Annotated in this window: 88 protein-coding genes, 1 tRNA gene, 6 pseudogenes and 1 riboswitch (1 of these 96 only partly in view); of the genes and pseudogenes, 33 read left to right on the top strand and 62 right to left on the bottom strand. The window is 73.4% G+C overall.

The genetic code is table 11. The annotated features are described in order from the left end of the window. Positions 1-558 precede the first annotated feature (558 nt). Positions 559-1,029 (bottom strand): DUF3017 domain-containing protein, encoded by a 471-nt coding sequence (locus N8I86_RS23345; protein WP_073888773.1) that lies wholly within the window; start codon positions 1,027-1,029, stop codon positions 559-561. Next, a complete protein-coding gene (locus tag N8I86_RS23340; protein ID WP_073888771.1) occupies positions 1,016-1,873 on the bottom strand; it encodes a bifunctional methylenetetrahydrofolate dehydrogenase/methenyltetrahydrofolate cyclohydrolase in 858 nt (285 codons plus the stop codon). The genes N8I86_RS23345 and N8I86_RS23340 overlap by 14 nt, the downstream gene beginning before the upstream one ends. Positions 1,874-2,157: 284 nt before the next feature. On the opposite strand from N8I86_RS23340, the gene N8I86_RS23335 reads away from it, so the two are divergent. Beyond that, positions 2,158-2,799 carry a hypothetical protein gene (locus N8I86_RS23335; RefSeq protein WP_263278623.1) on the top strand — a complete coding sequence of 214 codons (642 nt, stop codon included), beginning with the start codon at positions 2,158-2,160 and terminating at the stop codon, positions 2,797-2,799. A gap of 130 nt (positions 2,800-2,929) precedes the next feature. Here the strand turns inward: N8I86_RS23335 and N8I86_RS23330 are convergent, their stop codons facing one another. The 3 genes from N8I86_RS23330 to purN all read right to left on the bottom strand — a co-directional run bounded on the left by N8I86_RS23330 (position 2,930) and on the right by purN (position 5,485). Next, complete coding sequence (locus N8I86_RS23330; RefSeq protein ID WP_263278622.1) at positions 2,930-3,178, bottom strand: hypothetical protein; 249 nt, start codon at positions 3,176-3,178, stop codon at positions 2,930-2,932. A 109-nt stretch (positions 3,179-3,287) separates the two neighbouring features. Then, on the bottom strand, positions 3,288-4,850 hold the full coding sequence (gene purH, locus N8I86_RS23325) for a bifunctional phosphoribosylaminoimidazolecarboxamide formyltransferase/IMP cyclohydrolase (protein WP_073888765.1): 1,563 nt from the start codon (positions 4,848-4,850) through the stop codon (positions 3,288-3,290). Continuing rightward, the gene (gene purN / locus N8I86_RS23320) at positions 4,847-5,485 is read right to left on the bottom strand and encodes a phosphoribosylglycinamide formyltransferase (RefSeq protein WP_263280144.1); all 639 of its coding nucleotides are present in this window, start codon (positions 5,483-5,485) and stop codon (positions 4,847-4,849) included. Before purN ends, purH begins: the two co-directional genes overlap by 4 nt. A 284-nt stretch (positions 5,486-5,769) precedes the next feature. On the opposite strand from purN, the gene N8I86_RS23315 reads away from it, so the two are divergent. Further along, positions 5,770-6,546: a hypothetical protein gene (locus N8I86_RS23315; RefSeq protein ID WP_263278621.1), complete on the top strand. Its 777-nt coding sequence runs from the start codon at positions 5,770-5,772 to the stop codon at positions 6,544-6,546. Here the strand turns inward: N8I86_RS23315 and N8I86_RS23310 are convergent. After that, on the bottom strand, positions 6,467-8,686 hold the full coding sequence (locus N8I86_RS23310; RefSeq protein WP_263280143.1) for a cell division protein PerM: 2,220 nt from the start codon (positions 8,684-8,686) through the stop codon (positions 6,467-6,469). The two genes, N8I86_RS23315 and N8I86_RS23310, sit on opposite strands and share 80 nt — an antisense overlap. 110 nt (positions 8,687-8,796) lie before the next feature. On the opposite strand from N8I86_RS23310, the gene N8I86_RS23305 reads away from it, so the two are divergent. After that, on the top strand, positions 8,797-9,873 hold the full coding sequence (locus tag N8I86_RS23305; RefSeq protein WP_073888759.1) for a helix-turn-helix domain-containing protein: 1,077 nt from the start codon (positions 8,797-8,799) through the stop codon (positions 9,871-9,873). Between the two features lie 98 nt (positions 9,874-9,971). Here N8I86_RS23305 and sucD read toward each other — a convergent pair whose 3' ends face one another. The 6 genes and pseudogenes from sucD to N8I86_RS23275 all read right to left on the bottom strand — a co-directional run bounded on the left by sucD (position 9,972) and on the right by N8I86_RS23275 (position 21,447). Then, positions 9,972-10,856, bottom strand: a complete 885-nt coding sequence (gene sucD / locus N8I86_RS23300) for a succinate--CoA ligase subunit alpha (protein ID WP_073888757.1) — start codon at positions 10,854-10,856, stop codon at positions 9,972-9,974. Between the two features lie 27 nt (positions 10,857-10,883). Continuing rightward, complete coding sequence (gene sucC / locus N8I86_RS23295) at positions 10,884-12,065, bottom strand: ADP-forming succinate--CoA ligase subunit beta (RefSeq protein WP_073888755.1); 1,182 nt, start codon at positions 12,063-12,065, stop codon at positions 10,884-10,886. A 439-nt stretch (positions 12,066-12,504) separates the two neighbouring features. Then, entirely contained in the window at positions 12,505-15,201 is a 2,697-nt protein-coding gene (locus tag N8I86_RS23290) for a hypothetical protein (RefSeq protein ID WP_263278620.1), read from the bottom strand. Between the two features lie 1,425 nt (positions 15,202-16,626). Beyond that, positions 16,627-17,829, bottom strand: coding sequence for a VWA domain-containing protein (locus N8I86_RS23285; protein ID WP_263278619.1), 1,203 nt, complete (start codon positions 17,827-17,829; stop codon positions 16,627-16,629). Continuing rightward, positions 17,826-20,278 (bottom strand): annotated as a pseudogene (locus N8I86_RS23280) (DUF5682 family protein). Before N8I86_RS23280 ends, N8I86_RS23285 begins: the two are co-directional and overlap by 4 nt. Before the next feature lie 38 nt (positions 20,279-20,316). Continuing rightward, complete coding sequence (locus tag N8I86_RS23275; protein WP_073888745.1) at positions 20,317-21,447, bottom strand: ATP-binding protein; 1,131 nt, start codon at positions 21,445-21,447, stop codon at positions 20,317-20,319. 132 nt (positions 21,448-21,579) lie between these two features. On the opposite strand from N8I86_RS23275, the pseudogene N8I86_RS23270 reads away from it, so the two are divergent. Next, a pseudogene (locus tag N8I86_RS23270) lies at positions 21,580-22,931 on the top strand (SWIM zinc finger family protein). Between the two features lie 172 nt (positions 22,932-23,103). Further along, positions 23,104-24,802, top strand: a pseudogene (locus N8I86_RS23265) (DUF5691 domain-containing protein). A gap of 5 nt (positions 24,803-24,807) precedes the next feature. Here N8I86_RS23265 and N8I86_RS23260 read toward each other — a convergent pair. Beyond that, positions 24,808-25,230 (bottom strand): cobalamin B12-binding domain-containing protein, encoded by a 423-nt coding sequence (locus N8I86_RS23260; RefSeq protein WP_073888741.1) that lies wholly within the window; start codon positions 25,228-25,230, stop codon positions 24,808-24,810. Between the two features lie 224 nt (positions 25,231-25,454). On the opposite strand from N8I86_RS23260, the gene N8I86_RS23255 reads away from it, so the two are divergent. Next, positions 25,455-26,324: an esterase/lipase family protein gene (locus N8I86_RS23255; protein ID WP_263278618.1), complete on the top strand. Its 870-nt coding sequence runs from the start codon at positions 25,455-25,457 to the stop codon at positions 26,322-26,324. Between the two features lie 279 nt (positions 26,325-26,603). After that, entirely contained in the window at positions 26,604-28,214 is a 1,611-nt protein-coding gene (locus N8I86_RS23250) for a M23 family metallopeptidase (protein ID WP_263278617.1), read from the top strand. A gap of 58 nt (positions 28,215-28,272) precedes the next feature. Here the strand turns inward: N8I86_RS23250 and pcrA are convergent, their stop codons facing one another. After that, a complete protein-coding gene (gene pcrA / locus N8I86_RS23245; RefSeq protein WP_073888735.1) occupies positions 28,273-30,753 on the bottom strand; it encodes a DNA helicase PcrA in 2,481 nt (826 codons plus the stop codon). A gap of 309 nt (positions 30,754-31,062) precedes the next feature. Continuing rightward, a riboswitch (cyclic di-AMP (ydaO/yuaA leader) is annotated at positions 31,063-31,207 on the top strand. An 8-nt stretch (positions 31,208-31,215) separates the two neighbouring features. On the opposite strand from pcrA, the gene N8I86_RS23240 reads away from it, so the two are divergent. Next, positions 31,216-32,718, top strand: a complete 1,503-nt coding sequence (locus N8I86_RS23240) for a C40 family peptidase (RefSeq protein ID WP_263278616.1) — start codon at positions 31,216-31,218, stop codon at positions 32,716-32,718. A gap of 101 nt (positions 32,719-32,819) precedes the next feature. Then, entirely contained in the window at positions 32,820-33,785 is a 966-nt protein-coding gene (locus N8I86_RS23235; protein ID WP_073888733.1) for a tellurite resistance/C4-dicarboxylate transporter family protein, read from the top strand. A 35-nt stretch (positions 33,786-33,820) separates the two neighbouring features. Here N8I86_RS23235 and N8I86_RS23230 read toward each other — a convergent pair whose 3' ends face one another. After that, complete coding sequence (locus N8I86_RS23230) at positions 33,821-34,174, bottom strand: hypothetical protein (protein ID WP_073888731.1); 354 nt, start codon at positions 34,172-34,174, stop codon at positions 33,821-33,823. 522 nt (positions 34,175-34,696) lie between these two features. Here N8I86_RS23230 and N8I86_RS23225 point away from each other — a divergent pair. Continuing rightward, on the top strand, positions 34,697-35,761 hold the full coding sequence (locus tag N8I86_RS23225; RefSeq protein ID WP_263278615.1) for a C40 family peptidase: 1,065 nt from the start codon (positions 34,697-34,699) through the stop codon (positions 35,759-35,761). Between the two features lie 17 nt (positions 35,762-35,778). Here N8I86_RS23225 and N8I86_RS23220 read toward each other — a convergent pair whose 3' ends face one another. Continuing rightward, entirely contained in the window at positions 35,779-36,522 is a 744-nt protein-coding gene (locus N8I86_RS23220) for a LuxR C-terminal-related transcriptional regulator (RefSeq protein WP_123436945.1), read from the bottom strand. Next, positions 36,519-37,811 (bottom strand): ATP-binding protein, encoded by a 1,293-nt coding sequence (locus tag N8I86_RS23215; protein WP_123439602.1) that lies wholly within the window; start codon positions 37,809-37,811, stop codon positions 36,519-36,521. Before N8I86_RS23215 ends, N8I86_RS23220 begins: the two co-directional genes overlap by 4 nt. A 211-nt stretch (positions 37,812-38,022) precedes the next feature. Between N8I86_RS23215 and N8I86_RS23210 the strand changes: the two genes are divergently transcribed. Next, positions 38,023-39,558, top strand: a complete 1,536-nt coding sequence (locus N8I86_RS23210) for a PspC domain-containing protein (RefSeq protein WP_263278614.1) — start codon at positions 38,023-38,025, stop codon at positions 39,556-39,558. Then, a complete protein-coding gene (locus N8I86_RS23205) occupies positions 39,545-39,754 on the top strand; it encodes a hypothetical protein (RefSeq protein ID WP_073888725.1) in 210 nt (69 codons plus the stop codon). Before N8I86_RS23210 ends, N8I86_RS23205 begins: the two co-directional genes overlap by 14 nt. Here the strand turns inward: N8I86_RS23205 and N8I86_RS23200 are convergent. The 3 genes from N8I86_RS23200 to N8I86_RS23190 form a co-directional block, all read right to left on the bottom strand. Next, on the bottom strand, positions 39,751-40,278 hold the full coding sequence (locus N8I86_RS23200; RefSeq protein ID WP_263278613.1) for a DoxX family membrane protein: 528 nt from the start codon (positions 40,276-40,278) through the stop codon (positions 39,751-39,753). The genes N8I86_RS23205 and N8I86_RS23200 overlap by 4 nt on opposite strands. A 219-nt stretch (positions 40,279-40,497) precedes the next feature. After that, positions 40,498-41,778 (bottom strand): hypothetical protein, encoded by a 1,281-nt coding sequence (locus N8I86_RS23195; protein ID WP_263278612.1) that lies wholly within the window; start codon positions 41,776-41,778, stop codon positions 40,498-40,500. A 196-nt stretch (positions 41,779-41,974) separates the two neighbouring features. Then, complete coding sequence (locus N8I86_RS23190; protein WP_073888719.1) at positions 41,975-42,769, bottom strand: class II aldolase/adducin family protein; 795 nt, start codon at positions 42,767-42,769, stop codon at positions 41,975-41,977. A gap of 171 nt (positions 42,770-42,940) precedes the next feature. Between N8I86_RS23190 and N8I86_RS23185 the strand changes: the two genes are divergently transcribed. Beyond that, positions 42,941-43,405, top strand: coding sequence for a pyridoxamine 5'-phosphate oxidase family protein (locus N8I86_RS23185; protein WP_263280142.1), 465 nt, complete (start codon positions 42,941-42,943; stop codon positions 43,403-43,405). A 9-nt stretch (positions 43,406-43,414) separates the two neighbouring features. On the opposite strand, the gene guaA is transcribed toward N8I86_RS23185, so the two are convergent. Continuing rightward, entirely contained in the window at positions 43,415-44,995 is a 1,581-nt protein-coding gene (guaA, locus tag N8I86_RS23180) for a glutamine-hydrolyzing GMP synthase (protein ID WP_073888715.1), read from the bottom strand. Positions 44,996-45,278: 283 nt separating this feature from the next. Here guaA and N8I86_RS23175 point away from each other — a divergent pair, with 283 nt between their 5' ends. Beyond that, entirely contained in the window at positions 45,279-45,626 is a 348-nt protein-coding gene (locus N8I86_RS23175) for a chorismate mutase (RefSeq protein WP_073888713.1), read from the top strand. Between the two features lie 747 nt (positions 45,627-46,373). On the opposite strand, the gene N8I86_RS23170 is transcribed toward N8I86_RS23175, so the two are convergent. The 4 genes from N8I86_RS23170 to N8I86_RS23155 form a co-directional block, all read right to left on the bottom strand. Beyond that, positions 46,374-48,179, bottom strand: a complete 1,806-nt coding sequence (locus N8I86_RS23170; RefSeq protein ID WP_263278611.1) for a GMC family oxidoreductase N-terminal domain-containing protein — start codon at positions 48,177-48,179, stop codon at positions 46,374-46,376. 75 nt (positions 48,180-48,254) lie between these two features. Further along, positions 48,255-49,868, bottom strand: a complete 1,614-nt coding sequence (locus tag N8I86_RS23165) for a succinic semialdehyde dehydrogenase (protein ID WP_073888709.1) — start codon at positions 49,866-49,868, stop codon at positions 48,255-48,257. 136 nt (positions 49,869-50,004) lie between these two features. Next, positions 50,005-51,081 carry a serine/threonine-protein kinase gene (locus N8I86_RS23160; RefSeq protein ID WP_263278610.1) on the bottom strand — a complete coding sequence of 359 codons (1,077 nt, stop codon included), beginning with the start codon at positions 51,079-51,081 and terminating at the stop codon, positions 50,005-50,007. A gap of 45 nt (positions 51,082-51,126) precedes the next feature. Next, positions 51,127-52,029, bottom strand: a complete 903-nt coding sequence (locus tag N8I86_RS23155; protein ID WP_073888705.1) for an MBL fold metallo-hydrolase — start codon at positions 52,027-52,029, stop codon at positions 51,127-51,129. 71 nt (positions 52,030-52,100) lie between these two features. Here N8I86_RS23155 and N8I86_RS23150 point away from each other — a divergent pair, with 71 nt between their 5' ends. After that, a complete protein-coding gene (locus N8I86_RS23150; RefSeq protein ID WP_263278609.1) occupies positions 52,101-53,012 on the top strand; it encodes an AraC family transcriptional regulator in 912 nt (303 codons plus the stop codon). A gap of 42 nt (positions 53,013-53,054) precedes the next feature. On the opposite strand, the pseudogene N8I86_RS23145 reads toward N8I86_RS23150, so the two are convergent. The 6 genes and pseudogenes from N8I86_RS23145 to N8I86_RS23120 all read right to left on the bottom strand — a co-directional run bounded on the left by N8I86_RS23145 (position 53,055) and on the right by N8I86_RS23120 (position 63,523). Beyond that, positions 53,055-54,775 (bottom strand): annotated as a pseudogene (locus tag N8I86_RS23145) (serine/threonine-protein kinase). 120 nt (positions 54,776-54,895) lie between these two features. Then, complete coding sequence (locus N8I86_RS23140; protein ID WP_263278608.1) at positions 54,896-56,581, bottom strand: serine/threonine-protein kinase; 1,686 nt, start codon at positions 56,579-56,581, stop codon at positions 54,896-54,898. A gap of 120 nt (positions 56,582-56,701) precedes the next feature. Beyond that, positions 56,702-58,434, bottom strand: a pseudogene (locus N8I86_RS23135) (serine/threonine-protein kinase). A 139-nt stretch (positions 58,435-58,573) separates the two neighbouring features. Then, on the bottom strand, positions 58,574-59,776 hold the full coding sequence (locus N8I86_RS23130; protein WP_263278607.1) for a serine/threonine-protein kinase: 1,203 nt from the start codon (positions 59,774-59,776) through the stop codon (positions 58,574-58,576). A 312-nt stretch (positions 59,777-60,088) separates the two neighbouring features. Further along, positions 60,089-61,261: a protein kinase gene (locus N8I86_RS23125; RefSeq protein ID WP_263278606.1), complete on the bottom strand. Its 1,173-nt coding sequence runs from the start codon at positions 61,259-61,261 to the stop codon at positions 60,089-60,091. A 162-nt stretch (positions 61,262-61,423) separates the two neighbouring features. Next, entirely contained in the window at positions 61,424-63,523 is a 2,100-nt protein-coding gene (locus N8I86_RS23120; protein WP_263278605.1) for a protein kinase domain-containing protein, read from the bottom strand. A 170-nt stretch (positions 63,524-63,693) separates the two neighbouring features. Between N8I86_RS23120 and N8I86_RS23115 the strand changes: the two genes are divergently transcribed. Next, the gene (locus N8I86_RS23115; RefSeq protein WP_263278604.1) at positions 63,694-64,737 is read left to right on the top strand and encodes a serine hydrolase domain-containing protein; all 1,044 of its coding nucleotides are present in this window, start codon (positions 63,694-63,696) and stop codon (positions 64,735-64,737) included. 63 nt (positions 64,738-64,800) lie between these two features. On the opposite strand, the gene N8I86_RS23110 is transcribed toward N8I86_RS23115, so the two are convergent. Continuing rightward, the gene (locus N8I86_RS23110) at positions 64,801-66,510 is read right to left on the bottom strand and encodes a glycerol-3-phosphate dehydrogenase/oxidase (RefSeq protein WP_073888691.1); all 1,710 of its coding nucleotides are present in this window, start codon (positions 66,508-66,510) and stop codon (positions 64,801-64,803) included. 279 nt (positions 66,511-66,789) lie between these two features. On the opposite strand from N8I86_RS23110, the pseudogene N8I86_RS23105 reads away from it, so the two are divergent. Further along, a pseudogene (locus N8I86_RS23105) lies at positions 66,790-67,997 on the top strand (nucleotide sugar dehydrogenase). Positions 67,998-68,164: 167 nt separating this feature from the next. Beyond that, a complete protein-coding gene (locus N8I86_RS23100) occupies positions 68,165-68,710 on the top strand; it encodes a hypothetical protein (RefSeq protein ID WP_073888687.1) in 546 nt (181 codons plus the stop codon). 78 nt (positions 68,711-68,788) lie between these two features. Here the strand turns inward: N8I86_RS23100 and N8I86_RS23095 are convergent, their stop codons facing one another. The 4 genes from N8I86_RS23095 to N8I86_RS23080 all read right to left on the bottom strand — a co-directional run bounded on the left by N8I86_RS23095 (position 68,789) and on the right by N8I86_RS23080 (position 73,601). After that, positions 68,789-69,913: a GuaB3 family IMP dehydrogenase-related protein gene (locus N8I86_RS23095; protein WP_073888685.1), complete on the bottom strand. Its 1,125-nt coding sequence runs from the start codon at positions 69,911-69,913 to the stop codon at positions 68,789-68,791. A 115-nt stretch (positions 69,914-70,028) separates the two neighbouring features. Then, positions 70,029-71,537 (bottom strand): IMP dehydrogenase, encoded by a 1,509-nt coding sequence (gene guaB / locus N8I86_RS23090; protein ID WP_073888683.1) that lies wholly within the window; start codon positions 71,535-71,537, stop codon positions 70,029-70,031. A gap of 163 nt (positions 71,538-71,700) precedes the next feature. Next, on the bottom strand, positions 71,701-72,288 hold the full coding sequence (locus N8I86_RS23085; protein WP_073888681.1) for a sigma-70 family RNA polymerase sigma factor: 588 nt from the start codon (positions 72,286-72,288) through the stop codon (positions 71,701-71,703). A gap of 701 nt (positions 72,289-72,989) precedes the next feature. Next, positions 72,990-73,601, bottom strand: a complete 612-nt coding sequence (locus N8I86_RS23080; RefSeq protein ID WP_003948568.1) for a response regulator transcription factor — start codon at positions 73,599-73,601, stop codon at positions 72,990-72,992. Between the two features lie 381 nt (positions 73,602-73,982). Between N8I86_RS23080 and N8I86_RS23075 the strand changes: the two genes are divergently transcribed. Beyond that, positions 73,983-74,312, top strand: coding sequence for a WhiB family transcriptional regulator (locus N8I86_RS23075; RefSeq protein WP_073888679.1), 330 nt, complete (start codon positions 73,983-73,985; stop codon positions 74,310-74,312). A 92-nt stretch (positions 74,313-74,404) separates the two neighbouring features. Here N8I86_RS23075 and N8I86_RS23070 read toward each other — a convergent pair whose 3' ends face one another. After that, a complete protein-coding gene (locus N8I86_RS23070) occupies positions 74,405-75,313 on the bottom strand; it encodes a LysR family transcriptional regulator (protein ID WP_073888677.1) in 909 nt (302 codons plus the stop codon). An 80-nt stretch (positions 75,314-75,393) separates the two neighbouring features. Here N8I86_RS23070 and N8I86_RS23065 point away from each other — a divergent pair, with 80 nt between their 5' ends. The 3 genes from N8I86_RS23065 (at position 75,394) to N8I86_RS23055 (ending at position 77,669) form a co-directional block, all read left to right on the top strand. Further along, on the top strand, positions 75,394-76,062 hold the full coding sequence (locus tag N8I86_RS23065) for an MOSC domain-containing protein (protein WP_073888675.1): 669 nt from the start codon (positions 75,394-75,396) through the stop codon (positions 76,060-76,062). A gap of 51 nt (positions 76,063-76,113) precedes the next feature. Continuing rightward, positions 76,114-76,887, top strand: coding sequence for an SDR family NAD(P)-dependent oxidoreductase (locus N8I86_RS23060; protein WP_073888673.1), 774 nt, complete (start codon positions 76,114-76,116; stop codon positions 76,885-76,887). Between the two features lie 74 nt (positions 76,888-76,961). After that, entirely contained in the window at positions 76,962-77,669 is a 708-nt protein-coding gene (locus N8I86_RS23055; protein WP_073888671.1) for an ester cyclase, read from the top strand. A gap of 70 nt (positions 77,670-77,739) precedes the next feature. On the opposite strand, the gene groL is transcribed toward N8I86_RS23055, so the two are convergent. From groL to N8I86_RS23035, 4 genes are all read right to left on the bottom strand, one after another. Next, positions 77,740-79,368 carry a chaperonin GroEL gene (gene groL, locus N8I86_RS23050; RefSeq protein WP_073888669.1) on the bottom strand — a complete coding sequence of 543 codons (1,629 nt, stop codon included), beginning with the start codon at positions 79,366-79,368 and terminating at the stop codon, positions 77,740-77,742. A gap of 123 nt (positions 79,369-79,491) precedes the next feature. Further along, on the bottom strand, positions 79,492-79,800 hold the full coding sequence (gene groES / locus N8I86_RS23045) for a co-chaperone GroES (protein WP_057584642.1): 309 nt from the start codon (positions 79,798-79,800) through the stop codon (positions 79,492-79,494). A 264-nt stretch (positions 79,801-80,064) separates the two neighbouring features. Next, the gene (locus N8I86_RS23040) at positions 80,065-80,883 is read right to left on the bottom strand and encodes a polysaccharide deacetylase family protein (protein WP_263278603.1); all 819 of its coding nucleotides are present in this window, start codon (positions 80,881-80,883) and stop codon (positions 80,065-80,067) included. Then, positions 80,880-81,791 (bottom strand): polysaccharide deacetylase family protein, encoded by a 912-nt coding sequence (locus N8I86_RS23035; RefSeq protein WP_263278602.1) that lies wholly within the window; start codon positions 81,789-81,791, stop codon positions 80,880-80,882. Before N8I86_RS23035 ends, N8I86_RS23040 begins: the two co-directional genes overlap by 4 nt. A 90-nt stretch (positions 81,792-81,881) precedes the next feature. Between N8I86_RS23035 and N8I86_RS23030 the strand changes: the two genes are divergently transcribed. Next, on the top strand, positions 81,882-83,069 hold the full coding sequence (locus N8I86_RS23030) for a class I SAM-dependent methyltransferase (protein WP_263278601.1): 1,188 nt from the start codon (positions 81,882-81,884) through the stop codon (positions 83,067-83,069). A gap of 27 nt (positions 83,070-83,096) precedes the next feature. On the opposite strand, the gene N8I86_RS23025 is transcribed toward N8I86_RS23030, so the two are convergent. The 4 genes from N8I86_RS23025 to N8I86_RS23010 all read right to left on the bottom strand — a co-directional run bounded on the left by N8I86_RS23025 (position 83,097) and on the right by N8I86_RS23010 (position 87,205). Further along, entirely contained in the window at positions 83,097-84,428 is a 1,332-nt protein-coding gene (locus N8I86_RS23025) for an RNA polymerase sigma factor (RefSeq protein ID WP_079192306.1), read from the bottom strand. 44 nt (positions 84,429-84,472) lie between these two features. After that, a complete protein-coding gene (locus tag N8I86_RS23020; RefSeq protein ID WP_263278600.1) occupies positions 84,473-84,829 on the bottom strand; it encodes a YciI family protein in 357 nt (118 codons plus the stop codon). A gap of 140 nt (positions 84,830-84,969) precedes the next feature. After that, positions 84,970-86,016, bottom strand: coding sequence for an LCP family protein (locus N8I86_RS23015; protein ID WP_263278599.1), 1,047 nt, complete (start codon positions 86,014-86,016; stop codon positions 84,970-84,972). Between the two features lie 157 nt (positions 86,017-86,173). Further along, positions 86,174-87,205, bottom strand: a complete 1,032-nt coding sequence (locus N8I86_RS23010) for a LacI family DNA-binding transcriptional regulator (protein ID WP_263278598.1) — start codon at positions 87,203-87,205, stop codon at positions 86,174-86,176. 149 nt (positions 87,206-87,354) lie between these two features. Here N8I86_RS23010 and N8I86_RS23005 point away from each other — a divergent pair, with 149 nt between their 5' ends. Continuing rightward, positions 87,355-89,661 carry a beta-xylosidase/alpha-l-arabinosidase gene (locus tag N8I86_RS23005; protein WP_263278597.1) on the top strand — a complete coding sequence of 769 codons (2,307 nt, stop codon included), beginning with the start codon at positions 87,355-87,357 and terminating at the stop codon, positions 89,659-89,661. A gap of 205 nt (positions 89,662-89,866) precedes the next feature. Here the strand turns inward: N8I86_RS23005 and N8I86_RS23000 are convergent, their stop codons facing one another. Genes N8I86_RS23000 through tsaB form a run of 4 tightly spaced genes read right to left on the bottom strand, consistent with a single transcriptional unit; the run spans position 89,867 to position 92,388 of the window. After that, on the bottom strand, positions 89,867-90,124 hold the full coding sequence (locus N8I86_RS23000) for a hypothetical protein (RefSeq protein WP_123436969.1): 258 nt from the start codon (positions 90,122-90,124) through the stop codon (positions 89,867-89,869). Next, positions 90,121-91,212 (bottom strand): tRNA (adenosine(37)-N6)-threonylcarbamoyltransferase complex transferase subunit TsaD, encoded by a 1,092-nt coding sequence (gene tsaD / locus N8I86_RS22995; protein ID WP_263278596.1) that lies wholly within the window; start codon positions 91,210-91,212, stop codon positions 90,121-90,123. Before tsaD ends, N8I86_RS23000 begins: the two co-directional genes overlap by 4 nt. Next, positions 91,205-91,702 carry a ribosomal protein S18-alanine N-acetyltransferase gene (gene rimI, locus N8I86_RS22990; protein ID WP_073890352.1) on the bottom strand — a complete coding sequence of 166 codons (498 nt, stop codon included), beginning with the start codon at positions 91,700-91,702 and terminating at the stop codon, positions 91,205-91,207. The genes tsaD and rimI overlap by 8 nt, the downstream gene beginning before the upstream one ends. A gap of 29 nt (positions 91,703-91,731) precedes the next feature. Further along, positions 91,732-92,388: a tRNA (adenosine(37)-N6)-threonylcarbamoyltransferase complex dimerization subunit type 1 TsaB gene (gene tsaB / locus N8I86_RS22985; RefSeq protein ID WP_073888653.1), complete on the bottom strand. Its 657-nt coding sequence runs from the start codon at positions 92,386-92,388 to the stop codon at positions 91,732-91,734. A gap of 113 nt (positions 92,389-92,501) precedes the next feature. Between tsaB and N8I86_RS22980 the strand changes: the two genes are divergently transcribed. Beyond that, complete coding sequence (locus tag N8I86_RS22980; RefSeq protein ID WP_263278595.1) at positions 92,502-93,062, top strand: hypothetical protein; 561 nt, start codon at positions 92,502-92,504, stop codon at positions 93,060-93,062. A gap of 29 nt (positions 93,063-93,091) precedes the next feature. On the opposite strand, the gene N8I86_RS22975 is transcribed toward N8I86_RS22980, so the two are convergent. The 6 genes from N8I86_RS22975 to N8I86_RS22950 form a co-directional block, all read right to left on the bottom strand. Then, a complete protein-coding gene (locus N8I86_RS22975; protein WP_263278594.1) occupies positions 93,092-93,265 on the bottom strand; it encodes a hypothetical protein in 174 nt (57 codons plus the stop codon). A 130-nt stretch (positions 93,266-93,395) separates the two neighbouring features. Continuing rightward, positions 93,396-93,908 carry a tRNA (adenosine(37)-N6)-threonylcarbamoyltransferase complex ATPase subunit type 1 TsaE gene (gene tsaE, locus N8I86_RS22970; RefSeq protein WP_073888650.1) on the bottom strand — a complete coding sequence of 171 codons (513 nt, stop codon included), beginning with the start codon at positions 93,906-93,908 and terminating at the stop codon, positions 93,396-93,398. An 89-nt stretch (positions 93,909-93,997) separates the two neighbouring features. Beyond that, positions 93,998-95,245 (bottom strand): alpha/beta fold hydrolase, encoded by a 1,248-nt coding sequence (locus tag N8I86_RS22965; protein ID WP_073888648.1) that lies wholly within the window; start codon positions 95,243-95,245, stop codon positions 93,998-94,000. A gap of 109 nt (positions 95,246-95,354) precedes the next feature. Then, on the bottom strand, positions 95,355-96,521 hold the full coding sequence (alr, locus tag N8I86_RS22960) for an alanine racemase (RefSeq protein WP_123436972.1): 1,167 nt from the start codon (positions 96,519-96,521) through the stop codon (positions 95,355-95,357). Positions 96,522-97,112: 591 nt separating this feature from the next. Further along, entirely contained in the window at positions 97,113-98,543 is a 1,431-nt protein-coding gene (locus N8I86_RS22955) for an NAD(P)H-hydrate dehydratase (RefSeq protein ID WP_263278593.1), read from the bottom strand. Positions 98,544-98,586: 43 nt separating this feature from the next. Continuing rightward, the gene (locus N8I86_RS22950; protein WP_073888644.1) at positions 98,587-98,958 is read right to left on the bottom strand and encodes a holo-ACP synthase; all 372 of its coding nucleotides are present in this window, start codon (positions 98,956-98,958) and stop codon (positions 98,587-98,589) included. Between the two features lie 68 nt (positions 98,959-99,026). On the opposite strand from N8I86_RS22950, the gene N8I86_RS22945 reads away from it, so the two are divergent. After that, positions 99,027-99,806: an SDR family NAD(P)-dependent oxidoreductase gene (locus N8I86_RS22945; RefSeq protein ID WP_073888642.1), complete on the top strand. Its 780-nt coding sequence runs from the start codon at positions 99,027-99,029 to the stop codon at positions 99,804-99,806. 393 nt (positions 99,807-100,199) lie between these two features. Here the strand turns inward: N8I86_RS22945 and N8I86_RS22940 are convergent, their stop codons facing one another. Further along, positions 100,200-101,591, bottom strand: a complete 1,392-nt coding sequence (locus N8I86_RS22940; RefSeq protein ID WP_073888640.1) for a cystathionine beta-synthase — start codon at positions 101,589-101,591, stop codon at positions 100,200-100,202. Positions 101,592-101,754: 163 nt separating this feature from the next. Between N8I86_RS22940 and N8I86_RS22935 the strand changes: the two genes are divergently transcribed. The 3 genes from N8I86_RS22935 to N8I86_RS22925 all read left to right on the top strand — a co-directional run bounded on the left by N8I86_RS22935 (position 101,755) and on the right by N8I86_RS22925 (position 105,513). Continuing rightward, positions 101,755-102,771 carry an SGNH/GDSL hydrolase family protein gene (locus N8I86_RS22935; protein ID WP_185091275.1) on the top strand — a complete coding sequence of 339 codons (1,017 nt, stop codon included), beginning with the start codon at positions 101,755-101,757 and terminating at the stop codon, positions 102,769-102,771. A gap of 456 nt (positions 102,772-103,227) precedes the next feature. Continuing rightward, a complete protein-coding gene (locus N8I86_RS22930) occupies positions 103,228-104,448 on the top strand; it encodes an acetyl-CoA C-acetyltransferase (RefSeq protein ID WP_073888636.1) in 1,221 nt (406 codons plus the stop codon). A gap of 273 nt (positions 104,449-104,721) precedes the next feature. Beyond that, entirely contained in the window at positions 104,722-105,513 is a 792-nt protein-coding gene (locus N8I86_RS22925) for a hypothetical protein (protein WP_073888634.1), read from the top strand. 28 nt (positions 105,514-105,541) lie between these two features. Here the strand turns inward: N8I86_RS22925 and N8I86_RS22920 are convergent, their stop codons facing one another. Then, on the bottom strand, positions 105,542-105,853 hold the full coding sequence (locus N8I86_RS22920; protein ID WP_073888632.1) for a hypothetical protein: 312 nt from the start codon (positions 105,851-105,853) through the stop codon (positions 105,542-105,544). 99 nt (positions 105,854-105,952) lie between these two features. Here N8I86_RS22920 and N8I86_RS22915 point away from each other — a divergent pair, with 99 nt between their 5' ends. Next, a complete protein-coding gene (locus N8I86_RS22915; protein ID WP_073888630.1) occupies positions 105,953-106,183 on the top strand; it encodes a DUF4287 domain-containing protein in 231 nt (76 codons plus the stop codon). Positions 106,184-106,244: 61 nt separating this feature from the next. Here the strand turns inward: N8I86_RS22915 and N8I86_RS22910 are convergent, their stop codons facing one another. The 3 genes from N8I86_RS22910 to N8I86_RS22900 all read right to left on the bottom strand — a co-directional run bounded on the left by N8I86_RS22910 (position 106,245) and on the right by N8I86_RS22900 (position 108,708). Beyond that, the gene (locus tag N8I86_RS22910; protein WP_073888628.1) at positions 106,245-107,105 is read right to left on the bottom strand and encodes a Bax inhibitor-1/YccA family protein; all 861 of its coding nucleotides are present in this window, start codon (positions 107,103-107,105) and stop codon (positions 106,245-106,247) included. A 186-nt stretch (positions 107,106-107,291) separates the two neighbouring features. Beyond that, a complete protein-coding gene (locus N8I86_RS22905; RefSeq protein ID WP_263278592.1) occupies positions 107,292-108,467 on the bottom strand; it encodes a 4-hydroxybenzoate 3-monooxygenase in 1,176 nt (391 codons plus the stop codon). 157 nt (positions 108,468-108,624) lie between these two features. Continuing rightward, a tRNA-Leu gene (locus tag N8I86_RS22900) sits at positions 108,625-108,708 on the bottom strand. Between the two features lie 413 nt (positions 108,709-109,121). Between N8I86_RS22900 and N8I86_RS22895 the strand changes: the two genes are divergently transcribed. Beyond that, positions 109,122-109,892, top strand: a complete 771-nt coding sequence (locus tag N8I86_RS22895) for an ABC transporter ATP-binding protein (RefSeq protein WP_073888626.1) — start codon at positions 109,122-109,124, stop codon at positions 109,890-109,892. After that, on the top strand, positions 109,892-112,420 hold the full coding sequence (locus N8I86_RS22890) for an ABC transporter permease (protein WP_263278591.1): 2,529 nt from the start codon (positions 109,892-109,894) through the stop codon (positions 112,418-112,420). Before N8I86_RS22895 ends, N8I86_RS22890 begins: the two co-directional genes overlap by 1 nt. 78 nt (positions 112,421-112,498) lie before the next feature. Here N8I86_RS22890 and N8I86_RS22885 read toward each other — a convergent pair whose 3' ends face one another. Continuing rightward, on the bottom strand, positions 112,499-113,788 hold the full coding sequence (locus N8I86_RS22885; protein ID WP_073888624.1) for a class I SAM-dependent methyltransferase: 1,290 nt from the start codon (positions 113,786-113,788) through the stop codon (positions 112,499-112,501). Positions 113,789-114,077: 289 nt separating this feature from the next. On the opposite strand from N8I86_RS22885, the gene N8I86_RS22880 reads away from it, so the two are divergent. Next, positions 114,078-114,734 carry a hypothetical protein gene (locus N8I86_RS22880; protein WP_263278590.1) on the top strand — a complete coding sequence of 219 codons (657 nt, stop codon included), beginning with the start codon at positions 114,078-114,080 and terminating at the stop codon, positions 114,732-114,734. Between the two features lie 119 nt (positions 114,735-114,853). On the opposite strand, the gene N8I86_RS22875 is transcribed toward N8I86_RS22880, so the two are convergent. Further along, positions 114,854-115,343, bottom strand: partial view of an NAD(P)/FAD-dependent oxidoreductase gene (locus N8I86_RS22875; protein ID WP_123436979.1) — the final stretch only. The gene runs 893 nt beyond the window's last position; 490 of the gene's 1,383 nt are visible here — the last part of the coding sequence; its start codon lies beyond the right edge, outside the window — the gene reads right to left on this strand; its stop codon occupies positions 114,854-114,856.

Raw genomic sequence — 115,343 nt, 5'->3', positions numbered from 1 at the left:
GGTGCACCCGGTACCACGAGGTCTTCGTAACGTATCCCGAACTGTCAATACGTCGACACCTGAACGGCACAGGCGGGGGTGCGCGCGGACACCGTAGCGGAACGGTCACTTCCGTGCCACAGCGCGGGGACAGGCGTTGAACAGGGAGTTCCCGAGGCGGAAGGCTGTCCCCGGCGGCGGTTCGTCCTTGCTCGGGGGAGGGGACGGGCCGCCGCTCCCGTGTCCGGCGGGGCTCAGCCGCCCGGGGTCAGCATGACTCCTGCCCGAGCAGGACGGCGACCACGGCCATCGCGACCGCGATCAACGTGTCCACGACGAGCGGGCGGGGGGTCCTCGGTCGCATCGCCGCAGGGTAACGCCCGGTGACGGGACACGGAGTCAACCGCTCGCGGTACCGCGGAAGTTGCAGACGCCCCTCGCCTACCGCCGCGGGTGGCCGGGGAGTTCGGCCGCGGGGCCGACGCGGCGCGCGGGCGGTCCGCCGTAGCGTCGGCGACGGGGAGGCACCGGTGGCCCGCACCCCGGGGGAGGTGCGGGCCACCGGTACTGCCGGCTTCGCTATCTGCTGATCGTGAAGTGCAGGATCCCCTTCACGAACGGGATCCGCAGCCACGGGTCGGGCTGCGCCATCAGCGCCAGCAGGACGATCACCACGCCGAGGATGCCGTAGGTCACGATGTCCGTGAAGCGGGACCGGACGGCGAGCATGCCGACGCTCGGCAGGACCCAGCGCAGGACCGCGCCGGCCAGCAGGGCGGCACCGACCACCAGCATGCCGATGCGGAACACGTCGAGCGCGGTCAGCAGCAGGCCGAGCGCGACCGTCGACAGCACGACGAGCATGGGCCACTGCCGGGCGGGCGCCGGGGCGTCGCCGGGGGCCGCCCGGCCGCCGCCCTCGGGGCGTGCGGTGTCCTTGGTGAACAGCGGGAAGCGGCGCGTGGTCCGCCGCGGGCGCCCCTCGGCATCGGGGGCGCTGATCGCGTCGCGGACGGTCGGCTCACCGCCGCGCGTCTCATCGACCGGCACTGCGCTCCGCCGCCTCGACCACGTTGACCAGCAGCTGGGCCCGGGTCATCGGACCGACCCCGCCGGGGTTCGGGGAGATCCAGCCGGCCACCTCCAGCACGTCCGGGTGGACGTCGCCGACGATCTTCCCCTCGGCGTTGCGGGAGACGCCGACGTCCAGGACGGCCGCGCCCTCCTTGACGTCCTCGGCGCGGATCAGGTGCGGGAAGCCGGCGGCCGCGACGATGATGTCGGCCCGCTTCAGGTGCGCGGACAGGTCCCGGGTGCCGGTGTGGCACTGGGTCACGGTGGCGTTCTCGCTGCGCCGGGTCAGCAGCAGCGGCATGGGGCGGCCGATGGTCACACCGCGGCCGACGACCACGACCTCGGCGCCCTTGATCTCCACGCCGTGGGCGCGCAGCAGGGTGATGATGCCGTTGGGGGTGCAGGGCAGCGGGGCCGGCTCGTTGAGGACCAGCCGCCCGAGGTTCATCGGGTGCAGGCCGTCGGCGTCCTTGGCCGGGTCCATCAGCTCCAGGATGCGGTTCTCGTCGATGCCCTTGGGCAGCGGCAGCTGGACGATGTAGCCGGTGCAGGCCGGGTCCTCGTTCAGCTCGCGGACGACCGCCTCGATCTCCTCCTGGGTGGCCGTGGCCGGCAACTCCCGCTGGATGGAGGCGATACCGACCTGCGCGCAGTCGCGGTGCTTGCCCGCGACGTACTTCTGGCTGCCGGGGTCGTCCCCGACCAGGATCGTGCCGAGGCCGGGCGTGACGCCCTTCTCCTTCAGCGCCGCCACGCGGGCGGTCAGATCGGACTTGATCGCGGCTGCGGTGGCCTTGCCATCGAGAATCTGGGCGGTCATGGGTCCATCCTCGCGGATGACCCGGCCCCGGTTCCAATCCGGGTCGCCGGACAGCTCTCCCCGTCTTTTGTCACCGCATGATCCGGGATGTGTCACCTCATGATCAGTGATGTTGCACTTGCACAACACATGCCGATTCCGGCTGGACAAGTAAGAGCCTGCTAAAGAACGATGAGCACACAGTGCCGCGGGCAGTGCCGGGGGGACGGACCGCATCTGTAGAACTCTCCTCCGAACCGTGCCGCGCGTTCGTCCCCGCACTTGAGCAACGGAGGAACACCGCCATGAGCTTCGGCGACCCGAACAACCCCTACGGCCCGCCCCCGCCCCAGCCCCCGTCGGCCGCTCCCGGCTACGGCTACCCGCAGGCGCCGGCCGGCCCGCCGCAGGGCTACGGCTACCCGCAGCAGCCCGCCTACCCCGGCTACCCGGGCGGCAACGCGATGCCCCAGTCGATGCCGGGTCTGCTCGTGACGGCCCGGGTGTTCCTGTACCTGATCTCCGCCGTGCAGATCATCGGCGGCCTGATCTGGCTGTACGTGGCGGCCTTCGTCAACGACGTCTCGAACAAGGCGGACGACCTGGGCAGCTCCTCCTCGGACAACCCGTTCACCGCGATCGGCGAGGGCGGTCACACCGCCGCGGGCCTGATCGTGTTCTTCGCGCTGATCGCGCTGGGCCTGGCGGCGCTGTCCATCACGCTGGGCGTGAAGTTCGGCCGTGGTGGCCAGGGCGTGCGCATCACGACGGTGGTCTACGGCGCGCTCGGCGGCATCCTCGGCCTGATCATGCTGTTCGCGGGCATGGACTCCGGTCTCGCCTCGGCCGTCATCTTTCCGCTGATCTGGGTGGTGTTCGCGGCCGTCATCACCGCGGCGCCGGTCGTTCCGAGCGGTACCGCCTGGTTCAACCGCCCGCGCTACTGAGCGGGCGACCGCCACAGGCGTCGACCGGGCTGCTCCTCCCGTTGCGGGAGGACAGCCCGGTCGCCTTTTCCGGGCCGTCTACGGCCGTTGCGGCAGCACCGGGCGGCCACGGCGGCCGGGCGGGGGTACGTCAGCGGTCCGGCCCGGAATGCCACCGGAAGGACGCGAGACCGGCCGGCTCCTCGGCGGCGGCGCCGTCCGCCGAGGTGCGGACGGCCCCGGACCGCCGGCGGACGAGGCCGCCGAGCACGACGATCGCGGCGAGCAGCACGGCGATCAGGCAGACGAGACCGAGCACGACGGCGGCCAGGCCCACCAGCCCGTAGCCCGCCAGCCGCGCCACCATCTCGATCGGGTTCATGCATCCGCAGGCCTGCATGGGGTGATCCTGCCCGCCGGGGCGGCGGCGGGCAGGGGGCCGTGTCCGTACGGTGCTCAGGAAGTGCCCGTTCCGGTACCGGAGCGGGCACTTCCCCGAGCGGCGGAACTCAGTGGAAGAAGTGGCGCGTGCCCGTGAAGTACATGGTCACGCCCGCCTCCTTGGCGGCCTCGACGACCTGCTCGTCACGGATCGAGCCGCCCGGCTGGACGATCGCCCGGACACCGGCCTCGATGAGGATCGCGGGGCCGTCGGGGAAGGGGAAGAACGCGTCGGAGGCCGCGTAGGCGCCGCGGGCCCGCTCCTCACCGGCCCGCTCGACGGCCAGCTTGCAGGAGTCCACGCGGTTGACCTGGCCCATGCCGACGCCGACCGAGGCGCCGTCCTTGGCGAGCAGGATCGCGTTGGACTTCACCGCACGGCACGCCTTCCAGGCGAAGGCCAGCTGCGCCAGCTCCTCGGCGGAGAGCGCCTCACCGCTGGCCAGCGTCCAGTTGGCCGGGTCGTCGCCCTCGGCCTGGAGACGGTCGGCGACCTGGAGCAGCGCGCCGCCGTCGATGGGCTTGACGTCCACCGGGTGGGCCGGGGCGCCGGGGCAGCGCAGCACGCGGATGTTCTTCTTCTTGGTGAGGGCCTCCAGCGCGCCCTCCTCGTAGTCCGGCGCCACGATGACCTCGGTGAAGATCTCCGCGACCTGCTCGGCCATCTCCTTGCTGACCGGCCGGTTCACCGCGATCACACCGCCGAACGCGGACAGCGGGTCGCAGGCGTGCGCCTTGCGGTGCGCCTCGGCGACGTCCGCGCCGACCGCGATGCCGCAGGGGTTGGCGTGCTTGATGATCGCGACGCAGGGCTCGTCGTGGTCGTACGCGGCACGGCGCGCGGCGTCCGTGTCCGTGTAGTTGTTGTACGACATCTCCTTGCCGTGCAGCTGCTCGGCCGCCGCGAGGCCGCCCTCGCCGGAGGTGTACAGGGCGGCGGGCTGGTGCGGGTTCTCGCCGTAGCGCAGGGTGTGCGCGCGCTCCAGGGTGGTGCCGATGAACTCGGGGAACGCGGAGTCGTCGGCCGGGGCGTAGGCGGAGGCGAACCACGACGCGACGGCGATGTCGTACTCCGCGGTGTGCCGGAAGGCCTCGGCGGCCAGGCGCTTGCGGGCGGCGAGGTCGAAGCCGCCGTCCTGCACGGCGGCGAGGACGTCGGCGTACCGCTCGGGGCTGGTCACCACGGCCACCGAGGGGTGGTTCTTGGCGGCGGCGCGGACCATCGACGGGCCGCCGATGTCGATCTGCTCCACGCACTCGTCGGGCGAGGCGCCGGAGTCGACGGTCTCCCGGAACGGGTAGAGGTTGACGACGACCAGGTCGAACGGTTCGACGCCCAGCTCGGCGAGCTGTTCGCGGTGGCTGTCCAGCCGCAGGTCGGCGAGGATGCCCGCGTGCACCCGCGGGTGCAGGGTCTTCACCCGGCCGTCGAGGCACTCGGGGAAGCCGGTGAGCTCCTCGACCTTGGTGACGGGGACACCGGCGGCGGCGATCCGGCCGGCCGTGGAGCCGGTGGAGACGAGCTCGACGCCCGCCTCGTGCAGCCCGCGCGCGAGGTCCTCGAGACCGGTCTTGTCGTAGACGCTGACGAGCGCGCGACGGATGGCCCGCTTGTTGCTCTCCGCGGTCACTGGATAACTACCTTTCGTCCCTCAATGCGATAGCCGTTGCGGGCGAGCCGCCCCACGACCTCGACGAGCAGCCTTCGCTCGACTTCCTTGATGCGCTCGTGCAGCGCGCTCTCGTCGTCCTCGTCCCTGACCTCGACCACGCCCTGGGCGATGATCGGTCCGGTGTCGACGCCGTCGTCGACGAAGTGGACGGTGCAGCCGGTGACCCTGGCGCCGTACGCGAGCGCGTCACGGACGCCGTGGGCCCCGGGAAAACTGGGCAGCAGCGCCGGGTGGGTGTTCACGAACCGTCCGCCGTAGCGGGCGAGGAACTCCTTGCCGACGATCTTCATGAACCCGGCGGAGATCACGAGGTCGGGCTCGTGGGCGGCCACGGCCTCGGTGAGGGCGGCGTCCCACTCCTCCCGGCCGGCGTGGTCCTTGACCTTCCGCACGAAGGTCGGCAGTCCGGCGCGCTCGGCGCGGGCCAGCCCCTCGACACCGTCGCGGTCTGCCCCGACGGCGACGACCCGGGCGCCGTACGCCTCGGCTCCGACGCGCTCGATCTCGTCCAGGAGCGCCTGGAGGTTCGTGCCGGATCCGGAGACCAGCACGACGAGGCGCTTGACCGCTGGGCCAGCGGGGGTGGCGGCCACGGTGGGGCCCTTTCTCGGGGTGGTGATCTGTCCGGCCGGCGGCTTGTACGTTCGCACGAATGCTTCACGCTTCCCGATACGGGGAAGTCTACGAAGCGGCCGGCCGTCAGCAACGATACCGGCACTGCGGACGGCCCCCACGGGACGGGTGCCTGGCCGGAAGGTAGCGTTCGCAGGGGTTCGGGATGGGGCAGCCTCGGGAACGCGGTCGGCGTGCGGTGCGTTCAACGGGGTGGAAGCTCTCGCCGGACAGCCGTAGCCACCTAGGGGAAGACGCTCTCTTGATGCCCGATCGCAGCCTGCGACTCCTCACGTTCCCGCCGCGCCCGGCCCAGGGAGGCGAGCGTGGCGCCGTCCTGCTGCGGGAGCGGCCGGCCTCGCCGCCCCAGGCGCCCGAGGGCGGCCGGGACGGCGACGGGCGCGGCGGTGAGCAGCAGGACGACAACCCGTTCGCGCCGCCCCCGGAGGGCACCCCGGACCGCCCGTGGCAGCCCCGCCGGCCCGAGGATCCCTCCGGATCCGGTGACGACCGGGACGGCCACTCCCCCTGGGGCAGCCAGTGGAGCGACCGCCAGCCCGGCCGCTCTCCCGGCGGTTTCGGCGACCGTCCCGGTGGCGGACCGCAGGGCCCCGGCGGACCGGCCGGCGGATCCGGCATGCGCTGGGACCCCACCGACCCCGCCCAGCGTCGCGCGCGGTACGCACTGCTGTCGGGCATATGGGCGGTCTTCTTCGCCCTCTTCAGCTGGCCGTACGTGGCGCTGCTGCTGGGCGCGCTGGCCCTGTACTGGGGCATCAGCGCGCTGCGTGCCAGGCCGCGCACCCCGGACCCGGACACCCCCACCGCCACGGGCGGCCGCCCCCAGACGACGGCGGCGATCAGCGGCCTGGTGACGGCGTCCCTGGCCCTGGTCCTGGTGGCCTCGACCTTCACGGTGCAGCTGGTCTACCGCGACTACTACACCTGCGCCGGCGACGCCCTCACCCATGAGGCGAAGGTGTCCTGCGAGAAGCTCCTTCCGGAGCAGCTGCGCGGAGTGCTGGGCACGGGCGACGACTGACGCCCCGTCGCCCGGGCCCCGCGTCAGCGGGTGTCGTCGCTGTGCTCGGGTCCGTCCGTGACGGCCGGGTCCTGGTGCGGTGAGCGGGGCGCGGCCGGCCCGGACGGCGTGGCGCCGGGTGCCTGGGCCCGCTCGTCCGGCTCCGGTCGCGACCACTCGGGGCCGTTGGCCGGATCGCCGGCGGCGGCCTCCTCAGGGCCGCCCAGCGGGAGGCGCGGGCCAGCTCGTCGTGCCAGTCCGGGGCGAAGGGGTCCTCGGCCGGCGGGAAGTCGTACGCCTCGTCGTCGCAGACGCCGGTCGCGACGGGCACCGTGTCCCGCTGAGCGACCGGCCAGGAGCCGGCCGCCTCCGACGCGGAGTGCGCTCCGGACCGGGAATCGTCCGCGGAGCCGGCGGCCCGTGGCGCCGTGGCGGGTGCGGTCCCGGTGGTGTCGGGTCCGGACACCGGCTTCTCGCCCCCTTGCGGCCTCGCGCCCTTCCCGGAGCCGGTCCCGGAGGGCGACCCGGTTTCGCCGGGGGTCCCGTCCTCCGCGCGGTCCCCCGCCCGCTCCCCCGGGCTCTCTCCGGGGGCCGCGCCGCTCCCGCCGTCCGGCGCGGCACCCGTGCCGGCCGCGTGCGCCTGCCCGGCTCCCTCCGGATCGGTTCCGCCCGGGTCCGCGGGGGCCACCGTCACGGGGGCCACCGTCGTGAGGGCCACCGTCGTGAGGGCCACCGTCGCGGGGGCCACCGTCGTGAGGGCAGCGCCCGCCGAACCGGCGGAGGCCGCTGCCGCCGCGCTCACCATGGCCCTCTTCCGGCCCGGCTCGGTGCCCTGCGCCGGGACGGCGTCGGACCGTGTCCGACTGCCGCGGAGCCGCCAGGCCCGCACGGTCAGCGCCACCGGCATCGCGCACACCGCCGTGCAGACACCGGCCGCTCCCCCGGTCTGCCACCACACCGGACCGAACCGGGCCAGCGCGGCCACCCCCAGCGGTCCGCCCGACAGCCCGGCGAGCAGAGCGAGGAACGCGGCGCAGACCGCCGCCGTCAGCAGCACCACCCCGGCGGTCCGGGCGGCCGACCAGCGGACCCGTGCGGGCGCCCCGGACGCCGGGCGGCGCACCGCCGCCCGCGCCACGAACCACCCGGCCGTCACCCCGGCCGCCACCGGCAGCAGCCCGGCGGCCCAGTTGAGCGGTGTCCCGGCCCCCGCGTCCGGCACCGCCGCCAGCAGCGGGAACGGCGGCAGCAGCGGGGCCGGGTCGGAGGCGAGCGGGTGCACCAGGTGCCCGGCACCGAGGACGAACCCGGGACCGAGGGCGTAGGAGGCGGCCCACAGCGCCGCGTTGGGGATCAGTGCGACGCCGAGCAGCAGCACGGCGAACCGGCCCGTCCAGCCCTCCGTCAGCTCCAGGAACGACGCCCGTGCCGCGTCCCCGTGCCACACCAGCGACACCCCGGTCAGCAGTGCCCCGCCGCCGAGGAACACCGCCGTGGCGGCGCCCGCGGCCCGTACGGCGGCTCCCAGCCTGGCCCCGGCGTCCGTGCCGAACACCAGCCGCCTCACCGGGCCCGGGAGCACCACCAGCAGGCTCAGCACCGGGCCGGGCGGGCGGCCGTGCGCGGTCCACACCCCGGCCGCGGCCGAGCCCGCCGCGACGAGCGGCAGACAGCACGTCACCCCCACCCATCCGGGCCGGAGTTCCCCGTGGCCGCAGTACAGCGCGGCCGCGCCGCCGACGGCGAGATAGCCGAGGACGACACCCGTCCACGCGGTACGCGGCGGGACCGGCGGCGGGTCGTCGGGGTCGGCGGAGACGTCGGAGGCGTCCCGGGCCGCCCGGTACAGCAGCCACACCGGCAGCGCGAGCAGCAGCAGCGGGGTCACGCCGACCGGCAGGGGCGCCCCGGACAGCGTGTCGGTGCGGGCCAGTTCCACCCCGTGGCCCAGCAGCCACAGGGCGGCGGCCACGTGCAGCGCGCCGCCCGGCCCGCTGTCGGGGTACGGCGAGCTGACCCACATCGCGAGGACCAGCACGGCGAGCGAACCGAGCCCGAGCCCGGCCGCGACCGCGCCGGCCAGGAGGCTTGCGGCCAGCCCGGGCGAGCGGTCGCGCACGCGCGCGATCAGGGGCGACAACGACGGGCGGCGAGCGGTCATCTGGGGCACGCCGCCATCGTCCCAACGACACGCGCTTTCCGGGCGTAACAGGCGAACCCCCGAAGTGTCGCTCAATATATGTTTATGTTCTTTTTCGTACGAAAGGGTGCATGGTGACGACGCACATCACTGCCGGCCCACTGCCCTCACCGAAGGAACGCCGATACCTGCGCCAGTCCGCCTCGCTGACGCAGGCTCAGCTCGCCGCACGGCTCGGCGTCGGCCGCGCCACGCTGCGCGCGTGGGAGTCCGGCCGCCGCATCCCCGGGGGGAGCGAAGGCGAGGCGTACGCCAGATTCCTGACCGCCGCCGTCGAGGCGACGGCCCGTCAGGAGCGGGCGGCGCAAGAGGGGGACGCGGGCGCCGATCCGACGGCGGGTCCGCCACGGCCCCTGACGCCCGCTCAGGCGTTCGACGCGCTGTACGCGTTCTGCGCCCCCGCCCTCGTACGGCAGACCTATCTGCTCACCGGCCGGCGGGAACTGGCCCGCGAGGCCGTGGAGCAGGCCTTCCAGACGGCGTGGCAGCGCTGGCCCGAGGTGGCCCGGGACCGGGACCCGGGCGGCTGGGTGCGGGCGGTGGCGTACGACTGCGCGCTCTCCCCCTGGCACCGCTTCCGCCCCCGCTACCGGCACGAGGAGCCCCCGCCGGCCGACCCGGCCGACCGTGCGCTGCTGCACGCGCTGCTCGGACTCCCGCCGTCGTACCGGCGCACGCTCGTCCTCTACGACGGGGTCGGCCTCGACCTGCCGGAGACGGCGGCGGAGACGGAGGCCAGCACCCCGGCGGCGGCCGGCCGGCTGCTCCGCGCCCGTGAGGCCGTGGCCGCGCACGTCCCGGCGCTGGCCGACCCCGCCGTACTGCACCGGCGGCTGACCGAACTCGCCTCGTCGGAGCGGCTGCTCGCGGCCAGGCCGACGACGGTGCGGACGTACGGCGAGCGCCGGAACGTGTTCTGGACCCGGGCCGCCATCGCCTTCACCGTCGCCATCATCGGCTCGACGGCCCTGACGCTGCGGACGGCGCCGACACACTACGAGCCGCCGATCGCCCCGGCCCAGGCGGTGCACGGCGTCCCGCCCCCTGCCGCGATGGGCCCCCTCTCCCAGGAGGAACAGGCCCTGCGGACCAAGCTGCACCACTCGGACTCCGGCGGTCCGGAAAGACTGCTGCCGGAATTCCGATGACGGCGGAGGCCGCCGGGCGCTGCCGGTGAACGGGAGGGAAGACGGCGGTAGGCCCGCCCCGGTGAGGGGACGGGCCTACCGACAGCCTGCGGAGGGGCTCAGGCGCTGAGGACCTCGCGGGCCAGCTTCGCCGTCTCGGTCGGCGTCTTGCCGACCTTGACGCCGGCGGCCTCGAGGGCCTCCTTCTTCGCCTGGGCGGTGCCGGACGAACCGGAGACGATGGCGCCGGCGTGGCCCATGGTCTTGCCCTCGGGGGCGGTGAAGCCCGCGACGTAGCCGACGACCGGCTTGGTCACGTTCTCCTTGATGAACGCGGCCGCGCGCTCCTCGGCGTCGCCACCGATCTCACCGATCATCACGATCAGGTCGGTGTCGGGGTCGGCCTGGAACGCGGCGAGGGCGTCGATGTGCGTGGTGCCGATGATCGGGTCACCACCGATACCGACGGCGGTCGAGAAGCCGATGTCACGCAGCTCGTACATCATCTGGTACGTCAGCGTGCCGGACTTCGACACCAGGCCGATGCGGCCCGGCTTGGTGATGTCGCCCGGGATGATGCCGACGTTCGACTGGCCCGGGGTGATGATGCCGGGGCAGTTCGGGCCGATGATGCGGGTCTTGTTGCCCTTCTTGCCGGCGTACGCCCAGAAGGACGCCGTGTCGTGCACGGCGATGCCCTCGGTGATCACGACGGCCAGCGGGATCTCGGCGTCGATGGCCTCGACGACCGCGTCCTTGGTGAACTTCTCCGGCACGAAGATGACGGAGACGTTGGCGCCGGTCTTCTCGATGGCCTCCTTGACGGTACCGAAGACCGGTACCTCGGTGCCGTCGAAGTCCACGGTCTGACCCGCCTTGCGCGGGTTCACGCCGCCCACGACCTGGGTGCCGTCACCGAGCATGAGCTTGGTGTGCTTCATGCCGGTGGCGCCGGTCATGCCCTGGACGATGACCTTGCTGTCCTTGTTGAGCCAGATAGCCATGGTGTGTTGTGTCCTCGTCCTGAGTGCTTACTTGGCGGCGTGGGCCAGCTCGGCGGCCTTGTCGGCCGCGCCGTCCATGGTGTCGACGCGCTGCACCAGCGGGTGGTTCGCGTCGGTGAGGATCTGCCGGCCCAGCTCGGCGTTGTTGCCGTCGAGACGGACGACGAGCGGCTTGGAGACGTTCTCGCCGCGGTCCTCCAGGAGCTTCAGGGCCTGGACGATGCCGTTCGCGACCTCGTCGCAGGCGGTGATGCCGCCGAAGACGTTCACGAAGACGGACTTGACGTCCGGGTCGCCCAGGATGATCTCCAGGCCGTTCGCCATGACCTGGGCGGAGGCGCCACCGCCGATGTCCAGGAAGTTGGCGGGCTTGACGTTGCCGTGCTTCTCACCGGCGTACGCGACGACGTCCAGGGTGCTCATGACGAGACCCGCGCCGTTGCCGATGATGCCGACCTCGCCGTCGAGCTTGACGTAGTTGAGGTTCTTCTCCTTGGCGGCGGCCTCGAGCGGGTTGGCCGCGGCCTTGTCGTGGAGCTCCTCGTACTCGGGGTGACGGAACTCGGCGTTCTCGTCGAGCGACACCTTGCCGTCGAGGGCGATGACCTCACCGGAGGCGACCTTCGCGAGCGGGTTGACCTCGACGAGGAGGGCGTCCGACTTGATGAAGGTGTCCCACAGCTTGATCAGGACGTTGACGACCTTGTCCGCGACCTCGGCCGGGAACTTGGCGGCCTCGACGATCTCGCGGGCCTTGGTCTCGTCCACGCCGTCGATGGCGTCGATCGCGATCTTGGCGACGGCCTCCGGACGGGTGGCCGCCACCTCCTCGATCTCCATGCCGCCCTCGACGGACGCGATGGAGAGGAAGGTGCGGTTGGCACGGTCAAGGAGGAAGGAGACGTAGTACTCCTCGATGATCTCCGGGGCCGTCTCGGCGATCATGACCTTGTGGACCGTGTGGCCCTTGATGTCCATGCCGAGAATGTCCGTCGCCCGGGCGACGGCCTCGTCCGCGGAGGCGGCCAGCTTGACGCCACCGGCCTTGCCGCGACCACCGACCTTCACCTGCGCCTTGACGACGGACTTGCCGCCCAGCCGCTCGGTGATCTCGCGCGCCGCCTCAGGCGTGTCGATGACTTCACCGGCCAGCACCGGTACATCGTGCTTGGCGAAGAGGTCCCTCGCCTGGTACTCGAACAGGTCCACGCGCTTCCGTCCCTATCAGTGATCTCGCGGTTCGTTGGATGCGTGGGCGTGCCGCGAAGGGCAACGTGACGTCCGCTTGTCACTAGGGGGGCGCACACGGTGTCCGAGCGCGCGGCATGTCCGTCTCGCAGGTTATCGCCGCTTGCAGGGGCTCCCTAAATCGAGGGTCACACCTGAGCGGTGATACCTGTCACATGATGCCGGAATTCCTGGCACGGCGTGCCGACATATGTGCTGTACAGGGGCGGTCTGCGAGGCCTCACCGGGCTGGGGTTGACCCGGTGAGGCCCCTCGAGCGGTCCCGGCGGGAACCGGGACCGGGGCGGTTGATCCCCACCCCAATGGGGACCACCCGCCCCTTCCCGCGGGGCACCGGCCGCACGGGCCGATGGCGTTCGGCCGCCCGTAACCGGTCGCCCCGCGGAGCTTGTGAGGGCGCTCAGCCCTGCTGTCGCATGCCCTCCGACGCGTCGCGCACGCCGTAGGGGTCCAGCCATCCCTGCGCGGCCCGCGGCCCCTGGAAGCCCTCGGGGCCCGTGAGCCCGCCGGATACGGCCGAACGGGTGACCGCCGCCGCCCCGCCCACGTCATGCGGGCCCGCGTGCGGGACCGTGCGCGTGAGATCCCCGGCGAAGCCGGTGGCGTGCCCGGCGACGGACTCTCCGAGTCCCGCACCCTGCCCGGCGACACCGTGCGCGAGGTACTCGCCCTGGCTGGTGGCACCGTGGGCGAAGCCGGTGACGTGTCCGACGGCTCCGTGTGCGAGACCGGTCGACTGTCCAGCGGCACGGTGGGCGACGCCGGGCGCCTGTCCGACGGCGCCGTCTGCGAGGTACGCGCCCCGGCCTACGACGCCGCCTGCGAGGCCCGCGCTCTGCCCGGCGGCACCGTGCGCGACGGCGGCGGCCTGCCAGGTGGCACCGTGGGCGAGACCGGTCGCCTGTCCTGCGGCGCCGTCTGCGAGGTACGCGCCCTGCCCTACGACCCCATCCGCGAAGGCCGATGCCTGGCCGGTGGCACCGTGGGCGAGGCCGGTCGCCTGTTCGGCGGCACCGTCTACGAGGTACTCGCCCTGGCCGACGACCCTGCCCGCGAAGCCCGTGGCCTGGCCGGTGGTCCCATCCGCGAAGGCCGACGCCTGACCGGCGACCTCGCCCGCGAGGTACTCGCCCTGGACGGTGCCCCCGCCCGCGAAACCCGTCGCCTGACCGACGGCACCGTGGGCGACGGCGGCCGTCTGCCCGGTGACCCCATCCGCGAGGCCCGTCGCCTGACCGGCGGCACCGTGGGCGAGACCCGTGACCTGACCGGCGGCACCGTGGGCGAGACCCGTCGCCTGACCGGCGGCACCGTGGGCGAGGCCCGTGGCCTGACCGGTGGCGCCGGCCGCGAGGTATTCGCCCTCGCCGGCGACCCCGCCCGCGAAGCCCGTGGCGTGGCCGGTTGCGCCGCTCGTGAATGAGTGGGCGTCGGCCGTGAGGCCGTTGGCGAGGGTGCCCGCGTCGGTTGCGGTCCGGGCGGCGACCGGTACGACACCGTGGACCGCGCCGGAAGCCACCGGCGGCAGGACCGCGTCCGTGGTGTTCCGGGCCGCCTGCTCGGCGAGACCGGTGGCGTACGCCGACCCGTCCGCGACCACACCGGCGGCGACCGGCCGGACGGCACCCGCCGCGCCGTACGCCCCGGAGAGGGCCCGCGCAGCGGTCCCGTACACATCGCCGCGCGCACCCGTGCTCAGGTCGTCCACGCGCGCCTCGGCCTCCCGGCCGACGCCGTACGCACCGGTCCGCGCCTGGTGGGCGACCCCCTGCGCCCCTTCCGCCGCGTCCCCGGCGACGCCGTACACACCGGCCACGGCGCCCGCCCCGGTGTCGTGCACCCCGGAGGCGGCGCCCGTGGCGGTGCCGCCCAGGCCGTACGCCGTGCTCTCTGCTGTCCCGTACACCCCCGGAACGGCGTCTCCGGCCGTCCCCCGCACCCCGCCGACGGCGTCCACGGCCGTGCCGTACGCACCGTTCACCGCGTGGTGCGCCGCGACCGGGACCCCGTCCACCGCCTGCTCGGCGACCGGCACCGCCCCGTGCACCGCGGCGGAGGCCACGGGCGGGACCACGGCGGACACCGCACCGTCGACGACCGGCGTGACCGCGCCCGGTACGGACCTCACCGTGCCGACGACCCGTTCCCGAGCCCCGCCGACCGTACCGGTGACATGCCCCGGCACCCCGGACACCGCGGCCCGGCCCGCGTCGGCCACCCGCGCACCCTCGCCCCGCGCGATCCCGGTCCCCCGCTCACCGGCGCCGCCCGCCGTTCCCGCGACATGCCCAGGCACCCCGGACACCGCCGCCCGGCCCGCGTCGGCCGCCTGGGCGACCTCACCCCGGACGGGGCCGGTCGTCGCGGTCGCCGTGTGCCGGGTCTGTGCCGTTGCTCCCGCGGTCCGGCCCTGCGCGGTCGCGACGGTGCGCTGCGCGGTCGTGCGAACGGCGCCTTCGACGCCCTCGGCCCGCGTGCGCGCGGCGGCCTGCACGGCCCCGAGCCTGGTCTGGGCCGCGGCCAGGGCCTCCTCCACCTCGGGGGCGAAGGTCGCCAGCGGGCCGAAGAGGTAGTCGATCTCGTCCCGGGCGGAGTCGTGGGCGGTGTGGACGGTGTCGGCGGTCCCGGCGGCGGCGTGCGCCGTCAGCCGCGCGCCGTCCGTCCGGGCGTGCGCCTGTGCCCGCGCCGTACGGTCCTGCGCCTGCCCGGCCCGCGCGGCCCGGGCACCCTCGACGGCCCGGGCCGCGCCCTCCGCCTTCCCGGTGGCCGAAACCCCGGCGCCCGCGTGCCCGCGAACCTGGTCGGCGGACGTCGGCACGGCGTCGCCGACGGCGTCCCGCACCGGTCGCCCGGCGCCGTCCGCGGTGTCCGGGACGGTCGAGGCCGCCGTACCGGTCAGGCCGGAGACCGTGTCGTGCAGGCCGGCGGCCACGCCGTCGACCGTGTCGGTGAGCGCGCCGGTGACACCGCTGCCGGCGTCCGGCGTGGACAGGGACGAGGCCGGCAGCTCGTCCGCGTCGGCGGCGGCCGAACCGAGCGCCCATGCGCTGGTGACACCGGCGGCTATCACTATGGAACGACGAATGTTCTTGTTCATCTCTGCGTCAAATCCTCGGGAGAACGGCTGGGGGAGTTCCGTCCGGGGCGCCGGAGGGCCGGCGGGCCGGACGGGCGGGCGGACCTGTTCCGTCCCCGCTCGGCAGGGCCGTGGCGGGGAGGTCGGCCGTGCCGCCTAGCCGGGGAAGACGGGGATGTCGCGGTGCCGTTCGCGGGTTCCGGGCGCGTCGGCGTGCGCGAGGGTGCCGGGCGCGAGCCGCAGGGGCGCCCGGTCGGTGAGGGTGACGGCCTGCGCGTCACCGTGGCGGGACGTGGTGCCGTCGACCGCCGCCTGCTTGCCGAGCGCGCCGTCCGGGTCACCGGCTGGCGCCGGCAGACCGGGCGCCTCGGCGGGCGCGACGGCGTGGCGCGCGGTCGCGGGCGCCGAAGGGCGGAAGGCGGAGGGCGCCTCGGGGCCGTACGGACTGACCGGTACCGGCGCGGCGAAGGCGTCGCGGGCCCCGGCCCGGGCCCGCCGCTCCCGGCGGGCACCGGCACCGACGTGCCGGTGTTCCCCGGCGAACCGGCGGCAGGGGGTTGTTGGCGGGGCGTCAGGGGGTCGGTCAGGTCGGGGAGGCCCGGCAACCCGTCGAGGTCCGGCACGGACACGGGCGGAGCCGCCGTCCGCGTCCGGCCCACGGTCCCGGACGCATCGTCCGCCAGCCGCCGTACGGGCTCGGCGGCCTGCTCGCTGACACCGCGCAGCGCGTCGACGGATCCGGCGACCCGTCCGGCTCCGGCGGTGCCGACCGGCTCGGCCGCCCGGACCACTTGGGTCACCCGGCCCACCACGGTCTCCCGAAGCTGCCGCAACTGCCGCACGGAGGCGGCGGACCGGCCGTCGCCGGCCACCCCGCCCGCTTCGGTCACATGGCCGGCATGGATCACCCGGCCCGCATCGACTGCTCCGCCCACACGAGTCGCTCGGCCGGAGTCAACTGCTCCGTTCACACGAGTCGCTCGGCCGGAGTCAACTGCTCCGTCCACATCAGCCGCGCGGCCCGGGCCAGTTGCTGCGTCCGCATCGGCCGCGCGGCCGGAGTCGGCGCCTCGGACGACTTTCGCGGCCGGGTCGGCTCCGGCGGCCGGGACGCGATCCGTGGTCGCGGCGACCGGGGCCGCCTGCGCCGCTCCCACCGTCGTCGCCGTCCCGTCGGCCGCGTGCGCCTGCTCCCCGCAGAGGAACCCGAGCGCGAACAAGCCGCCGACGAGCAGCAGCAGGTGGAGCGCACGACGCCCGGCCGCCGTACGCAGCACACGTACGGAGGCACCGACAAGGGCGGCTGGGAAGGTCAAGGAGGGGAACATCCTCGGGTCGGCACGACACGGGCGCCGCCGATCCTCGCACGGCACGCCCGAGGCTGCGCAAGCCCCCCGTTACCGATGGGTAGTCATGTCCCCTTTCCCGCCCCTTTCCTGCCCGGGGTCACACGGTGTCCGGTATCGGCAGCGGCCGCTTCTCCAGGGCCGCCGCCATCACCTCGGGGAAGAGATCGGGCGTGCAGGCGAAGGCGGGCGCGCCGAGCGCGGCCAGCGCCGCCGCGTGCTCCCGGTCGTAGGCGGGCGTCCCCTCGTCCGACAGGGCGAGCAGCGTCACGAACTGCACCCCCGACGCCTTCATCGCCGCGACCCGTCTGAGCATCTCGTCGCGGATACCGCCCTCGTAGAGGTCGCTGATCAGCACCACCACGGTCTCGGCGGGCCGGGTGATCTGCGACTGGCAGTAGGCGAGCGCGCGGTTGATGTCCGTGCCCCCGCCGAGCTGGGTGCCGAAGAGCACGTCGACCGGATCGTCCAACTGGTCGGTGAGGTCCACCACCGCCGTGTCGAACGCGATCAGCCGGGTGCTGATCGACCGCATGGAGGCGAGGACCGCGCCGAACACCGACGCGTAGACCACCGACGCGGCCATCGACCCGGACTGGTCGATGCAGAGGACGACCTCTTTCTTCACCGACCGCGCGGCCCGCCCGTACCCGACGAGCCGTTCCGGGACGACCGTGCGGTACTCGGGCAGGTAGTGCTTGAGGTTGGCCGCGACGGTGCGGTTCCAGTCGATGTCCCGGTGGCGGGGACGGCTGACCCGCGCGCTGCGGTCCAGGGCGCCGGTGAGGGTGGCCCGGGTGCGGGTCGCGAGCCGCTTCTCCAGGTCGTCGACCACCTTGCGCACGACCGCGCGCGCCGTCTCCCTGGTCGTCTCCGGCATCGCCTTGTTGAGCGAGAGCAGCGTGCCCACGAGGTGCACGTCGGCCTCGACCGCCGCCAGCATCTCGGGTTCCAGCAGCAGGGAGGCGAGCCCGAGCCGGTCGATGGCGTCGCGCTGCATGACCTGGACGACGGAGGACGGGAAGTACCTGCGGATGTCTCCCAGCCAGCGCGCCACGGAGGGCGCCGAGGCACCGAGTCCGGCCGAACGCTCCCGCCCCGTCGGCGGCTTGTCGCCCTTTCCGTAGAGCGCGGCCAGGGTGGCGTCCATCGCCGCGTCCCTGCCGGAGAGCGCGCACCCGGTCCCGTCCGCCTGGTCGCCGCCGAGCACCAGCCGCCAGCGCCGCAGCCGCTCCCCGTCCGGGTCGGGCGCCCGGGCCGGCGTCGGCACGGATGTCGTCGTCGGTGTCGGTCCGGTCGTCATGTGCCCACCTCCGCGAGTCGGTTGCCGTCGATCGTGCCGGGCTCGGTCTCCAGGCCGAGCAGCAGGCGCAGCACCGGCAGCACCGCGTCGGCCCGCCCGATGTCCGGTTCGGCGGCGAAGCCGGGTGTGACGGTGTGCCCGCCCGGCCGGTCCGCCCGTTCACCCGGTCCGCGCCGGACCAGCTCGCCGAGGGTCCTGCGCACGCCCGGCTCGTACGCCGCGAACGTGCGCCGCAGCAGCGGCAGCACGTCCGTGAACGCCTCCGCCGGCACCCCGGTCAGCCAGGCGTCGACCATGCCGAGCAACCGGTCGTCGTGCACCAGCAGCAGCCCGCCCCCGCCACCGACGAAGCCCTCGATCCAGGCGGCGGCGTCGGAGGGCGGTGTCCCCGGCGACAGCGCCAGCCCCATCAGACGTGCCGCCTCGCCGGCGTCGAGTGCGCCGTCGTCGAGCAGCAGACGCACGGCCCGGCCGCGGATGACACCGGGCGCGGTGTCCCGCAGGGACAGTGCCCGCAGCACCGTCCGCCAGCGCTCGCGCAGGTCGCCGCGGCCCGGGTCCGCGGTGCCGGCCAGGGTCTCCGCCAGCAGTCCGACCGCCGTGTGCACGGCGTCGACATGGCCGCGCATCTCGTCCGCGGCGTCCGCGTCGAGGGAGGTGCAGGCAGGGGGGAGGCCGACGAAGATCCGCTCGGCGAGCCCGGCCGCGACCCCGGTCAGCGCGCCGGTGTCGGTGCCGCGCACATCGCCGTAGCGCAGCGAACGGACCAGGGCGGGCAGGGCCTGCGCCAGGTGGCCGACGTCCGTGTCCAGGGCCGCCCGGTCCGCCAGCACCCGCATGACCACGGGAAGCGCGTCCGGCAGGCCGGCCAGCAGGCACTGCTCGGCGAGCGCGGTGACGTCGGCGAGGGCCGTCGCGGCGGTCGCGTCCGCCTCCGCCTTGGCCTGCGTGGCCCCGAGCACGGTGGTCCCCCACACACCCGCCTCGGCGACCTTCACCGCCAACTCCGGCTCCCAGCGCAGTCGCCAGGTCTCCCGGAAGGTGCCCGTGCTGCCCCGCGACCGGGCCGGCTCGCCCCAGCCGACGCCGAGCAGCCGCAGCCGGTGCAGGAGCCTGCTGCGGCCCGCGTCGGTGTCCCCTCGCAGGTCCAGCTCCAGCTCGCGCTCCAGGGCCTCCGGTCTGATCCGCAGCGACCGCTGCTGCCGGGCCAGGTCGCGCTGCAACGGCACCGCGGGGGCCGACTCGGGAACCTCACCGAGGACGTCCCCCACCACCAGCCGGTCGTGCACCAGGGAGAGCGGCACGTCCGAGCCGTCGCACATCACCGCGCGCACCGCGTCCATGGTCTCGCCCAGCCCGGGGAGCGGACGGCAGCGCATCGCCGCCAGCGTCTCCGCCAGCCGTACGGCCTCGATGACATGGGCGGAGGAGACGATCATGTCCTCCTCGCGCAGCAGCCGGGCCACCCTGGTCAGCCAGCGCTCGACCGGCCGGTCGGGGGCCCGGAAGAGATGCCCGTACCAGCCCGGCGAGTCGATGCCCGCGCCGTACCCGCTGGACCGGGCAAGCCTGCGGTGCGTCCACGGCACCCAGGTCAGGTCCGTCCTGACCTTGGGGAGCCCCTTCAACAGCGCCCGGTCGGCGGTGACGGTGGTCCGCTCGCGCAGCGCGGGCACGTGCCAGGCCCCGCAGACCACGGCCACCGCGTCGCCGAACTCCTTGCGTGCGTCGCGCAGTCGGAGCCGCATGTGGGCCTCGCGGACGGCGTCGCGCGGGTGGCCGCCGGTGCCGAACCGCTCGCGCAGCGCCCCATCGCCTCGGCGAGCGCGTCGAACGGCGCGAACGGGTCCCGCTCCCCCGGCCCCCGGTGCTCGACGACGTCCTCCCACCACCGCTCGGGATCGTCGTACCCGGCGGCGTCGGCCAGCACGGCGAGGGGATCGACGCGTGCCTGGTCCCCGGCGACGAGCGCGGCGGCGGGACCGTCGGGCGCCTGTTCCCCGGCAGCGGGGCCGAGTTCGCCGGGGGCCCGGCTTCCGCGGTCCGGGGCGCGTTCGTCGGGTCCGGAGACGCCCGGCGCCTCCTTCTCCTGTTCCTGCTTCTGCTTCTGCTCCTGCTCCTGCTCCTGCTCCTGCTCCTGCCACGCGAGCGTGTGCGTGGCGGGCAGGTCGATGAAGCGGGCCGGGACGTCGTGCCGCAGGGCCCAGCGGACGGCCACCCACTCGGGGCTGAACTCGGCGAGCGGCCAGAACGCCGAGCGGCCGGGCTCGTCCACCGCGTGGGCGAGCAGGGCGACCGGGGGCCGCAGGTCCGGGTCGGCGGCCAGCGGGATCAGCGCGTCGGCCTCCGGCGGGCCCTCGATGAGGACCACGGCGGGACACGCCGCGTCCAGGGCGGCCCGCACCGCCCGCGCCGAACCCGGCCCGTGGTGCCGCACGCCGAGCAGCAGCGGCCCGGATCGGCGGGCCGGGCGCGGGCCGGAGTCGGTCATGCGCTCACCTCCCGGCAGGCGCGGTAGAAGTCCGTCCAGCCCTGACGCTCGCGGACGACGGTCTCCAGGTACTCCTGCCAGACGACCCGGTCGGCCGCCGGGTCGCGCACGACGGCGCCGAGGATCCCGGCCGCGACGTCCCCGGACCGCAGCACCCCGTCGCCGAAGTGCGCGGCGAGCGCCAGTCCGTTGGTCACGACGGAGATCGCCTCCGCCGTGGACAGCGTGCCGCTGGGCGACTTCAGTTTCGTACGCCCGTCGGCGGTGATGCCGTCGCGCAGCTCGCGGAAGACGGTCACCACCCGCCGGATCTCCTCGATACCGTCGGGCGCGGCCGGCAGGTCGAGGGAGCGGCCGATCTGCTCGACCCGGCGCGTGACGATGTCGACCTCGGCCTCGGGGCTCTCCGGCAGCGGCAGCACCACGGTGTTGAAGCGCCGGCGCAGCGCGCTGGAGAGGTCGTTGACGCCCCGGTCGCGGTCGTTGGCGGTGGCGATGAGGTTGAAGCCGCGTACCGCCTGGACCTCCTCACCCAGCTCCGGGACGGGCAGGGTCTTCTCCGACAGGATCGTGATCAGCGTGTCCTGCACGTCCGCCGGGATGCGGGTCAGCTCCTCCACCCGGGCCGTCATACCGTCGGCCATGGCGCGCATGACGGGGCTGGGCACCAGGGCGTCGCGGCTCGGGCCGTGCGCGAGCAGCCGCGCGTAGTTCCAGCCGTACCGGATCGCCTCCTCCGGAGTGCCGGCGGTGCCCTGCACCAGCAGGGTGGAGTCGCCGCTGACGGCTGCCGCCAGGTGCTCCGAGACCCAGGTCTTGGCGGTGCCGGGCACGCCGAGCAGGAGCAGCGCCCGGTCGGTCGCGAGGGTCGTGACGGCGACTTCGACCAGGCGGCGCGGACCCACGTACTTGGGTGTGATCACCGTGCCGTCGGGCAGGGTGCCGCCGAGCAGGTACGTCGCCACCGCCCACGGCGACAGCTTCCAGCGGGCCGGGCGCGGACGGTCGTCCTGCGCGGCGAGCGCGGCGAGTTCGGCGGCGAAGGCCTGCTCGGCGTGCGGCCGCAACGCCTGCGCGCTCCCGGCACGGCTCGGTTCGGCGGTCGTCGGTTGCGCGGACACAGTCATGGCTGAGGCCCCCTCCAGCTCGGCCGGTTCGGATCTGGCATCCACCGTGCACCACGCCACTGACAATCGCCCTGACCTGCGCGAACCGCGCCGCCGGGCCGATTGTCAGTGCCGGGACCTACCGTCGATGACATGACTGAGCAGGGGGTGCGCTGGACCGCGGACCAGGTGCTGGCACTGGCGCCTGACGCCGCGTCACGCAAAGCGGGAAGCAAACTCGGCGCCGCCGGGCCGTGGTCGGAGACGGGCAGTGGAGAGGGGACGCTGTGGGGGCTGTGCAAGGGCAGTGGCAGCAGGCCGTACCAGACGGTGGTGGACCTCGCCGGCGCGGCCGGGCCGGCGTACAGGTGCAGCTGTCCGAGCCGTAAGTTCCCGTGCAAGCACGCGCTCGGTCTGCTCCTGCTGTGGGCGGGCGGCGACGGCTCGGTGCCGGCCTCCACGCAGCCCCCGGACTGGGCCGGGCAGTGGCTCGCGGGCAGGCGGAGCCGCGCGGAGACCACGCGGGCGCAGCAGGCCGAGGGGGTGCCGCGGCCGCCGATCCGGAGGCCGCGCGGCGGCGGGCCGAGCGCCGGGCGGAGCGGGTCACGGCGGGCGCGACGGAGCTGGAGCAGCGGCTGACCGACCTGCTGCGCGGCGGCCTGGCCTCGGCCGAGCAGGCGGGATACGCCCTGTGGGACGAGACGGCGGCCCGCATGGTCGACGCGCAGGCTCCCGGACTGGCCGCCCGGGTGCGGGAGTTGGGGGCGATCCCGGCGTCCGGCGCCGGCTGGCCGGTGCGGCTGCTGGAGGAGTGCGCGCTGCTGCACCTGCTCGACCAGGGCTGGCTGCACCGTGACCGGCTGCCCGACGCCCTCGCGGCCACGGTCCGCACGAGGCTCGGCCTGAAGGCCGCGGTGGAGGGCCCGCCGCTGCGCGACCGCTGGCTGGTCCTCGCCCAGTACGACACGGCGGACGCGAAACTGACGACGCGCCGGATCTGGCTGCACGGCGCCGGATCGGGCCACACCCGGCTGCTCCTCTCCTACGGCGCGGCCGGCCGGGCGCCCGAGCTGGCCCTGCCGGTCGGCCTCGCCCTGGACGCGGAGCTGTCCGTGCACGCGGGCGCCGGGCAGTCACGGGCCACGCTGGGAGAGCGGTTCGCCGTGCCCGCTCCGGCCGGGTTCCGCCCGCCCGGCGTGACCACCGAGGAGGCGGCCGCCCGGTACGGCGAGGCCCTGCGCGACGACCCCTGGCTGGAGTCGGTCCCGGTGACCCTGGACCGGGTGACGCCGGTCCCGGACGGCGACCTGTGGCAGCTGGCCGACGCCGACGCCGACTCGGCCCTGCCGCTGTCCCGGACGGCCCGCTCCCGTCCCGGTCTGTGGCGCCTGGTCGCCCTGTCCGGCGGCGCCCCCGTCACGGTGTTCGGCGAGTGCGGGCACCGTGGCTTCACCCCGCTCACGGCCTGGCCGGAGGGCCCGGGTGAGGCGGTACCGCTGTGCTGACCGGACCGCCGCCGAAGGACGCCGCCACGACCCGGCCCCGCCCCGTGAACCGCCCGGGCGAGTGCGCCGGCCGGCTCGCGCACGGCCTCGCCGGACACCCGCGGCCGTCGACGCACCACTCCGGCGGCCCCAACCCGCGGCCGCTCGACCCCACCCCGCGAAAGGCACGGCCATGAACGCGACCCCACCCGCGGCGCCGCCCGCCGGCCCTTCCGGGACGTCCGCGACACCGCCCCCCAGCGCCTCCCCCGCACCCGCTGCACCGCCCACGCCCTCCTGGGAGGACCTGGTCACCACCGCCCTGCTCGGCACCGACCGGCGGCCCCTGGCCCAGGATCCGGACGGCCGGGCCGCCCCCGTCGCGCTGCTGGACGCGGCGGCCGTGGCGACCGTGCGCCGACGGGCCGGACTGCGGCCCGCGCGGGCGGCGCGGCGGCCGGATCGGGCCCCGAGGACCCCCGCCCGGCACTGCCCCCGGCGGCGGCCCGCAGACTCGCCCTGCTGCTGGCCGACCGCTCCGGAGGACCGTCTGGCGGGCGGCGCGGCAGCTCACCGGATCTCATGGAGCTGCTCCCCCAGTGGCTCGCGGCGGCCAACGCGCACGGTTACGCGGCGCCCCCACAGGCGCTCCCGGCCCTGCTGGACGCGGCCCGGGGCCGTACGGACCTGCGCCCGGCCGCGCTGGCGTTCGCGGGCCCCCGCGCGCTCTGGCTGGCCCGGCTGAACGCGGACTGGCGGTTCGCCCTGCGCGCCGTCCCGGGGGCGGCACCGCGCTGCCCGACCCCGATGACGCCGAGGCGGTGCGGCGGCTGTGGCAGGAGGGGCTGTTCGCCGAGCGGGTCGCCCTGCTGGGCGTGCTCCGGGCCCGTACGCCCGCCCTCGCGCGGGAGCTGCTGGTCTCGACCTGGCCGACGGAGCGGGCGGAGGACCGGCTGATGTTCCTCGACTCGCTGCGCGCGGGCCTGTGCGGCGAGGACGAGCCGTTCCTGGAGCAGGCGCTGGGCGACCGCAGCCGCAATGTCCGGGCGACGGCGGCGGAGCTGCTGTCGGCGCTGCCGGATTCGGCGCTCGCGGCGCGCATGGCTGTACGGGCCGCCGCATGTGTGGCTCTCGATCGCATGGGGAACTCGCCGGTGATCGCGGTCGAGGCACCGCTCGAGTGCGACTCCGGCATGGAGCGGGACGGTGTGGTGGCGAAGCCGCCCGCGGGCAGAGGGGAGCGGTCGTGGTGGCTTGGTCAGCTGGTCGAGGCGGCACCGCTCGCGACGTGGACGGAGCGGCTCGGCGGACGGGGCGCGCCGGAGATCGTGGCGCTGCCGGTGGCGGACGGCTGGCAGGGCGAGCTGCACGCGGCGTGGTGCCGCGCGGCCGTGCGGCAGGGCGACACCGCCTGGTCGAGGGCGCTGCTCGGTTCGCCGTCGGCGCCGGAGGCGGGCGGCCCGGGTGCGGTGTCCCTGGCGGAGCGGGCGAAGCTGCTGGCCGCCCTGGGGCCGGACGAGCGGGCCGAGTGGGTGGCCGGATTCATCGCCACCCATGGTCTCTCGGAGGCGTTCCAGCTGCTCGGCGGGTGTGCGGTGCCGTGGCAGCCGTCGCTGGGCAGGGCGGTTGTGGACGCCCTGAACATCGCGCGGGACGCCGGCAGTTACCCCTGGAGTTTCAGCGGGGTGATGGGGCTCGCGGAGCGTTGCCTGGACCCGGCGGAAGCCCTCCGGCTGGAGGCGCTGCTCGCGGTGCCCGACGAGCGGGAGGACGCGGCGCCGGGTGCCGGCGGCTACTGGGCGGAGGCGTTCCAGCGGCTGGTCACCACGCTGCGTCTGCGGGCGGAGATGGCGGGCGAGCTGGGTGCCGCACCGCCCGTGCCGTCGCGGTGACCCGCTCAGCCCCCGGACGCGGCCGGCTGGTGGACGTTCTCCCGGACCCACTCCACGATCGACGTGGTCGTCGCGCCCGGCGTGAAGATCTCCGCGACGCCCTTCTGCTTCAGCGGCGCGATGTCCTCCTCCGGGATGATGCCGCCCCCGAAGACGAGGATGTCCGCGGCGTCCCGCTCGTTGAGCAGGTCGATGACCGCGGCGAACAGCGTGTTGTGCGCCCCCGAGAGGATGGACAGGCCGATCGCGTCGGCGTCCTCCTGGATGGCCGTGTCGACGATCTGCTCGGGTGTCTGGTGGAGCCCGGTGTAGATGACCTCCATGCCGGCATCGCGCAGGGCGCGCGCGATGACCTTGGCCCCGCGATCGTGGCCGTCGAGCCCCGGCTTGGCCACCACCACGCGGATCGGACCGGCTGCCACACCCATCACTGCCTCCATCAAACGATCACGGAAGCGATCGCTTCCGTCCCTGACGACAAGTACCGCACTTTTGGCGCGTCCCGCCACCCGCCGCGAAGTGAACGAACGTTATCTCCAGCATCTCGCAACCGGCAGTTTTACGGTGCGCAGCGAGGGGGAAATCACACGGTGGGACATCAGGGCACACGGGGGATCGAGCCGTCCTCCGGTGTGCCGACAGGAGGTCGGCCATGAAGGTCACCGGAGTTCTTCCGCTCTTCCTCCCGCTCTGCCGCCGCCTGTGGCCCGGCAGGATCGCCGGACTTTCCGTGGCGCTGCTCAAGGCGACCGCCCTCGAGGCCGCGATCCTGGCCGGCCACCTCCTGCTCTATCCGACCGGTCTCGTCCAGGAGCGCCGCGCCGCCCTGCCGCCGGGAGAGGGCCCCGATCCCGCCGCCGCGGGCACCGCCCGGCTGCCCGTCCGGTCCGGTCCGCCCGTGGTGCTGCTGCACGGCTTCATCGACAACCGCTCCGTGTTCGTGCTGCTGCGCCGCAGCCTGGTCCAGCACGGCAGGCAGCGGGTGGAATCCCTCAACTACTCCCCGCTGACCTGCGACATCCGTGCCGCCGCCGAGCTGCTCGGCCGGCACATCGACGAGATCTGCGAGCGCACCGGCAGCACGCGGGTCGACATAGTGGGGCACAGCCTCGGCGGCCTGATAGCCCGCTACTACGTGCAGTGTCTCGGCGGTGACCTGCGGGTACGCATACTCGTCACGCTCGGCACCCCGCACGCGGGGACCCGGGTGGCGCCGCTGGCCAACGCGCACCCGATCGTGCGCCAGATGCGGCCCGGCTCGGAGGTGATCGAGGAGCTGTCCCGGCCCGCGCCCGGCTGCCGCACGCGGTTCGTCAGCTTCTGGAGCGACCTGGACTCCCTGATGGTCCCGCTGGAGACGGCCTGTCTGGAGCACCCCGACCTCGATGCGCAGAACGTCCGGGTGACCGGCATCGGACACCTCGCCCTGCCCGTGCACCCGGCGGTCGCGACCGGGATACGCGAGGCCCTCGACAGCGCACGGCCCGGGGACCGGCGTGCGGACGGCCTGACGGTGGCCTAGCGGACCGCCGTCCGGAGCGACGTCCGGAGCGACGTCCGGAGCGAAAGAGAGGACCGCCGACGGCGCGGTACAGCGCGCGCACAGGTGACTCACCGTCACCCGACATCGAACATTCATCGAACACAAGGCCAAAGTCGCGTCCGGGCTCCCCCGAAACACGGCCGAATGCCCGTTTCCGGCCCACGCGAAACAGGCCGAAGATTGTCGCGCCCGCGTACCGCCGGGTACAGTCGCCGCACTGCTCTGGCAGCCCCTGTTGTCGAGGCGAAAGAGAAGTTGGTGAACGACCGTCACCCGTCGGGGACCATGACCACCCCGGCCCCGGCTTCCGACGCCTCCGCAGCGCACTACGCACCGTACGGGACACCGGAAGTCGCCTACGACGACGTCACCACGTACGGTCATTACGACGCCACGGGTTTCGCGGCCGGTTCGGCCGGCGCCGGTTTCGACGCCGATCCGCTCTTCGGCAGCCTCCCGGGCGACGGGCACTCCACGGGCGCGTACGACACCACGCACTGGCAGACCGGCACCGGTCAGACCCCGCACTACGACCCCTACGCGGCCCAGCACCACACGGCCTACGACTCGGGTACGTACGACAGCACCACCTGGACGGTTCCGGCGCAGGCCACGGGGCACGACGTCAGCGGGCAGTGGGACGCGAGCGCCTGGCTCCAGCCAGGACAGGCGGCCGGCGCCGACCCCGCCCAGCAGTGGGACTGGGGCACCCAGACCTTCGACACCGGCGCCTACGACGCCACGCAGTGGAACGCCGCGGGCCAGGCCGTGACGGCGGAGGCCGAGCAGGCTGCCGAACCGTTCGACCAGCAGGCCACGGCCACGTTCGACCAGGTCGGGGATGCGCACGCCGGCGCCGCGTTCGACCAGACGGGTGACGCGCACGCGACCGCGCCGTTCGAACAACCGTCGTACGAGGACGGCGGGTACGAGGACGCCGCGTACGAGCCCGGCGGGTACGAGCACACCACGTACGACGACGCCGCCTACGACGACGGCGCGTACGAGGAGCGGCCCGCCGGCGAGGGCGATCCGACCGCCACCGGTGAGCTGCCCGCCGTGCCCGACCTGCTGGACGGGCAGGAGGAGATCGCCCCGGTTCCGGCGGCCCGTGCGGGCTCGCGCGGTGCGGGCCGGTCCCGGCGCCGTACGCCCGCCAAGCGCTCCGCCCTGCTGACCGTCGCCGTGCCCTCCGCCTGCGTGATGGGGGTCGCCGGGATCGCCGCCGCCTCCGTCGGCACGCTGACCGACGACTCCAAGGACACCTCCGCCTCCGCATCGGACGCGCACGCGGTGCAGCCGTCGGACGCCAACAGCAAGCTGGACACCCAGCTCAAGACGCTCGCGGCGGGCGCCGACGACTTCGCCGACCGGGCGAGCCGCACCCAGGAGCGGATCGACCTCAAGGCCCAGCAGGAGCTGCAGCAGAAGAAGGCCGCGGCGGAGGCCGCGCTCAAGGAACGGCTGCGGCCCAAGTTCGCGCTGCCCGTCATGGAGCGTGGACTCAGCGCCTACTTCGGCCAGGCGGGCGTGAACTGGATGTCGGTGCACACCGGCATCGACTTCCCCGTCTCCTACGGCACCACGGTGATGGCCGCCACCGACGGCACCGTCAGCACCAAGTGGAACAGTGCCTACGGCAACATGCTGATCCTCACCGCGAAGGACGGCACGGAGACCTGGTACTGCCACCTCTCCAGCTACCGCGTGGCCTCGGGCACGGTCGTCAAGGCCGGTCAGCCGATCGCCTACTCCGGCAACTCGGGCAACTCCACCGGCCCGCACCTGCACTTCGAGGTACGGCCGGCGGGCGGGGCGGCCATAGACCCGCTGCCGTGGCTGCGCAGCCACGGGCTGGACCCGACCTGAGCCCGTCCGTTCCTCGTACCGAGTGAGCCCCGCCGGTGCCGGCGGGGCTCATCGCGTTCTACAGCTTTTCCACCGGCGCGTACCGCAGCAGCAGCCGCTTCGGCTTGGTGTCGCCGAAGTCGATCGTCGCCTCCGCGTTCCCACCCGTGCCCTTGACCGCGACGACCGTGCCGAGACCGAACTGGTCGTGGGTGACCCGGTCTCCGACGGCCAGCGCGACGACCGGCTTCTCCGCCGTGCGCCGCGTGGCGAACCCGGACGCGCCGGACGCCGAGGAGCGTGAGCGGGAGGAGGACAGCGAGGCAGCGATCCCGGAGGCCGGCCCGGAGGACACCGGCGCGGCGGCCCCCGTCCGCTTCCAGTCCACGTGGGTCGGCGGGATCTCCTCCAGGAAGCGGGAGGGCGGGTTGTACGACGGCTGGCCCCAGGCGCTGCGCATCGCCGACCGCGTGAGGTAGAGCCGCTCCCGCGCGCGTGTGATGCCGACGTACGCCAGGCGCCGCTCCTCCTCCAGCTCCTTGTTCTGGCCGAGGGCGCGCATGTGCGGGAAGACGCCGTCCTCCATGCCGGTCAGGAACACGACCGGGAACTCCAGGCCCTTGGCGGTGTGCAGGGTCATCAGCGTGATGACGCCGTCGCCGTCCTCCTCGTCGGGGATCTGGTCCGAGTCGGCGACCAGGGCGACCTGCTCCAGGAAGTCGGCGAGCGTGCCGGTCTCCCCCTCGGCGCGCTCCTGCTCGAACTCCAGGGCCACGGCGGCGAGTTCCTGGAGGTTCTCGATGCGGGTCTCGTCCTGCGGATCGGTGGAGGCCTGCAACTCGGCCAGGTAGCCGGTGCGTTCGAGTATGGCTTCCAGCACCGTCGCCGGTCCCGCCCCGGACTCCACGATCGTCCGCAGGTCCTCCATCAGCGTGTTGAACCGCTTGACCGCGTTGGTGGAGCGCGCGGCCATGCCGTACGCCTCGTCGACGCGCTTGAGCGCCTGGGGGAAGCTGATCTTCTCTCGCTGGGAGAGGGCGTCGATCATCGCCTCCGCGCGGTCGCCGATGCCCCGCTTGGGCACGTTGAGGATGCGGCGCAGCGGCACCGTGTCCTCGGGGTTGGCGAGCACACGCAGGTAGGCGAGGACGTCCCGGACCTCCTTGCGCTCGTAGAAGCGGACACCGCCGACGACCTTGTAGGGCAGGCCGACGCGGATGAAGATCTCTTCGAAGACACGGGACTGGGCGTTGGTGCGGTAGAAGACCGCGACGTCGCCCGCCTTCGCGTCGCCCGCGTCGACCAGGCGGTCTATCTCGTCGGCGACGAACTGGGCCTCGTCGTGCTCGGTGTCGGCGACGTAGCCGGTGATCCGCGCGCCCTGGCCGGCGTTGGTCCACAGGTTCTTCGGGCGGCGGGATTCGTTGCGCTCGATGACCGCGTTGGCGGCGGACAGGATGGTCTGCGTGGAGCGGTAGTTCTGCTCCAGGAGGATCGTCGTCGCGTCGGGGTAGTCCTCCTCGAACTGGAGGATGTTGCGGATCGTCGCGCCGCGGAAGGCGTAGATGGACTGGTCCGCGTCACCCACGACGCACAGCTCGGCCGGCGGCAGGTCGGACTCGCTGGGCGGTACGTCCACCGGGTGCGCGGCGGAGCCGACGAGCTCGCGGACCAGGGCGTACTGGGCGTGGTTGGTGTCCTGGTACTCGTCGACCATGACGTGCCGGAAACGGCGGCGGTAGTGCTCGGCGACGTCCGGGAAGGCGCGCAGCAGATTGACCGTCGTCATGATCAGGTCGTCGAAGTCGAGGGCGTTCGCCTCGCGCAGCCGCGACTGGTACAGGGCGTAGGCCTGCGCGAGGGTCTTCTCGAAACCGTCGGTGGCCTGGGCGGCGAAGTCCTCCTCGTCGATCAGCTCGTTCTTCAGGTTGCTGATCTTGGCGCTGAAGGACTTGGGCGGGTAGCGCTTGGGGTCGAGGTCCAGGTCACGGCAGACCAGGGCCATCAGGCGCTTGCTGTCGGCGGCGTCGTAGATCGAGAACGACGAGGTGAAGCCGAGCTTCTTGGACTCCCGGCGCAGGATGCGCACACAGGCGCTGTGGAAGGTCATGACCCACATCGCCTGGGCGCGCGGGCCGACGAGCTGCTCGACGCGCTCCTTCATCTCGCCCGCGGCCTTGTTGGTGAAGGTGATCGCGAGGATCTGGCCGGGGTGCACATGCCGCTCGGCGAGCAGGTGCGCGATGCGGTGGGTGAGCACGCGGGTCTTGCCGGAGCCCGCACCGGCGACGATGAGCAGGGGGGAGCCGGCGTGCACCACGGCGGCGCGCTGGTTCTCGTTCAGCCCCTCCAGGAGGGCCGCCGGGTCCAGCGCGGGGCGCGGGGCGCCGTCGCGGTAGTGGGCGTCCCGCTCCGGCGGCACGTCGAACTTCCCGCCGAACAGATCGTCCGGAATCGGCTCCGGCGCGTGATCGTGCTCGGACGGCGGCGGGGGTTCCTCGTCGTGCCCGCGAGGGGGCCGGAGGTCCGCCAGGAAGCTGTCGTCAAAGAGGCTGCTCATCGCTCTACGAGTCTAGGGCGCCCCACCGACAACCGGTCCCGGTCCCCGGAACATGGCCCGCGGACGGCCGTTCCCGGGCTCTTCCGCGACCGCGTCGATCTTCCGGGCGGGCCCCCTCCACACCCCTCACGCTGCGGAAGCGCCTGGTCACCCCCGTATAAACCTGACCTCAGGTCACAGAAATGTATCGGACAAACCTCGCACCAACCTTCACAGGAGACACACGAGTTGGCTAGGTTGCCGTCAGGCCGCACGACCCCACTCCGGCGAACGTCGCCGGGCCGCGCGGCCTCCGCCGAGTCCGGCGCGCCTCGCACGGCGCCCAGAGCCGGGGACCCACAGATCCCGGGGTGAATCGGCCGACTCCCACCCGGGACGACGCCGTAGGGCAACCCTTCCGAACCACCCGCCCGAACCCGACAGCTAACCCGGTAGGCGGCCGTTTGGAAGGAGTCGCCAGCCTTGGCGTCGCACCGCAAGCCGCGCCCCGGCGGCACCCGTGGACCGGGCCTGCGCGGGCCCGCTCTCGCCACCGCCGCCTTCACCTCCGTGGCCGTCCTGTCGCAGACGGCCGAGGCCGCCACCGACGACGGCAGGCCGAGCATGGAGGAGATCGAGAAGAAGATCGACGAGCTCTACCGCCGCGCCGACTCGTCTCCGGAGGACGAACCGGCGGCCAGGCAGCGAGCCCGCGAGGAGGAGCCGCGCCAGGAGAGCGCCCGCCGCGGGAACCGGCGCGCCAAGGCGCCGGAGGGGCGGGTGGCGTCCGCCGCCGGCCCGGACACGGCCGCCTCCCTCCTCGCGGAGTTCCCGCAGGACCACTTCGCCCAGAACAGGGTGATGAACCGGCTGGCCTCGCGCGTACGGGACACGGCCGAGCGCGGCAGGACCGGCAGGAGCCCGCGGACGCCGGACGCCGGCACCGACGCCGCTCCCTACGACGTGAAGGCCGCGAAGGCCGCCGTCCAGCGCAAGCTCGCCACCACGCGGGACCTGCTCTCGCGGCTCACCCCCCAGGAGCACGCGCGCCCCACCGAGCCGGACCCGGCACCCTGGGGTACCGCGCGCCCCGCCGAGCCCGACCCGACACCCTGGAGCGACGCACGCCCCGCCGAGCCCGACCCGGCGCCCTGGAGCGACGCGCGCCCCGCCGAGCCCGACCCGACACCCTGGAGCGACGCCCGGCCCGCCGAGTCCGACCCGACACCCTGGGCCGACGCGCGCCCCGCCGAGTCCGACCCGACACCTTGGGCCGACGCCCGGCCCGCGGTGCTCGCACAGGCGGCCTGGGAGGACGGGCCCTCCACGGCATCCGGCCCGGCGGCCTGGGAGGACGGACCCTCCACCGGCTCCACCCCCGCGACCTGGGAGGACGGGCTCCCCGCCGCTTCCGCCCCCGCGGCCTGGGAGGGCGGACTCTCCACCGGCTCGGCGCCTGCGACTCGGAATGGCGGACGCCCCGCCGCATCCGCCCTCGCAGCCTGGGAGGACGGGCTTCCCGCCGTACCCGCCCCCGCGACCTGGGAAGACGCCGGGCCGCAGACGTACGCGGCCGCGACGCCCTCCCCGGCACCCGCGCCTGCCGCGTCCGCGGCCTCGCAGCAGGCCACCAAGGCCGAGAAGGCGATCGCCTTCGCCCGTGCCCAGCTCGGCAGGCCGTACGTGAGCGGTGCCAGCGGCCCCGGTTCCTACGACTGCTCCGGCCTCACCCAGGCCGCGTGGAGGGCCGCCGGCGTCACCCTCCCGCGCGCCGCCCGTGACCAGGCCGTCGCGGGCACCCCGGTGGCCCTCGCCGACGCTCGCCCCGGTGACCTGGTCTTCTTCCACGAGGACAGCAGCCACGTGGGTCTGTACACGGGCGACGGAGCGATGATCCACGCCCCGGAACCGGGCGCCTACATCCGTGAGGAGCCCGTCCACCGGGGCGGCGAGGGACTCGTCCAGGGCGTGGTACGGCCGGCCTGACCACGCCCTCCCGCGCGTCCACGCGCGCGTGCCGGTGTTTTTGCCCGCTACGCGCGCGTGGCCTGCCCGGTCGGCCCGTCGCCGCTGCCTAGCATCGGCGCATGCCCGGCATCTCGGAATTGCGTGCATGGTGGGCGGGGTGGCCTCCCGCCGCCGGCGCCGCGGTCATGGCGACCGGCATCGTGTCGATGGGCCTGCACCTGTCCGGCGACGAGACGCTGTCCCGGGTGGTGCTGGTCCTGGCCGCGATCGCCTGGGTGGCGCTGGCGGCCGACTTCGTCATGCGGCTGGCCACCGACCGGCCGCGGTGGCTGGCCGACGCGGCGACTCCGGGCGCGCTGATGGCGGTCGCCGCGACGACCGTGCTGGGCACCCAGCTCTCGATGCTGGGCTGGGAGACCCTGGCCGCGGCACTGCTCGCGCTCTCGGCGCTGCTCTGGCCGGGGCTGCTCGTCTACGTGATGCGGCACTGGGCCCGGCGCATGCCGGGATCGGTCTTCCTGTGCTGTGTGGCCACACAGGGCCTCGCCGTGCTGGGCGCCACGCTGGCGGCGGCCGTCGAGACGGCGTGGCTGGCGCACACCGCGATGGTGCTGTTCTGGCTGGGGCTGGTGCTCTACGGCCTCGCCCTGCTCCGCTTCGACCTGCGGCAGGTGCTGGAGGGTGCCGGGGACCAGTGGATCGCGGGCGGGGCACTCGCGATCTCGGCGCTGGCCGGCGCAAGGCTGATCGCGGCGGGTGACGGGTCCATGTACCTGTGGAACCTGGACGACCGCGGCGTACTGCGTGACGTGACGGCGGCCCTGCTCGCGCTGGATCTCGCCGCGTACGTCGTGCTGCTGGTGGCCGAGGCGGTCCGCCCCCGGCTCCGCTACGACCTCCGGCGGTGGGCCACGGTCTTCCCGATGGGGATGACGGCGGCGGCGACGCTGTCCGTCTCCGCCGCCATGGACGCCCCGTGGCTCAGGGTGCCGGGGCAGGTGCTGGTGTGGGTCGGGGTGGCGGCGTGGCTGGCGACGGCCGTCGGCGCCCTGCGCACCGCCCGCGCCGGCGGCGGGCCCGGCTGACCGTCGGGTCCGGCCGGGCCCTCAGCCGCGGCGGCTCAGGTCCACAGGACGGCGATGAAGACGTTCGCCGTGGTCAGCGCGCCGACCAGGGCGAACAGCCCCTTGTCGACCCGCTCCTCGTCGCGCTTCACGTAGACCAGCCCGAGGATCACGATCAGCAGGGCCAGCTTCACGCCGATCTTGAAGGTGTTGACGTGGTGACCGTCGGCCTGGTTGAGGCCGACCAGGGCCACGCCGGTGACCAGCATGGTCGCGGCACCGTGCAGCATCCCGGGCACGAACCGGGCCGCGCCCTGGCCCATCGCCTTCATCTGGGTGAGGAAACCGCCGAGCAGCGCGGCGATGCCGATGATGTGCAGGCCGACGAAGAGATGGATGAGTACGTCCATGGAGCCGGAGCCTAGCCAGGGACCTGCCGGGTCCCTCGCACCGGGCCCCTTCGCACCGTCCTCACCGGCCGGCCCCCGGCGGGCCGTCTGCGGACCACCTGCGGGCTGCCTGCGGGCCGTCTGCGGGCCGTCGGAGCGGGCGTCCGGGTCTCGTCGCCGACCGCCGGAGATCTTGCATATATGCGCGCCATAGCACCACACGCATCCCGCCCGTCCCCCTTTCCGCGCTTCGGTCACCACGCTGCGTGAAGGTGTCGACTCCGGAAGGTCAACACGGTCACATACGGTCACTCCACGATCCGTCGGCGCCAGTTCCGTACACCGCGTTACCGACTCGTCACCGACCGGCCTAGCGTCCTCCCCCAGGTGACCGGCTCCCCACCGCCGCCCGGGCCAGGGGCGGCAGTCGGCCACCTCCGCCGAGAAAGGCCCGGCGGTGGCGCGCTCCCCCTGTACGGGCCGCCGCCGGGCACATCGACCGCTCGGTCGTACGAGTCCTACGGAAGGGACGTGACGGTCCAGGTGGCAGCCCACCGAAAGCCCCGGCAGAGTCCGCTCAGCGGCCATACGGTCCGGACGGCCGCCACCCTCGCCCTCGCGGGCGCCGCCACGGCCACGGCGTTCGACGGAACGGGCCACGCCGAGCCGCAACTGACGCCGACCCAGGTCAAGGCGAAGGTCGCCAGGCTGTACCAGCAGGCGGAGGACGCCACCGAGAAGTACAACGGGGCCAAGGAGAAGGCCGACACCGCCCGGCACCGGCTCGACGGGCTGCAGGACCAGGCCGCCCGCAAACAGCAGCGGCTGAACACGGCCCGGGACGCGCTCGGTTCGATCGCGGCGGCCCAGTACCGCGACGGCGGCATCGACCCGGCCTGGCAGCTGGCCCTCTCCAGCGACCCCGACCACTATCTGGAGGGCGCTGCCTTGGCGGAGCGGGCCGGCGACCGGCAGGCCGACGCCGTGTCCCGGGTGCGCGATCAGCTGCGGGAGATCGAGCGGCTGCGCGGCGCCGCACGGGTCGAGCTGAAGTCGCTGCGCTCACGGCAGACGGAGCTGAAGCGGCAGAAGAAGACCGTCACCGGCAAGCTAGAGGAGGCCCGGCGGCTGCTGTCGCGGCTCACTCCGCAGCAGCAGGCGGAGGCCACCGGTGACGGGACCGGGGCCGGGCGGGCTTCCCGGTCCGCGTCGGAGCCTCGAGACACACCGGAGCCGACCGCGTCCTCCCCGGCTCCCAACTCCCGCGCGGCGGCGGCCGTCTCCTACGCCTACGCCAAGCTCGGCAGCCCCTACGTGTGGGGCGCGTCCGGCCCGAACGCCTTCGACTGCTCGGGCCTCGTCCAGGCCGCCTACCGCTCCGCCGGCCTCTCCCTGCCACGCACCACCTACGCCCAGATCAACGCGGGCCCGCGCGTGTCCCGGTCGGAACTCCAGCCCGGCGACCTCGTGTTCTTCTACTCCGGCATCAGCCACGTCGGGCTCTACGTGGGCAACGGCCAGATGATCCACGCCCCCAACCCGTCGGCACCGGTCCGGCTGGCCCCGATCGACCAGATGCCGTTCGCCGGAGCCACCCGAGTGGCATGAGGGTTCCCCCAGGGGGATCAGACCAGCCGGCGCGCGGTCGCCCAGCGGGTCAGCTCGTGCCGGTTGGACAGCTGGAGCTTCCGCAGCACCGCCGAGACATGGGACTCGACCGTCTTCACCGAGATGAACAGCTGCTTGGCGATCTCCTTGTAGGCGTAGCCACGGGCGATCAGGCGCAGGACCTCGCGTTCGCGCTGGGTGAGCCGGTCCAGGTCCTCGTCCACGGGCGGGGCGTCGGTGGACGCGAAGGCGTCGAGGACGAACCCGGCGAGCCGCGGGGAGAAGACGGCGTCGCCCTCCTGGACCCGGAAGATCGAGTCGACCAGGTCGGTGCCGGTGATCGTCTTGGTGACGTAGCCGCGGGCCCCGCCCCGGATCACACCGATCACGTCCTCCGCCGCGTCGGAGACGGACAGGGCCAGGAAGCGCACCGGTTGCTCGGCGTCCGCCATCAACGCGGCACACCGGCGCAGCACTTCGACCCCGCCGCCGCCCGGCAGGTGGACGTCGAGCAGGACGACCTCGGGCCGGGTCGCGGTGATGACGGTGACCGCCTGGTCGACGTCCGCCGCCTCGCCGACCACCTCGACACCCGTCTCGGCGGTCTGCCCGATCTCGGCCTGGACACCGGTACGGAACATCCGGTGGTCGTCCACGAGCACCACGCGTACGTGCCGCCCGCCCGCGCCGCCGTCGCCCGGGCCGGCTCCTGCCGCATCCGCCGCTCCGGTCGTGCCGTTCGCCTCGGTCGCGTCGCTCATGACGTCTTCTCCGCCCTCTCCATCTCCAGCTCGACCTCCGTGCCGCCGCCCGGCACCGCCCGCAACCGGGCCGTGCCGCCGTTGCGCTCCATGCGGCCGATGATCGATTCTCTGACGCCCATGCGGTCGGCGGGTATCGAGTCCAGGTCGAAGCCGGGACCGCGGTCTCGCACGGACACGAAGACCGTCCTCCCCTCGACTTCGGCATAGACCTGTACGGCGCCGCCCTCGCCACCGTACTTGGCGGCGTTCACCATGGCCTCGCGCGCGGCCTGCATCTGCGCCGCCGTCCTCTCGTCCAGCGGGCAGTCGCCGACGACGACGACCTCGATGGGGACGCCGTGCTTGTCCTCCACCTCGGCCGCACTGCGCCGCACCGCCTCCGCGACCGTGTCCGGCTCGTCGGCCTCGTCCTTGCCGGTGCCCTCCGGCTTGTACAGCCAGGTGCGCAGGTCGCGCTCCTGGGCGCGGGCGAGGCGGCGCACCTCCCCGGCGTTGTCGGCGTTGCGCTGGATCAGGGTGAGGGTGTGCAGCACGGAGTCGTGGACGTGGGCGGCGACCTCGGCGCGCTCCTGGGCGCGGATGCGCATCAGGCGCTCCTCGGACAGGTCCTGGGTCATGCGGACCAGGTAGGGGCCGGCGAGCAGCGTGATGCCGACCAGAACGGCGAGCGCGGCCTGGAGGACGGCGCCGAGGTGAGCGGCCGAGCCCTGCAGGACGAAGATGGCGGAGACTCCGGCCGTGACGAGCAGGACGCCGCCGGCCGCCCGCAGCAGGGTGAGGGTGCGGCGCCGCCGGCCGACCTCGGCCCAGCGGGCCCGGCGGGCGTTGTCCGCCTGCCGCCAGACCAGCGCGACACCGGCCGCGACGAGCACGGCGGGCACCAGGTACGCCTTCGCCGCGTTGCCCATGTTGACGCTGCCCACGAAGACCACGGAGACCACGACCATGAGGAGCAGCGCGACGATCTGCCCCCGGTCCGGCTTGCGGGCCACGAGTCTGCGGCGGCCGTCCGGCGAGGTCTCCGTGCCGACGAGCGTCGGCGGCTTCTGCTCGCCCACACCGCCGACGCCGAGCGGGACGAAGAACCAGAACGCCGCGTACAGCAGGGCGCCGAGCCCGTCGGCCATGAAGAGCCCGACGAAGACGAGCCGCACCCAGATGACGGGCAGCCCGAGATGCCCGGCGAGGCCCCGCGCCACTCCGCCGAGCCAGCGTCCGTCGCTGCTGCGGTAGAGCTTGCGCGGCGGCCGCGGGTCGTCGAGGGGCAGGCTTGCGGCTTCCGGCATGGCAACGATGGTCACACGGCAGGCGGGACGGAGCATCAGGGTCGGTCCCCGAGACGCCCCTGATCTTCGCCGGGGTCGGGCCGGGGCGGGACCGGCCGGGGCGGTCCGGCGCCGGTCGAACGCTTCCCGGCCGCCTCTCAGGGCCGAATTCAGGGTTCGCCCAGGGTCGTCCCGACTGCCACGGCGGCGGCCGGGCCGTCACCATGGACGCATGACGGATCACGAGCACGCCGCGACGGGTCCGGGACCCGGCACCGGCCCGCGCCCGGCACCGGGTACCGGGCCGACGGATGCCGCGCCCGCCGCGACGGAGAGGACGGGAGCGGCCGGCCGGGGCCCCGCCGACGACCGGAGCCACACCCACGCCCGCACCGGCCCCCGCGCCGACGCGGGCACGCAGAAACCCGAAGACGACGCGGGCACGCAGGGACCCGGAGAGGGGCAGGAGCGGCAGCCGGGCGTCGGCGAGGCACCCGACCGGTTCCGGCGCGACCGTCGGCACAAGATGATCGCGGGCGTGTGCGCGGGTCTCGGGCGCCACACGGAGATGGACCCGGTGATCTTCCGGATCACCCTGGCCGTGCTGTCGGCGACCGGCGGCATCGGACTCATCTTCTACGGCTTCGCCTGGCTCCTCGTGCCCTACGAGGAAGAGGAGGAGAACGAGGTCCGCAAGCTGCTCACCGGCCGGGTCGACGGGCAGGCGCTGGCCGCCGTGCTGTTCGCCCTGGTCGGCTGCGGGATCTTCCTGACCATGCTGCGCAACGGCGGGGTGCTGACCTTCGCCGTGGTGCTCGCCCTGCTGCTCGCGGGCGCCGGGTACTGGTCGCGGCGCCGCGGTGACGCCGACCCCGACCCGCTCTCCGCGCAGGCCGCCGCCGATGCTCCGCCGGAGGCCCAGGCGCCGCCGGTCGTCGCCTCCTACCCGTCCTGGTGGCGGGACCCGATCGTGAAGGACGGCACCCATGTCGGCGGCACGGGCTATCTGTGGGGCCCCGACGACGCCCGGCAGCGGGACCTCGTCTCGGTGATCGACGTCGGCGTCGCCACACCGTGGAGCCATTCCGGTGCCGCGCAGCCGGCGGCGGCCCGGCCCGCGCCCCCGAGACCGCGTGGACCGCGCTGGATCGGCGGCTGGGTGTTCCTGCTTGCCCTGCTGGCGGGCGGTCTGGGCACCGGGCTGACCTGGCACACGCACCCGCTGGGCACCAGCCTGCAGACCGGTCTGGCCTGTGCCCTCGCGGTGTTCGGGCTGGGGCTCGTGGTCAGCGCGTTCCTCGGCCGCACGGGCGCCGGCACGGTGTTCCTCGCGCTGGTCACGGCCGCGCTGCTCGCCGGGGTGTCGGCCATGCCGAAGGACATCACCACGCACTGGCGGGACACCACGTGGAGACCCGCCGCGGCGGCGCGGGTGAGCTCGGACTACGAGCTCGGTACCGGGCGGGGCACGCTGGACCTGAGCCGGGTGAGCCCCGCGAAGGGACAGCAGGTCTCCACGAGCGCCCATGTGGGCGCGGGGCGGTTGAAGGTGATCGTGCCGACGGACGCGACCGTGCGGATGGGCATCGATGTGGGAGTGGGCGACATCCGGTTGCCAGGGGACGACAGGAAGGACGTGGACGTGCAGCCTGGCAGGCACAAGGACGTGACGCTCGAACCCACCGGGGGCGCCAAGGACACGGGCACGCTGGACCTCACCCTCGAGGTCGGTGTGGGAGAGGTGGTGGTCAGCCGTGCTGCGTCATGAGTTCGAGCCGGGGAAACTGGTCGCCGGTCTCTTCCTGATCGCCGCCGGTGTCGTGTACGCCGGGGACGCGGGCGGTCTGTGGGAGACCCCGTGGTTCGCGATCGTTCCGCTGGTCGTGGGCGGCCTGTGTCTGGCCGGGGCGACCGCCGTCGTGGCCCGGGGGATGCGCAGACGGGGCGGCGCCGAGGGCCGCTAGCGGTAGCCGCCGGACCGGCGGCGCCGGGTCCGCCAGGCCGCGTCCACGGAGAGATAGGGGGCGCCGGCGAGGATGAGGGGCAGCCAGGCCATCAGGTAGGCGAGGTCGTTTCCGTAGTAGTAGGGGCTCGTCGCCCAGCTGACCGTCAGCCACAGGCTGAGCGAGATCAGCGCGCCACCGAGGGCGGCGAGCCGGCCCAGCAGACCGAGCAGGGTGCCGATGCCGACGGCCAGTTCACCGAGGGCGATGCCGTAGCCGAAGCCGACGGGGCTCTTGAGGGCGAGGTCGATGAGGGCCGGGACGGCGGCGGAGCCGCGGGCCGCGCGCATGGTCTCGCCGATCGAGCCGGCACCGCCGGACTTCAGGAAGGCGCTGTCGGTGAGCTTGTCCAGGCCGGCGTAGACGAAGGTGATTCCGAGGAAGACGCGCAGCGGCAGCAGGGCGTAGTGGGCGGCGGTGTCCCGCAGTCCGCGGGGGCCGTCCAGCCGGGTCGAATGCGTGTCCGTCCGAATACCGTGAGTCATCGCTGCCAGCCACCTCTCAGCCCGCCCTGCCACCCCTCACTTGTCGATACGTATGACAGGCGGGGCCCGTTCAATCCTCTACCAGATGATTTTCCGGATTCAGGAGCCGGGCGCTAGCCGCGGCGGCGAGTGGGGGTGTGTCGGATGCGGACCAGGGTTCACCCGACGTGCGGGGCGGGCCTGCCCATCGGGCCGTCGCACCCCCGGCCGCCCGGTGGTTCACTCGGTCACCTGGACGACGCAGCGGTTGGTCGCCACCCCGGCCGCGGTCACCACCTGCACCTCCACCGAGCCCGGTTCCACCTCGGCCGGGACGGGCACGGTCAGGACGGTGTCCGTGGGATTGCGGAAGCCGCCCGCGACGGGGACGAGCGGTACGTGGACGTCGACCGCGCCGATGCGGACGACCATGCGCGACAGCCGGTCGGCGCTCTGCGCGCCGGGCGGGACGAAGCCGGTGCCCCGGATCTCGATGTCGTCGCCGGTGCGGATCGGCCCGTCCAGATCGCCGGGTTCGCGGGCGCGGACCACCGAGAGGACGGCCGGGCGGCCGCCCTCGGCGTACTTGCCGGCCAGGTAGGTCGCGGCCGAGATCAGCACGATCACGCCCAGCCCCCACGGCAGGTCGGGCAGCCGGTCGGGGCGGCGGGCGAGCCGTACGGCGGCGAACAGCAGCGCGACGGCGCTGATGGCGACGTACTGGATGTCGGCGAAGGCGCCCCGGCCGGAATCGTCGGTGAGCAGGTCGGCGGCGCGCGGCCGGTGGGCCGGCACCTTCTGCAGTCGCTGGGAGACGATGCGCAGGCCCACCACACGGCGGACCAGGACGGCGATGCCGCACACCACGGCGAGGACGGTCACGGCGCCCGCGCCGCGCGCCAGGCCCAGCCCGGAGATCAGCACGTCGCGCTCGGCGTGACCGGAGGCGGCGGCCAGCCGGACGGCCAGCATCAGGACGGCGTAGAGGACGAACAGCACCCAGCAGGCGGCCACCGAGCGCGAGGTGGACATCCGGTTGTCCTCGCCGATCACCGGGGCCAGCGCCCCGCCGCGCGCCCGGTGGAGCAGACAGCCGGCGGTCAGCGCGCCCGCGACGACCAGCGCGGCGAGCAGGGCAGCGGTACGGGCGCCGGTCCAGCCCGCGCCGATCGCGGTGAGCGCCTCGGCCAGCAACAGGGCGGCCACCGCGCCCCACACCACGCACAGGGTCCGCAGCCACAGCCGGGCGAGCCATGCCTCGCCCTCCTCGCGGCCGCGTTCGGCGACGGCCTCGGCCCGCTGGGTCAGTTCCTCGGAGACCCACTGGCGGGACGCCGAGGCCGAGTGCGCCACGGCCGGCGGCAGCCCCTGTCCGGCCGCGAACTCGTCGCGCCGGCGCAGGAACGCGGCGACCGCCCGCCGGTGTCCCTCCCGGGCGCCGTGCGGGCAGCCCCCGCAGGTGCAACCACCCTCATGGGCCCCGTCAGGGCCCGTGCCCCCTCTCGCTTCCTGCACCGCCACGCCCGACGCCCGCCTTCCCCACGGCCTTCCGACCCGGTCGGCGGCACCCGACGGTGCCCGCGCCACGGCCGATAACTCCCCTGTGTCGAGAGCGAATTGTGCCCTACGCAAGGCCCCGTGGGGTCACGGGACCGCGTCAATGAGGGTGAATCCGGAGGCGCCGGGTTGACCCGGCCGCGAGAAGTGCGCGGGGGCCTCAGCTGAGCAGGTCGGGTTCGCTGCGGCTGATGTCCTGCCACAGCGGCTGGTAGTTGATCCACGCGACGAGGTCGCCGCCGAGCTGTTCGCGGGTGGCGACGGCCTGCCGGTGGTCGATGAGCACCGGCCGCCCGGCCGCGCGCGCCATGAGCTGCACCTGACTGGACCGCTCCAGGGAGAGGAACCACCACGCGGCCGCGTCGACCGAGTCCCCGACGGTCAGCAGACCGTGGTTGCGCAGGACCAGCGCCTTGCGGGAGCCGAGCGCACCGGCGATGCGGCGGCCCTCCTCGGCGTCGACGGTGACCCCGCTGTAGGCGTCGTAGAGCGCCACGTCCTCGTAGAAGGCGCAGCTCTCCTGGGTGATGGGGTCGACCAGCTCGCCGAGCGCGGCGAGGGCGCGGCCGTGCACGGAGTGGCAGTGGGCGACGGCGACGACGTCCGGGCGGGCGGCGTGCACCTGGGCGTGCACGGTGAACGCGGCCTGGTTGACGTGGTAGCGGCCCTCGACGACCTGGCCGTCCTGGTTGGCGAGGACGAGGTCGCCGACGGTGACGTGCTTGAACGGCATCCCGAACGGGTTGACCCAGAAGCAGTCGGAGAACTCGGGGTCGCGGGCCGTGATGTGCCCGGACACCCCGTCCTCGAAGCCGTGGCGCCCGAAGATCCGCAGGGCCCCCGCGAGGCGCTCCTTGCGGTGCCGGCGTTCGTCCTCGACCGAGTCGTGCATCGGCGGCATGGCGAACTTCAGCTGGTCGGTGGGCAGCGGCGGGGGCGGGGTGGGCCCGTGCATAGGTCCTCCAGCGCTGGGATTGCGGTACGGGCCGGAAATTACCCCCGGTCGGCGCAAAAAGGCAGGGCTGTTCTGTAAAGATGACGCGCAGGCCGGATTCTCCGGGGAATCGGCGGCGAAATCCCGACAGAAGATGTCCGGTATCGGCGTCAGACTGCGGCCATGAGCCGGATGACCTGGGCGGCCTTCGCCGCCGCCGAACCCGATTTCGCCCGGACCGTCGAGCAGCGCTTCGGCGCGTTCCGGCACCACGTCCTCGCCACGCTCCGCAAGGACGGCTCGCCGCGCACCTCCGGCCTGGAGGCCGACTTCCGCGCGGGCGAGCTGTGGCTCGGCATGATGGACGGCTCCCTCAAGGCCCGTGACCTGCGCCGCGACCCGCGCTTCGCCCTCCAGGCGAACCCGGGCGAGGGTACGGACCTGGGCGGCGGTGACGTACGGATCGCGGGACGGGCGTACGAGGCCGGCGCGGAGACGAAGGCCTGGTACGTGGAAGAGGCGGAACCGCCGCAGCCGTTCCACCTCTTCCGCACCGAGGTGACGGAGGTCGTGCTGACCCGCGTCGAGGACGAGACCTACCTGGTGGTCCAGGTGTGGAAGCCCGGAGAGGCGGTGCGCACTCTCAAGCGGACCTGATCGCCCGGACTACTCCCACTCGATGGTGCCCGGCGGCTTCGAGGTCACGTCGACGACGACCCGGTTGACGTCCCGGACCTCGTTGGTGATCCGGGTCGAGATCTTCGCCAGGACGTCGTAGGGCAGCCGCGACCAGTCGGCGGTCATGGCGTCCTCGGAGGAGACGGGGCGCAGGACGATCGGGTGGCCGTAGGTGCGGCCGTCGCCCTGGACGCCCACGCTGCGGACGTCGGCGAGCAGGACCACCGGGCACTGCCAGATGTCGCGGTCCAGACCGGCCGCGGTCAGCTCCTCGCGGGCGATGGCGTCGGCCTCGCGCAGCAGGTCCAGGCGCTCCTTGGTGACCTCGCCGACGATGCGGATGCCGAGGCCCGGGCCCGGGAACGGCTGGCGCTGGACGATCTCCTCGGGCAGGCCCAGCTCCTGGCCGACCATCCGGACCTCGTCCTTGAACAGCTTGCGCAGCGGCTCGATCAGCTGGAACTCGAGGTCCTCGGGCAGGCCGCCGACGTTGTGGTGCGACTTGATGTTGGCGGTGCCGGTGCCGCCGCCGGACTCGACGACGTCCGGGTACAGGGTGCCCTGGACCAGGAACTCCACGGCCGGGCCCGCGTCGGCGATGATCTCGGCCTGCGCCTGCTCGAAGACCCGGATGAACTCGCGGCCGATGATCTTGCGCTTCTCCTCCGGGTCGGAGACGCCCTTGAGGGCGGTGAGGAAGCGCTCCTCGGCGTCGACGACCTTCAGCTGCACGCCGGTGGCCGCGACGAAGTCCTTCTCGACCTGCTCGGTCTCGCCCTTGCGCATCAGACCGTGGTCGACGTACACACAGGTGAGCTGGGAGCCGATGGCCTTCTGGACGAGCGCGGCGGCGACGGCGGAGTCCACCCCGCCGGACAGACCGCAGATGGCGCGCTTGTCGCCGACCAGCTCGCGGATCGCGGCGACCTGCTCGTCGATCACGTTGCCGGTCGTCCAGTCGGGCTTGAGGCCGGCGCCGCGGTACAGGAAGTGCTCCAGCACCTGCTGGCCGTGCGTGGAGTGCATGACCTCGGGGTGGTACTGGACGCCGTAGAGCTTCTTCTCGTCGTTCTCGAAGGCGGCGACCGGGACGACCTCGGTGGAGGCGGTGACGGTGAAGCCCTCGGGGGCGGCGGAGCAGGCGTCGCCGTGCGACATCCACACGTGCTGCTCGTCGGGGGTGCCCTCGAAGAGGGTGGAGGAGTTCTTGGAGACGTGCAGATCGGTGCGGCCGTACTCACGCGCGCCGGTGTTGTCGACGGTGCCGCCGAGGACCTGCGCCATCAGCTGGAAGCCGTAGCACATGCCGAAGACGGGGACGCCGGCCTCGAAGAGCTCGCCGTCGAGGCGGGGGGCGCCCTCCTCGTACACGGACGAGGGGCCGCCGGAGAGGATGATCGCCGCGGGGTTCTTGGCGAGCATCTCCTGGACCGGCATGGTGCTCGGCACGATCTCGCTGTAGACCCGCGCCTCGCGGACGCGACGGGCGATGAGCTGGGCGTACTGCGCGCCGAAGTCGACGACCAGGACGGTGTCGGGGCTGGCGGCAGTGGGAGTCGCTGATGACACGGGGTGCCTTCTGGTGGTCGGGCGGGGGTCTGTGCTACCGAGTCTAACGGGGAGGGCGGGGCGGCATCCCCGGTAAGGGGGCCGTGGCATACTGGCCCCATGTTCACGCAGACGACCTACGTCTTTACCTATGGCACCGGGCCCGCCGGCTGCCATGGTCGTGCTGCTTGAGCTGACGCCAAGCGACTTCCCAGGCGCCCCGGGCCGACAAGGCCCGGGGCGTCTGTCGTTCTCCGGGTTCCGCCGGCCCAGGGCCTCCGCCATCCCGAACGAGGAGCCCGACGTGACCACCACCAGCCCGGAAGCGATCACCAGCCCCGCAGCGGGCCCCACCACGGCGGCGCCCTCCGCGCCGGCGGCGGCCGGCGGTCCCGCACCGGCCACCGCGCCGGAGGCGGCCATCGCCGACGCCCGTGAGCGCATCGACGTGCTCGACGACCGGATCATCGGTCTCATCCAGGAGCGGATGGCCGTCTCCGCCGTCGTCCAGCGGACCCGCATCGCCTCCGGCGGCCGCCGCGTGCACCTGTCCCGCGAGATGGAGATCCTCGGCCGCTACCGCGACGCCCTCGGCAAGCCCGGCACCCCGCTGGCCATGACGCTGCTGGAGCTGTGCCGGGGTCGCATCTGAGTTCGGACCCGGTCTCACCCGTACGGCGCGTGACCGGCTCGCGCACCGCTTCGTTGAGGGGAGTGTCCGTGCCAGCCAGGGGCGGGCCCGACAGAACCACGCGTGGCTCGCTGGAGTGATGAGGCGTACGGGTCGTGCCGTACGCCGTGGGACCTCGCTCCAGGAAGTGACCGGACGGCAGGGGACAGCAGCCCGGTCACCCAAGAGAAACGGCCGGCTCCGGGGACGCCCGGGGCCGACCGGCGGAAAAACTGCAAATATGCACCAGTGCCGGGTCAAACGGTTGCGGATGCCGCGCTCATCCAGCACGATGCGTACAGCCCCAAGTCCCGGCGCAGACAACGGCATTGGGTGCACCGGCCGACCGCCACAGGTCGTGCCCGTCCGCCACGAGGCAACACGAACAAGCGGCGCAACCCCCCGGCGCCGCTCCCAGGCACCGGCGCCGCCCTGACGCCGGTGCTGACTGAAAGAAGGGCCCCGCGGCCTCTCCGTCCCGCGGGGCCCTTCGTCATGCCCTCGATCGCCCCACGACCGGACATGTGACCCACCCCACACGAGAAACCCGTGCGGCCCGGGCAACCCTTCCGCCCTTTCGCCGATCAAACCTGCCGGATCAAGAAACCGGTGCGCCGGATCACGAGACGGTGAGAGGGAGCTGCCTTCGGAGGGGGAGGCAGGTCCCTCTTCGCCGTTCCGGGCCCTCCGGCACCGGGCCCCCCGGCTCCCGGTCTCCCGCCTCCCGGCCTACTTCTTCGGCGGTACCGCCGGCATCCCGAGGAACGGCAGGCGCAGTGCGCCGAACGCCTCCGCCGGGACCGCCGGGGCCTGCGGCTCGACCGGCTTCAGCCGCTCGTACGCCGTCCCCACCGCCGGACGCGGGTCCTCCTCGCCCTTGTTCGGCCAGAAGGACATCGCCCGCTCGGCCTGCGCGGTGATCGTCAGCGACGGGTTGACACCCAGGTTCGCCGAGACCGCGGCGCCGTCCACGACCGAGATGCCGGGGTGGCCGTACAGCCGGTGGTACGGGTCGATCACCCCCGTCTCCGCGGAGTCGCCGATGGGGCAGCCACCCAGGAAGTGCGCGGTGAGCGGGGTGCCCATCAGCTCGCCGACGTTGCTGCCCGCGAAGCCGTTGATCTCGGTCGCGAGCGCGGTGGCGGCCTCCGTGGCGGCCTTGATCTGCTTGGGGTTCGGGGCGCCGTGCCCCTGGCGCGCGGTCAGCAGCCCCTTGCCGGGGCCGCCGGGCTTCAGGTACGTCGTGAGGGAGTTGTCCAGGGACTGCATGACCAGCCCGATGATGGTCCGCTCCGACCAGCGCCGGTTGGACAGGGAGCGGGCGACCAGCACGGGGTGCCGGGCCGCGTTCGCCAGCCACGCCAGCACGCGCGAGGAGCCCTCGGCGTACGGCACCTGGAGGATGGAGAGGCCGCCCATCGAGTTGGAGCCCTTGCCGTAGCGGACCGGCTCGATGTGGGTGTTCTCGTCGGGGTGGATCGAGGACGTGATGGCGACTCCGCGCGTGAAGTCGGCCCGCGGTTCGCCGGTCGCCCTGCGGTAGCGGCGGTCGTCGGTCTGCGCGCCGACCAGCGCCTCGGAGTTGGTGCGGGTCAGGTCGCCCAGCCGCTTCGACAGGTACGGCAGGTGGCCGGCGGCCTTCATGCGGTGCAGCAGGGTCTGCGTGCCGTAGGTGCCCGCCGCGAGCACCACCCGGCGTGCGGTGAGGACCCGGCCCGCGCCCTTCTTCTTCCGGTCGGTCGGCAGGGTCGCGACGGCGTACCCGCCGCGCGAGTCGTCCGTGACCGACACGACCGTCGTCATGGGGTGGACCACCGCGCCCGCCTTCTCGGCGAGGTGGAGGTAGTTCTCGTTGAGGGTGTTCTTCGCCCCGTGCCGGCAGCCGGTCATGCACTCGCCGCACTCGGTGCACGCCTTGCGGGCCGGGCCGGCCCCGCCGAAGTACGGGTCCGCCACCTCGCCGCCCGGCCGCGCCTTCGCCGTGCCGTCCGCGTCCTTGCCGTCGCCGAAGAAGACGCCGACCGGCGCGAGGTGGAAGGTGTCGCCGACGCCCATCCGCTGCGCCGCCGCCTTCAGGTGCACGTCGGAGGGGGTCATGGTCGGGTTGAGCCGTACGCCGAGCATCCGCCGTGCCTGGTCGTAGTACGGCTTCAGCTCCTCCTCCCAGTCGGTGATGTCCCGCCACTGGGGGTCGTCGAAGAACGGCTTCGGCGGCACGTAGAGCGTGTTGGCGTAGTTGAGGGAGCCGCCGCCGACGCCCGCGCCGGCCAGCACCATGACATTGCCCAGCAGGTGGATGCGCTGGATGCCGAACATGCCGAGCCGGGGGACCCACAGGTAGTTCCTCAGGTCCCACGAGTTCTTCGGGAGGCTGTCCCGGGTGAAGCGGCGGCCCGCCTCCAGGACGCCCACCCGGTAGCCCTTCTCGGTGAGGCGGAGCGCGGACACCGAGCCCCCGAACCCCGAACCGACGACGATGACGTCGTAGTCGTACCCGTCCTTGTCCCGGGTCTGGACGGACTTCTCCTGCGACACGTGCTCTCCTCGTTGAGAACGGGGGTGGGAACGGGGAACGGGGATCGGGGCCGGGGAATCGGGGCGAAGGGCCGGCTAGCGGAAGCGGAAGGCCTTCATCAGGCGCAGGCTGCGGCTCATGAAGGCCGCGTACCTCTCGTCGTCCATGCCCAGCGACGGCGCCATCGGCAGCAGCCGCTGCTGGGCCACCGTCTGGGCCTCGGTGTACTTGAGGATGCCCTCGGAGCCGTGACGGCGGCCGAGTCCGGAGTCCTTCATGCCGCCCATCGGGGACTGGACGCTGCCGTAGGCGGGGGCGTAGCCCTCGTTGACGTTGACCGTGCCGGTGCGCAGGCGCGAGGCGACGTCGAGGCCCCGGCGGGCGTCCTTCGTCCACACGGACGCGTTCAGGCCGTACGGCGTGGCGTTGGCGCGCTCGACGACCTCCTCGTCGCTCGTGAAGCGGTAGACCGAGACGACCGGGCCGAACGTCTCCTCCTCGCACACGGCCATGGAGTCCTCGACACCGTCGAGGATGGTCGGCTCGAAGAAGTAGGGGCCGATGTCCGGGCGGGCGACGCCGCCGGCGACCAGCTTCGCGCCCTTGGCCACGGCCTCCTGGACATGGCGTTCCACCGTCTCGAGCTGCCGCTCGCCGACCAGCGAGCCCATGTCGGCGCCGTAGGCGAGGGAGTTGCCGAGCCGCATGGCCCGGGTGCGGGCGGCGAAGCGCTCCAGGAAGGCGTCGGCGACCGACTCGTGGACGTACAGCCGCTCGATGGAGATGCAGAGCTGGCCGGCCGAGGAGAAGCAGGCGCGGACGGCGCCGGCGGCGGCCTTCTCGATGTCGGCGTCGTCCAGCACCAGCATGGCGTTCTTGCCGCCGAGTTCGAGGGAGACGCCGACCAGCCGGGCGGCGGCGCCCTGGGCGACCTCGCGGCCGGTGCGGGTGGAGCCGGTGAAGGAGACGTAGTCGGCGTGCTTGACCAGCTCCGGGCCGACGACCGGGCCCTCGCCGAGGACGACCTGGAAGACACCCTCGGGCAGACCGGCCTCGATGAGCAGGTCACGGGCCCACAGGGCGGTGAGGCAGGTCTCCGTGTCCGGCTTCATGACTACCGCGTTGCCCGACACGAAGGCGGGCAGGGCGTCGCCGACGGACAGCTCCAGCGGGTAGTTCCAGGGGGCGATCTGGCCCACGACCCCGCGCGGGTGCCGCAGTTCGGAGACCTTCGTCAGGGTCGGCATGGCGCCCGCGTGCCGCTTCGGCCGCAGATAGGCGGCGGCCCGGCGGCCGTAGTGGCGGGCCGCGACGGCGACGGCCTGCACCTCCTCGTGGGCGTGCAGCCGCGCCTTGCCGGTCTCCAGCTGCACGAGGTCGAGGACCTCGGCCTGCCGCTCCAGCAGCAGGTCGTGGAAGCGGAGCAGGACGGCGGCCCGCTGCCGTACCGGGACCTTCGCCCACACGGCCTGCGCGGCACGGGCCGCCTCGAAGGCCCGGAGCACGTCCTCGGGGGTGGACTCGGGCAGGTCGGCCAGCTTCTCGCCGGTGAAGGGGGTGTGGTTGGCGGTGCGTCCGGAGCCGGCGACGCCCTTGGTGAGCTGGGCCACCAGTTCCGGGGTGACCACGTCGGCGGCGGTGCGGGCGCCCGCGGGCGCGGGGGCGAGGGGGTTGGTACCGGCGATGTCCGGGGCCTGCGTGTCCGTCATGAGGCGCAGGGTATGCCGGTGGGGAAGCTTTGTGTACCCGTCGGTAACGGGGATTCACCGACCGCTCACACACTGCCAGTGATCACTGGCAGCAAATGTGCTGATCAGGGCGTTGGGGTGCCGACGGCCACGACGATCATTCGGCTCCGGGTTTTTTCGCGAGGAGTAGGCCGAGGGCGGCGAAGGGGGTGCGGCGGCGCGGGTCGGCGGGCGGGGCGGGAGCGGTCGCGCGGGAGCCGGTGGGCGAGTCGGGCCCGCCCCCGGCCGACGGCTCCGACCGCCCCGACTCCCCCGGCCGCTCCGACTTCTCCGACCGCCCCGACTCCCCCGGCCGCTCCGACTTCCCCGGCTGCTCCGGCTTCTCCGACCGCCCCGACTCCCCCGGCTGCTCCGACTTCTCCGGCCGTCCCGACTTCCCCAGCTGATCCGGCTGCTCTGACCGCTCCGACCGCTCCGCCTGCTCCCGTACGGGCGTCAGCCCCAGGTACGCGCGCAGTGCCGCCTCCGCCTCCTCCGCACCGGGCCGCGCCCCGGGCTCGTCGGCCTGGAGCCGGTCCGCCAGCGGGCCGAGCGGGCCGGGGTCGGCGTCCCCGAGGGCGGCGCGCAGCAGCGCGCCCAGGGACCACAGGTCGGAGGCCGGACCGGCACCGGGTCCCGCCGCCCGCTCGGGGGCCACGAACCCGGCGGGTGCGTCGTCCGGGTGGCCGTCGCCGATGCCGAAGTCGGTGAGCACGACCCGCCCGGTGCCGTCCTCCAGGAGGACGTTGGCCGGCTTGACGTCCCGGTGGACGATGCCGACGGCGTGGGCGGCACGCAGGGCGCCGAGGACGGCGAGTCCGACCCGGGCGGCCTCGGCGGGCGGCAGGGGGCCGCGCCGCAGGGCCGTGCGCAGGGACTCGCCCTCCACCAACTCCATGACGATCCACGGGACTTCGTCCTCGGTCACGACGTCGTGCACCGTGACGGCGGAGGGATGCCGTACCCGCGTGGCGGTACGGGCCTCCCGGTAGAGGCGGTGCGCGACGCGCCGGCTCTCCTCGTCCTCGGCCGGATCGCCGGGCAGCAGCGGCTCCTTGACGGCGACCCGGACGTCGTCCCGTTCGTCGCGGGCGTGCCAGACGGTCCCGGCCGGACCGGAGCCCAGGCGCCCGGTCAGCCGGTAACGGCCGCCGATCAGACGTCCGTCGGGCGGGTGTTCGCCGTCTTCGGTCATGTCACATGAGTACCGTGCGCACCACACCGTTGTCGAAGCGGGCGGTCAGGCGGCCCATCGGTGCAGGGTGAAGCCGTCGCGCGCCTTGCGCACCTCCACCGCGCCGGCCCCGGCGAAGTGGGCGGGAACGACCAACGCCCTGTCCGCCGCGGCACGTTCCAACTCGCGGCGCCTGGTCGCGGCCGCCTGCCGCGGGTCGAGGCAGAAGCAGCTGCTGCACTCGGGCCGCAGGATCTGCACCGGGCTGTGCAGCAGGTCGCCGACGAACACGGCGCGTTCGCCGCGGGAGGCGACCCGCAGGACGGAGGAGCCGGGCGTGTGTCCGGGGGCGGGCGCGAGGACGAGGTGCTCGTCGATCCGGTGCTCCCCCTCCCACACCCGCGCCTGTCCGGCCCGGTGCACGGGCGCGACGCTGTCCTCGTAGAGCAGCCGGTCGTCCACCCGCACCCCGCCCCCGTAGCCGCCCTCGGGGCCGAAGTGGTGGTCGTCGGCGGCCGGGAGCAGGTACCGGGCGTTCGGGAAGGTGGGCACCCATGTGCCGCCGGCGTCCCGGGTGTTCCAGCCGACATGGTCGGCGTGGATGTGGGTGTTCACCACGAGGTCGACGTCCGCCGGGTCCACGCCGGCCCGCCGGAGCCGTCCGGGCAGGTCGCCGTCGCGCCGGTGGAACCGCGGGTTCGCGGGCCGCTCCCGGTCCCGGCCCACCCCGGTGTCGACGAGCACCGTCCGCCCGCCGCTGCGCACCACCCAGGTCTGCAGGGCCGCCACGGCCAGGTCCTCCGCGGGCTGCCAGTGGCCGGGGGCGAGCTGGTCCTCGTGCTCCCGCCACAGCTCGGGGCGGCTGTCCGGGACGAGGCGGCGGGCCGGTGCGAGCGGGCCCTGCCACTCGACGACCCGCAGGACCTCGACGTCGCCGATCATGAACTTCTGCACGGTGTCTTCAGCCATGTGCAGGACACTAGAAGGGCGAGGTGAGCATTTCGATGCTCACAAGGCTCGATCGAATACGCTGACGTCTCATGGATGTGGTGAGCGACGCGATCTCCGCGGTCCGGGCCGGCCGTCCCTCCTCGAACCGGCTCCGGGTGACCGGCTCGTGGTGCGTGCGGCTGGCGCCGTACGAGGGGGCGGGCTTCCACGTGGTGCTCGGCGGTTCCTGCCGGCTGCTCACCGACGGCGGCAAGCCCGTGGCCCTGGGGCCGGGCGACGTGGTGCTGCTTCCGCACGGGACCGGGCATCTGCTGGCGGACGGCTCGGAGCGGCCGGTGGACGTCCGGCGGGCGGTGCCGTTCGAGGAAGTGCGGGACAGAGACGCGGTGCTGCCCGGCGGCGGCCCCGAGGTGGAGCTGCTGTGCGGCAAGTACCGGCTGGACCGCAGCCGGACGCACCCCCTGCTGGCGGAGCTGCCGGATGTGGTGCTGCTGCCCCACCGGGACGGGGAGAACCCCGAACTGCGTTCCGCGGTGGACCTGTTGTGCCGGGAGCTGGCCGGTGCACGGCCCGGCGGCAGCCTGGCCCTGCCCAGTCTGCTGGACCTGCTGCTGGTCTACATGGTCCGCGCCTGGACGGCCGGGGCGCACACCGGCAACTGGCCGGCCGCGCTGAGCGACCCGGCGACCGCCGCGGCCCTCGCCGCCCTGCACGCCGAACCGGCCGCTCCCTGGACGACCGGCCTGCTGGCCGCGCGGGCCGGTGTCTCCCGCGCCACCCTCGCCCGCCGCTTCACCTCACTGGTCGGCCGTCCGCCCATGGCGTACCTCACCTGGTGGCGGCTGACACTGGCCGCGACCCGGCTGCGCGACTCCGACGCACCGCTCGCGACGGTGGCCCGGGAGACGGGGTACGGCAGCCCGTACGCGCTGTCGCACGCGTTCAGCCGGGAGTTCGGGACGACACCGGGCCGGTACCGCGGCGGCCTCAGGGCTTCGTGACGTCGGTCCTTCGTGCCGTCAGCGCTTGCTCGGAGGTGCGCGTCAGGGCTTGGTGACGTCCAGGTTCGCGATCGCCGCCTTCGCCACCTCCTGGCCGCGGGCGGTGAAGTCGCCCGCGCCCGGATACCCGACGACGAGGGTGTACAGGTCCCCGGCGGTGGTCCGGTAGTAGAAGATCTGGAGTTCGCGCGGACGGGGGTCCTCGCTGTCGTCGGTCTTGAACCTGACGGTGTTCTGCGCGGCCTGCCTGCCGCGGTACGTGGCCGTGTCGTCCGGGTGCGTCCTGGCGCCCTCGGGCATGTCGAGCCGGTACTCGCCCTCGTTGCGGAACTTCTCGTCGTCGGCGTACATCTGGGACCGCGCGGTGTTCTTGATCTCGTGCAGGGAGTCCTGCGCCTTCCGGGCCAGGTGCAGCTCGATCCGGATGCTTCCGCTCCAGTCCGCGTACGCCACCCAGTTCTTGTCGGAGTCGTCCTTCCCGGGCCGGGCGGCCTGGTAGCCGACGGGGACGGCGAGGGTGGCGCCCAGCCGGGCCTCGGGCCGCTTCTTCCAGCCGTCGGGCAGCGGGCCGGCGAACGGGTCGGCGAGGACGAGGTAGCCCGCCACGGCGGCGGCCACCACGGCCGCGCCCACGCCCAGCCACACCCCGCGGCCGAGGCGCCGTGGCCCGGCGGCGGGCCCGTTCCCGGGTCGGCCGTCCGCATGGGACGGGTCGGCGCGAGGGGCGCCGGGGGCTTCGCCGCCTCCTCCAGCAGCGCGCGGACCCGGTCCGCGGCCGGCCGGTGCGCGGGGTCCTTCCGCAGCAGCCCGTTGATGACCTCGGCCAGCGGGCCCGAGGCGGACGCGGGCGCGGCGGGGGTGGCGTTGAGGACGGACTGGAGGGTGGCCGGGGTGTTGCTGCGGCGGAACGGCGAGACGCCCTCGGTGGCCGTGTACAGGACCACGCCGAGGGACCACAGGTCGCTCGCCGGTCCGGGCCGCTGCCCCAGCACCCGTTCCGGTGCGATGTACTCGGGCGAGCCGACGAAGCCGCCGGTGTCCGTGAGCCGTGTGTCGCCCTCGATCCGGGCGATCCCGAAGTCGGTGAGGACCACCCGGTCGTACCGGCCGAGCAGGACGTTGTCGGGCTTGACGTCCCGGTGCAGGACGCCCGCCGCGTGCGCCGCCTCCAGCGCGCCCAGCACCTCCAGGCCGACCCGGGCCGCCTCGCGCGCGTCCAGGGTGCCCTCCTGGAGCGCGCTGCCGAGGGTGCGGCCGCGCACCAGCTCCATCACGATCCACGGGCGGTCGTCGACGACCGCGACGTCGTACACGTTCACCACGGCCGGGTGGTCGAGGCGGGCCGCGGCGCGGGCCTCACGGCGCATGCGCTCGTAGGCGTTGGCGCGTTCCCGTTCGGGAAGGTGGTCGGGGACGCGGGGCTCCTTGACGGCGACCTCGCGGTCCACCATCTCGTCCTTGGCCCGCCACACGGTCCCCATGCCGCCGTGGCCCAGCTTGCCCAGCAGCCGGTAGCGGCCCGCGATCAGCCGTCCGCCGCCCGGGACCTGCGCGGGGACGGACGGGGCCGCGGGAGGCCCGGGCACGGCGGCGGCCGGCTCGGAGTGCGGGTCCGGGTGGGAGGCCGGGTGAGCCTGCGGCTGCGGGGCCGGGTGCGCGTGCCCCTGCGCCTCCGGCCGGTGCTGCCACTGCGGCTGCGGCGGCCGCAGAACGAAGCTCGTCGTGTCGTCGGTCCCGTGACCGGCTCCCCCGTCATTGCTCATGCTTCATCCATATCGCGCCGACCGCGCCCGCATCCACAGGGAGCACGAACCAGTCACACACCCGTGACCGTGCCGCCGAGGGCCCGGTACGCGCCCGGCCGCCCCGCGGGGGCGAGACGCTCAGCCGCGCGGGGCGCGGAAGGTGTCGACCGCCACGTCGAAGTACTCGCGGGCCTCGCTGACGTCGCCGACCGGTGCCGACACCCACAGGTCGTACATCCGCCCGGACTCCTCCCAGCACAGGTCGAAGGTGTGGCGCGGGCCCTCGGCGGCGCTGAAGCCGTCCCAGGTGAACTCCCACAGCGCGGCGGGGTGTCCGTCGTGCTCGGTGCCGGTGACCCGGCCGTCGCGGTAACCGGGGTTGTTGGCCGGTCCCTTGGCCGCGGACCGCTCCATCACGAGCCGCGGACCGCCCGGTTGGACACCGGCGACCTTGATGCCGAGACGGAAGGTCCCGCCGGGCGAGAGGTAGAAGACCCGCTCGCCCTCCTGGCTGCGGGTGAAATCCTCCGGTACGGCGAGGGAGTACCCGGCCGTCTCCCGCGCCGTGCGGTAGCCGGAGGGCGCCGGACGCGAGCCGCCGGTGGTCGGGCCGGTGGCGCCGGGCGACGTACCCGGTGCTCCGGTGGCCGGGGGTGCGCTCGTGCCCGTGCCGGTCCGGGTCGCCGGGGACGTCGCCGTACCACCGGGTCTGCCCCCGCCCCCGTCGCCGCCCCCGTGCAGCAGCAGCGCCGCGGCCGACACACCGGCCCCGGCCAGCGCGGCGACGAGCAGGGCCGCGACGAGCACCGGGCGGCGGGACGGCCGGGACACGGCGGAGGTGGGCGGACCGCTGTGCGGGACGTCCCGCTGCGTCGGCGTGTAGGGCGCGGGCGCCTTCCCCGTACGGCCCGTACGGCTGCCGCCGAACCGGGGGACGCGCCCGTTGCCGTGCCCGCCCGCCGCACCGGGGCCGCCCGGTCCGAGCGGGGTCCGTCCCGTCTCCAGGTAGGTCCGCAGCATCCGCTCGGCGTCCGCCGTGCCGAGCCGCCGGTCGGGGTCCCGGTCCAGCAGCCCCCGTACGACGGGCAGCAGCGGCTCGGCCTGCGCGGGGGGCCGGATGTCGTCGGCGACGACGGCGTGCAGGATGCCGCCGAGCGAGTCGCGCCGGAACGGGGACTCGCCGCTGAGCACCGTGCACAACAGGGCGCCCAGCGACCACAGATCGGACTCGGGGCCGGTGCGCAGCCCCGACATCCGCTCAGGAGCGGTGTATTCGGGCGAGCCGACGAAGGAGCCGGTCTCGGTGAGCGTGGTCGCGCCCGCGACCTGCGCGATGCCGAAGTCGGTGAGCACGACCCGGTCGGTGCCGGACTCGATCAGGACGTTCGCGGGCTTGATGTCCCGGTGCAGCACCCCAGCCTCGTGGGCGGTGCGCAGCGCGCTCAGCAGGGCGATGCCGATCCGCGCGGCCTCGGCGGCGTCGACCGGGCCCTGCCGGGCGATCCGGTCGGCGAGCGAGCCGCCGTCCACCAACTCCATGACCAGGTACGGCCGGTCGTCCTGCTCCACGACGTCGTGCACGACGATGATGTGCGGATGACGCAGCTGGGCGACCGCGCGCGCCTCGCGGAAGGTGCGGTCGCGGCGGCGGCGCGCGTCGTCGTCCGCGAACGAGTCGTCCGGGAGGAGTTCCTTGACCGCCACCAGGCGGCCCAGCACCTGATCGCTCGCCCGCCACACGACGCCCATGCCGCCACGCCCGATGCGTGCCTCCAGGCGGTAACGGCCCGCGATCACCCGGAAGTCGGCGCCCTCGGTCCCCATGCGCCCATCATGCCGCACCGGACCCATGCGCTCCGGGGCACCGATCGGCCAAGCCGGGCCGCCCAACCTGCATTTCCGGCCGTCCTCGGCCGCTTTGGGCGCCTGGGCGCCCCGGCCGGATCAGCCCGCCTCCGGCTGCTGCCAGCCCCGCAGCACCCAGGTGAACTGCCGGCTGGTCGTCGGCCAGTCCTGGGCCGGAGTGGACATGTAGATCGCGTACTCGGTGCCCTGACGCGAGAAGTACGTCTCCTCGATGGCGCGCCGGGGGCCGGGGACGAAGGGCGCGTCCTTCTTCAGCGCGGTCCAGGTGTATTCCCACACCGCGCCCTTGCAGTCGCGGTAGGTGTTCGCGGCCATCTGCACGCGCTTGTACTCGAACAGCCGCTGGAGCTGCTGCTCCAGGTCCTTCTGGTGGGACAGCGGATCGGCGAAGTCGGGTGAGCCGTCGATGGCGATGCGGACGAAGTGCCTGCCCTGGTCCGGCGTGTAGTCGACCTGCTTGAGATCGCCCTGGATGGAGTACACCTTGCGCTTCCAGCCCTTGGGCAGGGAGAGGCTGAAGCCCAGCGGGTCGTGGTAGGTCCGCCAGCCGGCCGGGAGCGCACCGCCCGGGCCCGGCGAAGCGCCGCCGCCGGCGGAAGCCGGCGCGGGACTCGTGCCGTCCCCGCCCCGGCGCCGGTGCCGGTGTCCGAGCGGGTGCCGTCCCACTTCTGGTACGCCACCGCCGCGCCGCCGCCGAGCACGGCCGCGAAGGCGACGACGAGGGCGAGCGTGCGCAGCCGGCGTCGTGGCCGGCCCGCCGCGCGGCCGCCCGCCGCCTGGGACACGGGCGCCACGGCCGTGGGGCCGGTCCCCGAACGCCCCGCGCCCGGTGCCGTGTTCGTGCCGTGCGTGGCAGCCGTACCGGAGCCGTGACCCGACGTCCCGTGCCCGTAGCCCGCAGTGTCCGGCCCGTGGTCCGCGGGGCCCTGGCGGTGGCCCCGGCCGACGGACAGGCCCGAGCTCTGCGTCGGCACGAACGCCTGTGCCGTGCTCGGCCGGCGGCCCTCCGCGGCCTCGGCGAGCATCTGTTCCGCGTCTTCCGCGCCCGGCCGCTGGCCGGGTTCCTTGCGCAGCATGGCGGCGATGACGGGCCCCAGCGGACCGGCGTGCCGCGGCTCCTCCGCCTCCTCCTCGACGACCGCCTGCATCGTGCCCAGCGGCGAGGTGCGGCGGAACGGCGAGCGGCCCTCGACGGCCGTGTACAGCGTCGCGCCGAGCGCCCACAGGTCCGAGGACGGGCCGGGGTCGTGGCCGCGCACCCGTTCCGGCGCGAGGTAGTCGACCGAGCCGACGACCTCTCCGGTACGGGTGATGGTCGTGTCGCCCTCGATCTGGGCGATGCCGAAGTCGGTGAGCAGGACCCGGCCGTCCTGCCCGAGAAGGACGTTGCCGGGCTTGACGTCCCGGTGCAGGACTCCGGCGGAGTGCGCGGCGCGCAGCGCCCGCAGCACCCACAGCCCGATGCGCGCGGCCTCCCGCGGCTCGACGCGTCCCCGTTCCTTCACCGCGTCCGCCAGCGAATGGCCCTCGACCAGCTCCATCACGATCCACGGGCGGCCGTCGTGTTCGAGCACGTCGTGCACGGTGACCACGGCGGAGTGGTTGATGCGCGCGGCGGCGCGCGCCTCGGCGCGGGTACGGGCGAGCAGAACGGCCCGGTCGGCGTCGGAGACGTAGAGAGCGGCGGTCAACTCCTTGACGGCGACCGACCGGTGCAGCACCTCGTCGTGGGCGCGCCACACCCGGCCCATGCCGCCGCTGCCGATGGAATCGGCGAGACGGTAGCGGCCCGCTATGAGCAGGCCCTGCATCTGATTCACGTTGCCCCGCAATGCTCTTGACAGGGTCAGACTAAGGACCGCCCCTCCCTCTGGGAACAAGCGGGGTACCAAGGTGACAGTCCTGTGACGGTTGTCGTGTTCCGGGCCGCCCGACCGGTATACGGGGCGCTCAACCCGTGTAGCGGTACGTCGCCGTGGCCTGGTCGTAGAGCCGTGTGATCTCGTCCCGCTGGGCTTCGGGGCCGCGCACCTGCACGAGGTGGTAGCGGCCGTGGATCAGGATCGCCATGTTGCGCACGAACAGGTCGCGTCCCTGGCCGTCGGTCCAGGTGAACTGCCCCTCCGCCATGGTCCGCCCGCCCACCTCGATGGTTCTCAGGCCGGTGGCGGTGGACCAGCTGGAGTCCCGGTACGGCTGGAGTTCCTTCTCCTTGTCCCGCTGGTAGACCATCGGATCGCTGCCGTAGGACGAGGTGCTGTCCCGGCCGGGCACGAGGATCAGCTCGAAGTTCCCGTGCGCGTAGACCACCTGGCCGCTGCCGTTCCTGGGCGTGCGGTCCCAGCCCTTGGCCACGGCGACCTGGAAGCCGTCGGGGTCCTTGCGCAGGGTGAAGCCGTCGGCGACGGCAGGGCCGCCGCCGGTCTGCGTCCCGGTGGCCGGCGCGGAGGCCGAGGGGCTGCCGTCGGGCGTGCTGCGCCCGGACGCCGGTCCGGCCGAGCGGGAGGGCGCCGGACTCGCCTGCCCCGCGCTGCCGGTGCGGTCGTCCCCCGCCGCGCCGTCGTCCTTCTGCTTCGGCAGGAACAGCATCGCGTACGCGACCGCGCCTGCCAGCAGGAGCAGGATCAGCAGGAGCAGGGTCCGGCCGAGGCTGCGCGGCGAACTCCGGCCCTCGCGCGCACGCTTGTGCCGGCCGTGGGGGTGGGTGTCGGGCAGCGCGGCACGGCGTCGCCGGACCAGTTCGCCACGGCGCCGGACGATCGGCAGCCGGCTCGGGTCGGCGGGCGGAACGGGGACGACGTGCGTCCCGGCGTCCGGCTCGGGCGCGGACCGCACCAGTGAGCGCAGCCAGCCGCTCAGCTCCTCGAAGTCCAGCCGGTCGGTGGGGTCCTGGCGCAGCAGCGACTCCACCACCGGGCGCAGCGGTCCGCACTCCTCGGCGAACGCGGGCGGCTCGGCGCACACCAGCTGGACCAGTTCGGCGGTGGACTCCTCGGGGTAGGGCGCGTGTCCCTGCACGGCCCGGAAGAGCAGCGCGCCGAGGGCCCACAGGTCGGTCTCGGGGCCGACCGGCGCGGCCAGCTGCCAGTTCTCGTGGACGGGTCCGGCCTGCTCCGGTGCCCACCGCTCGGTCACCGGCCCCACCACGGTCATCCGCACCTGCCGCGCCCGCTCGGCGGCCAGCGCGGTCCCGGGCCCGCGGCGTACGGCGCTCCCGGCCCGCTCCTCGCCCCAGCCCGGCGTCGCCTGGGCGGGGAGAGCGGCCGTGGCGCCGGAGTGGCCTGGGCCGTCGGGTGCCTGCGGGACGAAGTCCGCCCGCGGTGCGGTGCCCGGCCGGCCGGTGTGCGGGTCGCCCGGGGGAGGCCGGCCCGCCGGGGAGCACCGCCCAGGGCCGGGGGCGTCGCGCCGGTGCCGGTACGCGGCGCGGCGCCGTGCCAGGGCGCTCCTGCACGCCGTAGGGGTCGGCTATCCGTCCGGGCGGCGTCGCACCGCCCGCCCCGGTGGCGTAGGGCGACGGCGGCGCCGCGTCGGCGCGGCCCGTGCCGGTGTCGTCCTCCTCGGCGGGCGGCCGGGCGCCGGGCAGGGCGGCGCGCCCGTTCTGCTGGGCCTCCTGCACGCGGGCGGCGGCACGGGCGCCCGCGCGGTAGGCGGCGATGGCACCGGCCCGGGCGGCACGGATGTCCCCGCCGCTCTCCAGGGCCCGCTGTCCCGCCGGACCGGACCGCGTCCCGGGCGCACCGGGCCCGCCGGAGACGCCGTCGGCGCCCGGCGCGGGCAGCCCGCCGGCCGCCCTGGCCTGGATCGCGGCCCGGCGCGCCGCCTCCGGGTCGACGTCCGGCGCCGGGACACCGCCGGAACCGACGGCCCCGGCGGGCCCGCCCGCGGCGCCGCCACGAGCACCGGGGCCGGGGCCGGGGAGCCTGCGGCCCCGCGGTCACCTGCCGGGTGCGTGCCGGGGCCGGAGCCCGGGCCCGCCCCGGGTTCCTGCGCCGCACGCGCGCCCGGCTCGAAGCCTTCCTGGGCCGGCACCGGGTCGTAGCCGCACAGGGCCTCCTCGGCCGCGCCGACCGCGAGCCCGGTGAGCATCACCCGCCCGTCGTCGCAGACGAGGACCGTACGGGCGGTGATGTTGCGATGCACCCAGCCGTGGGCGTGCAGCACCCGCAGGGCCATCAGCACGTCGGCGGCGACCTCGGCCGCCCGGTACGGCGTCAGCGGTTTGTCGGCGAGGAGCGCGGCCAGCGGGCGTGCGGCCACCAGCTCACTGACCACCCACAGTGACCCGCCCTCGGCGAACACGTCGAACACCTGGTCCAACCGGGGGTGGTCGGGGATGCGGGCCGCGGCCTGCGCGGCCTCCACGGCGCGCCGCACCGCGGGATCGGCGGGGCGCCGGGTCGCGGTCCGTGTCGCCGGTCCCGGACGGGTGCCGCGCGCCCGTGCGGTGAAGCCCTCGGGCAGCCCCTCCGCGTCGAGCACCTCCGCCTCGACGACCTCGGGCAACGGCACCTGACGGACGAGCACTTCCTGGCCGCTGTAGGTGTCGAAGGCCCGGCTCTCGGTGAGCTCGTACTCGTCGGACGGCGGCAACGGCAGGCGGTAGCGGTCGGCGAGCACCCGACCCGCGTAGTCGTCCACTGCGCCTCCCCCGGCCGCCCGTCGGTCACTTCCGTTCGCCTCGCGGACCGTTTCGCACACCCGTCCGGCTGCGTACGGTCCGCAACCATTCACGATACGTGCCGGAAGCAACCCGCACGGAGTGGATGACGGATTCTCACGCGGCAAACCGGCCGCGAACGTCTACGACTTGGGCCTGAAGGACTTCGTCAGCGTCTTCCAGGTGTCCTTGCGCAGCTCGCTGCCCCAGTTCGCGGCCTTCGCGCTGTACATCAGTCCGTAACCCTGATGCCCGTTCACCACGAAGCCGCGGTCGATGCTGCGGTACTTGGTGCCGCCCTCGGAGTAGGTGAACTCCCAGTCGGCGGTGTTCCAGTTCCGGTAGTCCACCGCCTCTATGCGGATCCGCCGGTACTGGGCGCGGACCATGCTGCGCTCCTGGTTCTTCCAGTCCGCCACCGGATCGCTCTTGGGCGTGCTGGTCCACCCGACGAGCAGCCGCTGCCCCTCGGGCCCGGTGTAGCGGTCGCCGGCGCCGTCGGAGGACTTGAACGACCAGCCCTTGGGCAGTCCGATCGAGTAGCCCTGACCGCTCTTGCGGGTGGTGACCGCCGGCGCCGCGCCGGACGAGCCCTTGTCCCCCGAGTCGTCCGAGCCCTTCGAGCCGGACTTGTCGTCGGAGGCGCTCGCGCTGACGTCGGTCGCCCCGTCCGAGTCCGAACCGGTGCTCGCGGGCGCCGAGTTCGCGCCCCCGGAGCGGGTGCCGCCGCTCTTGCCCTGCGTGCCGCCCGTGCCCTTGTCCTGCTTGGTGGAGGCGCTGCCGCTCGCCGCGGGCGCGGCTCCGCTGCTCCCGCCGTCCTTGTCGTCGCCGTTCAGGGTCAGGGCGAGCACCGTGCCGAGCACCGCGAGGGCGACCAGTACGGCGATGACGATCAGGGTGCGCTTCGGCACCACGTCGGTCAGCGGCGCCCGGGGCACCGGCCGCGGCGGCAGGTCGAGGTCCGGCGGCGGTACCACCGGCCAGCCGGAACTCGGCTTGTTCGCATCGGCGCCCGGTGTGGTGGCGGCGTCCGGGGCGCCGGCCGCCGGCCTGCCCGCGCTCCCGCTGCTCGCGGATCCGGCGGAGCCGGGCTTCGTGCCGGCGGCGGCCGCACCGCCCGCCCCGGCCGCACCGCCGGTGCCGGACCTGGCGGTGCCCGGCTTGGTAGTGCCCGGCTCGGCGGTGTCGGGCTTGGCTGTGTCGCCGCCGGTCTTCGACCGCGCCGCGGCCGCCGCGGTGGCCGCACCCGCGGCCTTGCGGACCGAACGCAGCGCGCCGCGCAGCTTCTCGCCCGCCTCCTCGCCCCGCTTGCCCTCGGACGCGTCGGGCCGGCCCGGCAGCGGAACCACCCGCGTGGCGTCCATCGGCTCCGGCGTGGGCGAGTGGAGCACCACGCTCAGCATGGCCCGGGCCCCGGCGTCGTCGAGCCGCTTGGCCGGGTCCTTGGTGAGCAGGCCGTAGATGACGTCCCGGAGCGGGCCCGCGTTCTTGGGCTCCTCCAGGGGCTCGGTCATCACCGCGGTGAGCGTGGCGATCGCCGAACCCTTGTCGTACGGCGGAATGCCTTCCACCGCCGCGTACAGCAGTCCGCCGAGCGACCACAGGTCGGCCGCCGGCCCGGGCTTGTGGCCGCGGGCGCGCTCGGGGGAGATGTAGGAGGGCGCGCCGACGAGCATGCCGGTGGAGGTGATGGACGGGTCGCCCTCGACCTGCGCGATGCCGAAGTCGGTGAGCACGACCCGGCCGTCCTCGGCGATGAGCACGTTGGACGGCTTCACGTCCCGGTGCAGGATGCCCTCGCGGTGCGCGGAACGCAGCACGTCGAGGATGGCGAGGCCCACCTCGGCGGCCCGCTTCGGCTCCAGCAGGCCGTCCTCGCGGATGACCTCGGCGAGGGACTTGCCCTCCACCAACTCCATGACGATCCAGGGCCGGTCGTCCTCGTCGACCACGTCGAAGACCGTCACCGCGCTGTTGTTGCGGATCCTCGCGATCGCCTTCGCCTCGCGCAGGGTGCGCGTGATCAGGCGCCGCTTCTCGTCCTCGTCGATGTTCGTCGGGAACCGCAGCTCCTTGACGGCGACCGTCCGGCCCAGGGTCTCGTCCTCGGCGCGCCAGACGGTGCCCATGCCGCCCCGGCCCAGCACGTCTCCCAGCCGGTACCGCCCGGCGAGGAGACGCCGCTCGTTCTTGTCCCGACGAGTCTCCTGACGAGATGTTCCCGCCCGCTCCGCCTCCGACATGCGTCCCCTCATACAACCCGCCCTGACAGAGCCTCCATTGTCTCTCACCCGACAAGTGGCCGACGCCCAGGGTGCCTCTGGCCGCGGCCCGCCCCCCACACACCGGGAACCCCCCTGAACCACGCGTTCCGCTTACCGGGATGATGGCCCGCAAGAAGGGAGGAACCGGCATGCCGACACTCAGGTCACTGCTGCCCCTGGCGGTGTCCGGAGCCCTGCTGCTGGCCCCGACGGCACGCCCCGGCACCGGCCGGACCGCGCCTGTGGACACCGTACTGCCACTGCTCGTCTCCGAGGGCGGGGCGCCCGCCGCCGCCCTGCTGACCCGGGACGGGGGCCACGCCCACTACACGGCCGCGGGCCCTGGCATCGCCCGCGCCGACCACTTCCGGGCCGGCAGCGTCACCAAGACCTTCATCGCCACGCTCGTGCTCCAACTGGCCGCCGAGCACCGGCTCTCCCTGTCCGACACCGTGGAGCGGCACCTGCCGGGACTGCTCCGCGGACCCGGCACCGACGGCCGGCACATCACCCTGCGCGCCCTGCTCACCCACACCAGCGGGCTGCCCGACTTCACCGAAGCCACGCACGGCACCGTGCCCCTGACCGCCTCTCAGGCCGTCCGCCTCGCGCTCCTCCTCCCTCCGGCCCACCGGGGCCGCTACTCCTACTCCAGCACCAACTACGTCGTGCTCGGCCTGGTCGTCCGTCAGGTCACCGGTCGCTCCTACGCCACCGAGGCCGAGCGGCGCATCATCGCTCCGCTGGGTCTGACCGGCACCTCCTTCCCGGGATCCCGCACCTCTCTGCCCTCGCCGCACGGCCGCGCCTACGCCGCCGACGGCTCCGACGTCACCCGGCTCGACCCGCGCGTGGCCGGCGCGGCGGGCGAGCTGGTGACCACGCTGGCCGACCTCGACCGCTTCTACGCGGCACTGCTGGGCGGCCGCCTGCTGCCCCCGCGCCGGCTGCGCGAGATGCTCGACACCCGTGCCGCACACGGCGCGTACGGCATGGGCCTGTTTCCGGTGAGACTGCCCTGCGGCACCACGGTGTGGGGACACAACGGCCGGATATCCGGCAGCTACGTGCGCAGCGCGGCCACCGCCGACGGCCGTCGTGTCCTCACCTTCCGGGTGAACACGGACGCGATCGCAGACCCCCGTCTCGAACCGGCCGTGCTCGAAGCCGAGTTCTGCCCTCGCACCTGGTAGAACGAGCCGGTTCCGCACAAAGATCCCGGTTCACGACACTCGTTCGAGTGAACGCCCGGGCCGTCAGGTGAGCGGCACGATGTCCGGCGCGCCCAGGCGTGCCGCGTCCGCCGTGAGGTCGTCCGGCTGGCGCTGGGACTCCCGCTCCGCCTCCACCCGCTTCTCGTAGTGCTCGACCTCGCGCTCGATCTGGTCCTTGTCCCAGCCGAGGACCGGGGCCATCAGCTCGGCCGCCTCACGGGCGCTGCGGGTGCCCCGGTCGAAGGTCTCGATGGAGATGCGGGTGCGGCGGGTGAGCACGTCGTCCAGGTGCCGGGCGCCCTCGTGCGAGGCGGCGTACACCACCTCCGCGCGCAGGTAGTCGTCGGCCGCGTGCAGCGGCTCGCCGAGGGCGGGGTCGGCGGCGATGAGGTCCAGGATCTCCTCGGCCATCGAGCCGTACCGGTTCAGCAGGTGCTCGACCCGGACCACGTGCAGGCCCGTGCGGGCGGCTGTCCGCGCTCGCGCGTTCCACAGCGCCTGGTAGCCCTCCGCGCCCAGCAGCGGAGTCTCCTCCGTGACGCAGTCGGCGACGCGCATGTCGAGGCCGTGCACCGCCTCGTCCACGGCGTCCTTCGCCATGACCCGGTAGGTCGTGTACTTGCCGCCCGCCACGACGACCAGTCCCGGGGCCGGATGGGCGACCGTGTGTTCCCGGGACAGCTTGCTGGTGGCGTCGGACTCGCCGGCCAGCAGCGGCCGCAGACCGGCGTACACCCCCTGCACGTCGTCGCGGCTGAGCGGCACCGCCAGCACCGAGTTCACGTGCTCCAGCAGGTAGTCGATGTCGGCGCTGGACGCGGCCGGGTGCGCCTTGTCCAGGTCCCAGCCGGTGTCCGTGGTACCGATGATCCAGTGCCGGCCCCAGGGAATGACGAACAGGACGGACTTCTCCGTGCGCAGGATGAGGCCCGTGGTGGAGTGGATGCGGTCCTTGGGCACCACCAGGTGGATGCCCTTGGAGGCGCGGACGTGGAACTGACCGCGCTCGCCCACCATGGCCTGGGTGTCGTCGGTCCACACACCGGTGGCGTTGACGACCTGCTTGGCGCGGATCTCGTACTCCCCGCCGCCCTCCACGTCCTGCACCCGGGCGCCGACGACCCGCTCGCCCTCGCGCAGGAACCCGGTCACGCGCGCGCGGTTGGCCACCTTCGCGCCGTAGGACGCCGCCGTGCGCACCAGGGTGGCGACGAACCGGGCGTCGTCCATCTGGGCGTCGTAGTACTGAAGGGCGCCGACGAGGGCGTCCTTGCGCAGGCAGGGCGCGACGCGCAGGGCGTGACGGCGGCTCAGGTGACGGTGCAGGGGCAGGCCCCGGCCGTGGCCGCGGGCCATGGACATCGCGTCGTAGAGCGCGACGCCCGAGCCCGCGTACAGCCGCTCCCAGCCCTTGTGCTGCAGCGGGTACAGGAAGGGCACCGGTTTGACCAGGTGCGGGGCGAGCCGCTCCAGGAGCAGACCGCGCTCCTTGAGGGCCTCGCGGACCAGCGCGAAGTCGAGCATCTCCAGATAGCGCAGACCGCCGTGGACCAGTTTGCTGGACCGGCTGGAGGTGCCGGACGCCCAGTCGCGGGCCTCGACCAGTCCGGTGGACAGGCCGCGGGTGACCGCGTCGAGCGCGGTGCCGGCTCCGACGACTCCACCGCCGACCACCAGTACGTCCAGCTCGCGCTCCGCCATCGCCGCCAGTGCCTCGGCGCGCTGCGCCGGCCCCAGAGTCGCTGTCCTCACCGCTGCCTCCCGCTGTCGCACATCGCTCGCGTCGGCCGCACCCGGTGGGCGAAGCCCGGTTCACCCCCTCCTCATGCCCAAATTCTGACCGGGTTGCCCGACTTCAGCCACCACGCGCTTCCAACCTGTGGACAACTCGCGCACAACCCTCGCAAGACACACGAACACAATCACACATGGTGGTCATATGTGTACCTAGTCTGACATTGCACTCGCTCTGGTTGCCCACAGCGGTTGCGCACCTGTCCCGCTCCGGCTATTGGGAAGGACGGCCCACGCATGCCCGCAGACCTCGCCGTCATCGGACTCGGCCCCTACGGCTTGCCGCTCGCCCAGGCCGCGGTCGCGGCGGGCATCCACACCGTCGGCTACGCCACCGGCCCGGAGGCGGGCTCGCTGAGCCCCGCCGAACTGCGCCGGATGCACTCCGCGGGCTTCCGGCCCGTCACCGACCCGGCCCAGCTCGGCCGGGTGCGCACCGCGGTGATCTGCGCGCCGACCCCCGCGGCGCCGACGGCGGGGTCGACCTCGGCCAGGTCGAGTCCGCCGCCCGCACCCTGGCCGCGCGGCTCCGCCCGCACACCACGGTCATCCTGGAGTCCCCGGTGCTGCCCGGGACGACGGAGAAGTTCCTGCGCCCCCTGCTGGAGGAGGGCTCGGGCCTGCGGGCCGGACGCGACTTCCACCTCGCCTACTCCCCCAGCCGGGTCGACCCCGGCAACCGCGACCACACCCCCGGCAACACCCCCAAGGTCATCGGCGGGCTCACCCCCGCCTGCACCGAGTCGGCGGCCGCCTTCTACGGCCGCCTCACCGACAAGGTCGTCCGCGCGCGCGGGCTGCGCGAGGCGGAGACCGTACAGCTGCTGGAGACCAACTTCCGGCACGTGAACATCGCCCTCGTCAACGAGATGGCCGTGCTCTGCCACGACCTGGGCGTCGACCTGTGGGACGTCGTCCGCTGCGCGGAGACCAAGCCCTTCGGCTTCCAGGCCTTCCGGCCGGGACCGGGCGTCGGCGGCCACGGCGCCCCGCAGGACCTCGCCGGGCACGCCGGCCGCACGCTGCGCATGGTGGAGCTCGCCCAGCAGGTCAACCACCGCATGCCCCGCTACGTCGTCCAGCGCGCCGCCACCCTCCTCAACGAGCACGGCAAGTCCGCCCGCGGGGCCCGCGTCCTGCTGCTCGGCGTCACCTACAAGGCCGACCTCGCCGATCTGCAGGGCACGCCCGCGCGGGAGATCGCGATCCGGCTGATGGAGCTGGGCGCCTCCGTCAGCTACCACGACCCCTACGTGCCCGCGTGGAACGTCCTGGACCGCCCGGTCCCGCGCGCGGACTCCCTGTACGAGGCGGCCGCCGACGCCGACCTGACGATCCTGCTCCAGCCGCACCGCACGTACGACCTCCAGGGCCTGTCGGTGAAGGCCCAGCTGCTGCTGGACACGCGGGGTGCCACCCCCACCGGGGCGGCGCACCGGCTCTAGGGCGGCACTGGCCGAAAACGATCGCGAACGGAAAGCGGTCACGAACGGAAAACAGCCGGGGGCGTTGTCGTCCCCGGCTGTTAGTCTCCGTCGGACTCGCCGCAATCGCGTGCGCATGTCATTCTTTTCCGCCATCCAGTTGTGCACAGCACGGGGGGATTCCTGTCATGAGCCAGTCAGCTCCGCAGCCGCCGCAGTCGGGGCCGGTCGACGGCAACCCGTTCGCGAAGGAGGCGCCGGCGCCCGCCCCCGGAGCGCCGTACCCGCCGCAGCCGGGCGCCTTCGCGCCGCCGGCGCCGGCCGCGCCCAGCCGCAACAACATCGCCCTCGGCCTGGTCGCGGCCGTCGTCGCCGCCGTGGCCACGGCCGCCCTGTACGGCCTCATCATCGGCGGCACCAAGCACGAGATCGGCTGGGCGGCCGTCGGTGTCGGCTTCGTCATCGGTCTCGCGGCCGGCAAGGCGGGCGGCAACAACCCGGTCCTCCCCGTCGTCAGCGCGATCCTCGCGCTGGGCGCGGTCTACATCGGCCAGCTGGTGGGCGTGGCCATGATCGGCGCGGACCAGCTGCACGTGAGCTTCAGCGAGCTGTTCTTCCAGCACTTCGACGTGGTCCAGAAGGTCTGGAAGGAGGACGCCGACCCGCTGACCTTCGTGTTCTTCGCGATCGCCGCGTTCGCCGCGTTCTCCGGCAGCAAGAAGGCCGCCCAGTAGGCGAGCCGCCCGCACGGGAAAGGGCCCGGCCACCGCATCGGTGGCCGGGCCCTTCGCGTCGTACGGAACGGCTACGGATCAGCGCCGGTGCTGGCTGTCCGCCACCGTCACCTCGACCCGCTGGAACTCCTTCAGCTCGCTGTAGCCGGTCGTGGCCATGGCGCGGCGCAGGGCTCCGAAGAAGTTCATGGAGCCGTCCGGGGTGTGGGACGGGCCGGTGAGGACCTCCTCCAGGGTGCCGACCGTGCCGAGGTCGACCTTCTGGCCGCGCGGCAGCTCCTCGTTGACCGCCTCCATGCCCCAGTGGTGGCCCTTGCCGGGCACGTCCGTGGCGCGGGCCAGCGGGGAGCCCATCATCACCGAGTCGGCACCGCAGGCGATCGCCTTGGGCAGGTCGCCGGACCAGCCGACCCCGCCGTCCGCGATCACGTGCACGTACCGGCCGCCGGACTCGTCCATGTAGTCGCGGCGGGCCGCGGCCACGTCGGCGACGGCGGTGGCCATCGGGACCTGGATGCCGAGGACGTTGCGCGTGGTGTGCGCCGCGCCGCCGCCGAAGCCGACCAGGACGCCGGCCGCGCCGGTGCGCATGAGGTGCAGGGCGGCGGTGTACGTGGCACAGCCGCCGACGATCACCGGGACGTCCAGCTCGTAGATGAACTGCTTGAGGTTCAGCGGCTCGTGCGAGGAGGAGACGTGCTCCGCGGAGACCGTCGTACCGCGGATGACGAAGATGTCCACACCCGCGTCCACGACCGCCTTGGAGAACTGGGCGGTGCGCTGCGGGGAGAGCGCGGCCGCGGTGACCACACCGGAGTCGCGCACCTCCTTGATGCGCGCGCCGATCAGCTCTTCCTTGATGGGAGCCGCGTAGATCTCCTGGAGGCGGCGGGTCGCCTGCTCGGCGGGCAGCCCGGCGATCTCGTCGAGCAGCGGCTGCGGGTCCTCGTACCGCGTCCACAGGCCCTCGAGGTTGAGCACGCCGAGGCCGCCCATCTCGCCGATGCGGATCGCGGTGGCCGGGGAGACCACGGAGTCCATGGGGGCGGCCAGGAACGGCAGCTCGAAGCGGTAGGCGTCGATCTGCCAGGCGATCGAGACCTCCTTCGGGTCCCGCGTACGGCGGCTGGGGACGACGGCGATGTCGTCGAAGGCGTACGCCCGGCGGCCGCGCTTGCCGCGCCCGATCTCGATCTCAGTCACGTTGGTGGCCTTTCCCTATGCGTTGCAGCGCCTTCCAGTATCGCCGACGGGCACGGCAGGGGCGGCCCCGGATGCTCCGGAGCCGCCCCTGCGTGGCCTCATACGCGCGCGTACGTCACTTCTTGCTGCTGTAGTTCGGCGCCTCGACCGTCATCTGGATGTCGTGCGGGTGGCTCTCCTTCAGGCCCGCGGACGTGATCCGCACGAAGCGGCCGTTGGCCTGAAGGTCCGGAACGGTGCGGCCGCCGACGTAGAACATCGACTGGCGCAGACCGCCGACCAGCTGGTGGACGACGGAGGCCAGCGGGCCGCGGTAGGGCACCTGGCCCTCGATGCCCTCGGGGATCAGCTGCTCGTCGGAGGCGACACCCTCCTGGAAGTAGCGGTCCTTGGAGAACGACCGGCGGTCGCCGCGGGTCTGCATGGCGGCGAGCGAGCCCATGCCGCGGTACGACTTGAACTGCTTGCCGTTGATGAAGAGCAGCTCGCCAGGGGACTCCTCGCAGCCGGCGAGCAGCGAGCCGAGCATGACCGTGTCGGCGCCCGCGACCAGGGCCTTGGCGATGTCGCCGGAGTACTGCAGACCACCGTCGCCGATCACCGGGACACCCGCGTCCTTGGCGGCGAGCGCGGCCTCGTAGATCGCGGTGACCTGCGGGACGCCGACGCCGGCGACCACGCGGGTGGTGCAGATGGAGCCGGGGCCGACACCGACCTTGATGCCGTCGGCGCCCGCGTCGACCAGGGACTTGGCGCCGTCGCGGGTGGCTACGTTGCCGCCGATGACGTCGACGCCGGAGGAGTTCGACTTGATCTTGGCGATCATGTCGCCGACCAGGCGGGAGTGGCCGTGGGCGGTGTCCACGACGATGAAGTCGACGCCGTTCTCGATGAGCGCCTGGGCGCGCTCGAAGGCGTCACCGGCCACACCGACGGCGGCACCGACCAGGAGGCGGCCGTCCGCGTCCTTGGCGGCGCTCGGGTACTTCTCCGCCTTGACGAAGTCCTTGACGGTGATCAGGCCCTTGAGGACACCGGCGTCGTCGACCAGCGGCAGCTTCTCGATCTTGTGCTTGCGCAGCAGCTCCATGGCCTCGGGGCCGGAGATGCCGACCTTGCCGGTGACCAGCGGCATCGGGGTCATGACCTCGTGCACCCGGCGGCTGCGGTCGCTCTCGAAGGCCATGTCGCGGTTGGTGACGATGCCGAGGAGCTTCTTGTCGCCGTCGGTCACCGGGACGCCGCTGATGCGGAACTTGGCGCACAGCGCGTCGGCCTCGGCGAGCGTGGCCTCCGGATGGATGGTGATCGGGTCGGCCACCATGCCGGACTCGGAGCGCTTCACCAGGTCGACCTGGTTGGCCTGGTCCTCGATGGAGAGGTTGCGGTGCAGGACGCCGACGCCGCCCTGGCGGGCCATCGCGATCGCCATGCGGGACTCGGTCACCTTGTCCATGGCGGCGGACAGGAGCGGGATGTTCACCCGCACGTTCCTGGAGACGTGAGAGGCGGTGTCGATCTCGTCGGGCGCCATGTCCGACGCGCCCGGCAGCAGCAGCACGTCGTCGTAGGTCAGCCCGAGTGTCGCGAATTTTCCGGGCACTCCGTCGACGTTGGCAGTCATGACACCTTCCCCAAATGGCCTTGATCGGTGCGGATGTCCATGCTAACGGGAAGCATCGCCAGCAAATTCCACGGTACGGGGTGACTTCAGGCTTCGTATGTTCGTACGGAAATGACGGCGCGCGCGTTCAGCCGCGAACCGTCGGTGCTCCGCCCAGGGGGGATCACTGCTCGGCGAGCGCCCTGAGGCGGCTCAGCGCCCGGTGCTGGGCGACCCGGACGGCGCCGGGTGACATTCCCAACATCTGCCCGGTCTCCTCCGCGGTCAAGCCCACCGCGATGCGCAGCAGCAGCAGCTCGCGCTGGTTCTCCGGGAGGTTGGCCAGCAGCTTCTTGGCCCATTCCGCGTCGCTGCTGAGCAGGGCGCGCTCCTCGGGGCCGAGGGAGTCGTCGGGGCGCTCGGGCATCTCGTCGGAGGGCACCGCCGTGGAGCCGGGGTGGCGCATCGCGGCCCGCTGCAGGTCGGCGACCTTGTGGGAGGCGATGGCGAAGACGAACGCCTCGAAGGGGCGGCCGGTGTCGCGGTAGCGCGGCAGAGCGAGCAGCACCGCCACACAGACCTCCTGGGCGAGGTCCTCGACGAAGTGGCGCGCGTCGCCGGGCAGCCGGGACAGCCGGGTGCGGCAGTAGCGCAGCGCCAGCGGGTGCACGTGCGCGAGCAGGTCGTGCGTGGCCTGCTCGTCCCCGTCGACGGCACGGTGCACGAGCGGGCCGATCGGCCCACGGGCCGTGCCCGCCTCGTCGTCGCGCATCGGTCCATCGTGCCCTGTGGCCGTCCGGTCCGTCGCATTGTGCTCGTGGTTGTGCACCGAAGCGTTATGAGTAGGTGCGCCGGCACTCATCCCCTGCGCCCTCCCCTTCCGCTCGACCGACTCGTCCCCGAGAGACTCCACACCTCAAGGATGCGGCATCCGCGCCGAAACGAGCAGCGCGCGTCCGGCGGGTCGCCTTGCGCACCGCCCGCGAGTGGCTCCGGCGGGGTTCCGCTCCGGGCGCGGGAACGGCCGGCGCGGAAACGTCCCGCCCGTCGCCGAACGGCCCCGGAACACAGGGTCTTTCCTGGTACGGGGCAAGGCGAGCGGCCACCGCCCGCCCCGGCGGCACGGTGCGGCGGGCAGCGGCGGGCGCGGTTCCGCAGCGGCCGGCCGGCGCGCTCCGGGGTGACGCACACCTCGCCGGGAGCCGGGTCCGGCCGGCCCGGTGCGGGCACGGACGCGTCCCGTGCCTTTCCCGGCGACGGCGGGCTCGACGGCCCGTGAACGGCGGCCGGCGACCCGGTCGCCGGGGCACGCCCGAGCCGCCGGGCAGCCGTGCGTCCGCGGGGGACGCGGCGCACACCGCCCGGACCCCGTCGTGCCGTCCGGCTGCTGCCGGGGAGGCGGCGCCGTTCCCGGCGTCGGGAACGGTGCCCGGTGCGTTCCGGTCCCGCCCGCCCCGCAGGGCTGCGCATGTCCTACCGGACCAGTCCCCAGCGGAAGCCGAGCGCCACCGCGTGGGCCCGGTCCGAGGCGCCGAGCTTCTTGAACAGGCGCCGGGCGTGGGTCTTGACGGTGTCCTCGGAGAGGAACAGCTCGCGGCCGATCTCCGCGTTGGAGCGGCCGTGGCTCATTCCCTCGAGGACCTGGATCTCCCGCGCGGTCAGCGTCGGCGCGGCACCCATCTCGGCCGAGCGGAGCCGGCGCGGGGCCAGTCGCCAGGTCGGGTCGGCGAGCGCCTGCGTCACCGTCGCACGCAACTCCGCGCGTGAGGCGTCCTTGTGCAGGTAGCCGCGGGCGCCGGCGGCGACCGCGAGGGCCACACCGTCGAGGTCCTCCGCGACGGTGAGCATGATGATGCGTGCGCCGGGGTCGGCGGAGAGCAGCCGGCGGACGGTCTCCACCCCGCCCAGGCCGGGCATCCGCACATCCATCAGGATGAGATCGGAGCGGTCGGCGCCCCAGCGGCGGAGGACTTCCTCGCCGTTGGCCGCCGTCGTCACGCGCTCGACACCGGGCACGGTCGCGACCGCGCGGCGGAGCGCCTCTCGGGCAAGCGGGGAGTCGTCGCAGACGAGGACGGAAGTCATGACCGCCCTCCGCAGCTGATGCGCGTCACCTTGAGCCTCCAGGCTGGTACGGAATCGTCACCTGTGCGGTCGACCGTCTCGGACGCCTGCCCGAGCGCTTGTGTTTTCAACCGCCTCCGCACTCTCAACGACGGTCACTCGAAAGAGTTACGGGGCTGCGTGCCGTCTTCGGCACTCTACGTGAGGGCGTCGACACGGTGCAGACATGCCCGACGGACCCTCAACTTTTCATCACAACCTATGCCCCATTCAGCCCTTTTTCTTCCCGTTTCGCAGTGTCCGGGGCTAGATTCGCAATGAGTCATATTTTCATCTCCTTAGACCGGAGATGTACGGTCGTTGGCACCGTATCCGCCCAGAACGGCTACAAGGGGTCACGTAATGGCAGATTTCTCCCGCCTTCCCGGACCGAACGCGGACCTGTGGGACTGGCAGCTGCTCGCTGCCTGCCGCGGGGTGGACAGCTCGCTCTTTTTTCACCCGGAGGGCGAGCGCGGGGCGGCTCGGAGCGCTCGCGAGAACTCGGCCAAGGAGGTCTGCATGAGGTGCCCCGTCCGTGCGGAGTGCGCGGCGCACGCGTTGGCGGTGCGCGAGCCGTACGGAGTGTGGGGCGGCTTGACCGAGGACGAGCGTGAGGAGTTGATGGGGCGGGCACGCAACCGCCTGGTGTCGGCATCGAGCACCAGCGGCGACACCGCCTCGAACCACTGAAGGAACGTTTCAGCACCCACAGACCACCGGGTGCGTCCCATCCCCTCCTGGGCACGCGGGAAGGCGTGCCCTTGACTCTGCGGCCGCCTCTCTTACTGCCGGCCGGCCGCCCGGGCCGCCCGGGCCAGCTGTTCCAGCGTCGCCGCCACGGTCGGCACCTGTGCCAGGTCGGGCAGGGTGAGCGCGACGATCTCCCGGCGTACGGCGGGCTCCAGCCGGACCGCCCGCACCCCCCGAGGCCGCACCGACTCCACCGCGAGCTGCGGCAGTACGGCGACCCCGAGCCCGGCGCCGACCAGGCCGACCACCGCCGGATAGTCGTCGGTGGCGAAGTCGATGCGCGGGGTGAAGCCGGCTCCCTCGCACACCTGCACGAGCTGACCGCGGCAGCGCGGGCAGCCCGCGATCCAGGGCTCCTCGGCCAGTTCACCGATGGCGACGCTCTCCGCGCGCGCGATCCGGTGCCGCTCGGGCACGAGGGCGACCAGCCGGTCCGTCAGCAGGGGCCGTACGACCAGGTCGTCCCAGTCCTCGGCGGTGGCGGCGCCCTCGTAGCGGAAGGCGAGGGCGAGGTCGCAGTCCCCCTCCCGCAGCAGGTCCACGGACTTGGGGGGCTCGGCCTCCTCCAGGGAGACCCGGGTGCCCGGGTGGGCGGCGCGCAGGGCGGCCAGAGCGGTGGGCACCAGGGTGGAGCTGCCGCTCGGGAAGGAGACCAGCCGGACCCGGCCCGCCCGCAGACCCGCGATGGCGGCGACCTCCTCCTCGGCCGCGGTGAGGCCCGCGAGGATGCCGGAGGCGTGCCGGACCAGGGCCTCGCCGGCCTGGGTGAGGCGCATCTCGCGGCCGGTGCGCACGAGCAGCGGTGTGCCGACCGAGGCTTCCAGGGCCTTCATCTGCTGGCTGACGGCGGGCTGGGTGCAGCCCAGTTCGCGCCCCGCCGCCGAGAAGGAACCGGTGGTGGCGACGGCGCGCAGGACACGGAGATGACGGGCCTCGATCACCCTTCGAGCATAAGGGCTGCTTGGGGAGGGCGTCACAAATCCGCTCGACGCTTTGAGGCGGCTCCCGTACCGTTCCCGGCATGCAGCTTCTCTCGGTCAATCTGGGCCGCCCTCAGCCGGTGCCGTACACGGACCAGCCGGACGGCGTGACGGGCATCGACAAGAAGCCGGCCGACGGGCCGGTGCGGGTGGCGGCCCCGGGCCCCAAGGGGACCGGGGCGAGCGGGCTCGCCGGGGACGCCGTGTGCGACCTGCGGCACCACGGCGGGGTCGATCAGGCGGTGTACGCGTTCGCCCGCGAGGACCTCGACGAGTGGGAGCGCGAACTCGGCCGATCGTTGGCCAACGGTTGCTTCGGAGAGAACCTGACGACGGCCGGTCTGGACGTCTCCGGCGCGCTGATCGGCGAGCGGTGGCGGATCGGTTCCGAGGTGGTGCTGGAGGTGACCTCCGGGCGGATCCCGTGCCGGACGTTCCAGGGCCATCTGGGCGAACGCGGGTGGGTCAAGAGGTTCACACGGAAGGGCGCGACGGGTGCCTACCTCCGGGTGATCGAACCGGGCGGGATACGGGCGGGCGATCCGGTCGAGATCGTGCACCGGCCCGGGCACGGGGTGACGGCGGCGATCCAGTTCCGTGCGGTCACCACCGAGCGGGAACTGCTGCCGCGGCTGCTCGACGCGGGCGACGCGCTGCACCCGGAGTCGCTGGCCGCGGCCCGCAAGTACGTCGCCGCGCAGGCCCGCTGAGGGCTTGTCACCGGCCGCGCCGCCGTCGGTGCGGGTCACTACCCTTGGGCCATGACAACGGCTCTGATTACGGGATCGACCGCGGGGATCGGCGCCGCGTTCGCGCGGCGGCTGGCGGCTGACGGGCACGACCTCGTCCTGGTCGCCCGGGACACCAAGCGGCTGCGCGAGCAGGCGACCGAACTGCACGACCGGCACGGCATCGAGGTGGAGGTGCTGAGCGCCGACCTGTCCGAGGACAAGGGCATCGAGACGGTGGCCGACCGGCTCGGCGACCGGAAGAACCCGGTCGACCTGCTGATCAACAACGCCGGCTTCGGCAACAAGGGCCGCTACCTGGACGTGTCCATGGCGGACGAGCTGAAGATGCTCAAGGTGCACTGCGAGGCCGTGCTCCGGCTGACCTCGGCGGCGGCCGCCGCGATGCGGGAGCGCGGGCGGGGCGGGGTCGTCAACGTCGCCTCGGTGGCCGCCTTCGTGCCGCGCGGTACGTACGGCGCGTCCAAGGCGTGGGTCGTGCAGTTCACGCAGGGCGCGGCGAAGGACCTGGCGGGCAGCGGCGTGCGCCTGATGGCGCTGTGCCCGGGCTTCGTGCGCACCGAGTTCCACCAGCGGGCCGGCATGGGCACGGACAACATCCCCGGCTGGATGTGGCTGGACGCCGACAAGCTGGTCGCGGCGGCGCTCGCGGACCTGGCGCGCGGCAAGTCGCTGTCCGTGCCGGACCCGCGGTACAAGGTGCTGATGGGCCTGGTGAAGGTCACCCCGCGCGGGCTGCTGGGCGGGGTCAGCTCCCGGACGGGACGCAAGTACGGGCCCCAGTAGGACGGGTGGCGCCCGCGTTCCGGTGGGAAAATGAGCCTGACGGATCCGGACCCAGGGGGCCGGGAGGCGGCGCCATGACGTTCGTACAGCTCATCGACTGCAGGACCAGCCGGCTCGACGAGATGAACCGGCTGATCGACCAGTGGGTCGAACAGACCAGGGGGAAGCGCACCGCGACGCACGCGGTGATCGGCACGGACCGCTCGGACGCCGCGCACGTCGTCGAGATCGTGGAGTTCCCGTCGTACGACGAGGCGATGCGGAACTCGAAGCTGCCGGAGACCGACCGGATCTTCCGGGAGATGGCCGCCCTGTGCGAGGGGACGCCGACCTTCACCGACCTGGACGTCGTACGCGACGAGCCGCTGGAGGCCGCCGCGGCGCGCCGCTTCTTCGAGACGATCGCCGTGCGGGGACCTCTGCCCCCGCTGAACGGTCTGCTCGCGGAGAACTACCACCACCACGACCCGGGCGAGGAGCAGGACGCACTCGGGCTGGACAACATGCGGCGCGAGATCGAGATGTGGCGCGGCGCCTTCGACTTCACGTTCTCCGTCGAGGACCAGCTCACCCAGGGGGACCGGGTGTGCACCCGGTGGACGTGGAACGGCGTCCAGAGGGGCGAGTTCCTGGGCCTGCCGAACACCGGCCGGGAGGTGTCCATGACGGGGACGACCGTCTTCCGGTTCGACGGCACGGGCAGGATCCGCGAGGGCTGGTGGCAGTACGACCGGCTGGGTCTGATGGAGCAGCTAGGGGCGCTGGACGCGCTGGAGAACTAGCCGCGCACGGGCGAGGGCCCGGCACCCCGAGGGGTGCCGGGCCCTGCTGCTGCCTCGGTGCTGACGTGCGTCAGTGGGCGTGGCCGTGCGAGTGGCCGTGGCCGGCGGCCTCCGGCTCCTCTTCCTTCTTCTCGACGACCAGGGTCTCGGTCGTGAGCAGCAGGGAGGCGATGGAGGCGGCGTTCTCCAGGGCGGAGCGCGTGACCTTCACCGGGTCGATGACGCCGGCCTTGATCAGGTCGCCGTACTCGCCGGTGGCGGCGTTGTAGCCCTGCCCCTTGTCCAGGTCCTTGACCTTGGACACGATGACGTAGCCCTCCTGGCCGGCGTTCTCACCGATCCAGCGCAGCGGCTCGACCACGGCGTTGCGGACCACGGAGACGCCGGTGGCCTCGTCGCCGGTCTTGTCGAGGTTGCCCTCGAGGACCTTGGAGGCGTGGACCAGGGCGGAGCCACCACCGGAGACGATGCCCTCCTCGACCGCGGCGCGGGTCGCGGAGATGGCGTCCTCCAGACGGTGCTTCTTCTCCTTCAGCTCCACCTCGGTGGCGGCGCCGACCTTGATCACGCACACGCCGCCGGCCAGCTTCGCGAGGCGCTCCTGGAGCTTCTCGCGGTCCCAGTCGGAGTCCGTGGACTCGATCTCGGCCTTGATCTGGGCGACGCGGCCCTCGACGTCCGCCTTGTTGCCGGCGCCGTCGACGATCGTGGTGTCGTCCTTGGTGACGGTGACGCGGCGGGCGGAGCCGAGCACGTCGATGCCGACCTGGTCGAGCTTGAGGCCGACCTCCTCGGAGATGACGGTGGCGCCGGTGAGGGTGGCCATGTCCTGGAGCATCGCCTTGCGGCGGTCGCCGAAGCCGGGGGCCTTCACCGCGACGGCGTTGAAGGTGCCGCGGATCTTGTTGACGACCAGGGTCGACAGGGCCTCGCCCTCGACGTCCTCGGCGATGATCAGCAGCGGACGCGAGGAGTTGGCCTGGATGACCTTCTCCAGCAGCGGCAGCAGGTCGGCGATCGCGCCGATCTTGCCCTGCGTGATCAGGATGTAGGGCTCGTCGAGGACGGCCTCCATGCGCTCCTGGTCCGTCACGAAGTACGGCGACAGGTAGCCCTTGTCGAAGGCCATGCCCTCGGTGAAGTCCAGCTCCAGACCGAAGGTGTTGGACTCCTCGACGGTGATGACACCGTCCTTGCCGACCTTGTCCATCGCCTCGGCGATGAGCTCGCCGACCTGCTGGTCCTGGGCGGACAGCGCGGCGACCGCGGCGATGTCGGACTTCTCGTCGATCGGGCGGGCCGTGGCGAGCAGGTCCTCGGAGACGGCGGCGACGGCGGCGTCGATGCCCTTCTTGAGGGCGGCCGGGGAGGCGCCGGCGGCGACGTTGCGCAGACCCTCGCGGACCAGCGCCTGGGCCAGCACGGTGGCGGTGGTGGTGCCGTCACCAGCGATGTCGTTGGTCTTGGTCGCCACCTCCTTCACCAGCTGCGCGCCGAGGTTCTCGTACGGGTCCTCGATCTCGACCTCGCGGGCGATCGTGACACCGTCGTTGGTGATGGTGGGGGCGCCGAACTTCTTGTCGATGACGACGTTGCGGCCCTTGGGGCCGATCGTCACCTTCACCGTGTCGGCCAGCTTGTTGACGCCGCGCTCAAGGGCGCGACGGGCGTCCTCGTCGAACTTCAGGATCTTCGCCATGACAGCGGCAGCCCTCTCGGAAATCTGTGGGTGTAAACGGCGCTGCGCCCCGGGCGCCCGGCTTCTTATGTGGTCGCGGGGGCCAGGGGCGCAGCATCAAGCATCAAAGGTGCTCGAGGTGTCTTACTTCTCGATGATCGCGAGGACGTCGCGAGCCGAGAGGACGAGGAACTCCTCGCCGTTGTACTTCACCTCGGTGCCGCCGTACTTGCTGTACAGAACGACGTCGCCGACCTTGACGTCGAGCGGCAGGCGCTCGCCGTTCTCGAAACGGCCCGGGCCCACGGCGAGGACGGCGCCCTCCTGGGGCTTCTCCTTCGCGGTGTCCGGGATGACCAGGCCAGAGGCGGTGGTCTGCTCGGCGTCGAGCGGCTGGACCACAATGCGGTCCTCGAGCGGCTTGATGGCAACCTTGGAGCTGGTGGTCGTCACGATCCGACCTCCCCCTTCGGAGATCTCACGGGGTTAACTGTCTGAGGTGGCGACCAGGTGGATCCGTCGTCGCGGGTGCCGGACCTGCCCGTCGCGTGTTGGCACTCTCCAGGGGGGAGTGCCAGAGCCGAGACTATGACCGCGATTAGCACTCGGTCAAGCGGAGTGCCAATGCCGTGCGGCGCGTCGGCGGAATCGGGTGCCTGGAGCCCGCGGGGCGAGCCGTCCTCGGCCCCGCCCCCGAACGCCGGACGGGCCGCGTTCCTACAGGTAGTCCTCCAGCCGTCCCACCGTCAGGCCCCGTTGCTGGACCCGGCGCAGGACGCGGGTCGTGCGCTCCCTGAGAGTGGGACCCGTGGACTCGTCCGGGCCGACCAGGATGATGTCGCCGCGGCCGAGCCGGTGGTCGCCGTTCGTGTAGACGAGGTCGGCCGGGGTGACGGCGGCGCGCCACAGGACGACCGCCGAGATGCCGCAGTCGCCGGCCGCGCGCAGGGTGGTGCGGTCGTACGTGCCGTAGGGCGGGCGGAAGAGACGGGCGCGGACGCCGAGCCGGGCGCTCAGCCGGTGCTGCTGGCCGCAGATCTCGGCACGCTGGCCCGCGTACGGCTGACCGGCCAGGGCGCGGTGGTCGAGGGTGTGGTTCTGGATGCCGGCGCCGAGCCGGCGCAGCCGCGCGAAGTGGTCGTAGCCGGGGCCCGCGATGCTGTCGGTGAGGAACATGCTCACGGGGAGATGGAGTTCGCGGACCATGTCGACGAAGCGGGGGTCCTGCTCGGCGCCGTCGTCGTAGGTGAGGAAGACGACCGGGTCGCCGGTGGGGACGCGGTCCAGGACGCGCGGCAGGGTGCGGCGCGCACCGTCCGTATGCAGCTCGAGCGGCCGGGCGGCGGGGCGGGGTGGGCGGCGCAGGGGCTCGGTCAGGCCCCAGTGGCGGTAGGAGCGGTCGGGGGCGGGGCCGGACGGGCGTACCCCTTGGGCGGCCTTCTTGCCGAGGCGCTCGATGGGGTCGACTGACTGCGCGCAGCCCGTGAGGAGGAGTGCCGCGGCGAGGACCGCGGCCGGGCCCCGCGCCCGCCTCACAGGTAGTCCTCCAGGCGGGCCACCGCGTAGCCCTCGCGCGTGACCTTGTTCAGGAAGCGGCGCATGTCGTCGACCATCGTGCCGTTCCAGTCGTCCCGGCCGCGGAAGTGGGTGAGCACGATGTCGCCGCGGCGCAGCCGCTGGTCGTCCTCGCGGTACTCCCAGTGGTCGACGAAGACCTCCTCGTTCCAGATCGGCGCGTACTTGATGCCGCAGGACTTGGCGGCGACCAGGGTGTCCTGGTTGTAGTTGCCGTACGGCGGCCGGAAGACGGTGGGCGCCTTGCCGAACTGCTTCTTCATGATGTCCTGCATGCCGCAGATCTCGTCCCGCTGCTCCTCGTAGGACAGGCCCGGCAGGTAGGGGTGGTGCAGCGTGTGGTTGTTGAGAGTGTTGCCGTAGCCCTTCATCGCCCGGAAATAGGCGTAGTCGTCCTTCACCAGGTAGTTGCTGAGGAAGGCGGTGTACGGGACACCCAGCTCCCGCATCATGGCGAGGAATTTCGGGTCCTTCTCGGCGCCGTCGTCGATCGTCAGGAAGACGACCTTCTGCTGGGTGGGCACCGTGGTGAAGACCGGGGGCAGGTTCCAGTCCTCCTGGTGGTCCACCTCGAAACCCGCGCGGGCGGTGATCCTCGGCTTCTTCGCGGGGGGCGCCGGAGGCGTCAGCGGGGCCCGGTCCAGCCCCCAGCGCCGGGCGGCGGCGGCCAGCCTGGCGTGTTCGGCGGCCTGGCGGGCCTCGGGGCCGAGGGCCTGCGCGGGGGCGCGTTCGGCGGGCGCGGAGCGCCCGGAGTCCGGGCCGGCGCAGCCGGCGAGCAGGGCCGCGGTGGCCAGCGTGGCGGCTCCGCCGCCGAGGAGCAGCCGCCGGAGACGAGTCCGGCTTTTGTCATTTTGTACTACTTCTCGCATGGTGCCGGATCCTCGCAGGACCCCTCCCCGAACCCGGGCCGACACCGCCGCCGGAGGCACAGCATCCACCGACTGGCCCACAATGACCCGGTGAACGACCTCGCCCTCCTCCTCACCCCCGAAGGCCGCGCCCTCCTCGACGAGGTGCGCGACACCGCGCCCGCGCAGGAGCTGGCCGTGGCCACCCGGCTGCGCCGCGACCATCCGGCCGAGCTGGTGTCGGCCGCGCTCGGCCAGGCACGGCTGCGGCAGCGGGCGGCGGCGAAGTTCGGCGCCGAGGACGCCGGGCGGATGTTCTTCACGCCCGACGGCGTCGAGCAGTCGACGCGGGCCACGGTGGCGGCGTACCGGGCACGCCGGTTCGCGGAGCTGGGGGTGACCTCGGTGGCCGACCTGTGCTGCGGGATCGGCGGCGACGCCATCGCGCTGGCGCGGGCGGGCATCCGGGTGCTGGCCGTCGACCGGGACCCGGTGACGGCGGCGGTGGCCCGGGCGAACGCCGACGCGCTCGGTCTCGCCGGCCTGATCGAGGTGCGGGAGGCCGACGTCACGGAGGTGGACACCGCCGGGTACGACGCGGTGTTCGTGGACCCGGCCCGGCGGGGCGGACGCGGCCGCATCTTCGATCCCGAGGCCTATTCGCCGCCGCTGTCCTGGGCGGTCGGCGCGGCGCTCGCGGCACCCCGGGCGGCCCTCAAGATCGCTCCGGGCATCCCGCACGAGGCGGTGCCGGCCGAGGCCGGTGCGGAGTGGATCTCCGACGGCGGGGACGTGAAGGAGGCCGTGCTGTGGTTCGGCACCGGGGCCGCCGGCACCGTCCGGGCCACGCTGCTGCCCGGCCCGCGCACCCTGCCGGGCCGCGGCCTGCCCGACCCCGGGGTGCGCGCGGTGGGGCGGTACCTGTACGAGCCCGACGGCGCCGTGATCCGCGCGCATCTGGTCGCCGAGGTGGCCGAGGAGGTCGGCGGCGGGCTCCTCGACGCGACGATCGCCTACGTCACGGCCGACGAGCTGCGGCCCACCGCGTTCGCCTCGGCCTACGAGATCACCGACCGGCTTCCGTTCAACGTGAAGAAGCTGAAGGCCCTGCTGCGGGAGCGGGAGGTCGGCATCCTGACCGTGAAGAAGCGCGGCTCGGCCGTGGAGCCGGAGGAACTGCGCCGCAAGGTCAGGCCCCAGGGACCGCACGCGGCCACCGTGTTCCTCACCCGTGTCGCGGGGGCACCGACCATGCTGATCGGCAGCCCCGCCCGGCCCTCGGACCCCGGCTCGGCGTAGGGCCCCGCTCCCCGCCCGGGGCGGGCCTCAACCGGTCGGCAGGGACCGGAGCCTGGACTCCAGCAGGGCGCGTTCGCGTCCGTTGCGGGCCAGTTCCACCGCCCGCAGGAACTCCTCGCGCGCCTCGGCCGTACGGCCCAGACGGGCCAGCAGGTCGCCGCGGACGCTGGGCAGCAGGTGGTACTCGCGCAGGGCCGGCTCCGCGGCCAGGGCGTCGACCAGCTTCAGGCCCTCGGCCGGACCGTCGGCCAGGGAGACGGCGACCGCCCGGTTCAGCTCGACCACGGGAGACGGGGCCCGGGCCGCCAGCAGGCCGTAGAGGGTGGCGATGGCGCGCCAGTCGGTCTCCTCGTAGGTGTACGCGTGCGCGTGGCACGCGGCGATGGCCGCCTGGAGGGCGTAGGGGCCGGGGCCGCCGCTCGCGGTGGCGTCGGCGCGGGCGAGGGAGCGGACGCCGCGGGCGATCAGCATGCGGTTCCAGCGGCGGCGGTTCTGGTCCCGCAGCAGCACCGGCGCGCCGTCGGGGCCGGTGCGGGCGGCCGCCCGGGACGCCTGGAACTCCAGCAGCGAGGTCAGCGCGTGCACCTCGGGCTCCTTGGGCATCAGCCCGGACAGCACGCGGGCCAGGCGCAGGGCGTCCTCGCACAGACCGGGACGCAGCCAGTCGTCGCCGGTGGTCGCCGCGTACCCCTCGTTGAAGATCAGGTAGATGACGTCCAGGACGGATCCGAGACGGGCTTCGCGATCGGGGCCGTACGGCACCTCGAAGGCGACGTTCTTCGTGGCGAGGGTGCGTTTGGCGCGGACGATGCGCTGGGCGATCGTCGGTTCCGGGACCAGGTGGGCCCGGGCGATCTCCGCGGTCGTCAGGCCGCCGAGCAGGCGCAGGGTGAGCGCGGTGCGGGCCTCGGAGGACAGCACCGGGTGGCAGGTGGTGAACACCAGCCGCAGCAGGTCGTCGTCGATGTCGTCCGCGGCGGAGGGCTCCGCGGGCGGTGCCACGGTCTCCAGGTCCCGGCCGATCTCGGCGAGTTTGCGGGCGTAGGTCTCGCGGCGCCGGATCAGGTCGACGGCCCGGTGCCGGGCGGTGGCCATGAGCCAGGCGCCGGGGTTGTCGGGCACGCCGTCGCGCGGCCACCGCTCCAGGGCGGCGACCAGGGCGTCCTGGGCCAGTTCCTCCGCTATGCCGACATCCCGGACGATCCGGGCGACACCGGCGATCACCCGGGGCGACTCCAGCCGGAAGACGGTCTCGATCGCGTGCGCGGTGTCGGTCGCCGCGCCGGGCGCCGGGGCGGCGGGCCGTGCGGCGGGCGGCTGGGGCGCGGCGGGCTGCGGTGCGGTGGGCTGCGTCTCCACAGCCCACCATGCAACACCCCCGGACGGCGGAAAGCCAGGAACGCCTAGCCCTCGGCGATCTCCCGGACCTCGCAGGTCACGGTCCAGAACTCCTCGTGGACCTGGAGGAACCGCTTGGTCCACTCCAGGGCCTCGGCCTTGTCCTTGCACTGCATGAGGGCGTAGCCGCCGATGACCTCCTTGGTCTCGGTGAAGGGACCGTCGGTGACGGAGATCTTCCCGCCCTCCCAGGTGACCCGGGTGCCCTGGGAGGTGGGGGTGAGACCCGCCGTGTCGAGCATCACTCCGGCCTTGGTGATCTCCTCGATCAGCGCGCCCATGCGCTGCATCAGCTCCTCACTGGGGCCTTCCGCCGGCGCGGAGTTCTCGTCGATGCGCACGAGCGACAGGAAGCGGGGCATGGTGACTCCTTCGGTGGGGCGGCGGGACCGTTCCCCGCCTCTCACCCATGCGTCGAACGGGAGACGGCCGGATCGACAGGCTCGGCGGAATTTCTCGAAGATTTTTTCTGGTCGCTGTCTGCGCAGCTCAGCGCGCTTGTCTAGCGCAGGGACGCCCACAGTTCACCGGCCGCCGGCTCCTCGGCGACCACCCGGTTGGGGTCGGAGGGCGCGGTGACGACCGGCATCATCACGGTCCTCGTCCGGTCGGCGGTCAGGCCCCGCAGGCTGCGGCCGAGGCTCATCAGCTCGTTCAGGGAGTCGAGGCCGGTGTCGGTGGTCAGGCTCGCGGTGACGGCGTCGGCGACCTGGTACAGCCCGGCCGGGTCGGTGAGCAGGTCCATGGTGGCCATGCGCTCCAGCAGCGCCTTCACCAGCTTCTGCTGCAGGCCTATGCGGCCGAGGTCGCTGCCGTCGCCTATGCCGTGCCGGGTGCGGGCGAGGGCCAGCGCCTGGGTGCCGTCCAGGTGGTGGTCGCCGGCGTCCAGCCGCAGATGGCTCTTGTCGTCGTCGATGTCCTGGTCGGTGGTGACGTCGACCCCGCCGAGCGCGTCCACGAGCTTGGCGAAGCCGGCGAAGTCGATCTCGACGTAGTGGTCCATGCGGACGTGCGTGAGCGACTCGACGGTCTTCACGGCGCACACCGGACCGCCCACCGCGTAGGCGCTGTTGAACATGGCGCCGTGGGTCACCGCCGTCGAACCGCCGGACGGCAGCGGGCAGGACGGGCGGGTGACGAGGGTGTCGCGCGGGATGCTGACGACGGTGGCCTTCGTACGGCCCGCGTCGATGTGCACGACCATCGCGGTGTCGGACCGGGCGCCACCGCTGTCGCCGCCGCCGAGCGCCTTGTTGGCCTTGCCGCTGCGCGAGTCCGAGCCGAGGACCAGGATGTTCAGGGAGCCGCTCGGCAGCGGGGAGGCGGCGGCCGCCGACGGGGTGACCATCGCCCGTGCGGGCCGGTCGTCGCCCAGCGCGGTGTTGATGTCGACGCTTGTGATGTTGTCGCTGAGATGCCAGTACGCCCAGGTCGTCGTGGCGGCTGCGAGCACCAGCGCGCCCGCCAGGGCGAAGCCTGCGATCCGCAGTGCTCCGCGCCGTCGGCCCACCGGTCCGCCCGTGTCGCCGTGTTCCTCGTGTCGCGTCACGGGCAGGAACGTAAGTCCGAATTATTAGGGGACTGTTAGCAGAAGCCGCCCGAGTCGGTTTTCTAGGGAAATTCTCATCCCGGGGACATCGGGGCCTCGTTCGCGGGCCCCGCTTCGGCTCCGGCTCCGGCTCCGAAAGTTTCGAAGCCGACCGGTGTCAGCCCGCGGCCGGCGCCGCCGTGCTCGACCGGACCACCAGACGGGTCGCCAGTTCCACCCGGGTCGCGGCCCGCTCCTCCCGCTCCCGGCCGAGCTCCAGCACCAGCCGGGCCGCCGCTTCGGCCATCTCGGTCAGCGGCTGCCGGACGGTGGTCAGCGGCGGCCCGACCCAGCGGGACACCGGCAGATCGTCGAAGCCGACCACGCTGAGGTCCTCGGGGATGCGCAGCCCCAGCTCGCGGGCCGCCTCGTACAGGCCGAGCGCCTGGAGGTCGTTGCCCGCGAAGACGGCGGTCGGCCGGTCGGCGCGGCGCAGCAGCTCCAGGCCCAGCCGGTAGCCGGCGTCGTGGTGGAAGTCTCCGGTCAGCACGAGCGAGGGGTCGGCGGGCAGCCCGGCCGTCTCCAGGGCGGCCCGGTAGCCGTCCACGCGGGCCCGGCTGCACATCATCCGGCCGGGGCCGCTGATCGCCCCGATCCGGGTGTGGCCGAGGTCCACCAGGTGCCGGGTGGCGGCGAGGCCGCCCTGCCAGTTGGTGGCGCCGATCGAGGGCACGTCCGGGCCCGGGTCGCCGGCCGGGTCCATCACCACGAACGGGATGGACCGGCTGGTCAGCAGCGCCCGCTGGGACTCGTCGAGTCCGGACAGCACGAGCACCACGCCGTGCGGACGGCGGGCGGCGACCTGGTCGGCCCAGGTCCGGCCGGGGGTGAGCCGTCCTGCGGACTCCGACAGCACCACGCTCAGCCCGGCGTCCCGGGCCACGTTCTCCACGCCCCGGATGACCTCCATCGCCCAGGCGCTCTCCAGTTCGTGGAAGACCAGGTCGATCAGCGGGGAGCGGGAGGCCTCGGCGCGGCGGCGCCGGTAGCCGTGGGTGCGCAGCAGTTCCTCGACCCGGGTACGGGTCGCGGCGGCGACGTCCGCACGCCCGTTGAGCACCTTCGAAACAGTCGGAGCGGACACCCCGGCCGCGCGGGCGATCTCGGCCAGGGTCGCCGTCTGCGTTTCTGCGGACTTCGAGGGCTTCATGGCCGCGATCGTATCGCCGCTGGGCCTCTTGACGAAGGCGTGCGCGCCCCATAGGTTCCCGGAACATTCGAGATGTTATTCGAAACATTCGATCGCAGGGGGCCCGACCCGGCCGCCGGCACGATCCCGACCGTCCGACGGGAGTTCCCTTGACCACCGCTCCTTGGCGCGACCCCGCGCTGCCCGCCGCCGCCCGCGTCGACGACCTGCTCCCGAGGATGACCCTCCGGGAGAAGACCGCCCAGCTGTACGGCGTGTGGGTGGGGGCCGCCACGGACGGCGACGGAGTCGCCCCGCACCAGCGGGAGATGACCGCCGCGTACGACTGGGACGCGCTGATCGCCTCCGGACTCGGCCAGCTGACCCGCTCGTTCGGCACCGCACCGGTCGAACCGGCCCTCGCCGCACGGGCCCTGGCCCGGGCCCAGCGGCGCATCGCCGCCGCGAACCGCTTCGGCATCCCGGCGGTCGCCCACGAGGAGTGCCTGGCCGGCTTCACCGCCTGGCGCGCGACGGCCTACCCCGTGCCGCTCGCCTGGGGCGCCTCGTTCGACCCGGAGCTGGTCGCGGAGATGGGCCGCCGGATCGGGCACGACCTGCGCTCGGCCGGTGTCCACCAGGGCCTCGCGCCCGTCCTCGACGTGGTCCGCGATCCCCGCTGGGGCCGGGTGGAGGAGACGATCGGCGAGGACCCGTACCTGGTGGGCACCCTCGGCACCGCCTATGTGCGGGGCCTGGAGTCGGCCGGGGTCGTGGCGACCCTCAAGCACTTCGCCGGGTACGCCTCCTCGGCCGGCGCCCGCAACCTCGCTCCGGTGCGGGCGGGTGTACGGGAGTTCGCGGACGTCACGCTGCCGCCGTTCGAGATGGCGCTGCGCGAGGGCGGGGCCCGCTCGGTGATGGCCGCCTACACGGAGACCGACGGGGTGCCCGCCTCCGCCGACCCGCGCCTGCTCACCGAGGTGCTGCGCGAGGAGTGGGGCTTCACCGGCACGGTCGTCTCCGACTACTTCGGCATCGGCTTCCTCCGCACCCTGCACCGGGTCGCGGCGGGCGGGGCGGAGGCCGCCCGGCTGGCCCTGGCCGCGGGTGTCGACGTGGAGCTGCCCACCCTCGACTGCTTCGGCGACCCGCTCGCGGAGGCCGTGCGGAAGGGCCGCGTCCCCGAGTCCCTGGTGGACCGCGCGGCCCGCCGCGTGCTCCGCCAGAAGTGCGAACTCGGCCTGCTGGACGAGGACTGGAGCCCGGAGCCGGACGGCCCGCCGGAGCTGGACTCCGCCGGGAACCGGGCGGTCGCCCGGCGCCTCGCGGAGGAGTCGGTGGTCCTGCTGGACAATCCCCGCGGCCTGCTCCCGCTCGCCCCCGGCGGCCGGATCGCGGTCGTGGGCCCGCGTGCGGCGGACGCGCTCGCCATGCTCGGCTGCTACTCCTTCCCCTCCCACGTCCTGCCCCATCACCCCGGGGTTCCGCTCGGCATCGAGGTCCTGCCGCTGCTGGACGCGCTGCGCGCGGAACTCCCGAACGCCGAGGTCACGTTCGCCGAAGGGTGCGGCGTCTCCGATGCGGACACGGGCGGCTTCGAGGAGGCCGTGGCCCGGGCGGCCGCGGCGGACGTGTGCGTCGCGGTGCTCGGCGACCGCGCGGGACTGTTCGGCCGGGGCACGTCCGGTGAGGGCTGCGACGTGGCCGACCTGCGGCTCCCCGGCGTCCAGGCGGAGCTGCTGGACGCGCTGGCCGCGACGGGCGTCCCGGTCGTCCTCGTGCTGCTCACCGGCCGCCCCTACGCGCTGGGCCGCTGGCACGGCCGGCTCGGCGCGGTCGTGCAGGCCTTCTTCCCCGGCGAGGAGGGCGGCCCGGCGGTGGCGGGGGTGCTGTCCGGCCGGGTGAATCCCTCCGGCCGGCTGCCGGTGAGCGTGCCGTACGGGCCCGGCGGCCAGCCCTGGACCTATCTCCAGCCTCCGCTCGGGCTGGCCGGCGAGGTCAGCAGCCTGGACCCGACCCCGCTGCACCCGTTCGGCCACGGACTGTCGTACACGACGTTCGCCTGGGAGGGCCACGCGGACGACGAGGTCGCGGAGATCGGCACGGACGGCGGTCACGACCTCTCGCTGACGGTCCGCAACACCGGCGACCGGGCGGGCGCGGAGGTCGTCCAGCTCTACCTGCACGATCCGGTGGCCTCGGTGACCCGCCCGGACGTCCGTCTGATCGGCTACCGGCGGCTGGAGCTGGCCCCCGGCGAGGCGCGCCGGCTGACCTTCCGCTTCCACGCGGACCTGTCGTCCTTCACGGACCGCACGGGGACACGGGTGGTGGAGCCGGGCGAACTGGAGCTGCGGCTGGGCCCGTCGAGCGCGGAGACCCGGCACACGGTCCGGCTCCGGCTGTCGGGGCCCGTGCGGGTGCTGGGGGCGGACCGGCGGCTGCGGTGCGAGGTCCTCGACACGGCGGACTGAGCCGCGGACCCCCGGAACGCGAACACCCCGCTCCCGGAGAACCGGGAACGGGGTGTGTGTGGAGCGCCGGGCAGGCCTTGCACCTGCATCTCCCCGCAGGAAGCGGGACGTCTTTCCTTGGACCACCAACGCACTGCGTCCGGGCCGTTGTTCCGGCCGTTCGCTGTGTGATGATCATAGCGCAGTCGGCGGGGTTCGCTCAACCTCAGCTCTCGGCCACCGGTTCGAATCGCCAACGGTGCACCGCACGGGTCGTCAACTCCCCTTTGGGCTCGGGAAGTTCGGGCAGCGAGGCGTCGTAGGGCGCGTCCCACCACGTGATGACCAGCACCCGGTCCCCCGGCGCCCGGAAGGTCTCCCGGCGCAGCGGGGGCCGGTCCAGGACCTGCCCCCGCACCCAGGCCAGCAGCTCCTCGCCGCGGCCCTCGGCGGCCCGGGCCTCCCACATCAGCGCGACGGTCACGAGTAGAGGTTCTCCTTGCTGACCTCGTGCACATGGTCGTGGTCGTGTCCGGGCACGTGCGGGTCGGTGACCGGCAGGGAGGAGTCGGCCGACAGGTCCCAGCTGGAGGCGGCCCGGTTGCGGGCGACCATCTCGGCGCCCAGCGCGGCCACCATCGCGCCGTTGTCCGTGCACAGCTTGGGGCGCGGGACACGCAGCCGGATGCCGGCCGCCTCGCAGCGCTCCTGGGCGAGGGCGCGCAGCCGGGAGTTGGCGGCGACACCGCCGCCGATCATCAGGTGGTCGACGCCCTCGTCCTTGCAGGCGCGGACGGCCTTGCGGGTCAGGACGTCGACGACGGCCTCCTGGAAGGAGGCGGCCACGTCCCGCACCGGGACCTCCTCGCCGGCCGCGCGCTTCGCCTCGATCCAGCGGGCCACGGCGGTCTTCAGACCGGAGAAGGAGAAGTCGTACGCCGGGTCGCGGGGACCGGTGAGACCGCGCGGGAAGGCGATCGCCGCCGGGTCGCCCTCCTTGGCGTACCGGTCGATGACCGGGCCGCCGGGAAAGCCCAGGTTCAGCACGCGGGCGATCTTGTCGAACGCCTCGCCGGCCGCGTCGTCGATGGTCGCGCCCATCGGGCGGACGTCGGAGGTGATGTCCTCGGACAGCAGCAGCGAGGAGTGGCCGCCGGAGACCAGCAGGGCCATCGTCGGCTCGGGCAGCGGGCCGTGCTCCAGCTGGTCGACGCAGATGTGGGAGGCGAGGTGGTTGACGCCGTAGAGGGGCTTGCCCAGGGCGTAGGCGTACGCCTTCGCCGCGGAGACGCCGACCAGCAGGGCGCCCGCGAGGCCTGGGCCCGCGGTCACCGCGATGCCGTCCAGGTCCTTGGCGGAGACCCCGGCCTCCTTCAGGGCGCGGTGGATGGTGGGGACCATCGCCTCCAGGTGCGCGCGGGAGGCCACTTCCGGTACGACACCGCCGAAACGGGCGTGCTCGTCGACGCTGGAGGCGATGGCGTCCGCCAGCAGGGTGGTGCCGCGGACGATGCCGACGCCGGTCTCGTCGCAGGAGGTCTCGATGCCGAGGACGAGGGGTTCGTCAGTCATTGCTCTCGGTTCCTTGTACGGGGGGAGCGTCCGCGGCGGGGCCGCCGGCGGAGGCGGTGGTCAGGCGCATGACCAGGGCGTCCACGTTGCCCGGCTGGTAGTAGCCGCGCCGCACGCCGATCGGCTCGAAACCGAAGCGCTCGTAGAGCTTCTGGGCACGGACGTTGTCGACCCGGCATTCGAGCAGCACCTCGTGGCACTCGAACGCGGTCGCCGCGCGCAGCAGCTCGTCGAGCAGCCGCCGGCCGAGGCCGGTGCCCTGCTCGTCGCGGGCCACGGCGATGGTCTGGACGTCGGCCTGCTCACCGGAGGCGACGAGACCCGCGTAGCCGACGATGCGGCCGCCGGTCTCGGCCACGAGATAGCGCCGGGTGGCCTCGGAGCCCCGGGAGTGGGCCAGTTCGGACCAGAACATGCCCCGGGACCAGGCGTCCTCGGGGAACAGGTCCTTCTCCAGCTCCAGGACCGGGTCGATGTCCCACCAGCGCATCTCGCGCAGTACGGGGTTTGCCGGTGCCGTCACTTGGGGGTGACCACCTTGTAGTTCTTGGGGACCTGGGCGTCCGGCCGGCGCAGGTACAGCGGCCGGGGCGCCGGGAGTTCCTCGCCCGCGGCCATCCGCCGGGCGGCGAGCGAGGCGAGGGCCGCGGCGGACACGTGCTCGGGCTCGTGGGCGCTCGGGAACGTGTCCGGGTAGAGCAGGGCGCCCGCACCGACCGCCGGGAGCCCCGCGACCTGCTCGGCGATGTCGGCCGGCCGGTCGACGGCGGGGTCGGTGAGCCGGGTGCGGGAGTCGGCGTACTTCGCCCAGTAGACCTCCTTGCGCCGGGCGTCGGTCGCCACGACGAAGGGGCCCTTCTCGATGTCGGCGGCGTGGGCCAGCGCGTCCAGCGTGCACAGGCCGTGCACCGGGACGCCGAGCGCGAGGCCGAAGGTGTCGGCGGTCATCAGGCCGACCCGCAGGCCGGTGTAGGGGCCTGGGCCGGTGCCGACGACGATCGCGGTGACCGCCTCCAGCTTCAGCCCGGCTTCGGCGAGCACGCGGTCGACGGCCGGCAGCAGCAGCTCTCCGTGCCGGCGCGCGTCCACCTGGCTCGACGAGGCGATGACGTCCGTGCCGTCGTGCAGCGCGACGGTGACGGCGGGTGTGGCGGTATCCAGAGCGAGCAAGAGCACGCGAACAGCCTACGGCTCCCGCGGCTCGGGCATCGCCGTCCCGGTCGTACGGTCACCGACTGCTACGGTCTGTACGAAGTACGACATATCGCACGAGACGGAGGTGGGCGCACGTGGCCGGGACCAGCTCGGGAATCGTGGCCGGCCTGACCGCGGCGGCGCTCGGAGCGGTCGGTTTCCTCGCCTACCGCGCCCAGGCGACCGTCCCGGCGGGTCTGGCCGGCAGGCCCGGAGCGAGCGCCTCCGCCGCGTCGCCGGCCGCCAAGGCGCCCCGGGACCGCCGTAACCCGACCGCCCTGCCGAGCGCGTCGGGCAAGGGTGAACGGGTCGTGTACTCGGTGGACGACGACCGCGTCTGGCTGGTCGAGGAGCACGAGCACGTGGCGCGCACCTTCCGGGTGCGGCCCGGCAGCATGGACCCCGCGGTGGGCACGTACTGGGTGTCGTCCCGCTCGAACGCGGCCACCGGCACCGACGGCACGCCGGTCGAGCACATCGTGCGGTTCTCCAGCGTGGACGGCGTGGCGATCGGGTTCAGCGCGGCCGTCGGCGACGGCGCGCAGACGGCGGTGGACCCGTCCGTGAAGACCGGCGGCATCCGGGAGGACCGGGCCGACGGGAACGCGATGTGGAACTTCGCCACGATCGGCGTGAAGGTGGTCGTGATCCGCTAGACCCGGTCGCCGGTTCCGGTCGGCGGCCCCTAGGCGGCCTCGCGCCGCTCCGGTGCGGCACCGGGTTCCGTCCGCGCCGCCTCCGGGGCCCGTGGCGGTGTGGAGACCGCGGTCGCGGCCGCGCACGAAGCCAGCAGATCGCGCATGGCCATCCCGGCGGGCACGGCCGGGCGGGACTGCTCCGCGGGGCGGTGAGCGGTCATGGACGCCTCCTGAGCTGCCGGGGCGGGCATAGTTAGGCACACCTAACTACGGGCTGGCCACCATGTGACCACGCCCGGGACGTCCTGCGCAATATGTTGCCGACGGCATGTCGGAAAGCCGTCGTGCGGTTCAGGCCGCGAGAGTCTCCAGGCCGCTGTCGGCCCACCGCCGGCCGAGCCCCGTCAGCGTCACGTGCCGCACCTCGTCCGTGGTGTCGCCGACGGCCCGGTGGATGACGACCTGCAGCCGGTCCTCCGTCAGCTCCTCGACCTTGCCCTCGCCCCACTCCACGACGATCACCGAGTCGGTCAGCGAGACGTCGAGGTCCAGGTCCTCCATCTCGTCCAGGCCGCCGCCGAGCCGGTAGGCGTCCACGTGGACCAGGGGCGGCCCGTCGCCGAGGGAGGGGTGCACGCGCGCGATGACGAAGGTGGGCGAGGTGACCGCGCCGCGCACACCGAGCCCCTCGCCGAGGCCCCGGGTCAGCGTGGTCTTGCCCGCGCCGAGCTCCCCGCTGAGCATCACGAGGTCGCCCGCGCGCAGCAGCTTGGCGAGGCGGCGGCCCAGCTCCCGCATCTGCTCGGGAGAGGTGATGGTCAGCCGGGTCTCAGCGGTGTCGTGCGGTGCGGCAGTAGCTTCCATCGTCACTCACTTGCAGTAGTACACGGATGAGGTCCCACGCGGGACCGGTCCGGGCCGGACCGCGGCCGTACGGCCGGTGGCCGCTCCCTCTAGGAGGAGGCGGAGTCACAGCCACTTACGGTAGCCGGAAGCGGCACGGCACCGGCACGGGCGAGCAGATCGGCGAGGCGGTCTATGACCACTTCGGGGTGTTCCAGCATCACCAGGTGCCCGGCGTCCGGCACGAGCACCAGCTCCGCGTCGGGGAGCAGGTCGGCGATGGCCTCGCTGTGCTCGCTCGGTGTGACCAGGTCCTGCACACCGGCCAGCACGAGCACGGGCATGCTCCGGAAGCAGGCGAGGGCCTCGGTCTTGTCGTGGTCGTTGAAGGCCGGGTAGAACTCGGCGACCACGTCGATCGGCGTGGACTCGATCATCCGTTCGGCGAACCGCTCGACGGCCGGGTCGACGTCCCGCCCCGCGAACGAGTACCGCTTGATGATCCCGGCGAACAGGTCGGCGGTGGCCCGGCGCCCCTTCTCCACCAGTTCCGCCTGCTGCCCGAGCGCCTTCAGCACTCCGGGGAGGATGCGGCGCACCGCGTTGACGCCGGCCAGCGGCAGGCCGAAGTTGACCTCGCCGAGCCGCCCGGACGAGGTACCCACGAGGGCGGTCGCGACGACCCGGTCCCGGATCAGCTCCGGGAACTGGGCGGCAAGCGCCATCACGGTCATCCCGCCCATCGAGTGGCCGACGAGCACGACCGGGCCGTCCGGTACGGCGGCGTCGAGGACGGCCTTCAGATCGCGGCCGAGCTGGTCGATGGTGACCGGCACCCCCTCGCGGGTCTGGGCCGCGCCCCGCCCCGAGCGCCCGTGGCTGCGCTGGTCCCAGTGCACGGTGCGGACGACCCCGCGCAGGGCGGCCCGCTGGAAGTGCCAGGAGTCCTGGCTGAGGCAGTAGCCGTGGCAGAAGACGACGGTGACGGGGGCGGGCGCCTTGCGTCCGAAGAGCCGGCGGCGGCGCGGGGAGGGGGTCGGCCCGGGGTCGGGCTCGGTCTCGTCGACCTCGTAGTACAGCTCGGTGCCGTCGTCGGCGTACGCCTTGCCCGGGGTGCCGCGCAGGGTGCCGTAGGGGCCGGCCGAGTCCAGCGCCAGCCGGGCCTTGCGCCGCATGCCGCGGCCGACCGTCATCCGCTCGATGGCGACACCGGCCGCCGCACCCGCGGCGAGCACGCCTATCGCGGCGCCGGCGATGCCGGTCGCCCTGCGCCAGCTCCCGGCCGTCGCCCCCGCGGCGGAGGCGACGGCCGCCGAGGCGACGACGTCCGCCAATGCCTCCGCACTGCTCTCGCTCACGTACCGCTCCTCTTCGCCGTACTGCAGTTCGCCCGTGGGTGAAACGGGTGAGGCCCCTGTGGTGCCCGAATACCGGGGTCACCCGGAGGACCCGTCGCTCCCGGACGGGTTACCCGAGTTCTTCCCCGTTCACATAGACGCGCGGAACCCGCGTTCCGATGCGTGTGACGATTTCGTACGCGATCGTGCCGCACGCCTGCGCCCAGTCCTCGGCGGTGGGTTCACCGCGGTCGCCGGGACCGAACAGCACGGCCTCGCTGCCCACCGCGGGCTCGTCGCCGCCGAGGTCCACCACGAATTGGTCCATGGCGACCCGCCCGGCGACCGTCCGCCACTTGCCGTCGACCAGCACCGGCCCGGTGCCCGAGGCGTGCCGCGGGATGCCGTCCGCGTAGCCGACCGGCACCAGGCCGAGGGTGGTCGGGCCGGGAGTGACGTAGTGGTGGCCGTAGCTGACGCCGTGTTCGCCCGGGACGTGCTTGACCAGGGCCAGCGAGGCGCTGAGCGTCATCACCGGGCGCAGCCCGAAGTCGGCCGGGGTGCCCAGCTCCGGGCTGGGTGAGATGCCGTACATCGCGATACCCGTGCGGACGAGGTCGAAGTGGGACTCGGGCACGGTGAGCGTGGCGGGCGAGTTGGCGATGTGCCGCACCTCGGGGCGCAGGCCCTGCTCCTCGGCGTGCGCGAGCATCTCCCGGAAGCGGTCGAGCTGGTCGGCGACGGAGGGGTGCCCCGGCTCGTCGGCGCAGGCGAAGTGGGACCACAGACCGGTGACGCGGACCAGGTGGTCGGCCTCGGCGCGCCGGGCCTCGGCGACGAGTTCGGGCCAGTCGGCCGGCTGGCAGCCGTTGCGTCCGAGTCCGGTGTCCGCCTTGAGCTGCACGCGTGCGGTCCGGCCGGCCTGCCGGGCCGCCTCGACGGCCTCCCGCAGGGCCCACAGCCCGCTCACGGAGACGTCGATGTCGGCCTCGATCGCCTGTCGCCAGGGGCCGCCCGGCACCCACAGCCAGCACAGCATGCGGCCCGGCAGGCCGGCCGCGCGCAGCGCGAGCGCCTCCTCGGGCGTGGCGGTGCCGAGCCAGTCCGCCCCCGCGGCGACGGCGGCGCGGGCGCACGGCACCGCGCCGTGGCCGTATCCGTCGGACTTCACGACGGCCATCAGGGCCGCGCCCCGTGTACGGGCGCGCAGCGCCCGCACGTTGGCGCGCAGGGCGCCCAGATCGATCTCGGCGCGGGCGCGCAGGGGGGCGGTAGGCACAGCTGCAGTCTCACTCATGGCGCCCCCAGTCTCTCAGAGGGCCGTGCGGGCCCCCGGTGCCGTGTCAGCTACCCGGCTTCCGCCCGCGCACGGAGCAGGGGGCCGCCCTTCGCGAGCACGGGTGCTCTCCGGCGGGGTGCGGGGCGGCCCGCGGCGGGACGCGCACTCCGCTCGCCGCACATCACCTCGACGGCGGCGCCCGGCCGGGCGTGTCGATCCGCCGGGACCGACACCGGGTACGACGTGCTGTGTACCGGTGGGAGGCGCGGGGTGAGCGGGACTGACGCCCCGTACCGCGCGGCGGGCCGCGTACCGGCGCAAGGCCCGCGGGGCCGGGACCGACACCGGGTGCCGCATGCCGGCGCGGGGCGCGGGGTGAGCGGGACCGACGCCGTACATCGCGCAGCGGGCCGCATACCGGCGCGGGGCGCGGGGCTGTCCGCCGAGACCGTCGCCACCGGCCCGGTCGTCGCGGGGGCGAGCGGCGCCGCGGCAGCCCGGCGTGTGACGCGTCCGCCGGTCGCGCGGTCGGCGGCGGTCGGCCGTGGGCCACAGCCGGGCGCGCTCCGCCCGTCCCCGCACGCCGGGCGGGCCGCCGGTCCCGTGCCCTCAGTGGTACACGTCGCGCCACGCCTCCGGGATCAGCGCGGCGACGTCGTGCGCCCCGGCGGGCGCCCCGTCCGCCGCGAACCTCCCGGCGAGTCCGTGCAGATGGGCGGCCGCGCTCCCGGCGTCCCGCGCGGCGAGTCCCGCCGCCAGCAGCGACCCGGCGAGCCCCGACAGCACGTCGCCGCTCCCCGCCGTGGCCAGCCAGGGCGTCCCCGTCGCGTTGACCCGGACGGCACCGCCCCCGTCGTCGGCCACCAGCGTCGTCGAACCCTTGAGCAGCACGGTCGCCCGGTACGCCGCCGCCAACTCCCGTGCCGCGGCCAGCCGGGCGCCCTCGACCTCCTCCCGCCGCACCCCCAGCAGCGCGGCGGCCTCCCCGGCGTGCGGCGTCATCAGCGTCGGCGCCGTACGCCCGCGCACCGCGTCCCGCTCGGCCAGCCGCAGCCCGTCCGCGTCGAGCAGAACCGGGACGTCGGCCGCCAGCACCTCCGCGACGGTCGCCGCGTCGTCGCCCGCTCCCGGCCCGACCACCCAGGCCTGCACCCGCCCGGCCCCCGCGGGGCCGGCGTCGGAGACGAGCGTCTCGGGGAAGCGCGCGATGACCGCGTCCCCGGCGGGCCCGACATACCGCACGGCTCCCGCGCCGCCCCGCAGCGCACCGGAGACGGCGAGCACCGCGGCCCCCGGGTACCGCGCGGACCCGGCGGCGATGCCCACGACACCCCGCCGGTACTTGTCGCTCTCCGCCGCGGGCGACGGCAGCAGCTGCGCCACGTCGGCGTGCTGCAGGGCCTCCAGCTCGGCCTCGCCGGGCAACTCCAGCCCGATGTCGACGAGTCGGACGATCCCGGCGTACTCGCGCGCCGGATCGACCAGCAGGCCCGGTTTGTACGTGCCGAACGTGACCGTGAGGTCCGCCCGGACCGCGGCCCCCCGCACCTCCCCGGTGTCCGCCTCGACACCACTGGGCAGGTCCACCGCCACCACGGCGGCCCGGGACCGGTCCGCCAGGCCCGCGAGCCGTTCGGCGTCGGGGCGCAGCCCGCCCTTGCCGCCGATCCCGACGATCCCGTCCATCACGAGGTCGGCCCGCGCGATCGGCCCCTCGGCGTCGTCGGCCCCGGTGACCCGGCCACCCGCCCGCCGCAGCGCGTCGAGCCCGCTGGCGTGCGCCCGGCCGGGCGCGAGCAGCACGGCCGTCACGCCGGCCCCGCGCCGGGCCAGCCGTGCCCCGGCGTACAGGGCGTCCCCGCCGTTGTCACCGCTGCCGACGAGCAGCACCACCCGGCTGCCGTACACCCGGCCGAGCAGATCCGCGCAGGCGGCGGCCAGTCCGGCAGCGGCCCGCTGCATCAGCGCGCCTTCCGGCAGCCGCGCCATCAGGGCCCGTTCGGCCGCCCTCACCGTCTCCACGCTGTACGCAGTACGCATGGCACCGAGTCTGCCCCGCACCCCCCACACCCCACACCCGGGCTCACCCCTCGGCGACCACCACGGCCGAGGCCACGCCCGCGTCATGGCTCAGGGAGACGTGCCAGGCCCGCACGCCCAGCTCCGCGGCGCGCGCGGCGACGGTCCCCTTCACCCGCAGCCGCGGCTGCCCGCTGTCCTCGACGTACACCTCGGCGTCGGTCCAGTGCAGCCCCGCCGGCGCCCCGAGGGCCTTGGCCAGCGCCTCCTTGGCGGCGAACCGGGCCGCGAGCGAGGCGATGCCGCGCCGCTCCCCGCTGGGGAGCAGCAGCTCCCGTGCCACGAACAGCCGGTCGGCCAGGCCGGGCGTGCGCTCCAACGACGCCCGGAACCGGTCGATCTCGGCGACGTCGATCCCGACTCCGATGATGCTCATGCCGCGCAGCCTACGGTCACGGCCGGGCGCCGGACGGCGGGACGGCCCGTGCCGTCTACGCTCCGGGCATGACATCCAAGGCCTATCTCTCCGACCTGTTCGCGCTGGACGGCCGTGTCGCCGTGGTCACCGGAGGGAGTTCCGGCATCGGCCGGGCCGTCGCCGGGGCGCTGGCGCGTGCCGGGGCGAGCGTGGTGGTCGTGGCCCGGACCGAGGCGCAACTCAAGGAGACTGTGGCGGAGTTGACGGCCGACGGGTGCCGGGCCGGCTGGGTGGCCGCGGATCTGTCCGGCCGTGCGGGGGTGCGCGCGGCGGCCGAGGAGGCGGCCGCGGTGTTCGGGGAGCCCGACATCCTCGTCAACTGCGCCGGGGTCAACCTCCGGCCGCCGATGGGCGAACTGGGCGAGGAGGTGTGGGACACCACCATGGCGCTGAACCTCGACGCGCCGTTCCTGCTGGGTCAGCGGTTCGGGCCGGGCATGGCCGGGCGCGGGTTCGGCCGGATCATCCACATCACCTCCCAGCAGGCCCACCGGGCGTTCGTGCAGAGCGGCGCCTACGGCGTCTCGAAGGGGGCGCTGGAGTCGCTGGCCCGCTCGCAGGCCGAGGCGTGGTCGCGGTACGGCGTCACCTGCAACACCCTCGTGCCCGGCTTCGTGATGACACCCCTGAACGCCCGGCTGTCGTCCGATCCCGAGCGGGTGGCGGCGCTGGCCGCGCGGACGATGGTGGGGCGCAACGGGCTCGCGGAGGACTTCGCGGGCGCGGCGGTGTTTCTCGCGAGTGCCGCGTCGGCGTACGTCACCGGCCAGTCGCTCTTCGTCGACGGCGGTTTCTCGGTGCACTGACGGGTGGGAAAGGACTTGGAGATTCTCCGGCGCACCGGGGGAAAGGACGCGGGGACCGCCGCACCCCCGTTTCCGGGGGGCGGGACGACGGCGGTCCCCGCGAAGGACGCGTGCCGGGTCAGGGCCGGGCTTGCGCGTCCGTGGCGTCCATGGAGGTCCGGGAGCCGCTCCGGAGGTCCTTGGCGCCGTTCGGCGCCGGCACGGGCGGGGAGCCTCCCCCGTTGCTGAAGCCTGGGAGGTACCCCGTCGCCCTGCCGACACCCACCAATCTGCCGGACCCGTGTTAAGCGGGTGCTGCGCGCACGTGACGCCCTCGTACCGTTTCCGATACGGCCCGATCGGCCGAGGTCACCGCAAGTTCGCCGTGGTCACGGGCAGTTCACCGCGCGTTCGCTACTTGGTGCCGCCCTTGGCCAGGAAGGCCAGCAGGTCCTGCCGGCTGACCACGCCGGTCGGCTTGCCCTCGACCAGGACGATGGCCGCGTCGGCCGTGCCGAGCACCGACATCAGGTCGCCGACCGGCTCGCCGGAGCCGACCTGGGGCAGCGGGGCGGACATGTGCTTCTCCAGCGGGTCCTCCAGGGACGCGCGCTTGCTGAACAGGGCGTCCAGCAGCTCCCGCTCGACGACGGAGCCGACGACCTCGGCGGCCATCACGTCGGGGTGGCCGGCGCCCGGCTTGACGACGGGCATCTGCGAGACGCCGTACTCGCGCAGCACCTCGATGGCCTGGCCGACGGTCTCCTCGGGGTGCATGTGCACCAGGGAGGGGATGGCGCCGGCCACCTTGTCGTTCAGGACGTCGGCGACGCGGGCGCTCGGGCCCTCGTCCTCCAGGAAGCCGTAGTCGGCCATCCACTCGTCGTTGAAGATCTTGCTGAGGTAGCCGCGGCCGCTGTCCGGCAGCAGGACGACCACGACGTCGTCCGGGCCGAGCCGCTCGGCGACCTCCAGCGCGGCCACGACGGCCATGCCGCAGGAGCCGCCCACCAGCAGGCCCTCCTCCTTGGCCAGCCGGCGGGTCATCTGGAAGGAGTCCTTGTCGGAGACGGCGACGATCTCGTCCGCGACGGTGCGGTCGTAGGCGGTCGGCCAGAAGTCCTCACCGACGCCCTCGACCAGGTACGGCCGCCCGGACCCGCCGGAGTACACCGAGCCCTCGGGGTCGGCGCCGATGACCTTGACCTTCCCCTGGCTGGCCTCCTTGAGGTAGTTGCCGGTGCCGGAGATGGTGCCGCCGGTGCCCACGCCCGCGACGAAGTGGGTGATCTTCCCCTCGGTCTGCTCCCACAGCTCGGGGCCGGTCGAGTGATAGTGCGAGAGCGGGTTGTTGGGGTTGGAGTACTGGTCCGGCTTCCAGGCGCCGGGGGTCTCCCGCACGAGCCGGTCGGAGACGTTGTAGTACGAGTCCGGGTGCTCGGGGTCCACGGCGGTCGGGCAGACGACGACCTCGGCGCCGTACGCGCGCAGCACGTTGATCTTGTCGGTGCTCACCTTGTCGGGGCACACGAAGATGCACTTGTAGCCCTTCTGCTGGGCCACGATGGCAAGACCCACACCGGTGTTCCCACTGGTCGGCTCGACGATGGTGCCGCCCGGCTTCAGCTCACCGCTCTGCTCGGCGGCCTCGATCATGCGCAGGGCGATGCGGTCCTTCACGGAGCCGCCCGGGTTGAAGTACTCGACCTTGGCCAGGACGGTGGCCTGGATGCCCTGGGTCACGTTGTTGAGCCGCACCAGCGGGGTGTTGCCGACGAGGCTGATCATCGAGTCGTGAAAATGCACCGTTGTCTCCGGTTGCTTGCACAAAAACTGCGGTCGTAGTTGGTATCGCCAGCCTAAGGCCCTCGGGTGACACCCGGTGGGCGTTCACTCCCCGTCGAGATTGGCGCACGGTCCGTACGGGGCAAGGAGTGGATGTACGGCTACGAGGAGGTGGCGGCGACGCATGACGAGCATGTCGAGGGCGAGGGTGGCCCGGCGCATCGCGGCCGGGGCGGCGTACGGCGGTGGCGGGGCGGGGCTGGTCGGCGCGGCCGCCGTCGGTCTGCTGCTGGCCGAGGTGCAGATGGCCCGGCGCCGCGTCGGCAACGGCAGCAGCGGGCGGGTGCCGATGGCCGACGGTGTGTACGGGCACGCGTACGACGTGCCCGGTGAGCAGGGGCTCCGGCTGACCATTCTCGGCGACTCCACGGCCGCGGGGCAGGGCGTGCACCGGTCGGGCCAGACACCGGGGGCGCTGCTTGCGTCGGGGCTCGCCGCGGTCGCGGAACGGCCGGTCGAGCTGCGCAACGTCGCCCAGCCCGGGGCCCAGTCCGACGACCTGGACCGGCAGGTGGCGCTGGTGCTGTCCTCGCCCGCGCCGGTCCCGGACGTCTGCGTGATCATGATCGGCGCGAACGACGTGACCCACCGGATGCCGCCGACGCGGTCGGTACGGCACCTGTCGGCGGCGGTACGGCGGCTGCGCACCGCAGGCGCGGAAGTGGTGGTCGGCACGTGTCCCGACCTCGGGACCATCGAGCCGGTGCAGCAGCCGCTGCGCTGGCTGGCCCGGCGGGCGTCGCGGCAGCTGGCGGCGGCGCAGACGATCGGGGTGGTCGAGCAGGGCGGGCGCACGGTGTCGCTGGGCGACCTGCTGGGTCCGGAGTTCGAGGCGAATCCGCGGGAGCTGTTCGGGCCGGACAACTACCACCCTTCGGCGGAGGGGTACGCGACGGCCGCGATGGCCGTGCTGCCGACGGTGTGCGCGGCGCTCGGCCTGTGGCCGGAGGAGGAGCGGCCGGACGTGTCCCGCCGCGAGGGCTTCCTCCCGGTGGCCCGCGCGGCCGCCGAGGCCGCGTCCGAGGCAGGCACCGAGGTGACGGCCGCCATGCCGACGGGCCCCCGTGGTCCCTGGGCCCTCCTCAAGCGGCGCCGCCGCCGCCGCGTCCACGAGGCCGAACCGGCCCGCCCCACAGCCTGACCGGCCGGCCGGGCGCTGGCCCCGTTATCGGTGGCCGCCCGTGAGCGTGACCTGCCCGGCGCACCGCACGGGACGACCCGTGCCGCCCGGCGCCCCACGGCGAACCCGGGACCGCCGGTCTGACGCCGTCCCGGGCGATCGTGGGCCCGTCGCGGCGGTGGTGGCGGGGCCTGCCGGCGGGGCGTCCGTCGGCGGGGCGCCACCTCCGGCTTTCCCGGGCCAGAACCGTCGGCCCCGTCCTCGGAGCAGACTCCGCGAGGTGGGTGGTGTGCGGGCTGGTGGGCATACAGGAGGTGAGAGGTCCGGGCCGGCTCTCGCTGCGGCATCGCGCGAGCGGTGGGCAAGCAAGCGCTTAGTAATGTGAGGTCAGTGTCACACCGCGACACCGATGACCTGTCAGGTACGGCCGGGTAACTTCCCAGACGGCCCTGCCCAATTCCGTCCACTGGAGCCGTGATGCCCGAAGCCGTCATCGTCTCGACCGCCCGCTCCCCCATCGGCCGCGCTTTCAAGGGCTCCCTGAAGGACCTGCGCCCGGACGACCTCACCGCCACGATCATCCAGGCGGCGCTCGCCAAGGTCCCGGAGCTCGACCCGCGGGACATCGACGACCTGATGCTCGGCTGCGGCCTGCCCGGCGGCGAGCAGGGCAACAACCTCGGCCGTATCGTCGCCGTGCAGATGGGGATGGACCACCTCCCGGGCTGCACCGTCACCCGGTACTGCTCCTCGTCCCTGCAGACCAGCCGCATGGCCCTGCACGCCATCAAGGCCGGCGAGGGCGACGTCTTCATCTCGGCCGGTGTCGAGATGGTCTCCCGGTTCGTCAAGGGCAACTCCGACAGCCTGCCCGACACGCACAACCCCTTCTTCGCCGAGGCCGAGGCCCGCACCGCGGCCGTCGCGGAGCAGGAGGGCACCACCTGGCACGACCCGCGCGAGGACGGCCTCGTCCCCGACGCCTACATCGCGATGGGCCAGACCGCCGAGAACCTGGCCCGCTCCAAGGGCGTCACCCGCCAGGACATGGACGAGTTCGGCGTCCGCTCGCAGAACCTCGCCGAGGAAGCCATCAAGAACGGCTTCTGGGAGCGGGAGATCACCCCGGTCACCACCCCCGACGGCACGGTCGTCGCCAAGGACGACGGCCCGCGCGCCGGCGTCACCCTGGAGGGTGTCCAGGGCCTGAAGCCGGTCTTCCGCCCCGACGGCATGGTCACCGCCGCCAACTGCTGCCCGCTCAACGACGGCGCCGCCGCGCTCGTCATCATGTCCGACACCAAGGCCCGCGAGCTCGGCCTGACCCCGCTCGCCCGCATCGTGTCCACCGGCGTCTCGGGCCTGTCCCCCGAGATCATGGGCCTCGGCCCGGTCGAGGCGTCCCAGCAGGCCCTGCGCCGGGCCGGCCTGACCATCGGCGACATCGACCTGGTCGAGATCAACGAGGCGTTCGCCGCCCAGGTGATCCCCTCCTACCGGGACCTCGGCATCGACCTCGACAAGCTGAACGTCAACGGCGGCGCCATCGCCGTCGGCCACCCCTTCGGCATGACGGGCGCGCGGATCACCGGCACGCTCATCAACTCGCTCCAGTGGCACGACAAGCAGTTCGGCCTGGAGACCATGTGCGTCGGCGGCGGCCAGGGCATGGCGATGGTCATCGAGCGCCTGAGCTGACACACCGTCCGTAGCCGACCGGACACCTTACGTCAGCCGGAGGCCCGGAACCCATGGGACACCAGGGTTCCGGGCCTTTCCGTGATCCAATCTCCCCCAGGATGTGACCTATCTCCCTCTCCGGAGATATCCGCGCAGGTCAGCGCCGTTCCACCGGAATCAGGACGACCGAAGTCCCGTCCGTTTCGTGACGTTACGCACTGACAGCTGGTTAGTCCGCCCTTCAAGCTGATGTAGGAAGTCGGGGGTCGACTTTGAACCGGGAGTACGTCAGTGAGCGCCATGCCGATCGCCTTGCTGCTCACCACGGCCGCCACGGGCGCCGTGGGCGTCGCCGTCCTGCGCACCGTTCTGAAGCTGCGCCGCCAGGTCTCGGAGCTGCACGCGCAGCTCGCGGGGAACGCCGAGAGCAACGCGGCGACCATGCGCGCGCTCCTGCCGAACGCGCGCAGCCACGCGGACGCCGACCAGATACGCGCCGCCGTGGCCGAGGCGCTGGCGGAGGAGCGCGAGCGGGAGCTGGCCGAGGCGCGCGCCTTCTGGGCGGCGCAGGAGGCCCGTGACGCCTCCGACGCGCCCTCCCTGCTCGGGCTGCCGGACACCGACCTGTTCATGCCCCGGCAGACCGACTTCGTGGGCCTGGAGCCGGTGGCCGAGCCCGCCACGGACGCCGACGAGTTCGCCGGGGACTCCCCCGAGCTGGCCGCCGCCCGCCGCCGCCACCCCTCGCACCCGGACTTCGTGCCGGTGCAGTCCCCCGCCGTGACCGACCACGAGCGCACGGTGACCACGCTGGAGCAGCTGGCCGACGGACGCGTCGAACTGTCCGACGTCCGCCCGGGCCCGCTCGGCACCCTCGACGTGTACGTGTTCAGCGACGGCACCACCCTGTGCATGACGCCGGGTCACCGGGAGACGGCGGAACGGCTCGCGGCAGCCCTGGACGCGGGCGAGATGCCGTACCTGCTCGGCGGCTCGGGGATCTCCGGCGCCTACACGCTGACCTTCGCCTGCGGCGAGGACACGGTCTACGTCCTCGCCGACCGGGTCATCGCCTCCCTCTGAGCCGGCCGGGGCGCCGCCCCGCCCCGGCTCACACGCCCGCGCGCTGCCGGGCCTCCTCGACCCGGCGGACCGCCTCGGCGACCTCGTCGTCGCTCTTCAGCACCAGGGCCAAGTCGTGAGCGGCGACCAGGATTTGGTCGGCCACCGCGAACATCCCGGCGTCCGGCATCTCGCGGGGCTCCGTCCCCGGCTCCTCCACCCGCTGCACCCAGCGGGAGAACTCCCGGGCCAGCGCCAGTGCCTCGGCCGCGGCGCTGCGTTGCAGCCGGCTCTGCGGCGCCGCCCGCAACCGGTCGGCGAAGTGATCCACTGCTTTGGTCAAGGGGGTCGTATCAAGCACGGGCCGAGCGTAACGCGCCGCACTGTTGCCAATACGCGAACGCTCAGGCACGGTGACGTGAAGGACCGGCTTACATCCCCTTTGCGTTCGGAGGCGCCGATGTCCCAAGTCTTCTCCGAGGAGACCCACCGCAATCTGCTCGCCCGCATTCCCCACTGCACCGGTCGTGAGATCTCCGACTGGCTGCGCACCGTCGAAGAAGGCCCGTCACTGTTCCGCTTCGAGGAGAAGGTCAGCTGGCTCCGGCACGAGTACGACCTGGCGTACGGCCACGCGAAGGCCATCGTGCACGAGTACGACCTGAGGAGGGCGGCGCGCAAGCTGCTCTGACAACGGCGAAGGGCCCCGGGCGTGTTGCCGCCCGGGGCCCTTCGCAGGACCGGCGTGACCGCTAGTCGTTGCTGCTGAAGATCGCGACCAGGCGCAGCATCTCCACGTAGATCCACACCAGGGTGAGGGTGAGGCCGAACGCGGCGAGCCAGGACTCGTTGCGCGGGGCGCCGTAGGCGATGCCGTCCTCGATCTGCTTGAAGTCGAGCGTCAGGAAGAACGCGCCGAGCAGGATCGCGAAGATGCCGACGAGCGCACCGAGCGGGCCGAAGCTGCGCAGTCCGCCGTCCTCGGCGACACCGAAGGCGACCAGCAGCAGGTTGACCGCCATGACCACCAGGAAGGCCATCGCGATGGCGAGTCCGATGCGGGCGTAGCGCGCGGTGACCCGGATCCAGCCGGCCTTGTAGACCAGCAGGGTCGCGCCGGAGACCGCCATGGTGCCGAGCACGGCCTGGAAGGGCGCGCCGCTCCACCGGCTGTTGAACATCTCGCTGATCACGCCGAGGAACACGCCCTCGAAGGCGGCGTAACCGAGGATCAGCGCGGGCGACGGCGTGCGCTTGAAGCTCTGGATCATGGCCAGCACGAAGGCGACGATCGCGGAGCCGACCGCCAGCCCGTAGCTGGTCGTGGAGACCGGCAGCAACGCCCAGGCGAGGACGGCGCCGACGGCGACCGTGCCGAGCGTGAGGGCGGAGCGGACGACGACGTCGTCCATGGTCATCCGGTCGGTGGTGACCGGGGCCTGCGGCGGCGCGCCGGCCGGGGCACCCTGCTGGGCGTAGGGGTTCTGCGCGTAGGGATTCTGCGCGTAGGGGTTGCCCTGTGCGTACCCGGCCTGCGGTGCGGTGTTGAAGCCGGCGTAGCCGTTGTCGCGGCTGAACCCCCGTCGCGAGAAGACCGGGTTACTGCTCCTCATTTCACTCCTCCATGGCCACCCTGCGCGGCCTTGGCCTCAAGAGTAATGGATTGGCAAAGGATCGTCCGTAATACCTGGGGAGGATCTTTCCCCCGTCGTGCTGCGCAACACGCTACGCGTACCGGTGATTCCCGGCCACGGAGATCCACGGGTCGTGACGAACCCGCAGCACTTCACCGGTGCGGCTCACTGGAGCGGGAAGCCCGTGTACGCCTCGGCCAGATCGGTTCCGGCCGCATGGGAGGAGGCGATCCGCTCCAGCCGGGCCCGCTGGAGGCGGGCGTCGAAGGCGGTGGCGCCGGGAGCCCGGTGCAGCAGGGTGGTCATGTCGTAGGAGAACCGCTCGGCCTGCCAGATCCGGCGCAGGCAGGTGGCGGAGTAGGCGTCGAGGAGTTCCTCGGAGCCGGTGTCCCGCCGGTGGACCAGCGCGCGGGCGAGGGTGACGACGTCGCCCACGGCGAGATTCAGCCCCTTGGCGCCCGTGGGCGGCACGATGTGGGCGGCGTCCCCGGCGAGGAACAGCCGGCCGTGGCGCATCGGCTCGTGCACGAAGGAACGCATGGGCGTGACCGACTTCTGGGTGACGGGGCCGCGCTCCAGCCGCCAGCCGTCGGCGGTCTCGAGGCGCCGCTCCAGCTCGTCCCAGATCTCCTCGTCCCCCCACCGCGCGGCGTCGGTGCCCTCGGGGACCTGGAGGTAGAGCCGGGAGACGGTCGGGGACCGCATGGAGAGCAGGGCGAAGCCCCGGTCGTGGCGGGCGTAGACGAGTTCGCCGTGGGACGGCGCCACGTCGGCGAGGATGCCCAGCCACGCGTAGGGGTACGACCGTTCGAACACCCGGGACGGCTCCGCCGGGAAGGCGCCCCGGGCCACGCCCCAGAAGCCGTCGCAGCCGACGACGTAGTCGCACTCCAGCACCTGCTCGACGCCCCGGTGCCGGAAGGGGACGCGCGGGCGGTCGCCCTCGGCACCCTCCACCGCCAGCGCCTCCGCCTCGAACAGCAGCGGGCCGCCCTCCTCCACCTGGAGGGCCACGAGGTCCTTGCAGACCTCCGTCTGGGCGTAGACCGTCACGGACCTGCCGCCGGTCAGCCCGGGGAAGTCGACGCGGTGGCGCCGGCCGTCGAAGCGCAGCTCGATGCCGTCGTGCCGCAGCCCCTCCCGGTCCATCCGCTCGCCGGCACCGACGGCGCGCAGCACGTCGGCCGTGCCCTGCTCGAGGATCCCGGCCCGCTGGCGCTGCTCCACGTACGCCCGGTCGCGGCTCTCCAGGACGACCGAGTCGATGCCCGCGCGGTGCAGCAGCCGTGCGAGCAGCAGTCCGGCCGGCCCCGCTCCGATGATCCCGACGGTGGTGCGCATCGGTCGTCCTTCCCTCGGTCCACACGGTCCGGCCGTCCGGCGGCTGTTCGCCTGGTGAAGCTTTCTTCACATGATTCCGGGCGTGAGTCTCCGGCCGCACGGGTGCCGCTGTCAACGGTCGCGCGGCACGCCGAAGGATGAATCGAGGGCGGAAAGGTGCCCGGAGCCGGACTTGAACCGGCACGCCCGCGAAGGGGCAGCGAGGTTTAAGCTCGCCGTGTCTGCATTCCACCATCCGGGCAGGCCATGGGCTCCGCAACGAGGGTCCGAGCCTATCGGGACGCATCCCCCGAACAGCGGAAGGGCGGACCGATGTTGTCTTATTTTATTGACGTCTGAGGGTGCATCAGCCCACGGAACACGCCATCCGCACTTGCCAATAGCCTGGCGTGACGCGGGTGCGGCCGCACGCGAAATGACGGAATTTCACCGCCTGAACGAGGTCGCTCCACCTGTTCTCGACATGTTTCGAAGGCGCGTCCGACGGCGCGGCCCTCAGGGACGCCCGTCCTCCCCAGGTATGACACCGCGCCCCGCCGTCCGACCCGAGTCGCCCTCCGGAACCGGAACAGCGGCTGACTACACCGCGGTCCGGCGCCGGGACGATGGACGAGTCCCCAGGAACACACGTCGTCCCGACAGGAGCACCGCCCCGTGACCACCACACCCACCGCCGGCCGGACCACGGCCGTGGCCGCACGCGCCACCGAGCTGTCGAAGATCTACGGGCAGGGTGAGACCCGGGTGGTCGCCCTGGACCGGGTCTCCGTCGACTTCCGGCAGGCGGAGTTCACCGCGATCATGGGCCCGTCGGGCTCCGGCAAGTCCACGCTGATGCACTGCGTGGCCGGCCTGGACACCTTCTCCTCCGGCTCGGTGCGCATCGGCGACACCGAGCTGGGCTCCCTGAAGGACAAGCAGCTCACCAAGTTGCGCCGGGACAAGATCGGCTTCATCTTCCAGGCGTTCAACCTGCTGCCGACGCTCACCGCGCTGGAGAACATCACCCTGCCGATGGACATCGCCGGTCGGAAGCCGGACAAGGCGTGGCTGGACCAGGTCATCGAGATGGTCGGGCTCTCCGGCCGGCTGAGCCACCGGCCCGCCCAGCTCTCCGGCGGGCAGCAGCAGCGGGTGGCCGTGGCCCGCGCCCTCGCCTCCAAGCCCGAGATCATCTTCGGCGACGAGCCGACCGGGAACCTCGACTCGCGCTCCGGCGCCGAAGTGCTCGGCTTCCTGCGCAACTCCGTGCGCGAGCTGGGCCAGACGGTGGTCATGGTGACCCACGACCCGGTCGCCGCGGCCTACGCGGACCGGGTGGTCTTCCTGGCCGACGGCCGGATCGTCGACGAGATCCACGCCCCCACGGCCGACTCGGTCCTCGACCTCATGAAGCAGTTCGACGCGAAGGGCCGTACCAGCTGATGTTCCGCACCGCCCTGCGCAACGTCTTCGCGCACAAGGCCCGGCTCCTGATGACCGTGCTCGCCGTCATGCTCGGCGTGGCCTTCGTCTCCGGGACGCTCGTCTTCACCAACACCATCTCCGACGCCTACCAGAAGAGCTCCGCCAAGGGCTTCGACCGGGTCGACGTCGCCGTACGGCCCGAGTACCAGGACTCCGAGGGCGACAAGGTCGGCCGGACGGCCGAGCTGACCCGGGCGCTCCTCGACAAGGCCGCCCACGTCCCCGGGGCCGCGTCCGCCACCGGCGTCGTCAGCGGCTTCACCGCCGTCGCCGACAAGGACGGCAAGCTCCTCGGCGGCGACTGGCAGTCCGCGGGCGGCAACTACTGGGGCGCGAAGGACCCCCGGTACCCGCTCGTCGCCGGCCACGCCCCGCACGGCCGCGGCGAGGTGCTCCTCGACTCCAGGACCGCCGAGCGCGCCGGCTACCGGGTCGGCGACACCGTCCGCCTGTCGGTCGACGGACCGGTCCTCACCCCGACCGTCGCCGGCATCTTCACGACCGACGACGGCAACGTGGCCGCGGGCGGCAGCCTCGCCCTCTTCGACACGCCCACCGCGCAGGCGCTGTTCGGCAAGAAGGGCAGCTACGACGAGATCGACGTCCGGGCCGCCGCGGGCACCGCCCAGTCCGCGCTCAAGGCCGAGCTGGACAAGGCCCTGCCGTCCCGCCTGGTGGAGACCACCACCGGCGAGCACCTCGCCGACGAGCAGGCGCGGGCCATCTCCGCCTCGATGAGCGGACTGCGCCAGGCCCTGCTGGTGTTCGCCGGCATCGCCCTGTTCGTCGGTACGTTCATCATCGCCAACACCTTCACCATGCTGGTCGCCCAGCGCACCCGGGAACTGGCCCTGATGCGGGCGGTCGGCGCCTCCCGCCGCCAAGTGACCCGCTCGGTGCTCATCGAGGCGTTCGCGGTCGGCGCGGTCGCCGGCGTGACCGGTCTGGCCGCCGGTATCGGCATCGGGGCGGGCCTGCGCGGCCTGCTGGGCTCCTTCGGCGCGAGCGTGCCGGACGGGCCGCTGGTCGTCACCCCGGGCACGGTGGCCGCCGCTCTCGCGGTCGGTGTCCTCATCACCATGCTGGCGGCCTGGCTGCCCGGCCGCCGGGCCGCGAAGATCCCGCCGGTGGCGGCGATGAGCAGCGTGCACGCCAAGGCCACCACCAAGTCGCTGGTCCTGCGCAACACCCTCGGCGCGCTGTTCTCGGCGGCCGGCGTCGCGGTGGTCCTCGCGGGCACCACGATGAACGCGGACAGCGGCCAGGGCGCCATGGGTCTCGGGGCCGTCCTGCTGATCGTCGGCGTGTTCATCCTGACCCCGCTGCTGTCCCGGCCGCTCATCGCGGCGGCCTCCCCGCTGCTGCGCGTGTTCGGTGTCTCGGGCAAGCTCGCCCGCCAGAACTCGGTGCGCAACCCCCGCCGTACGGCGGCCACCGCCTCCGCGCTGATGATCGGCCTCACCCTGATCACCGGGATGACGGTGATGGCGGGCAGCCTGCAGACCTCCATCGACAAGATGGCCTCAGCGGCGATCCGCGCGGACTACGTCGTCTCCATGGCCAACCGCGGGCCGCTCTCCCCCGACGTGGCGGACAGGCTCGCGACCGCGAAGGGCGTCACCGCCAGCAGCCCGCTGCGCAACGGCGAGTCCCGAATCGACGGCGGCACGGAGTTCCTGACCGGTGTCGACGGCTCGGCGATCGGGAAACTGACCGACCTGAAGGTGCGGGACGGCTCCTTCACGGTGGGCGGCTCGCGGGTCGTCGTCGACGAGGACCGCGCCAAGGAGTACGGCTGGACGGCCGGTTCGCGGTTCACCGCGCACTTCGAGGACGGCAAGGCCGCCCGGCTGACGGTCGCCGGGGTCTACGAGGGCAACGAGATGCTCAACGGGATCATCCTCGACAACAAGGTCCTCACCCCGCACCTGACCGACCCGGCCGACATGCAGGTCATGGTCAAGACGGCGGGCGGCGCCTCCGGTGCGGCCAAGGACAGGCTGGTGGAGGCCCTCGGCACCAACCCGGCGATCAAGATCCAGGACAAGCAGGACATCTCCAACGAGATCGCGAAGATGTTCACGCTGATGCTGAACATGGTCTACGGCCTGCTCGGCATGGCGGTGATCGTCGCGGTGCTCGGTGTCATCAACACCCTCGCGATGTCGGTGTTCGAACGCTCCCAGGAGATCGGCATGCTCCGGGCGATCGGCCTGGACCGCAAGGCGGTCAAGCGGATGGTCCGCCTGGAGTCCCTGGTGATCTCCCTGTTCGGCGGGGTGCTCGGGATCGGCCTGGGCGTGTTCTTCGGCTGGGCGGCCGGTGAGCTGCTGGGCACGAAGATGGCGACGTACGAACTGGTCCTGCCCTGGGGCCGGATGGCGGTCTTCCTGCTGCTCGCGGGCACCGTCGGCGTGCTGGCGGCCCTGTGGCCGGCCCGGCGCGCGGCCCGGCTGAACATGCTGGCGGCGATCAAGGCCGAGTAGCACCGCGGCGCCCTCAAGGGCGCGCCGGGCGGGGGCCCCGTTTCCGGTCGCGGAACGGGGCCCCCGCCGTTGCCGGGGTCAGGGGTTCCAGGTGCGGGTCCGCAGCGGGAGCCCGGAGACGCCGGACTCGGGCGGGCGGACGGCGAGGACCTGGTTGACGCCGATGCGGTTGCGTTCGAAGGCGAGGGCGCAGGCGGCCATGTACAGCCGCCAGACACGGGCGCGGCCCGGGCCGGTGAGCCGGACAGCGCGGCCCCAGCCGGCCTCCAGGCGGGCCACCCAGTGGCGCAGGGTGCGGGCGTAGTGCTCGCGGAGGGACTCGACGTCCCGCACCTCGAAGCCGGCCCGCTCCAGCTGGGTGACGGTGGTGCCGAGCGGGGCGAGCTCGCCGTCGGGGAAGACGTAGGAGTCGATGAACGGGTCGACCCGGTAGGCGGTCTCGTCCCCCTGGGGGCGCCGGGCGATCTGGTGGTTGAGCAGTCTGCCGCCGGGCTTCAGCAGGGCGTACAGCCGGTTCGCGTACTCCAGGTAGCGTTCGGCGCCGACGTGCTCGGCCATCCCGACGGAGGAGATCGCGTCGAACGGGCCGTCCGCGACGTCCCGGTAGTCCTGGACCCGGATCTCCACCCGGTCGGTCAGTCCCTCGTCGGCGACGCGCTTGCGGGCGTAGGCGGCCTGCTCCTGGGACAGCGTGATCCCGACGGCGTTCACACCGTGCTCGCGGGCCGCGTGGATGACCATCGAGCCCCAGCCGCAGCCGACGTCCAGCAGCCGCTGTCCCGGCGTCAGACCGAGCTTCACGCAGACGAGTTCGAGCTTGTCGCGCTGGGCGGACTCAAGGGTGCCGTCGTCCTCCCAGTAGGCGCACGAGTAGACCATCGACGGCCCGAGGACCAGCTCGTAGAAGTCGTTGCCGACGTCGTAGTGGTGGCTGATGGCCCGCTTGTCGCTGCGCCGCGTGTGCAGATGCCGGCGCCTGCGCACCTCCTCGCGCGGCGGGGCGGGCGGGATCGGCGGCCCGACGAGCCGCAGCAGCTCGCGCCCGGCGGCCCGGACGTCGGGATCGCGCAGCGCCTCGGCCAGGGTGCGGGCGTCCTCGCCGCGCTCCCAGACGGAGCCGGCCACGGCTTCGAGGGCGGTGTACAGGTCCCCCTCGATGTCCAGGTCCCCGGCGACCCAGGCGCGGGCCAGGCCCAGCTCCCCCGGCTTGAACAGCAGCCGGCGCAGCGCGCGGCGGTTGCGGACCACGAGGGTCGGGACACCCGGCGGCCCCGACTGGGAGCCGTCCCAGGCGCGGATCCGCAAGGGGAGCGGTGCTCCCAGCAACTGTTCGGCAACACTCGTCAGCCGCGACGCGGCGTCGGCCATGGCGCACCTCCGCTGAAAGGGATCGGCCCGCTGGATCGTCTCCGTCCGAGGGAGGGAAACGACATCGCACGCCGACGTCATTCCCCTCCACGCGCTCATGCCGACACGATGGCCGAACCGTCACACGGTCGCGTTACCCCGCGGTCCCCGGCCGGTCAAGTCCCGAACGCCCGTGCCACGCGGATCAGGGGCATGACCCCGCGCGCGGGCCGGGGGTCAATGGAGGCAGAACATCTCGTTCGCCTCCCCCTCCCCCTCCCCCTCCCCCTCGGATCGGATGTGCATCGCCATGACCCGTCGTTCCGCGCTCCGGCGCCTCGTCCTGCTCGCCGCCTCGACCAGCGTGATCACCGGTGGCGTGCTGCTGCCCACCAGTGCCTTCGCCGCCCCGCCACCACGGACCGCGAGCGTCGCCACCGCCGACGCGGGCAGCGGGGACGCCGCGGGATGGAGCCGTACCACCGACACCACGAGCGGCATCAGCGTCCGGCTTCCGGACCGGCCCCTGGTCCGGCAGAACAACGAGGACGGCGTCCGCACCCGCCTCTATCTGGTGCCGACCGAGTACGGGGCCATCGGCTTCTCGGTCTTCGAGGCGCCCGGCACGGATCCGTCGGCCCCCTGGGACCTCAAGGCCACGCTCTCCTCCGTACTGGAGGGCTACAACAGCGACGCCAAGTCCTCCCGCGAGGTGCTGCGCAGCACCGGTGCCCACGCGGGCACCACCAAGGGCAGCCCCGACCTGGGGGCCGACCTCACCGCGGCCGACGGCTCCAGGGGTCACATCCGGCTCATCGACCTCGGTGAGCACATGGTGGTCGTCATGACCGTCTCCGAGCGCGGGCACCAGGACCTGATGGACAAGGACCACCGGCAGGTGCTGGACAGCGTCCGGGTGCCGGGCGACGACGCCACGCGGTCCGGCGACTCCTCGCGGCCCGCCTGATCCTCCCCGGCCGTCCGGCCGTCCGGCCGACGGCGAAGGAGTCCCGACGGACGCCGAAGGGGCCGCCCGCACCACGGATGGCGGGCGGCCCCTTCGGGTGTGGCCGGGGGGACCTGAGGTCAGGAGGCCTTGGCCTTCTCCTCGGTCTTGCTCGCGGCGGCGACGGGCGCCGGCTTGGCGGCCTCGTAGAACTCCTCGCGGGGGTTCTCCATGGCGCCCAGGGAGACGACCTCGCGCTTGAGGAACATGCCGAGGGTCCAGTCGGCGAAGACGCGGATCTTGCGGTTCCAGGTCGGCATCGCCAGACCGTGGTAGCCGCGGTGCATGTACCAGGCGAGACGGCCCTTGAGCTTGATCTTCATCTTGCCCATGACGATCATCGCCACGCCCTTGTGCAGGCCGAGACCGGCGACCGCACCCTTGTTGGCGTGCTCGTACTCCTTCTGCGGGAAGCCCCGCATGCCGGAGATCACGTTGTCGCCGAGGGCACGGGCCTGGCGCAGCGCGTGCTGGGCGTTCGGCGGGCACCAAGCGTTCTCGTTGCCCGCCTTGCGGCCGACGAGGTCCGGGACCTGTGCGTTGTCACCGGCGGCCCAGATGTAGTCCGTG

The organism is Streptomyces albidicamelliae, from assembly GCF_025642175.1.
Lineage (GTDB): Bacteria > Actinomycetota > Actinomycetes > Streptomycetales > Streptomycetaceae > Streptomyces > Streptomyces albidocamelliae.
The sequence above is the reverse complement of the archived record's forward strand: the minus strand, read 5'-3'. Positions and strand labels throughout refer to the sequence as shown.

Bases quoted from the DNA above. Each gene is read 5' to 3' on its own strand.
- N8I86_RS23340 (WP_073888771.1), bottom strand. From the start codon at position 1,873: ATGACCGCCCAGATTCTCGATGGCAAGGCCACCGCAGCCGCGATCAAG.
- N8I86_RS23335 (WP_263278623.1), top strand. From the start codon at position 2,158: ATGAGCTTCGGCGACCCGAACAACCCCTACGGCCCGCCCCCGCCCCAG.
- N8I86_RS23330 (WP_263278622.1), bottom strand. From the start codon at position 3,178: ATGCAGGCCTGCGGATGCATGAACCCGATCGAGATGGTGGCGCGGCTG.
- N8I86_RS23315 (WP_263278621.1), top strand. From the start codon at position 5,770: ATGCCCGATCGCAGCCTGCGACTCCTCACGTTCCCGCCGCGCCCGGCC.
- N8I86_RS23310 (WP_263280143.1), bottom strand. From the start codon at position 8,686: ATGACCGCTCGCCGCCCGTCGTTGTCGCCCCTGATCGCGCGCGTGCGC.
- N8I86_RS23305 (WP_073888759.1), top strand. From the start codon at position 8,797: ATGGTGACGACGCACATCACTGCCGGCCCACTGCCCTCACCGAAGGAA.
- sucD (WP_073888757.1), bottom strand. From the start codon at position 10,856: ATGGCTATCTGGCTCAACAAGGACAGCAAGGTCATCGTCCAGGGCATG.
- N8I86_RS23290 (WP_263278620.1), bottom strand. From the start codon at position 15,201: ATGAACAAGAACATTCGTCGTTCCATAGTGATAGCCGCCGGTGTCACC.
- N8I86_RS23285 (WP_263278619.1), bottom strand. From the start codon at position 17,829: ATGACGACCGGACCGACACCGACGACGACATCCGTGCCGACGCCGGCC.
- N8I86_RS23275 (WP_073888745.1), bottom strand. From the start codon at position 21,447: ATGACTGTGTCCGCGCAACCGACGACCGCCGAACCGAGCCGTGCCGGG.
- N8I86_RS23260 (WP_073888741.1), bottom strand. From the start codon at position 25,230: ATGGGTGTGGCAGCCGGTCCGATCCGCGTGGTGGTGGCCAAGCCGGGG.
- N8I86_RS23255 (WP_263278618.1), top strand. From the start codon at position 25,455: ATGAAGGTCACCGGAGTTCTTCCGCTCTTCCTCCCGCTCTGCCGCCGC.
- pcrA (WP_073888735.1), bottom strand. From the start codon at position 30,753: ATGAGCAGCCTCTTTGACGACAGCTTCCTGGCGGACCTCCGGCCCCCT.
- N8I86_RS23235 (WP_073888733.1), top strand. From the start codon at position 32,820: ATGCCCGGCATCTCGGAATTGCGTGCATGGTGGGCGGGGTGGCCTCCC.
- N8I86_RS23230 (WP_073888731.1), bottom strand. From the start codon at position 34,174: ATGGACGTACTCATCCATCTCTTCGTCGGCCTGCACATCATCGGCATC.
- N8I86_RS23220 (WP_123436945.1), bottom strand. From the start codon at position 36,522: ATGAGCGACGCGACCGAGGCGAACGGCACGACCGGAGCGGCGGATGCG.
- N8I86_RS23215 (WP_123439602.1), bottom strand. From the start codon at position 37,811: ATGCCGGAAGCCGCAAGCCTGCCCCTCGACGACCCGCGGCCGCCGCGC.
- N8I86_RS23210 (WP_263278614.1), top strand. From the start codon at position 38,023: ATGACGGATCACGAGCACGCCGCGACGGGTCCGGGACCCGGCACCGGC.
- N8I86_RS23200 (WP_263278613.1), bottom strand. From the start codon at position 40,278: ATGACTCACGGTATTCGGACGGACACGCATTCGACCCGGCTGGACGGC.
- N8I86_RS23190 (WP_073888719.1), bottom strand. From the start codon at position 42,769: ATGCACGGGCCCACCCCGCCCCCGCCGCTGCCCACCGACCAGCTGAAG.
- N8I86_RS23185 (WP_263280142.1), top strand. From the start codon at position 42,941: ATGACCTGGGCGGCCTTCGCCGCCGCCGAACCCGATTTCGCCCGGACC.
- N8I86_RS23165 (WP_073888709.1), bottom strand. From the start codon at position 49,868: ATGACGGACACGCAGGCCCCGGACATCGCCGGTACCAACCCCCTCGCC.
- N8I86_RS23160 (WP_263278610.1), bottom strand. From the start codon at position 51,081: ATGACCGAAGACGGCGAACACCCGCCCGACGGACGTCTGATCGGCGGC.
- N8I86_RS23155 (WP_073888705.1), bottom strand. From the start codon at position 52,029: ATGGCTGAAGACACCGTGCAGAAGTTCATGATCGGCGACGTCGAGGTC.
- N8I86_RS23150 (WP_263278609.1), top strand. From the start codon at position 52,101: ATGGATGTGGTGAGCGACGCGATCTCCGCGGTCCGGGCCGGCCGTCCC.
- N8I86_RS23140 (WP_263278608.1), bottom strand. From the start codon at position 56,581: ATGGGGACCGAGGGCGCCGACTTCCGGGTGATCGCGGGCCGTTACCGC.
- N8I86_RS23130 (WP_263278607.1), bottom strand. From the start codon at position 59,776: ATGACCGTGGTGGGGCCGGTGACCGAGCGGTGGGCACCGGAGCAGGCC.
- N8I86_RS23120 (WP_263278605.1), bottom strand. From the start codon at position 63,523: ATGTCGGAGGCGGAGCGGGCGGGAACATCTCGTCAGGAGACTCGTCGG.
- N8I86_RS23115 (WP_263278604.1), top strand. From the start codon at position 63,694: ATGCCGACACTCAGGTCACTGCTGCCCCTGGCGGTGTCCGGAGCCCTG.
- N8I86_RS23100 (WP_073888687.1), top strand. From the start codon at position 68,165: ATGAGCCAGTCAGCTCCGCAGCCGCCGCAGTCGGGGCCGGTCGACGGC.
- guaB (WP_073888683.1), bottom strand. From the start codon at position 71,537: ATGACTGCCAACGTCGACGGAGTGCCCGGAAAATTCGCGACACTCGGG.
- N8I86_RS23085 (WP_073888681.1), bottom strand. From the start codon at position 72,288: ATGCGCGACGACGAGGCGGGCACGGCCCGTGGGCCGATCGGCCCGCTC.
- N8I86_RS23080 (WP_003948568.1), bottom strand. From the start codon at position 73,601: ATGACTTCCGTCCTCGTCTGCGACGACTCCCCGCTTGCCCGAGAGGCG.
- N8I86_RS23075 (WP_073888679.1), top strand. From the start codon at position 73,983: ATGGCAGATTTCTCCCGCCTTCCCGGACCGAACGCGGACCTGTGGGAC.
- N8I86_RS23065 (WP_073888675.1), top strand. From the start codon at position 75,394: ATGCAGCTTCTCTCGGTCAATCTGGGCCGCCCTCAGCCGGTGCCGTAC.
- N8I86_RS23060 (WP_073888673.1), top strand. From the start codon at position 76,114: ATGACAACGGCTCTGATTACGGGATCGACCGCGGGGATCGGCGCCGCG.
- N8I86_RS23055 (WP_073888671.1), top strand. From the start codon at position 76,962: ATGACGTTCGTACAGCTCATCGACTGCAGGACCAGCCGGCTCGACGAG.
- groL (WP_073888669.1), bottom strand. From the start codon at position 79,368: ATGGCGAAGATCCTGAAGTTCGACGAGGACGCCCGTCGCGCCCTTGAG.
- N8I86_RS23035 (WP_263278602.1), bottom strand. From the start codon at position 81,791: ATGCGAGAAGTAGTACAAAATGACAAAAGCCGGACTCGTCTCCGGCGG.
- N8I86_RS23020 (WP_263278600.1), bottom strand. From the start codon at position 84,829: ATGCCCCGCTTCCTGTCGCTCGTGCGCATCGACGAGAACTCCGCGCCG.
- N8I86_RS23010 (WP_263278598.1), bottom strand. From the start codon at position 87,205: ATGAAGCCCTCGAAGTCCGCAGAAACGCAGACGGCGACCCTGGCCGAG.
- tsaD (WP_263278596.1), bottom strand. From the start codon at position 91,212: ATGACTGACGAACCCCTCGTCCTCGGCATCGAGACCTCCTGCGACGAG.
- rimI (WP_073890352.1), bottom strand. From the start codon at position 91,702: ATGCGCTGGTGGGACATCGACCCGGTCCTGGAGCTGGAGAAGGACCTG.
- N8I86_RS22975 (WP_263278594.1), bottom strand. From the start codon at position 93,265: ATGACCGCTCACCGCCCCGCGGAGCAGTCCCGCCCGGCCGTGCCCGCC.
- tsaE (WP_073888650.1), bottom strand. From the start codon at position 93,908: ATGGAAGCTACTGCCGCACCGCACGACACCGCTGAGACCCGGCTGACC.
- alr (WP_123436972.1), bottom strand. From the start codon at position 96,521: ATGAGTGAGACTGCAGCTGTGCCTACCGCCCCCCTGCGCGCCCGCGCC.
- N8I86_RS22955 (WP_263278593.1), bottom strand. From the start codon at position 98,543: ATGCGTACTGCGTACAGCGTGGAGACGGTGAGGGCGGCCGAACGGGCC.
- N8I86_RS22950 (WP_073888644.1), bottom strand. From the start codon at position 98,958: ATGAGCATCATCGGAGTCGGGATCGACGTCGCCGAGATCGACCGGTTC.
- N8I86_RS22945 (WP_073888642.1), top strand. From the start codon at position 99,027: ATGACATCCAAGGCCTATCTCTCCGACCTGTTCGCGCTGGACGGCCGT.
- N8I86_RS22935 (WP_185091275.1), top strand. From the start codon at position 101,755: ATGACGAGCATGTCGAGGGCGAGGGTGGCCCGGCGCATCGCGGCCGGG.
- N8I86_RS22930 (WP_073888636.1), top strand. From the start codon at position 103,228: ATGCCCGAAGCCGTCATCGTCTCGACCGCCCGCTCCCCCATCGGCCGC.
- N8I86_RS22915 (WP_073888630.1), top strand. From the start codon at position 105,953: ATGTCCCAAGTCTTCTCCGAGGAGACCCACCGCAATCTGCTCGCCCGC.
- N8I86_RS22910 (WP_073888628.1), bottom strand. From the start codon at position 107,105: ATGAGGAGCAGTAACCCGGTCTTCTCGCGACGGGGGTTCAGCCGCGAC.
- N8I86_RS22905 (WP_263278592.1), bottom strand. From the start codon at position 108,467: ATGCGCACCACCGTCGGGATCATCGGAGCGGGGCCGGCCGGACTGCTG.
- N8I86_RS22890 (WP_263278591.1), top strand. From the start codon at position 109,892: ATGTTCCGCACCGCCCTGCGCAACGTCTTCGCGCACAAGGCCCGGCTC.
- N8I86_RS22885 (WP_073888624.1), bottom strand. From the start codon at position 113,788: ATGGCCGACGCCGCGTCGCGGCTGACGAGTGTTGCCGAACAGTTGCTG.
- N8I86_RS22880 (WP_263278590.1), top strand. From the start codon at position 114,078: ATGACCCGTCGTTCCGCGCTCCGGCGCCTCGTCCTGCTCGCCGCCTCG.